General features: G+C 66.8%; 109 protein-coding genes (1 of these 109 running past the window's edge). 82 read left to right on the plus strand and 27 right to left on the minus strand.

Annotated elements, in window-relative coordinates:
* Positions 1-37 carry the 5' end (the start) of an acyl-CoA dehydrogenase family protein gene (locus tag CHB74_RS02925; RefSeq protein WP_089218294.1) on the minus strand. The gene continues 1070 nt to the left of window position 1, outside the view, so 37 of the gene's 1107 nt are visible here — the first part of the coding sequence; the start codon lies at positions 35-37; its stop codon lies off the left edge, out of view.
* Positions 38-172: 135 nt separating this feature from the next.
* Between CHB74_RS02925 and CHB74_RS02930 the strand changes: the two genes are divergently transcribed.
* Positions 173-1030: a LysR family transcriptional regulator gene (locus CHB74_RS02930; RefSeq protein WP_089218120.1), complete on the plus strand. Its 858-nt coding sequence runs from the start codon at positions 173-175 to the stop codon at positions 1028-1030.
* Positions 1031-1056: 26 nt separating this feature from the next.
* Here the strand turns inward: CHB74_RS02930 and CHB74_RS21525 are convergent, their stop codons facing one another.
* On the minus strand, positions 1057-2289 hold the full coding sequence (locus tag CHB74_RS21525; protein WP_179220692.1) for a glycosyltransferase: 1233 nt from the start codon (positions 2287-2289) through the stop codon (positions 1057-1059).
* Positions 2290-2398: 109 nt separating this feature from the next.
* Between CHB74_RS21525 and CHB74_RS02945 the strand changes: the two genes are divergently transcribed.
* Positions 2399-3943 (plus strand): glycosyltransferase family 39 protein, encoded by a 1545-nt coding sequence (locus CHB74_RS02945; protein ID WP_179220693.1) that lies wholly within the window; start codon positions 2399-2401, stop codon positions 3941-3943.
* Positions 3944-3949: 6 nt separating this feature from the next.
* On the opposite strand, the gene dinB is transcribed toward CHB74_RS02945, so the two are convergent.
* Positions 3950-5017 carry a DNA polymerase IV gene (gene dinB, locus CHB74_RS02950; RefSeq protein WP_089218122.1) on the minus strand — a complete coding sequence of 356 codons (1068 nt, stop codon included), beginning with the start codon at positions 5015-5017 and terminating at the stop codon, positions 3950-3952.
* Between the two features lie 244 nt (positions 5018-5261).
* On the opposite strand from dinB, the gene CHB74_RS22755 reads away from it, so the two are divergent.
* From CHB74_RS22755 to CHB74_RS02970, 4 genes are all read left to right on the plus strand, one after another.
* On the plus strand, positions 5262-5666 hold the full coding sequence (locus CHB74_RS22755) for a DUF805 domain-containing protein (protein WP_089218123.1): 405 nt from the start codon (positions 5262-5264) through the stop codon (positions 5664-5666).
* 87 nt (positions 5667-5753) lie between these two features.
* Complete coding sequence (locus CHB74_RS02960; protein WP_089218296.1) at positions 5754-6467, plus strand: 2OG-Fe(II) oxygenase; 714 nt, start codon at positions 5754-5756, stop codon at positions 6465-6467.
* Positions 6454-7227 (plus strand): DNA oxidative demethylase AlkB, encoded by a 774-nt coding sequence (gene alkB / locus CHB74_RS02965; protein ID WP_089218124.1) that lies wholly within the window; start codon positions 6454-6456, stop codon positions 7225-7227. The genes CHB74_RS02960 and alkB overlap by 14 nt, the downstream gene beginning before the upstream one ends.
* A 9-nt stretch (positions 7228-7236) precedes the next feature.
* Positions 7237-7635, plus strand: coding sequence for a hypothetical protein (locus CHB74_RS02970; RefSeq protein ID WP_089218125.1), 399 nt, complete (start codon positions 7237-7239; stop codon positions 7633-7635).
* A gap of 97 nt (positions 7636-7732) precedes the next feature.
* On the opposite strand, the gene CHB74_RS02975 is transcribed toward CHB74_RS02970, so the two are convergent.
* Positions 7733-8923: a BamA/TamA family outer membrane protein gene (locus CHB74_RS02975; protein ID WP_089218126.1), complete on the minus strand. Its 1191-nt coding sequence runs from the start codon at positions 8921-8923 to the stop codon at positions 7733-7735.
* Positions 8924-9089: 166 nt separating this feature from the next.
* Here CHB74_RS02975 and CHB74_RS02980 point away from each other — a divergent pair, with 166 nt between their 5' ends.
* The gene (locus CHB74_RS02980) at positions 9090-10115 is read left to right on the plus strand and encodes an autotransporter outer membrane beta-barrel domain-containing protein (RefSeq protein WP_218821373.1); all 1026 of its coding nucleotides are present in this window, start codon (positions 9090-9092) and stop codon (positions 10113-10115) included.
* 12 nt (positions 10116-10127) lie between these two features.
* Here CHB74_RS02980 and CHB74_RS02985 read toward each other — a convergent pair whose 3' ends face one another.
* The 4 genes from CHB74_RS02985 to CHB74_RS03000 all read right to left on the minus strand — a co-directional run bounded on the left by CHB74_RS02985 (position 10128) and on the right by CHB74_RS03000 (position 14116).
* Positions 10128-10502 carry a DUF2501 domain-containing protein gene (locus CHB74_RS02985; protein WP_089218128.1) on the minus strand — a complete coding sequence of 125 codons (375 nt, stop codon included), beginning with the start codon at positions 10500-10502 and terminating at the stop codon, positions 10128-10130.
* Between the two features lie 83 nt (positions 10503-10585).
* The gene (gene cls / locus CHB74_RS02990) at positions 10586-12001 is read right to left on the minus strand and encodes a cardiolipin synthase (RefSeq protein ID WP_089218129.1); all 1416 of its coding nucleotides are present in this window, start codon (positions 11999-12001) and stop codon (positions 10586-10588) included.
* Positions 12002-12048: 47 nt separating this feature from the next.
* Positions 12049-12750, minus strand: a complete 702-nt coding sequence (locus CHB74_RS02995) for a GNAT family N-acetyltransferase (protein WP_089218130.1) — start codon at positions 12748-12750, stop codon at positions 12049-12051.
* Between the two features lie 55 nt (positions 12751-12805).
* Positions 12806-14116, minus strand: coding sequence for an MFS transporter (locus CHB74_RS03000; protein ID WP_089218131.1), 1311 nt, complete (start codon positions 14114-14116; stop codon positions 12806-12808).
* Between the two features lie 201 nt (positions 14117-14317).
* Here CHB74_RS03000 and cyoA point away from each other — a divergent pair, with 201 nt between their 5' ends.
* The 11 genes from cyoA to CHB74_RS03055 all read left to right on the plus strand — a co-directional run bounded on the left by cyoA (position 14318) and on the right by CHB74_RS03055 (position 27206).
* Entirely contained in the window at positions 14318-15496 is a 1179-nt protein-coding gene (gene cyoA / locus CHB74_RS03005; protein ID WP_089218132.1) for a ubiquinol oxidase subunit II, read from the plus strand.
* Positions 15497-15513: 17 nt separating this feature from the next.
* Entirely contained in the window at positions 15514-17520 is a 2007-nt protein-coding gene (gene cyoB, locus CHB74_RS03010; RefSeq protein ID WP_089218133.1) for a cytochrome o ubiquinol oxidase subunit I, read from the plus strand.
* A 3-nt stretch (positions 17521-17523) separates the two neighbouring features.
* Positions 17524-18159, plus strand: a complete 636-nt coding sequence (cyoC, locus tag CHB74_RS03015; RefSeq protein ID WP_089218134.1) for a cytochrome o ubiquinol oxidase subunit III — start codon at positions 17524-17526, stop codon at positions 18157-18159.
* A complete protein-coding gene (gene cyoD / locus CHB74_RS03020; RefSeq protein WP_089218135.1) occupies positions 18156-18563 on the plus strand; it encodes a cytochrome o ubiquinol oxidase subunit IV in 408 nt (135 codons plus the stop codon). Before cyoC ends, cyoD begins: the two co-directional genes overlap by 4 nt.
* A 47-nt stretch (positions 18564-18610) precedes the next feature.
* On the plus strand, positions 18611-19366 hold the full coding sequence (locus tag CHB74_RS03025; RefSeq protein WP_089218136.1) for an SURF1 family protein: 756 nt from the start codon (positions 18611-18613) through the stop codon (positions 19364-19366).
* The gene (locus CHB74_RS03030) at positions 19363-20685 is read left to right on the plus strand and encodes an ATP-binding protein (RefSeq protein WP_089218137.1); all 1323 of its coding nucleotides are present in this window, start codon (positions 19363-19365) and stop codon (positions 20683-20685) included. Before CHB74_RS03025 ends, CHB74_RS03030 begins: the two co-directional genes overlap by 4 nt.
* The gene (locus CHB74_RS03035) at positions 20682-21221 is read left to right on the plus strand and encodes a response regulator transcription factor (protein ID WP_089218138.1); all 540 of its coding nucleotides are present in this window, start codon (positions 20682-20684) and stop codon (positions 21219-21221) included. Before CHB74_RS03030 ends, CHB74_RS03035 begins: the two co-directional genes overlap by 4 nt.
* A gap of 144 nt (positions 21222-21365) precedes the next feature.
* Positions 21366-22031 carry a TetR/AcrR family transcriptional regulator gene (locus tag CHB74_RS03040; RefSeq protein WP_089218139.1) on the plus strand — a complete coding sequence of 222 codons (666 nt, stop codon included), beginning with the start codon at positions 21366-21368 and terminating at the stop codon, positions 22029-22031.
* Positions 22032-22080: 49 nt separating this feature from the next.
* The gene (locus CHB74_RS03045; RefSeq protein ID WP_089218140.1) at positions 22081-22989 is read left to right on the plus strand and encodes a sterol desaturase family protein; all 909 of its coding nucleotides are present in this window, start codon (positions 22081-22083) and stop codon (positions 22987-22989) included.
* On the plus strand, positions 22989-23423 hold the full coding sequence (locus tag CHB74_RS03050; protein ID WP_089218141.1) for a hypothetical protein: 435 nt from the start codon (positions 22989-22991) through the stop codon (positions 23421-23423). The genes CHB74_RS03045 and CHB74_RS03050 overlap by 1 nt, the downstream gene beginning before the upstream one ends.
* A 240-nt stretch (positions 23424-23663) precedes the next feature.
* A complete protein-coding gene (locus CHB74_RS03055; protein ID WP_179220695.1) occupies positions 23664-27206 on the plus strand; it encodes a Dyp-type peroxidase in 3543 nt (1180 codons plus the stop codon).
* On the opposite strand, the gene CHB74_RS03060 is transcribed toward CHB74_RS03055, so the two are convergent.
* Positions 27184-30090: an ATP-binding protein gene (locus tag CHB74_RS03060; RefSeq protein WP_179220696.1), complete on the minus strand. Its 2907-nt coding sequence runs from the start codon at positions 30088-30090 to the stop codon at positions 27184-27186. The genes CHB74_RS03055 and CHB74_RS03060 overlap by 23 nt on opposite strands.
* 310 nt (positions 30091-30400) lie before the next feature.
* On the opposite strand from CHB74_RS03060, the gene CHB74_RS03065 reads away from it, so the two are divergent.
* The 4 genes from CHB74_RS03065 to CHB74_RS03080 all read left to right on the plus strand — a co-directional run bounded on the left by CHB74_RS03065 (position 30401) and on the right by CHB74_RS03080 (position 32823).
* Positions 30401-31120, plus strand: a complete 720-nt coding sequence (locus CHB74_RS03065) for a Crp/Fnr family transcriptional regulator (protein WP_144033699.1) — start codon at positions 30401-30403, stop codon at positions 31118-31120.
* 83 nt (positions 31121-31203) lie between these two features.
* A complete protein-coding gene (locus tag CHB74_RS03070; protein WP_089218145.1) occupies positions 31204-31791 on the plus strand; it encodes a TetR/AcrR family transcriptional regulator in 588 nt (195 codons plus the stop codon).
* Positions 31792-31817: 26 nt separating this feature from the next.
* Positions 31818-32306, plus strand: coding sequence for a carboxymuconolactone decarboxylase family protein (locus tag CHB74_RS03075; RefSeq protein WP_089218146.1), 489 nt, complete (start codon positions 31818-31820; stop codon positions 32304-32306).
* Positions 32296-32823, plus strand: coding sequence for a carboxymuconolactone decarboxylase family protein (locus CHB74_RS03080; protein WP_089218147.1), 528 nt, complete (start codon positions 32296-32298; stop codon positions 32821-32823). Before CHB74_RS03075 ends, CHB74_RS03080 begins: the two co-directional genes overlap by 11 nt.
* A gap of 47 nt (positions 32824-32870) precedes the next feature.
* On the opposite strand, the gene CHB74_RS03085 is transcribed toward CHB74_RS03080, so the two are convergent.
* A complete protein-coding gene (locus CHB74_RS03085) occupies positions 32871-33275 on the minus strand; it encodes a UrcA family protein (RefSeq protein ID WP_089218148.1) in 405 nt (134 codons plus the stop codon).
* 199 nt (positions 33276-33474) lie between these two features.
* Between CHB74_RS03085 and CHB74_RS03090 the strand changes: the two genes are divergently transcribed.
* The gene (locus CHB74_RS03090) at positions 33475-34911 is read left to right on the plus strand and encodes an FAD-binding oxidoreductase (RefSeq protein ID WP_089218149.1); all 1437 of its coding nucleotides are present in this window, start codon (positions 33475-33477) and stop codon (positions 34909-34911) included.
* A gap of 81 nt (positions 34912-34992) precedes the next feature.
* Here CHB74_RS03090 and CHB74_RS03095 read toward each other — a convergent pair whose 3' ends face one another.
* Positions 34993-35373, minus strand: coding sequence for a YMGG-like glycine zipper-containing protein (locus tag CHB74_RS03095; protein WP_089218297.1), 381 nt, complete (start codon positions 35371-35373; stop codon positions 34993-34995).
* 205 nt (positions 35374-35578) lie between these two features.
* On the opposite strand from CHB74_RS03095, the gene CHB74_RS03100 reads away from it, so the two are divergent.
* Entirely contained in the window at positions 35579-36535 is a 957-nt protein-coding gene (locus CHB74_RS03100) for an esterase-like activity of phytase family protein (RefSeq protein ID WP_089218298.1), read from the plus strand.
* Between the two features lie 34 nt (positions 36536-36569).
* On the opposite strand, the gene rpmB is transcribed toward CHB74_RS03100, so the two are convergent.
* On the minus strand, positions 36570-36854 hold the full coding sequence (gene rpmB, locus CHB74_RS03105; RefSeq protein WP_089218150.1) for a 50S ribosomal protein L28: 285 nt from the start codon (positions 36852-36854) through the stop codon (positions 36570-36572).
* 162 nt (positions 36855-37016) lie between these two features.
* On the opposite strand from rpmB, the gene CHB74_RS03110 reads away from it, so the two are divergent.
* From CHB74_RS03110 to CHB74_RS03140, 7 genes are all read left to right on the plus strand, one after another.
* Positions 37017-37283 (plus strand): hypothetical protein, encoded by a 267-nt coding sequence (locus tag CHB74_RS03110; RefSeq protein WP_089218151.1) that lies wholly within the window; start codon positions 37017-37019, stop codon positions 37281-37283.
* A gap of 2 nt (positions 37284-37285) precedes the next feature.
* Positions 37286-37495, plus strand: a complete 210-nt coding sequence (locus tag CHB74_RS03115; protein ID WP_245842575.1) for a YqaE/Pmp3 family membrane protein — start codon at positions 37286-37288, stop codon at positions 37493-37495.
* A gap of 85 nt (positions 37496-37580) precedes the next feature.
* Complete coding sequence (locus CHB74_RS03120; protein WP_089218152.1) at positions 37581-38033, plus strand: nucleoside deaminase; 453 nt, start codon at positions 37581-37583, stop codon at positions 38031-38033.
* A gap of 211 nt (positions 38034-38244) precedes the next feature.
* A complete protein-coding gene (ftsE, locus tag CHB74_RS03125) occupies positions 38245-38952 on the plus strand; it encodes a cell division ATP-binding protein FtsE (RefSeq protein ID WP_089218153.1) in 708 nt (235 codons plus the stop codon).
* Complete coding sequence (locus CHB74_RS03130) at positions 38949-39830, plus strand: cell division protein FtsX (protein ID WP_089218154.1); 882 nt, start codon at positions 38949-38951, stop codon at positions 39828-39830. The genes ftsE and CHB74_RS03130 overlap by 4 nt, the downstream gene beginning before the upstream one ends.
* A 13-nt stretch (positions 39831-39843) precedes the next feature.
* A complete protein-coding gene (locus CHB74_RS03135) occupies positions 39844-40374 on the plus strand; it encodes a YdcF family protein (RefSeq protein ID WP_089218155.1) in 531 nt (176 codons plus the stop codon).
* Between the two features lie 5 nt (positions 40375-40379).
* Positions 40380-41090: a lysophospholipid acyltransferase family protein gene (locus tag CHB74_RS03140; protein ID WP_089218300.1), complete on the plus strand. Its 711-nt coding sequence runs from the start codon at positions 40380-40382 to the stop codon at positions 41088-41090.
* Here the strand turns inward: CHB74_RS03140 and CHB74_RS03145 are convergent.
* From CHB74_RS03145 to CHB74_RS21885, 4 genes are all read right to left on the minus strand, one after another.
* Positions 41065-43011, minus strand: a complete 1947-nt coding sequence (locus CHB74_RS03145) for an alpha/beta hydrolase family protein (RefSeq protein WP_089218156.1) — start codon at positions 43009-43011, stop codon at positions 41065-41067. The two genes, CHB74_RS03140 and CHB74_RS03145, sit on opposite strands and share 26 nt — an antisense overlap.
* Positions 43012-43131: 120 nt before the next feature.
* Positions 43132-43797 (minus strand): PEPxxWA-CTERM sorting domain-containing protein, encoded by a 666-nt coding sequence (locus CHB74_RS03150; protein WP_089218157.1) that lies wholly within the window; start codon positions 43795-43797, stop codon positions 43132-43134.
* Between the two features lie 250 nt (positions 43798-44047).
* Positions 44048-46183, minus strand: coding sequence for a sodium-translocating pyrophosphatase (locus tag CHB74_RS03155; RefSeq protein WP_089218158.1), 2136 nt, complete (start codon positions 46181-46183; stop codon positions 44048-44050).
* A 128-nt stretch (positions 46184-46311) separates the two neighbouring features.
* Positions 46312-46461, minus strand: a complete 150-nt coding sequence (locus CHB74_RS21885; RefSeq protein ID WP_179220697.1) for a hypothetical protein — start codon at positions 46459-46461, stop codon at positions 46312-46314.
* Between the two features lie 135 nt (positions 46462-46596).
* Here CHB74_RS21885 and CHB74_RS03160 point away from each other — a divergent pair, with 135 nt between their 5' ends.
* The 12 genes from CHB74_RS03160 (at position 46597) to CHB74_RS03215 (ending at position 59383) form a co-directional block, all read left to right on the plus strand.
* Complete coding sequence (locus CHB74_RS03160) at positions 46597-47217, plus strand: glutathione S-transferase family protein (RefSeq protein WP_089218301.1); 621 nt, start codon at positions 46597-46599, stop codon at positions 47215-47217.
* 98 nt (positions 47218-47315) lie between these two features.
* Positions 47316-48188, plus strand: a complete 873-nt coding sequence (locus tag CHB74_RS03165; protein WP_089218159.1) for a UDP-2,3-diacylglucosamine diphosphatase — start codon at positions 47316-47318, stop codon at positions 48186-48188.
* Positions 48185-49207, plus strand: a complete 1023-nt coding sequence (locus CHB74_RS03170; RefSeq protein ID WP_089218160.1) for a glycosyltransferase family 4 protein — start codon at positions 48185-48187, stop codon at positions 49205-49207. Before CHB74_RS03165 ends, CHB74_RS03170 begins: the two co-directional genes overlap by 4 nt.
* 119 nt (positions 49208-49326) lie before the next feature.
* Positions 49327-49986 carry a DUF1013 domain-containing protein gene (locus CHB74_RS03175; protein ID WP_179220707.1) on the plus strand — a complete coding sequence of 220 codons (660 nt, stop codon included), beginning with the start codon at positions 49327-49329 and terminating at the stop codon, positions 49984-49986.
* A gap of 129 nt (positions 49987-50115) precedes the next feature.
* Positions 50116-52056, plus strand: coding sequence for a TonB-dependent receptor domain-containing protein (locus CHB74_RS03180; RefSeq protein WP_179220698.1), 1941 nt, complete (start codon positions 50116-50118; stop codon positions 52054-52056).
* Positions 52057-52216: 160 nt separating this feature from the next.
* Complete coding sequence (locus tag CHB74_RS03185; protein ID WP_089218163.1) at positions 52217-53275, plus strand: efflux RND transporter periplasmic adaptor subunit; 1059 nt, start codon at positions 52217-52219, stop codon at positions 53273-53275.
* A gap of 3 nt (positions 53276-53278) precedes the next feature.
* The gene (locus CHB74_RS03190; RefSeq protein ID WP_089218164.1) at positions 53279-56401 is read left to right on the plus strand and encodes an efflux RND transporter permease subunit; all 3123 of its coding nucleotides are present in this window, start codon (positions 53279-53281) and stop codon (positions 56399-56401) included.
* A 42-nt stretch (positions 56402-56443) separates the two neighbouring features.
* The gene (locus CHB74_RS03195) at positions 56444-56998 is read left to right on the plus strand and encodes a TspO/MBR family protein (protein ID WP_089218165.1); all 555 of its coding nucleotides are present in this window, start codon (positions 56444-56446) and stop codon (positions 56996-56998) included.
* A gap of 31 nt (positions 56999-57029) precedes the next feature.
* Positions 57030-57323: an accessory factor UbiK family protein gene (locus CHB74_RS03200; protein WP_089218166.1), complete on the plus strand. Its 294-nt coding sequence runs from the start codon at positions 57030-57032 to the stop codon at positions 57321-57323.
* 114 nt (positions 57324-57437) lie between these two features.
* Positions 57438-57947 carry a type III secretion system chaperone family protein gene (locus CHB74_RS03205; protein WP_089218167.1) on the plus strand — a complete coding sequence of 170 codons (510 nt, stop codon included), beginning with the start codon at positions 57438-57440 and terminating at the stop codon, positions 57945-57947.
* 45 nt (positions 57948-57992) lie between these two features.
* A complete protein-coding gene (gene proC / locus CHB74_RS03210) occupies positions 57993-58811 on the plus strand; it encodes a pyrroline-5-carboxylate reductase (RefSeq protein WP_089218168.1) in 819 nt (272 codons plus the stop codon).
* 92 nt (positions 58812-58903) lie between these two features.
* Positions 58904-59383: a hypothetical protein gene (locus CHB74_RS03215; RefSeq protein WP_245842576.1), complete on the plus strand. Its 480-nt coding sequence runs from the start codon at positions 58904-58906 to the stop codon at positions 59381-59383.
* Positions 59384-59450: 67 nt separating this feature from the next.
* Here CHB74_RS03215 and CHB74_RS03220 read toward each other — a convergent pair whose 3' ends face one another.
* A complete protein-coding gene (locus CHB74_RS03220) occupies positions 59451-60107 on the minus strand; it encodes a hemerythrin domain-containing protein (RefSeq protein ID WP_089218170.1) in 657 nt (218 codons plus the stop codon).
* Between the two features lie 105 nt (positions 60108-60212).
* On the opposite strand from CHB74_RS03220, the gene CHB74_RS03225 reads away from it, so the two are divergent.
* The 3 genes from CHB74_RS03225 to bfr all read left to right on the plus strand — a co-directional run bounded on the left by CHB74_RS03225 (position 60213) and on the right by bfr (position 62225).
* Positions 60213-61442 carry a DUF418 domain-containing protein gene (locus tag CHB74_RS03225; RefSeq protein ID WP_089218171.1) on the plus strand — a complete coding sequence of 410 codons (1230 nt, stop codon included), beginning with the start codon at positions 60213-60215 and terminating at the stop codon, positions 61440-61442.
* 34 nt (positions 61443-61476) lie between these two features.
* Positions 61477-61647 (plus strand): (2Fe-2S)-binding protein, encoded by a 171-nt coding sequence (locus CHB74_RS03230; protein ID WP_089218172.1) that lies wholly within the window; start codon positions 61477-61479, stop codon positions 61645-61647.
* A 95-nt stretch (positions 61648-61742) separates the two neighbouring features.
* Positions 61743-62225, plus strand: a complete 483-nt coding sequence (bfr, locus tag CHB74_RS03235; RefSeq protein WP_089218173.1) for a bacterioferritin — start codon at positions 61743-61745, stop codon at positions 62223-62225.
* Between the two features lie 76 nt (positions 62226-62301).
* On the opposite strand, the gene CHB74_RS03240 is transcribed toward bfr, so the two are convergent.
* Positions 62302-63627 carry a hemolysin family protein gene (locus CHB74_RS03240; RefSeq protein ID WP_089218174.1) on the minus strand — a complete coding sequence of 442 codons (1326 nt, stop codon included), beginning with the start codon at positions 63625-63627 and terminating at the stop codon, positions 62302-62304.
* 133 nt (positions 63628-63760) lie between these two features.
* Between CHB74_RS03240 and CHB74_RS03245 the strand changes: the two genes are divergently transcribed.
* Entirely contained in the window at positions 63761-64441 is a 681-nt protein-coding gene (locus CHB74_RS03245; RefSeq protein ID WP_089218175.1) for a YiaD family glycine zipper/OmpA-like lipoprotein, read from the plus strand.
* Between the two features lie 188 nt (positions 64442-64629).
* On the opposite strand, the gene purL is transcribed toward CHB74_RS03245, so the two are convergent.
* Entirely contained in the window at positions 64630-66816 is a 2187-nt protein-coding gene (gene purL / locus CHB74_RS03250) for a phosphoribosylformylglycinamidine synthase subunit PurL (RefSeq protein WP_089218176.1), read from the minus strand.
* 136 nt (positions 66817-66952) lie between these two features.
* Between purL and CHB74_RS03255 the strand changes: the two genes are divergently transcribed.
* The gene (locus CHB74_RS03255; RefSeq protein WP_089218177.1) at positions 66953-67408 is read left to right on the plus strand and encodes a VOC family protein; all 456 of its coding nucleotides are present in this window, start codon (positions 66953-66955) and stop codon (positions 67406-67408) included.
* A gap of 115 nt (positions 67409-67523) precedes the next feature.
* Here the strand turns inward: CHB74_RS03255 and CHB74_RS03260 are convergent, their stop codons facing one another.
* Complete coding sequence (locus CHB74_RS03260) at positions 67524-67913, minus strand: hypothetical protein (protein ID WP_089218178.1); 390 nt, start codon at positions 67911-67913, stop codon at positions 67524-67526.
* 281 nt (positions 67914-68194) lie between these two features.
* On the opposite strand from CHB74_RS03260, the gene CHB74_RS22205 reads away from it, so the two are divergent.
* The 23 genes from CHB74_RS22205 to CHB74_RS03375 all read left to right on the plus strand — a co-directional run bounded on the left by CHB74_RS22205 (position 68195) and on the right by CHB74_RS03375 (position 93622).
* Entirely contained in the window at positions 68195-68812 is a 618-nt protein-coding gene (locus CHB74_RS22205; RefSeq protein ID WP_218821374.1) for a PEPxxWA-CTERM sorting domain-containing protein, read from the plus strand.
* A 113-nt stretch (positions 68813-68925) separates the two neighbouring features.
* Entirely contained in the window at positions 68926-69924 is a 999-nt protein-coding gene (locus CHB74_RS03270) for a cysteine synthase A (protein WP_089218302.1), read from the plus strand.
* Between the two features lie 87 nt (positions 69925-70011).
* Positions 70012-70299 carry a hypothetical protein gene (locus tag CHB74_RS03275; RefSeq protein ID WP_089218180.1) on the plus strand — a complete coding sequence of 96 codons (288 nt, stop codon included), beginning with the start codon at positions 70012-70014 and terminating at the stop codon, positions 70297-70299.
* 7 nt (positions 70300-70306) lie between these two features.
* On the plus strand, positions 70307-71680 hold the full coding sequence (locus tag CHB74_RS03280) for a GldG family protein (protein ID WP_245842578.1): 1374 nt from the start codon (positions 70307-70309) through the stop codon (positions 71678-71680).
* Positions 71681-71990: 310 nt separating this feature from the next.
* A complete protein-coding gene (locus tag CHB74_RS03285; protein WP_245842580.1) occupies positions 71991-72398 on the plus strand; it encodes an MraZ C-terminal domain-containing protein in 408 nt (135 codons plus the stop codon).
* Positions 72395-73378 (plus strand): 16S rRNA (cytosine(1402)-N(4))-methyltransferase RsmH, encoded by a 984-nt coding sequence (gene rsmH, locus CHB74_RS03290; protein WP_089218182.1) that lies wholly within the window; start codon positions 72395-72397, stop codon positions 73376-73378. The genes CHB74_RS03285 and rsmH overlap by 4 nt, the downstream gene beginning before the upstream one ends.
* Positions 73375-73935 (plus strand): hypothetical protein, encoded by a 561-nt coding sequence (locus CHB74_RS03295; protein ID WP_089218183.1) that lies wholly within the window; start codon positions 73375-73377, stop codon positions 73933-73935. The genes rsmH and CHB74_RS03295 overlap by 4 nt, the downstream gene beginning before the upstream one ends.
* Positions 73936-73985: 50 nt before the next feature.
* Positions 73986-75632, plus strand: coding sequence for a peptidoglycan D,D-transpeptidase FtsI family protein (locus tag CHB74_RS03300; RefSeq protein WP_089218184.1), 1647 nt, complete (start codon positions 73986-73988; stop codon positions 75630-75632).
* A 3-nt stretch (positions 75633-75635) separates the two neighbouring features.
* Positions 75636-77051 carry a UDP-N-acetylmuramoyl-L-alanyl-D-glutamate--2,6-diaminopimelate ligase gene (locus tag CHB74_RS03305; protein WP_089218185.1) on the plus strand — a complete coding sequence of 472 codons (1416 nt, stop codon included), beginning with the start codon at positions 75636-75638 and terminating at the stop codon, positions 77049-77051.
* A complete protein-coding gene (locus CHB74_RS03310; RefSeq protein WP_089218304.1) occupies positions 77048-78454 on the plus strand; it encodes a UDP-N-acetylmuramoyl-tripeptide--D-alanyl-D-alanine ligase in 1407 nt (468 codons plus the stop codon). The genes CHB74_RS03305 and CHB74_RS03310 overlap by 4 nt, the downstream gene beginning before the upstream one ends.
* Positions 78442-79512, plus strand: a complete 1071-nt coding sequence (mraY, locus tag CHB74_RS03315) for a phospho-N-acetylmuramoyl-pentapeptide-transferase (RefSeq protein ID WP_089218186.1) — start codon at positions 78442-78444, stop codon at positions 79510-79512. Before CHB74_RS03310 ends, mraY begins: the two co-directional genes overlap by 13 nt.
* Complete coding sequence (murD, locus tag CHB74_RS03320; RefSeq protein ID WP_089218187.1) at positions 79509-80813, plus strand: UDP-N-acetylmuramoyl-L-alanine--D-glutamate ligase; 1305 nt, start codon at positions 79509-79511, stop codon at positions 80811-80813. The genes mraY and murD overlap by 4 nt, the downstream gene beginning before the upstream one ends.
* Positions 80810-81994: an FtsW/RodA/SpoVE family cell cycle protein gene (locus tag CHB74_RS03325; protein WP_089218188.1), complete on the plus strand. Its 1185-nt coding sequence runs from the start codon at positions 80810-80812 to the stop codon at positions 81992-81994. The genes murD and CHB74_RS03325 overlap by 4 nt, the downstream gene beginning before the upstream one ends.
* Positions 81995-82004: 10 nt before the next feature.
* Positions 82005-83174, plus strand: a complete 1170-nt coding sequence (murG, locus tag CHB74_RS03330) for an undecaprenyldiphospho-muramoylpentapeptide beta-N-acetylglucosaminyltransferase (protein ID WP_089218189.1) — start codon at positions 82005-82007, stop codon at positions 83172-83174.
* Positions 83171-84586 carry a UDP-N-acetylmuramate--L-alanine ligase gene (murC, locus tag CHB74_RS03335; protein ID WP_089218190.1) on the plus strand — a complete coding sequence of 472 codons (1416 nt, stop codon included), beginning with the start codon at positions 83171-83173 and terminating at the stop codon, positions 84584-84586. Before murG ends, murC begins: the two co-directional genes overlap by 4 nt.
* The gene (locus CHB74_RS03340; RefSeq protein WP_089218191.1) at positions 84586-84777 is read left to right on the plus strand and encodes a hypothetical protein; all 192 of its coding nucleotides are present in this window, start codon (positions 84586-84588) and stop codon (positions 84775-84777) included. Before murC ends, CHB74_RS03340 begins: the two co-directional genes overlap by 1 nt.
* A gap of 29 nt (positions 84778-84806) precedes the next feature.
* Positions 84807-85688, plus strand: coding sequence for a UDP-N-acetylmuramate dehydrogenase (gene murB, locus CHB74_RS03345; protein WP_089218305.1), 882 nt, complete (start codon positions 84807-84809; stop codon positions 85686-85688).
* Complete coding sequence (locus tag CHB74_RS03350; protein ID WP_089218192.1) at positions 85685-86608, plus strand: D-alanine--D-alanine ligase; 924 nt, start codon at positions 85685-85687, stop codon at positions 86606-86608. Before murB ends, CHB74_RS03350 begins: the two co-directional genes overlap by 4 nt.
* Positions 86605-87576 carry a cell division protein FtsQ/DivIB gene (locus tag CHB74_RS03355; RefSeq protein ID WP_089218193.1) on the plus strand — a complete coding sequence of 324 codons (972 nt, stop codon included), beginning with the start codon at positions 86605-86607 and terminating at the stop codon, positions 87574-87576. Before CHB74_RS03350 ends, CHB74_RS03355 begins: the two co-directional genes overlap by 4 nt.
* A gap of 27 nt (positions 87577-87603) precedes the next feature.
* Positions 87604-88866 (plus strand): cell division protein FtsA, encoded by a 1263-nt coding sequence (ftsA, locus tag CHB74_RS03360; RefSeq protein WP_089218194.1) that lies wholly within the window; start codon positions 87604-87606, stop codon positions 88864-88866.
* A gap of 118 nt (positions 88867-88984) precedes the next feature.
* Positions 88985-90472 carry a cell division protein FtsZ gene (gene ftsZ / locus CHB74_RS03365; RefSeq protein ID WP_089218195.1) on the plus strand — a complete coding sequence of 496 codons (1488 nt, stop codon included), beginning with the start codon at positions 88985-88987 and terminating at the stop codon, positions 90470-90472.
* 215 nt (positions 90473-90687) lie between these two features.
* The gene (locus tag CHB74_RS03370; protein WP_245842582.1) at positions 90688-92367 is read left to right on the plus strand and encodes an SPOR domain-containing protein; all 1680 of its coding nucleotides are present in this window, start codon (positions 90688-90690) and stop codon (positions 92365-92367) included.
* An 88-nt stretch (positions 92368-92455) separates the two neighbouring features.
* Positions 92456-93622, plus strand: a complete 1167-nt coding sequence (locus CHB74_RS03375; RefSeq protein ID WP_089218196.1) for a deoxyguanosinetriphosphate triphosphohydrolase — start codon at positions 92456-92458, stop codon at positions 93620-93622.
* Positions 93623-93692: 70 nt separating this feature from the next.
* On the opposite strand, the gene CHB74_RS03380 is transcribed toward CHB74_RS03375, so the two are convergent.
* Positions 93693-94499 carry an N-acetylmuramoyl-L-alanine amidase gene (locus CHB74_RS03380; protein ID WP_089218197.1) on the minus strand — a complete coding sequence of 269 codons (807 nt, stop codon included), beginning with the start codon at positions 94497-94499 and terminating at the stop codon, positions 93693-93695.
* A gap of 177 nt (positions 94500-94676) precedes the next feature.
* Between CHB74_RS03380 and argS the strand changes: the two genes are divergently transcribed.
* The 8 genes from argS to tatC all read left to right on the plus strand — a co-directional run bounded on the left by argS (position 94677) and on the right by tatC (position 101403).
* A complete protein-coding gene (gene argS, locus CHB74_RS03385) occupies positions 94677-96404 on the plus strand; it encodes an arginine--tRNA ligase (RefSeq protein WP_089218198.1) in 1728 nt (575 codons plus the stop codon).
* Positions 96404-97225 carry an SPOR domain-containing protein gene (locus CHB74_RS03390; protein WP_089218199.1) on the plus strand — a complete coding sequence of 274 codons (822 nt, stop codon included), beginning with the start codon at positions 96404-96406 and terminating at the stop codon, positions 97223-97225. The genes argS and CHB74_RS03390 overlap by 1 nt, the downstream gene beginning before the upstream one ends.
* Positions 97226-97345: 120 nt before the next feature.
* A complete protein-coding gene (nagZ, locus tag CHB74_RS03395; RefSeq protein ID WP_089218307.1) occupies positions 97346-98353 on the plus strand; it encodes a beta-N-acetylhexosaminidase in 1008 nt (335 codons plus the stop codon).
* 115 nt (positions 98354-98468) lie between these two features.
* Complete coding sequence (locus tag CHB74_RS03400; RefSeq protein WP_089218200.1) at positions 98469-99227, plus strand: segregation and condensation protein A; 759 nt, start codon at positions 98469-98471, stop codon at positions 99225-99227.
* Positions 99224-99802 carry an SMC-Scp complex subunit ScpB gene (gene scpB, locus CHB74_RS03405; protein ID WP_089218201.1) on the plus strand — a complete coding sequence of 193 codons (579 nt, stop codon included), beginning with the start codon at positions 99224-99226 and terminating at the stop codon, positions 99800-99802. Before CHB74_RS03400 ends, scpB begins: the two co-directional genes overlap by 4 nt.
* 26 nt (positions 99803-99828) lie before the next feature.
* Positions 99829-100071, plus strand: a complete 243-nt coding sequence (locus CHB74_RS03410) for a twin-arginine translocase TatA/TatE family subunit (protein WP_089218202.1) — start codon at positions 99829-99831, stop codon at positions 100069-100071.
* Between the two features lie 112 nt (positions 100072-100183).
* Positions 100184-100639 carry a Sec-independent protein translocase protein TatB gene (gene tatB / locus CHB74_RS22705; RefSeq protein ID WP_089218203.1) on the plus strand — a complete coding sequence of 152 codons (456 nt, stop codon included), beginning with the start codon at positions 100184-100186 and terminating at the stop codon, positions 100637-100639.
* Positions 100636-101403 carry a twin-arginine translocase subunit TatC gene (gene tatC, locus CHB74_RS03420; RefSeq protein WP_089218204.1) on the plus strand — a complete coding sequence of 256 codons (768 nt, stop codon included), beginning with the start codon at positions 100636-100638 and terminating at the stop codon, positions 101401-101403. The genes tatB and tatC overlap by 4 nt, the downstream gene beginning before the upstream one ends.
* 33 nt (positions 101404-101436) lie before the next feature.
* Here the strand turns inward: tatC and CHB74_RS03425 are convergent, their stop codons facing one another.
* Positions 101437-101562 carry an entericidin A/B family lipoprotein gene (locus CHB74_RS03425; protein ID WP_089218205.1) on the minus strand — a complete coding sequence of 42 codons (126 nt, stop codon included), beginning with the start codon at positions 101560-101562 and terminating at the stop codon, positions 101437-101439.
* Positions 101563-101913: 351 nt separating this feature from the next.
* Between CHB74_RS03425 and CHB74_RS21895 the strand changes: the two genes are divergently transcribed.
* Together CHB74_RS21895 and CHB74_RS03430 are read left to right on the plus strand one after the other, a co-directional pair.
* Positions 101914-102090 carry a hypothetical protein gene (locus CHB74_RS21895; protein WP_179220699.1) on the plus strand — a complete coding sequence of 59 codons (177 nt, stop codon included), beginning with the start codon at positions 101914-101916 and terminating at the stop codon, positions 102088-102090.
* 94 nt (positions 102091-102184) lie between these two features.
* A complete protein-coding gene (locus tag CHB74_RS03430; RefSeq protein WP_089218206.1) occupies positions 102185-103114 on the plus strand; it encodes a DUF808 domain-containing protein in 930 nt (309 codons plus the stop codon).
* 18 nt (positions 103115-103132) lie between these two features.
* On the opposite strand, the gene CHB74_RS03435 is transcribed toward CHB74_RS03430, so the two are convergent.
* The 3 genes from CHB74_RS03435 to CHB74_RS03445 form a co-directional block, all read right to left on the minus strand.
* Positions 103133-106342 carry a CHAT domain-containing tetratricopeptide repeat protein gene (locus CHB74_RS03435; RefSeq protein ID WP_089218207.1) on the minus strand — a complete coding sequence of 1070 codons (3210 nt, stop codon included), beginning with the start codon at positions 106340-106342 and terminating at the stop codon, positions 103133-103135.
* Positions 106343-106417: 75 nt separating this feature from the next.
* Positions 106418-108244, minus strand: a complete 1827-nt coding sequence (locus CHB74_RS03440; RefSeq protein WP_089218208.1) for a M48 family metalloprotease — start codon at positions 108242-108244, stop codon at positions 106418-106420.
* 44 nt (positions 108245-108288) lie between these two features.
* Positions 108289-108720: a hypothetical protein gene (locus tag CHB74_RS03445; RefSeq protein WP_089218209.1), complete on the minus strand. Its 432-nt coding sequence runs from the start codon at positions 108718-108720 to the stop codon at positions 108289-108291.
* 211 nt (positions 108721-108931) lie between these two features.
* On the opposite strand from CHB74_RS03445, the gene CHB74_RS03450 reads away from it, so the two are divergent.
* Positions 108932-109822, plus strand: coding sequence for a LysR substrate-binding domain-containing protein (locus tag CHB74_RS03450; RefSeq protein WP_179220700.1), 891 nt, complete (start codon positions 108932-108934; stop codon positions 109820-109822).
* On the opposite strand, the gene CHB74_RS03455 is transcribed toward CHB74_RS03450, so the two are convergent.
* A complete protein-coding gene (locus tag CHB74_RS03455) occupies positions 109819-110955 on the minus strand; it encodes a CaiB/BaiF CoA transferase family protein (RefSeq protein WP_089218211.1) in 1137 nt (378 codons plus the stop codon). The genes CHB74_RS03450 and CHB74_RS03455 overlap by 4 nt on opposite strands.
* A gap of 2 nt (positions 110956-110957) precedes the next feature.
* Positions 110958-112133, minus strand: a complete 1176-nt coding sequence (locus CHB74_RS03460) for an acyl-CoA dehydrogenase (RefSeq protein WP_425442233.1) — start codon at positions 112131-112133, stop codon at positions 110958-110960.
* Between the last annotated feature and the right edge of the window lie 163 nt (positions 112134-112296).

Genomic DNA, 112296 nt, shown 5'->3' on the forward strand with positions numbered 1-112296 from the left:
GATCGGTGGCAAAGCGGGCCGTGGTGTCGCGGATCATGTCCGCCGTCTCGCCCAGTGCGAAATCCAGATTGTCGGCCAACGCCTTCTCCTCTCGATGATCGCCGGTCCATCTACAGGCCCGCGCATTCCCGGCAAAATTGAAATCGCACGGGTCATGCCATAGATATCATCTATGATAGACCGCTATCTGCTGCGCTATTTCCTCGCCGTGATCGACCATGGCAATTTCAGCCGTGCGGCCGAACAATGCAATGTTTCGCAGCCCACCCTGTCGGTCGGCATTGCGAAGCTGGAACGCACGCTGGGGCGGCCCTTGTTCCATCGCACGAACCGCCGCGTGGAATTGACCCCGGCCGGCGCCCATTTCGCCGTCCACGCCCGGCGGATCGAGGCCGAGTTCAACCTGGCGGAAGCGGCTGTGGCGGGGCAGCCTGCGCGGCGGACGGTGCGGCTGGGCGTGCTGGCGACGATGCCGACCGCACAACTGGCCGCGATCGTGGCGGCGCGGGGCGCGGGCGACGAGCAGGTGGAAATCGTGGAGGGGCGCGAGCGCGATCTGCTCGACCGGCTGGCGCGCGGGCGGATCGACGCGGCGCTGACGCTGCTGCGCGCGGACAACGACCGCTATGCGCGCGAACCCCTGTGGCAGGAAGGCTATGGCCTGGCGCTGCCGCAGGCGCATCCGCTGGCTGGCGAAGCGGTGATCGCGGCCGAGGCGCTGGCCGATAATGTCATGATCGTGCGCCGCAATTGCGAGGTGCTGGCGGAAACCAGCCACCATTTCACGACGCGGGGCGTGCGCCCCTTCTTCGCGGCGCGAACCACGAACGACGATCGCGCGCTGGCGCTGGTGGCGGCGGGGTTGGGGGTGACGGTGATGCCCGATCGCCATGCCGCGCCCGGCGTAGTGCGGGCCCGGCTGGCGGGGTTCGATCATGTGCGCGAGATGGGGCTGCTTTACGCCGCCCATGCCGATCCGGCGGATCTGGGCGAAAGCGCGGTGGTGCGCGCCGTGCGGGCGGTGGCCTAGTTTGCGGGCCTGACTATGCGGCGGCGCTAGCTTTGCGGTGACGGGCGCGTGCTGGGCTTCAGGCGCGCACGGCGGGGCGGTGGGGTGACGAGCGCGCCGAGCAGCGCGGAGCAACTTGCCCGGATCGCGGCCTCCGCGTCGAAATCGCGCGCGCGATCGCCGGGGCAGACGCGATCCGGTCCGGTCTGCCACAGGATGGCCTGCGCCATCGCTTCGGTGTCCATCGGCTCGACCAGCAGGCCGAAGCGGCCGTGGCCAAGCACCTCCTGCGCATTGCCGGCGGTCAGCGAGGCGACGATCGGCACGCGGCAGGCCAGCGCTTCCAGCAGGGCGTTCGAGGCACCTTCCCATAATGAGGGGAGCGCGAAGGCGGTTGCGCGGCGCAGATAAGGGAAAGGGTTGCCGATCGCGCCGACCAGATCGACGCGATCGGCGATGCCATGATCCTGCGCGATCGCGACCAGCCGTTCGCGCGCCCGCGCCGTTCCGTGGCCAAGGATCAGCAGCCGGGTCGATCGTACCCGGTTGGCGATGGCGACGGCTTCGACCAGCGTGGCGAAATTCTTCTGCGCGACAAGGCGACCCATCGCGACCACGACGGGCTCTCCGCCGCCAGCCAGCCACGGGTGCGGGCAGGGGCCGGATGCGGCGGCGCGCGCAATCGTATCGGCCGGCACGCCATTGGGGACGACCGCCACGACACCGCGTTCGCGCGCGCCGATAAAGGCGGGGTTGCGGGCCAAATGGCGCGAAACGAGGAGCAGGCGATCGGCGCCCTTGGAGATGATCCCCATCGTCGCGCGGCGCTGGAGTCGGCGGAGCGGGCCATCGCCCGGGCGATGCAGTTCGTTGCTGATGCGATAGACGCGGCGGACATGGGCAAGCCCGGCGCTGGCGATGGCGACCGGCAGATGGCCGTGATTGCCCAGCGAGGCGAGGATTTGCGGCCCGATCGCGGCGATCCGCGCGCGCAACGCCAGCAGATCGCCGGCCAGCGCCAGCGATCGTGGCAGGCGCGTGCCGGCCGGGCGCAGTGCGACGACGCGGACCCGGCTGTCGAGATCATGCTGGTCGCGCCCATCCTCGCGGCTGACGATCAGGTGGACGTCATGGCCATCCGCCGCCAGCGCATTGGCGATTCGAACGCCGTTGCGGACGACGCCGGTCAGCGCGAAATCGAACATGAACAGGGCGACGCGCCGGGGGGCGCCATCGCCGATGGCGGATTCGCCCGCCGCTTCAATCTTGCTGCCGAACATATCGGGCGGCCTATCGCGTCCGTTTTTCGGTTCGATGACATGGGACTGTATTTTTTGCGCGCTAACGGCAAACCCCGGTGAACCCATGTCGGGCGAAGGGACGCGCTGCTTGCAATTCGGGGTTGGGGAACGCGCGTCAGCGCGTTCGGGGGTCTGGATCGTGCCGGCCTGCTTCCTGCTGGTTGCGGGCTGGCTGGTGGCGCGCGCGCTGGCGGCGCCGCTGAACCATGACGAAAGCCAATATGTCGCCGCCGCCGTGCTGAGCGGCCAGAGCCTGATCTTCCGCGATTTCCTGTCGTTGCAGCCGCCGCTTCATGCCTGGTTGCTCGCGCCGGTGGCGTGGGCCTTTGCCGGTGACAGCTTCATCGCGCTGCGCATGACTAGCGCGGCGATGGGGCTGGTGGCGCTGGCCGCCGTCTATGCCGCGCAGCGCGGTCTGGGCATTGGCAAATGGCCCGCGCTGGCCGCGACCGTGCTGATGGCGGGGTGCGACGCATTCCAGTTCACCGCCGCCGTGGTGCGCAACGATATGGCGCCGACGATGCTGCTCGCATTGGGCCTGCTGGCGGCGCTGACCGGCATCCGCCGGGGCGAATATGGCTGGTGGGCGGCGGCGGGCCTGCTGTTCGGGCTGGCGACGAGTGCCAAACTGTCCTTCGCCCCGCCGCTCGCCGTCGCCGGCTTGTTCCTGCTGGCCCATGTTCGCGATCGGCGGATCGGCGTGGCGGCGGTGCTTGCTTTTGGTTGCGGCGGGCTGGCCGGGCTGGTGCCGATGGCGATCGGCTATCTCGCCGGGCCCGATGCCTTCATCTACGGCACGCTGACCTTCGGTTCGACCGCGCCGTTCGACTGGTATCGCGCCAACGGCCTGCATTATCGCCTCGCGCCGTCGGGCAAGCTGGGCGACCTTGCCTATTTTGCGATCCTCGGCCCGACGGTGGCGGCGCTCGCGCTGGTCGGCTGGGATGGCGTGCGGCGCTGGCGGGGCGAAAAGCTGGCGGGTTTTTCGCTGGAGCAGCGCCTGCTGATCGCGCTGATCCTGGCGGGGCTGATCGGCGCCTATCTGCCGACACCGGTGCAGCGCCAATATCTGATGCCGCTGATGCCGCCCTTGTTCATCGCGCTGGGCGCGGCGCTTGCCGCCATCGCCAGCCGGCGCGGCCGCGCGATCGCGCTGGCGGTGCTGGGTCTTTTCGCGCTGTTCGGTTTCGCCAAGGCGGGCTGGCCGATGCTGCGCGCGGCGACGCATGGCGCGCCGGCGGTGGTGGTGGACGATCAGGCGGAATGGATCGGCGATGCGTTGCGCGCACAGCGTTTGACCGGGCCGGTCGCCAGCCTTTCGCCCGAGCGGCTGGTGGACAGCGGCTATCCGGTCGATCCGCGCTTCGCCACCGGGCCGTTCGTCTATCGCAGCGGCGCGCTGGTCAGCCCGCGCGATGCCGAGCGGTTTCGCGTGCTCACCGCGGGGACCTTGTTCGCAGCGCTCGACCGCGCACCGCCGGCGGCGATCCTCACCGGCTATGAAGCCGGCACGCGCAAATTCTCGATCGCGCCCGATGCCGGGCTGATCGCTTATGCCAGGGCCCGTTCCTATCGCGCGGTGCGCCTACCCGACGGGATCGGCGTGCTCCACATCAGGCCGCAGCGGCGCTGAACGCGGTCAGAGGACGAAGGCGAGCTGGCGATCGGCGGGGGCGGCCGCATCCTCGAGATTGGACAGGGTGACGCCAAGCAGGCGCACGCCCTTGGCCAGCGGGAAGATGCTGCGGACCAGTTCCACCCCCAGCACGTGAAGATGCGCGCGATCGGCGATCGGGCCGGCGATGGTGCGGCTGCGGGTGATCTGCTGGAAATCGGCATATTTCACCTTCACCGTCACGGTGCGCGCGGTGGATCGGGTGCGTTCGCACCAGTCCCACACCTCGTCCGCCATGGCGCGCACGCCATCTTCCACCGCGCCATTGGTGACGAGATCGTTGAAATAGGTCGTTTCCGATCCGCTCGATTTGCGCGGGCGATCGGGCGTGACCGCGCGTTCGTCGATCCCGCGCGAAATGGCGTGATACCAGGCGCCCGATTTGCCGAAGCGCTGCTGCAGCCAATCCATATCCTTGTCGCGCAGGTCCGCCCCGGTGAAGATGCCGAGCTGGTTGAGTTTTTCGGCGGTGCGCGGGCCGATACCGTGAAATTTGGCGACCGGCAGTGCCGCGATGAACGCCGCGCCCTGCGCCGGCGTGATCACGCACTGGCCGTTGGGCTTATTCTGATCCGACGCGATCTTGGCGAGAAACTTGTTGTAGGAGATGCCGGCGGACGCGGTGAGCCCGGTTTCGGCGAGGATGCGCGCGCGGATTTCCTGCGCGGTGGCGGTGGCCGAGGGCAGTTGCCGGCGGTTGGCGCTGACGTCCAGATAGGCTTCGTCGAGCGACAGCGGTTCGACCAGTTCGCTATATTCGGCGAAGATCGCGCGGATCTGGCGCGATACCGCGCGATAGACGTCGAAGCGGGGTGGCACGAACACCAGATCGGGGCAGCGCCGCGCCGCCGTGACCGACGGCATGGCCGATCGCACGCCAAAGCGCCGCGCCTCGTAACTCGCCGCCGCGACCACGCCGCGAGCGCTCGATCCGCCAACCGCCACCGGGCACCCGCGCAATTCGGGCCGATCGCGCTGTTCGACCGAGGCAAAGAAGGCGTCCATGTCGATATGGATGATCTTCCGCGTCATCGCGCAGGCCCGTGCATTGCTTCCGGCGAATCCTTTTTTGGAACATTATAGGAACATGCATCGGCGCCGTCACCCGCCAATCGCACGTTCGTCGAAGCTGGATGCAGTTTCGTCGAAACGCCGCCTGTTTGGAACCCGCTGTGGCGCTGCCCGTCGCGGCACCGTCGTCCGGCGACGCGGGCTCGTCCAACCAGCGATCATGGCCGGTGTTGCGCCGGACCAAGGGTTTGCCAAGGGGACTGATATGGAATGGATGCTGCTGCCGCTGAAGCGATATGCAGATTTCGGCGGCCGTTCGAGCCGCAGGGAATATTGGATGTTCGCACTGCTGCACGCGACCATCGGGCTGCTGCTCTATGTGCCGATCATCGGCGCGCTGCTGGCCGCGCCGACCAATGAGCCGCCGACGATGCTGGGCGTCGTCTTGCCGCTGTTCCTGCTCTACATGCTGGTGATGTTCGTCCCCGCGCTCGCCGTGCAGGTGCGCCGGCTGCACGATCTCGACAAATCGGGCTGGCTGCTGCTGCTGGGTTTCATTCCCTTTATCGGCGTGTTCGTGCTGCTCTACTTCATGTGCATCGAAGGCACGCGCGGCCCCAACCGTTACGGGCAGGATCCGCGCACCGACGCGACGATCTTTTCAGCCTGAAAGGGAAACGCGCCCGATAGGAGGTATCGGCCGTTTGAACGCAAGCTGCGGGATGCGAAGCCCGTGGCGTTGCGGCAGGACGCGGCGATGCAGGACGAACTGGAAGCGCGGCTCGACGCCGTGGATTGGGAAGCGGTGGCCGGCGCGCTCGACGCGCGGGGCTGGGCGGTGCTGCCGGTGCGGGCCGACGCGAATGCCTGTGCCGGGCTGGCCGCGCTCTACGATCAGGACGGCATATTCCGTAGCGAGGTGGTGATGGCGCGCCATGGCTTCGGCCGGGGTGCCTATCGCTATTTCGGCTATCCCTTGCCGGGTGCGGTGGGCGCGTTGCGGGCCGCGCTCTATCCACGGCTGGCGCCGATCGCCAATCGCTGGCAGGCGCGGATGGGCATGGCGGCAAGCTTCCCGCCCGCCCATGCGGATTTCATCGCGCGCTGCCATACCGCAGGGCAGGCGCGGCCGACCCCGCTGATCCTGCGTTATGGCCCGGGAGACTATAATTGCCTGCATCAGGATCTGTATGGCGAGCATGTCTTTCCGCTGCAGGCGGCCTTGCTGCTGTCGAGGCCGGGCGTGGATTTTACCGGCGGCGAGTTCGTGCTGACCGAACAGCGCCCGCGCATGCAATCGCGGGTCGAGGTGGTGCCGCTCGCGCAAGGCGATCTCGTGATCTTCGCGGTCAACCAGCGGCCGGTGGCGGGTGGGCGCGGCGATTATCGCGTCGCCATGCGCCACGGCGTGAGTACGGTGCGGGATGGGCTGCGCCATATGCTGGGGATCATCTTCCATGACGCGGCATGAGGCGATGGCCACCGATCTGTTCGACGATGATCGGCGCGATCTGGTGCTGGCGCCCGGCGCGATGGTGCTGGGCGGCTTCGCGGCCGACAAAGCGGGCGCATTGCTGGACGCCGTGGCGCGCATCGTGGCGCAGGCGCCGCTCCGCCATCTCGTCACGCCGGGCGGGTGGCGCATGTCGGTGGCGATGACCAATTGCGGCCGCGTCGGCTGGGTGAGCGATCGGCGCGGCTATCGCTATGATGCGATCGACCCCGAAAGCGGGCAGCCATGGCCGGCGATGCCGCCTGTCTTCGCCGAATTGGCCGGGGCAGCGGCCGACGCGGCCGGCTTTGCGGGCTTCGCGCCCGATTGCTGCCTGATCAACCATTATGCGCCCGGCGCGCGCCTGTCGCTCCATCAGGATCGCGACGAACAGGATCGCACGGCGCCGATCGTCTCGATCTCGCTCGGCCTGCCGGCGACCTTCCTGTGGGGTGGCGCGCGGCGCGGGGATCGGCCGCGCCGGCTGCGGCTGGCGCATGGCGATGCGGTGGTGTGGGGCGGGCCGGCGCGCTTTGCCTTTCACGGGGTCGATCCCATACCGGATGGCACGCACCCATTGACCGGACGCGCGCGCATCAACCTCACCTTCCGCAAGGTGTTCCGGCCGGCGGCCTACGCATCGCGGACTGCTTCTAACCGAGGCCGCCGTCGATGGTTTCCGCCTGAAACCTGCCTGTCAGGACACGCCGACATTGCAGACGCTCGAGGTGCAGCATAATTTACTTACATGCACCTAAAATTCACGGTCATTTTAACTATCGCGCTGTCACTCACTGGCTGCAGCTATCAATATGAGCTGAAGGCAATCGAATTGAACGGGAAGATCGCCTTTGTTCCTATGAAAGACAAAGGTGCCGGATGTTTTTCGAGATTCGTTGTGACGAGCGAGACTGGTGAGGTCGTTTGGAAATTGGATGCGGATCGGTATATCCACGATCCGTGCGAGAATAACTTTCCGATAATCTATGGCTCAGTGCCTCGCGGCGGCATGGCCGAAATAGTCAAGGCCAAGCCGCTCCAGGCAGGCATTCGCTATAAAATCGAGGGCTGGGATGGCGATAGCTATACCGGCGCGTTCAGTTTCCGGCAGGGCATCGTTGTCGACAACCTCGAAGATGCTCATTGAGCAAGCGTCCGCTTACCCCGACAAAGCGGCTCTCCGAATACCCTATCCGCCTCCCGATAACCCGCCGTCGTTGGCCATTGGAACTCATCCACGCCGCCTAGAAGGCTTCACCGATGCCGAAATAGAAGGCGCCGCCATCCTTGCCCCAGGCAAGATCGGCGCGCAGGTTCACATTGGCGCTTTCCGAGGCGAGGTAGCGCAGGCCGATACCGCCCGATCCGAGGACCGTGCTGTCCTTCCACACCGATTTCGCATTTTCGGCGATGCCGCCCACGCCGCCAAATGCCACCATGCCGAAGCGGCCGGCAATGTGCTGGCGTATTTCGAGCTGGAAGGCCCAGCTGGCGCCGTCGCGATAACGCCCGGCTTCGAACCCGCGCAGATCGCCATGCTGGCCGAACAGGCAGAGATCATAATAAGGCGCGTCGCCCGAAACGCTGCACGCCTGCTTGCGAAAGGCGAGCACGGTGGTTTTGGCCAGCGGGAAATAGGCATTGCCGGCGATCGACAGCTTATGATGGTCGAAATCGCTACCCAGCCACTTCGCGCCATAGAGCAGCGAGCCCTGCACATAGACGCCCTTGCGCGGATTGGTGGAATTGTCGCGCTTGTCGAAGGTGAAGGCGGGGCCGATCATCGCGATCGTGCTGTCGCGTTCAAGTTTGGGGGGGATCAGATCGGGCCGGCCGGGCAGGGGTATCGCGGCCGAGGCGTCGAGATTCATATATAGCACCCGCCCGCCGAAATAGAGGTGGCGCAACAATCCTTTGGTGAAGATCTGGCCTTCCAGATCGACCAGCCCGGCAAAGGCCTTGTCGTTCAGTTCCACCGATTTGCCGGCCGCGCCGGCATCGGGGCCGATGCCATAGAAATCGAGATTGGCCTCGCCATAAAGGGCAAGCCCGAGAAAGCGCAGCCGATCGCGCGCGAAGGACATGCTGTGGAACAGGCCGACGCCCCAGCTGTCCGTGCTGGTATAGCCCCCGGCGACGCCGCTGACCCATGGCTGGGCCGAGCGATTGGGATTGTAGAAAAGCACGCCCGCCGCCGCGAGGCCGGTGCCGACGGCCGGGCTGGACACCGGGATCGGCGCGAGCACCAGATCCGGCTTGCTGCTGGGGGCGGTGGCCGCTTCGTCGCCGGCGGGTATCTTGTCCGACGTCAGCGTGCGGGCCTGATCGATCAACTGCTTGCCGGGCGTTGCCTGCAAGGCGGTGTCCTGCGCTGCGGCGGGGAGCGCCTGGCCTGCCAGCGCGAGCAACGCGATACCACGCAAAACGAGGCGCATGTCTTCCTCCGTCCAGCCGGCAGGAGGATAGATTGCGGCGCGCGCATTACCATCGGGACAATCCCGCATTGGCAAAACCTTTCCGACGGTTGATCGTGTGTGGCCATCAGGGGCGTGCACGGCCGGGCGGTTGCGCGCGCATCGGAGCGAAGAGGGGCGATCCGCGATGCACAGGCGAGCGTTGATCATCATCGCGACGGGCATGGCGGCGGGGTGGACACCGCCGGCGTTCGCGGAGGATGCGCTGGTCGTTTATGGTCCCCAACCTGCCGATCAGCCGGGAGAGCCGCCAGCCGGCGCCGGTGACATATCGGCCGCTGCCCCGATGCCGGCCGCCGATGCAGCACCGGCGGAAGCCGAACGTCGCCGCGAGCCATTATTCCCCATATGGGCGCACCAGGCGCGCGAGCGGGGATATCGGATTCAGCGCGCCTTCGGCATGAGCGGCATGACCATCCACAACCGCCAGAACATGGACAGCGACAATCTGGCCGTCGCCATCGCCAAGGGCACCGAAGTGCCGGATGGCGACCTGCTGGAAGTGCCGTTCGTGACGACCGACAAGCTCGAATCCCACACCTCGAACACCGAGTTCAAGGCCGACCTGTGGGTCTTTCCCTTCCTCAATCTCTTCGCGGGCATCGGCAAGGTGAAGGGGCATGTCGATGTCGGCGTCGACATCGATCTCGATGCCTTCGTGCCCTTTCCCTTCTGCCGCCCGGCCAAGCCCTGCGGCACGATGAAGCTGCCCTTCGAAGCGAAGGTCGATAGCACGGCGATCACGCTGGGTTCGATCCTGGCCTATGGATCGAACGACTGGTTCGTCGCCGCATCGATCGCGCGCACCTTCAGCATCGCATCCGGCGATCGATCGGATCTCACCACCACCGATATCAGCCTGCGGTTGGGGCCGCGCCTGCATTTCAACGAATCGGTGATCCTGACGCCTTATGTGGGCGCCAATTATTTCGACTTCGACGCGCGCGTATCGGGCGTGGTGCAGAGCGGGCCGGCGTTCGAGGATGGCGATCCGGTGACGCTGCGCTACCGGGTCGATCTTTCGACCCACCAGCCCTGGGCGATCATCAACGGCTTCAACCTCGAACTGAGCAGCCATTTCGCGCTGCAGGCCGAATATAATTGGGGCGAGGGATCGGACCGCTTCATACTGAGCGCCACCTTCCGCCCCTGACGCGCACCTGGCCTAAAGCAGCGACTTGCTCTGCTTGAGAACCATGTCGCAGGCCTTGGACTTCAGCTGCTTGGGTGCCTTGTCGATCGAAAAGCTGCCGCCATTGCCAAGCTGGATGTTGCCCGCTTCGCCGGCCGCGAGATCGGGCGAGCTTTCGGCTTCGGGCTTTTGCTTCAGCTGATCGAGCACCGATCCCGCATCGGGCGCGCTGCCGAGCAGCTTGTTCTTCATGCAATAGCCCAGCACGCCGGCGGCGTTGCCGATGCCCTGGGTCGCGAGGTCGGGGATCCCGGCCGACGCGCTGGGCAGTTCGGTGGGCAGTTGCGCGTTGGCGCCGCTCGCGCAGGCGAGGACGACAAACAGTGGGGCGGCGATGCGAAGGATCATGGCCGGCAACCTTTTCGCTGGAGGGCCGATACAGGTGGACAACTCGGTCGGGCGGCGTGCGTTCCAGCGCGGGTGCCCGGCTGTCAGAGCAGCGGGCTCATCAGCCGGGCGAGATTCTCGCCGATCTTGCGCGGCGTCGGCCGGCGGCGCCACGCGTCGAGGGTCAGTTCGTCGCTGCCCGCGATATAGCCGCGCTGGATCGCATCGAGCGGGGCCGCGGCGTCCGCGCCGAACAGCAGCAGGCTCACTTCTTCGTTGAGCTGGAAGGAGCGGATATCGACATTGCTGGATCCGACGATGGCGAGGCGGCCGTCGATGCTGACGCTCTTGGCGTGGAGCAGATAATCGCGAAAGCGGTGGATGCGGACGCCATGGCGCAGCAGCTCGTCATAATAGGATGATTGGGCGAGGTTCACGAGCGCCTGATCGACCACCGCGGATACGACCAGATGGACCTCCACCCCGCGCAGCGATGCCGTCTGCATGGCGGCGAGAAGATCCTCGTTGGGGATCAGATAGGGGGTGACGATCACCGCGCGATGACGGGCCTGGTGCAATTGCCAGACGAGCAGCGTTTCGAAGCCGCGCCGCTGGAAATCCGCGCCGCTCGGCAGCAGTTGCGCGGTGACCGGGCCGGCGGCGGGCGGGATCGCCGGGGCGGCATCGAGCATCGCTTCGGTTTCGAGGAACCAGTCGGCCACGAACAGCCCGTCCATCTCCGCGACGATCGGGCCTTCGGCGCGCACGACGAGTTCGCGGTTGACGACGCCCGGGCGGAAATCCTTGTCGACGATATTTTGCGATCCGGCATAGCCGATCGCGCCGTCGATCAGGAACAGCTTGCGGTGGTTGCGCATGTCGCGGCGGGTGCGGCCACGCAGCAGCCGCATCGGCAGCGTCGTCCGCACGTCGACGCCGGCCGCGCGCAGCAGCTGGAGCGTGCCGCGCACCCAGCGATGCGAGCCGACCGGATCGACCAGCACATGACAGGCGACCCCGCGCGCCACGGCGCGGGCGAGAGCGGCGATCACCGCGCGCCCGGTCGCATCGTCGGCGAAGATGTAGACGAGCAGGCGGACCGAGCGGCGCGCGCCGTCGATGTCGGCGATCAGCTGGCGGATCATCCCGTCATAATCGTCGATCAGGGCAACGGCATTGCCGCCGACCGGGGGCAGACGGCCGAGCCGCTGGGCGAGGGCGGCGATATCCTTGTCCCGCCCGTCCAGCGTGGCGGGGGCGGCAGCAAGCCGGGCGACGAGCGCGTCGGCGCGCGGGGCGAGCCGGCGGAACCGATCGCTGCGCCATTGCGGGAATTTGGGGCTGCCGATGGCGAGGAACAGCAGCAGGCCAGGCACGGGCAGGAAGAAGATCAGCAACAGCCAGCTGGCCGCCGCCGTCGGCGCGCGCCGGCGCGGCACGACGACGAGCATGACGAGGCGGATCAGCCACTCGAACACATACCAGGCCGTGCCGAGTTCGGGGAACGTGACCAGCGTCATGCCGGCGATGCTAACCCGCCGGCGCCGGTCCGTCGATGGATGGGGGATTATGCGGCGGGCGGTGCGTCCGCGCGTGCCAGCAGGGTCAGCGTGATCGGCCGGCGGAGGACGAAGCCCAGTGCCTCGTAAAGCGCGATCGCCCCGGTGTTGCTGGGATAGACGTGGAGGAACGGCGTTTCGCCGCGTGCGAGGATGCGTTCCGCCACCGCGCGCATCAGCCCGCCGGCATAGCCCTGCCCGCGATGATCGGGGTGAGTGCAGACGCCACTGACTTCGGCGAAGCCCTGCGGCCGCATCCGTTCGCCCGCCATCGCGACCAGCTTGCCATCCTGTTTGACGCCCAGAAACTCGGCCAGTTCATGCGTGCGCGCGGCGAAGGGGCCGGGCTCGGTGAGCCGGGCGAGCGCCTGCATGTCCGGGGCATCGGCGGCGGTGAGCGGTTCGATGGTGAAATGCGGGGCGGCGGGGGTGATGCGCGGCGCGACCATCTGGTGCAGGTCGGTGGTGCGCAGCTGCACCGCGCCGGGCGGCGGGGCGAGCGCGCCGGTTTCGACGATCCACAAGGCGCCGTCCGCCGGGAGCAGCGCGGTCAGCGCCGCAAGATTTTCGGGGGAGCCGTCCGCGCTGGCGGCGAAGGGGCCGAAGGCCGGATCGAGCCGGCGGGCCTTGTCATCGCCCTGCGCCAGGGCCGACCAGCCGGTGGCAAGGGCGTTCCAGACAGGGCGGTCGAGCGGGTGGGGGATGGTCATGCCGCCCCACCTATGTACGCGCGGGTCGCGCGACAAGGCGGGGCGGCCGAACCGATCAGTTCATCGAGCCGGCAAGGCCCTTGTTGATCCAAAGCGCGAGCAGCGTGCAGATCGCGCCCGACAACAGATAGGCACCGGCCGAGATCAGGCCGAAATTGGCCGAAAGCAGCAGCGCGACCAGCGGCGCGAAGCCCGCGCCGACCAGCCAGGCAAGGTCCGACGTCAGCGCCGAACCGGTGTAGCGGTGGGTGGGCGAGAAGCTGGACGACACCGCGCCCGACGACTGGCCGAAGGCGAGGCCGAGCAGGATGAAGCCGAGCACCATGAAGGCCAGCTCGCCCAGTTCCCCGGCGTCGAGCAGCTGCGGGGCGAAGCCGCTATAGGCGGCGATCGCGGCGGCCGAGAAGCCGAGCAGGGTGCGGCGGCCGACCTTGTCGGCGATCAGGCCCGAAGCGATGATCGCCAGCACGCCGAACGCGGCGGCGATCACTTCGATCAGCAGGAAGCGATAGGGGCCTTCCTCGGTGAACAGGAACACCCAGGACAGCGGGAACACGGTGACCATGTGGAACAGCGCGAAGCTGGCGAGCGGCGCGAAGGCGCCGATCACGATCGTGCGGCCTTCCTGGCGCACGGTATCCATCACCGGCGCGGGCTGCAGGTCGCGGGTTTCGAACAGGCGTTCATATTCGGGCGTGACGACGATGCGCAGCCGCGCGAACAGGGCGACGACGTTGATCGCGAACGCCACGAAGAACGGATAGCGCCAGCCCCAGCCAAGGAAATCGGCGGCCGGCAGCGCATAGACGAAATAAGCGAACAGCGCGCTGGCCACCATCAGGCCGAGCGGGGCGCCAAGCTGCGGGATCATCGCATACCAGCCGCGGCGCTTTTCCGGCGCGTTGAGCGCGAGCAGCGAGGCGAGGCCGTCCCACGCGCCGCCCAGCGCAAGGCCCTGGCCGATGCGGAACAGGGCGAGCAGCACCGCCGATGCCATGCCGACCGTTTCATAGCCGGGCAGGAAGGCGATCGCGGCGGTTGACCCGCCGAGCAGGAACAGGGCGATGGTAAGCTTGATGCCGCGGCCATAAGCGCGGTCGACCGCCATGAAGATCAGCGAGCCGATCGGGCGGGCGACGAACGCCAGCGCGAAGATCGCGAAGGAATAGAGCGTGCCGGTCAGCGGATCGACGAAGGGGAAGACCACCTTCGGAAACACCAGCACCGATGCGATGGCATAGACGAAGAAGTCGAAAAACTCCGACGTCCGGCCGATGATCACGCCGATCGCGATCTCACCGGGCGAAATCTTTCCGTGCCGCGCGTCCTGCCCGCTTGCGCCGGCGGCTGCCGTCCCTGCACTCATCAATCACTCCTTACAAGCACGGTCCGGCACAAGCGCGGACGGCCGCGCGCCTGCGCGGCCCTGAACAAATTTCAATCAGGCACGAGTCGCCCGCTACGCAAGCGCAGCAGACTATATCCCCCTTCGCTCTCCGCGATGAACAAGGGGATTGGACAAAATGTCCTATGTTGCCCGCCGCGATGCAGCATTAGGCGCCGGGCCATGATTCCGTCAGCCGCCTCCCTGTTGCGGGCCCTTCGTGGCGCGCGTCCGCTCGCTCTCCTCAGCGCGCTTGCCCTGTTGGGCGGGTGCAATGCGGTGGTGCTCGATCCCGCCGGCGATATCGCCCAGCAGCAGGCGTGGCTGATCGTCGCGTCCACGGTGCTGATGCTGGTCATCATCGTGCCGGTGATGGCGCTGACGGTGCTGTTCGCCTGGCGCTATCGCCAGTCGAACAAGGAAGCCCGTTACGAGCCGGAATGGGACCATTCGACTCAGCTGGAACTGCTGATCTGGGCGGCGCCGCTGCTGATCATCATCTGCCTGGGCGCGCTGACCTGGGTGAGCACCCACCTGCTCGATCCCTATCGCCCGATCGCCCGCGTGGCCGAAGGCAAGCCGATCGCGGCCGAGGTCGAGCCGCTGGAAGTCGAGGTCGTCGCGCTCGACTGGAAGTGGCTGTTCATCTACCCGCAATATGGCGTGGCCACGGTGAACGAGCTTGCCGCGCCGGTCGACCGGCCGATCAACTTCCGCATCACCTCGTCGTCGGTGATGAACTCCTTCTATGTCCCCGCGCTCGCCGGCATGATCTATGCGATGCCGGGCATGGAGACGAAGCTCCACGCCGTCATCAACAAGGCCGGCAATTATGAGGGCTTCTCCGCCAACTATAGCGGCGCCGGCTTCTCGGGCATGCGCTTCCGCTTCCATGGCCTGAACGACGCGCAGTTCGCCGAGTGGGTGGCCAAGGCGAAGGCCGGCAACGGCCCGCTCGATCGCAATGTCTATCTGAAGCTCGAACAGCCGAGCGAAAATGTGCCGGTGGCGCGTTTCGCGGGCATCGAGGAGGGCCTCTACAACGCCATCGTCAACATGTGCGTCGAGCCCGGCAAGATGTGCATGAGCGAGATGATGGCGATCGACGCCAAGGGCGGCCTGGGCAAGGAAGGCATCCGCAACGTCCGCCAGCTTACCTATGACAAGCATGCCCGCCGTGGTGCGGTGCTGGCGTCCGAACCCGTCGTCGTCGGCGCGATCTGCGCGCCCCCGGCGCCGGTGCGGCAGGCTGCCGCCGCCCGTCCGGCCGCCGATCAGGCGCCGCTCACCGGCGCCGGCCTGCCCCGTCCCGGCGCAAGCGCCACCGCTGACGCGAAGCCTTCGCGTCCCACGAACTCCTGATGTCAGCTGAGCTTTCCATGGATACGCATCCCGCCGCTGCCCTGAGCCCGATCTTCGGCCGCCTGTCGCTTGACTCGCTGCCGCTGCACGAGCCGATCGTCGTCGCGACTTTCATCGCGGTCGTCATCGGCGGCCTCGTGACCGTCGGTGCCATCACCAAATTCCGCCTCTGGGGTTATCTCTGGAACGAGTGGTTCACCACCGTCGATCATAAGCGGATCGGGATCATGTACATGATCCTCGGCCTCATCATGTTCGTGCGCGGCTTTGCCGACGCGGTGATGATGCGTCTCCAGCAGGCGATGGCGTTCGGCGGGTCCGAAGGCTATCTGAACGCGCACCATTACGACCAGATCTTCACCGCCCATGGCGTGATCATGATCTTCTTCGTGGCGATGCCGTTCATCACCGGCCTGATGAACTATATCGTGCCGCTGCAAATCGGCGCGCGCGACGTGTCCTTCCCCTTCCTGAACAATTTCAGCTTCTGGATGACGGCGGCCGGTGCCGTGCTGGTCATGATGTCGCTGTTCGTGGGTGAATTCGCGCAGACCGGCTGGCTCGCTTATCCGCCGCTTTCGGGCATCGGATACAGCCCGGCGACCGGCGTCGATTATTATATCTGGGCACTGCAGATAGCCGGTGTCGGCACGACATTATCGGGCATCAACCTGATCGCCACGATCGTGAAGCTGCGCGCGCCGGGCATGAAGCTGATGCGCATGCCGGTGTTCACCTGGACCTCGCTCTGCGCGAACATCCTGATCGTCGCCTCCTTCCCGATCCTGACCGCCACGCTCGTGCTGCTGTCGCTCGATCGCTATGTCGGCACCAACTTCTTCACGAACGATTTTGGCGGCAGCGCCATGATGTACGTGAACCTGATCTGGATCTGGGGCCACCCGGAGGTCTACATCCTCATCCTGCCGCTGTTCGGCGTCTTCTCGGAAGTCACCTCGACCTTCTCGGGCAAGCGGCTGTTCGGCTACAGCTCGATGGTCTACGCCACCGTCTGCATCATGGTGCTGTCGTACCTCGTGTGGCTCCACCACTTCTTCACGATGGGTTCGGGCGCGAGCGTCAACAGCTTCTTCGGCATCACCACGATGGTGATCTCGATCCCGACGGGCGCCAAGCTGTTCAACTGGCTGTTCACCATGTATCGCGGCCGCATCCGCTTCGAACTGCCGATGATGTGGACCGTCGCCTTCATGCTGACCTTCACCATCGGCGGCATGACCGGCGTGCTGCTTGCCGTTCCGCCGGCGGACTTCGTGCTGCACAACTCGCTGTTCCTGATCGCGCACTTCCATAACGTGATCATCGGCGGCGTGCTGTTCGGCCTGTTCGCGGCGATCAACTACTGGTGGCCCAAGGCGTTCGGCTACAAGCTCGACGTGTTCTGGGGCAAGGTGAGCTTCTGGTGCTGGCAGATCGGCTTCTGGATGGCCTTCACGCCGCTTTACATCCTGGGCCTGATGGGCGTGACCCGCCGGATGCGCGTGTTCGACGATCCGTCGCTGCAGATCTGGTTCGTCATCGCCGCCATCGGCGCCGCGATCGTGGCCATGGGCATCGCCGCCATGTTCATCCAGTTCTTCGTCAGCTTCATGAAGCGGAAGCAGCTGGCCGACACGACGGGCGATCCCTGGGGCGGCCGCACCCTCGAATGGGCGACCTCGTCGCCCCCGCCGGACTATAACTTCGCGTTCACGCCCGTCATCCACGACCTGGATGCCTGGGCCGACATGAAGAAGAACGGCTATGAGCGTCCGCTGGCCGGCTTCCGTTCGATCCACATGCCCAGCAACACGGGCACCGGGATCATTCTGGCGGGGCTGAGCACGGTCTGCGGTTTCGCGCTGATCTGGTACATCTGGTGGCTTGCGGGGCTCAGCTTCGTCGCGCTGCTGGCGGTCGCGATCGCCCATACCTTCAACTATAAGCGCGATTTCCACATCCCGGTCGAGGACGTGATCACGACGGAGAATGAGCGGACGCGCCTGCTCAGCGCGGGAGCATAAGCCATGGCTGATATCAGCTTGAACCTGAACACGGCGGACGGCCGGCCGCTCTACCACCTCGCGGAAGAGCCGCATCACCCGGAAGGCTCCAGCACGATGCTGGGCTTCTGGCTCTACCTGATGAGCGACTGCCTCATCTTCGCGATCCTGTTCGCCACCTATGGCGTGCTGGGCGCGAACTATGCGGCCGGTCCGTCGCCGAAGGATCTGTTCGATCTGAAGCTGATCGCGCTCAACACCGCGATGCTGCTCTTCTCGTCGATCACCTACGGCTTCGCGATGCTGGAGATGCAGAAGGGCCGCACCGGCACGACGCAGCTGTGGCTGGCGGTGACCGGCCTGTTCGGTCTCGCCTTCCTGGGCATCGAACTCTACGAGTTCGCGCACCTGATCCATGAAGGCGCGACCCCGCAGCGCAGCGCGTTCCTGTCGACCTTCTTCACGCTGGTCGGCACGCACGGCCTGCACGTCACCTTCGGCCTGATCTGGCTGGTGACGCTGATGGTGCAGGTCAGCCGTCGCGGCCTGGTTCCGGCCAACAAGCGCCGCCTGATGTGCCTCAGCCTGTTCTGGCACTTCCTCGACGTCATCTGGATCGGCGTCTTCACCTTTGTCTATCTGATGGGAATGCTGCGATGAGCTCTGGTTCGCACGCCGAACATGGCGATCACGGACACGGTGATCACGGCCATAGCGACCACCATGACGACGGGCACGCCCATGGTTCGATGAAGGATTATGTGACGGGTTTCATCCTGTCGGTGATCCTGACCGCGATCCCGTTCTGGCTGGTGATGACCGACGCGCTGGCGAACGACCAGATGACCGGGATGGTCATCATGGCCTTCGCCGTCGTCCAGATCGTCGTCCACATGATCTACTTCCTTCACATGAACAGCCGTTCGGAAGGTGGGTGGACGATGATGGCCCTCATCTTTACGATCATCCTCGTAGTGATCACGATGACGGGGTCGCTGTGGGTGATGTACCACCTCAATACCAACATGATGCCCATGTCCCACGACATGAGCCAGATGCCGTGAACCCAAACGCGCGCGCGGGCGATGACCCGCGCGACGCTTCGGGGGGAATGGCGGCAGGACATCAGCGACGATCGCCGCGCCGCGCCGCGCGCCTGCTGCTGCTGGCTTTGCTGGCGGCGGCAGGATTTGTCGCATTGATCGCGCTGGGCATCTGGCAGGTCGAACGGCGGGCCTGGAAGCTCGATCTGATCGCACGGGTGGAAGCGCGGGTGGATGCAGCGCCCGTGGCCGCGCCGGGGCTCGCGCAATGGGCGTCGGTCAGCGAGGCGCGCGACGGGTATCGCCGTGTCCGGCTTCAGGGCCGCTTCCTGCATGATCGCGAGACCCTGGTGCAGGCGGCAACGGTGCGTGGCGCCGGCTTCTGGGTGCTGACGCCGATGGCCAGCGATCGCGGCTTCACCGTCCTGGTCAATCGCGGCTTCGTGCCGGCCGACCGCAAGGCGCCCGGCCGGCGCGCGGAAGGGCAGGTTGCCGGCGAAACCGTGGTCACCGGGCTGATGCGGATGAGCGAGCCCAAGGGCGGCTTCCTCCGCACCAACGAGCCCGCCGCCGAACGCTGGTATTCGCGCGACGTTGCCGCGATCGCGTCCGCACGCGGGCTCGGCCCGGTCGCGCCTTATTTCATCGACGCCGATGCCACGGCCAATGCCGGCGGCTACCCGATCGGCGGGCTGACGGTGATCCGTTTCAACAACAACCATCTGGGCTATGCCCTCACCTGGTTCGGGCTCGCCGCGCTGCTGGCGCTGGGCGCCGGGCTCGTCGTCCGCCATGAATTGCGGCAGGGAGAGGCCGAGGCATGATCAGCGCCCTGTGGACACGCGAGGCCGCCGACGCGGAAGACGGGCCGGCGGCGGCGGCGGCCGGCCGCAAGAACATGCTGCTGCTGTTGCAGCTTCGCTGGATCGCGGTGACCGGCCAGCTGACCACGATCATCGTCGTCCACAGCCTGATGGGCATTCGCCTGCCGCTGGGATCGTTACTGGTAGCGCCGGCGGCGCTGATCGTGCTCAACCTTGCCAGCCTGCCTTATGTCCGCCGCCGCGCGGTGGTGAAGAATGGCGAGCTGTTCATGGCGCTGTTGTGCGACGTGGCGGCGTTGACCTGGCAGCTCCACCAGACCGGCGGCATCACCAATCCGTTCGCGCCGCTGTTCCTGTTGCAGGTGGTGATCGGCGCGATGTTGCTCACGCCCTGGTCCAGCTGGCTGCTCGTCGGCGTGTCGGCCTTCTGCCTGCTGTGGCTGGCGATCGACTATCGCCCGCTCGACCTGCCGACCGGCTATGAAGACAGCCTGTTCGACCTTTATCTGTGGGGCAGCTTCATCTGCTTCGCGCTGATCGCGGTGCTGCTCGTCCAGCTGGTCGCGCGGATCGCCCGCAACCTGCGCGATCGCGATGCCGCGCTGGCGGATATCCGGCAGCAGGCGGCGGAAGAGACGCATATCGTGCGCATGGGCCTGCTCGCTTCCGGCGCGGCGCACGAACTGGGCACGCCCTTGTCGTCGCTGTCGGTGATCCTGGGCGATTGGCAGCGGATGCCGCGTCTCGCCAGCGATCCCGATCTGGCGCAGGACATCGCCGACATGCAGGCCGAGGTGCTGCGCTGCAAGACCATCGTCAGCAACATTCTGGTGTCTGCCGGTGAGGCCCGTGGCGTCGCGCCCGCGGTGACGACGGTGCGGCGCTTTCTGGAAGATATCGTCGCCGAATGGCGGTCGAGCCGGCTGGCGGGCACCATTCGCTTCGAGGATCGTTTCGGCGAGGACATGGCGATCGTTTCCGATCCCGTGCTGAAACAGGTGATCGACAATGTGATCGACAATGCGGCCGAGGTTTCGCCCAACTGGATCGGCATCACCGCCACGCGCGCGGCCGACCAGCTGGTCATCGAGGTGCGGGATGCCGGCCCTGGCTTCGCGCCTGAAATGCTGGAGAAATTCGGCCAGCCTTATCAATCGAGCAAGGGCCGTCCGGGCGGTGGCTTGGGCCTGTTCCTGCTCGTCAACGTGCTGCGCAAGCTGGGCGGCAAGGCCGAAGCGCGCAACCCCGAAGGCGGCGGCGCCGCCGTGACCCTGATGCTGCCGCTGGCGGCAGTCGCTTATGCGAAGGATGGACGATGACGGACGACGGCGAGCGTTTGCTCCTCATAGTCGAGGATGACGAGGCCTTCGCCCGCACGCTCAAGCGTTCGTTCGAGCGCCGCGACTATCGCGTGGTCGCGGTGGCGAGCCATGAAGAGCTGGTCGAACTGCTCGCCAGCCACAATCCTGCCTTCGCGGTGGTCGATCTCAAGCTCGGCCGCGCCTCGGGGCTGACCTGCGTGCAGACGCTGCACGCGCATGATCCCGAAATGCAGATCGTGGTGCTGACCGGCTTCGCCAGCATCGCCACCGCGGTCGAGGCGGTCAAGCTGGGCGCCTCCCACTATCTCGCCAAGCCGTCGAACACCGATGATATCGAGGCGGCGTTCGGCCGGACCGAGGGCGACACCGAAGTGCCGGTGGATGGCCGCCAGACATCGATCAAGACGCTGGAATGGGAACATATCCACCAGACGCTGGTGGATACCGATTTCAACATCTCCGAAGCGGCCCGGCGGCTGGGCATGCATCGCCGCACACTGGCCCGCAAGCTGGAGAAGCGGCAGGTCCGCTGAGGGCCGTGCACGCCTGAATTTTCGAGATTTTTTGAAACGTTTCCCGTGGCTTGCGCTGCGTGCTCGGCCGCGCCTGTGAGGGGCTTGGCAACATCCCTTGTGCCATATATTATATGCCGCATAATTTAATGCGGCGGACAAGCAATGGCCGAGGTTCAGGAGAAGGCGGGGGCACGGGGGCGGCCACGGCGGCTATCGCGCGAAGCGATCGTCGCGGCGGCGGCCGACCTGCTTGAACGGGAGCCGGAAACCACGGTTTCGCTGAACGGCGTGGCCCGCGCGCTCGGCGTGACGCCGATGACGCTCTACACCTACTTCTCGAACATCCACGATCTCCATCAGGCGCTGACCGCGCATATGCTGGAGGAGCTGGTCGTCTCCGTCGACGCCGATGCGACGCCGGCGGAAGCGATCGCTGCCTGGTCGCACGGCACACGCGCCTTCTTCCTGCGCCATCCCCAATTGATCATGATGCTCAGCTGGGAAGGGCAGGTGTCGATCGCCTGGTTCGATCGCTCGGTCATGCTGGTCGAGGCGCTGCGCCGGATGGGGTTCGACGGCAGCGAACTCGGCCGCGTCACGCTGTGGGCGTGGAGCGTGATCATGGGCGCGATCAACAGCGAATTGCGCGATCGCGCCAGCCCGCACAGCCTGAGCGCGGAACAGGTGGCGAGCATGGACGCGCGGCTCCACGCGCCGGTCAAAGCGATGCTCGCGCTGGAAGCGGCGCCTGGCCATTATGACGATTTCTTCGCGTTCCATATCGAGCGGCTGCTCGACGGGCTCGCGGCGCTGATCGCGAAACGCTGAAGGTTTCGTGGCTTAACAAGAACATATCGAAAAGGGATGGGACGACGGAATGGAAGGCGATTTTGCATCGGTGGTGGCGAAAGCCGTCACCATCTACGGGTCGGGGTTCGGCATATTCCTGCTGTTCTGCGTGGCGAGCGAGCTGTTCCTGCGCTGGCGCGAAGGCAAGCGCCCGCTGCACGGCGAAGGGCTGGCCAACATGCTGCTCTTCCCCTTCGGCCCGCTGGCCGAAGCGATCATCCTCAACGCCCTGCTGATCGCCGGCCTGTTCCAGCTTTATCATTGGACGCCGCTGCGCGTGCCGGTGGAGCTGTGGACGCTGCCGATCTACTTCATCGTCGGTGAATTCGGTTATTACTGGTTCCATCGCGCCGGGCATGAGGTGCGGATCCTGTGGGCGGATCATTCGATCCATCATTCGGCCGAAACCTATGATTTCACGGTGAACCTGCGCCACACGCCGTTTTCCACCGTCTATCGCTTCCTCACCTGGGCGCCGCTGGTGCTGCTGGGCTTCCAGCCGCTGGTGCTGGTGCTGTTCGCGATGAGCGGGCCGGCCTTTCAGTCGATCTGCCACACCGAACGCGTCGGCCGGCTGGCGCCGTGGTTCGAATGGCTGTTCGTCAGCCCCAGCAACCATGCCGTCCACCATGCCAGCAACCCGCTCTACATCGACCGCAATTATGGCGGGCTGCTCAACATCTGGGACCATGTGTTCGGCACCTATCAGCGGCTGGAAGAGGATGTGCCGCCGGTCTATGGCATCACCCGCCAGGTGAAATCGAACAACCCGGCCAAGATCCTCGCCCATGAATTCCGTTATCTGGCGCGCGATTTCCGCGCCGCGCCGTCCATGCGGCAGAAGCTGGGCGTGCTGTTCGGCAAGCCGGGCGAGACGTTCGAGGTCGACAAGGCGGCCAAGGCCGGCCCGGCCATCGAACAGGGGGCGGCCGCGTGATGCCGGCCTTCGATATCTGGGCGGTGGCCGCCGCGTTGACCCTGATGGCGCTGGTCGCCACGTTGCGCCTGTCCCTGCCGGGGGCGGCCGGTGGCGGGCAGGGCACGTTGCGCCTGATCGCGCACCCGGCCTGGCTGGTGTTGCTGGTGCTGACCACGCCGATGACGGTGGGCCTGATGCTTTCCGGCTATGTGCCGGTATCGCCCACCAAGGCCCGCGCGCTGATCGCCGGTGATTTCGGCTATTGGGCCGGGGTCGCGGCGTGGATCACGGTGGTGACAGCCGAATTGTGGCTGCTGTGGACGCCCAGCATGGTTGCCCAGCGTTTCGCCAAGCCCGAGGCGCGCGATGCCTTCCGCGCGCTGCCGCTGTTCAACGTGTTCATGGGCGGCGGCTTCCTGCTGCTCGTCTGGTGGGCCGGCAGCCAGGGCTGACCAATCCGGGATCGGCCGGCGCGCGCGGCGCGCATGGCCGCCAAAGAAGCCGCAGGCCGATCCCGCCATCTATGCTATAGCGCGAATCGCCCCTTTTCGGCCGACGCGGTGCGGGCCGGCGTTGCGCGCGGCGATCAGGTGCCCACGACATACCCATGCGGTCGCCCGCGCCCGGCGCGGCAATCTGTCGCGTTGTGTCCACCGTTTCTGCGCATGCCTGCGCATCCGACGGAGATGGCCATGGGGAAGCCGTTTGAAAGCAAGCATCTGGAAGGGATCAGCGATCTCTTCGTCTGCGCCGAGATCAAGCCGGGGTTCATCGATTCCTTCGCGGACGTGACCTACGAAACCCGCCTGCGCACGACGCTGGAGGCGCTGTTCCGCATCCGCAAGACATCGCGCGAATATTACACGCTGAAGCCGTTCGTGGAGGCGACCGAACGAATCCGTTCGATCCGGTCCTTCCGGCTCGCGATCCTCGATACCGAACCCCGCCGGCTGCTGCTTGCCGCCACCTTCGATCGCGGGTGGGAACCCTATATCCGGCTGATCTGGCGGCCGTTGGGATCGCTGCTCGATCTGATCTTCTGCAATTGCCAGGGCTATGTCACGGCGGAGGACCACAGCTTCGACGAATATGCCGCCTGGGTGCGCGACAGCCAGATCGATACCGGCTTCTTCTTTGCCTCCACCGGCCTCACCGTCGACGATTTCGCCTATCTGACCGAGATGGAACAGGTGGCGCGCGAGGAGCATGATCCCGTGCGGCGTGAATGGCGCCTTGCCACCGCGACGGCGGAACGGCCCGAGGCGCGGGCGAAGGCCGATCTGCAACGCGGCGCCGCCAACCCGCAAACCGACGGCCGGGTGATCACCCAGATGGGGATCGAGCTGCTGATCTCGCTCTACCATCTCGCCGATCATTATCCGCCCGACCAGATGGACGCGCACGGCAAATATCTGCTGCGCGCGGCCCAGAGCCTGCTCGGCCCATGGGGGCAGACCGCGATCCCCGCCTTGCCGGCCCCGATCCGCGATCGCCTGCAGGCGCAGATTGCCTGGCTGAACCTCACGCCGCCCGCACCACCGGTGCCGGTGCCTGACCGGCTGGCCATCCGGCCCGAACAGATTCAGGCAGGCATTCTTTCGGGCCACGACGAAGGCCGCGCCTGCATGACGCACGGCGCGCTGCTGCTGCTGCAGGTGGTGGATGCGGCCAAAGCGCGGGCCTTTGTCGATCGTCTGGCGGACGAGGTGGACAGCGAGGCGACGGCCAAGCCCGACGGTGCGATCTGGCAGACGGCGGCCTTCACCTTCAATGGCCTCGGCCGGCTGGGCGTGGCGGAAGCCGCGCTGGCACGCTTCCCGCGCGAGTTTCGCGAAGGCATGGAAGATCGCGCCGATCTTTTGGGCGATGTTCATGCCGCCCATCCGCGCAACTGGCAATTGCCGCCGCGCTGGCCGGAAGCCGGTGCCGCCGCGCCGGTCGAGCTGGCCGAGGTGGATATCGTGATTCAGTTGCGCACCCACAGCGCCCATGCCGGGCACGAGATCGTCGGCGATGCCGCGCATCCGCTGGCCGGCCGCATTGCCGAGCTCGCCGCGCAGGTGGGGCAGACCGGCGTCCGCCTGCTCGCCGTCCAGCCGATGCGCCGCGCCGCCGCGATCGCGGACCCGCTGCGCGAACATTTCGGTTTTCGCGATGGCCTGAGCCAGCCGTGGATCGCGGGCGCGGGGCCAGCCGGGGCGGCGCGCGATCGCGTCGCGGCCGGGGAAATCCTCTGCGGCCATGTCAATGATCGGGGCGATGCCGCGCCGCCGCCGCCCGATGCCTATCTCGACAACGGCACCTTCCTCGTCGTCCGCAAGCTCCGGCAGAATGTGGCGGCGCTGGACGCGCTTGTTGCCGCGCGTCCGGCGGGCATGGACGGGGATCTGTTCCGCGCCAAGCTGATGGGGCGCTGGCCCGATGGCCGGGCGCTGACCGGGCAGATCAGCGGCGACGGAAATGATTATGATTTCGCCGGCGACGAACAGGGCGCCGTCTGCCCGTTACAGGCCCATGCGCGCCGGGCCAATCCGCGCGCGCCGGATAACAGCCAGATGCCCCGCATCCTGCGACGCGGCATGTCTTACGGCCCACCCGCGAAATCCGCCGCGAAGGGCGATCGCGGCATCGTCTTCATGGCGTATAATTCCAGCATCGCCGAACAGTTCGAGGTGATCCAGCGCTGGATCAGCGGCGGCAACAGCACCGGCATCGCCACCGCCCGGCATGATCCGCTGATCGGCGTGCGCGCAGGTGGTGATCCGCAGACCTTCCATTTCCTTGACGATCATGGTGGCACGGTCCGGGCCGATGTCGGCGCGCATGGGCCGATGGTGGAACTGCAATGGGGCCTCTACCTCTTCATGCCGGCGATCCCGGCGATGCGCGCGATCGCCGCCGCCGGCCCGCCGCCGCGTGCGCGCACCGGCCAGGATCTGATCGAACGGCTGCAGGCGCTGCCCGAGGCGGAGCGGTTCACGGCCTGGCGAACCTGCCTTGAGGATTTCTATTCCAAGGATCCCGGCAAGAAGGGGGATGGCCCCGCCATCTGGGCGGCGGTGCGCGACCTGCACGGCGGTGTGTTGCGCACCCCCTTCGGCGTGCTCGTCGGCAGCCGCGCTCTGGTCGACGAGGTCTATGTCGATCGGCATGGCCGCTACACGGTGGCGGGCTATGGCGAACGGATGGCGGCATCCTTCGGGATGATCTTCCTCGGCAATGATCGCGGCGCCGCTTATGATGTGGAGGCTGGGCCGACCAACGCCGCGATCATGAAGATCGGCGAGGACGAGGCCTTCGCCGACGCCTATGGCGCGGCAAGCGGGTTGCTTGACGGAATGGTCGAGGCGAGCCTTGCACTCGGCCTCGGCGCCGAGGCGCGGTTCGATATCCAGCGCGAATATATCGACGCCGTGCTCGCCATGCTGAGCCACCGCTGGTTCGGCATCCCCGACGCGGAAGGCCGCTATGTCGAGCCGGGGGCGTGGGATTGGCGCGATGTCGCCACGCGCAAGCCGCGCTGCCCCGGCGATTTCATGGCGACGTCGCGCAGCGTGTTCTACCCGCATCCACCGGCCGCGACGATCGCTTATGGCAAGGCGCAGGGCCAGGCCGAGCGCCGGGCCGTGCGGGATTTCGTGGCCGCGATGCGCGGCACGCCCGAACGGCTGACCGCGCCGATTTCCCGCGCGATCTTCGATGCCTTTCCCGATGATGACGATCTTGTCGCCCGCACGATCGTGGGCGTGATGACGGGCTTCCTGCCGCCCACCGAGGGCAATCTGCGCTGGGCCTTTTACGATTGGATAGACGGCAAGACGATCTGGCGGGTGCAGCAGGCCTATCTGATGCAGCCGGGCGCAACTCCGCTAGAACGGGCGCGGGGGGCGTTGTTGCGGCCCTTGTGTCGCGCGATGCAGCAGCGCCCGGCGCCCGATATGGTGTGGCGTCGCGCGAAAAAGGCGCATCGGCTGGGCAAGGTGGCGATCAAGCGGGACGATCTGATCGTCATCGGCATCGTCTCCGCCACGGCCGAGGACATGGCGGCGGGCGGGCACGACGTCTATCCGGTCTTCGGCGGCAACCGGCACGATACGGGCCATGGCACCCATGCCTGCCCGGCTTATGCCTTTGCGATGGGGACGATGCTGGGGATATTGGCGGCGCTGTTCGATGCCGGGCGCATCACGCTGCAGCCGTCGCCGCTCGTCCTCAAAGTGTCGCGGTTGGCCTAGCGGACGGCGCGGCCGCAATGGCATGCTCTGCCGTCCACCGTTCGATGGCGGCGATTTCGTGCGGCGCCTGGCGGGCAGCGGCGGAGCGCCGGGCCATGCGCAGATAATGCGCGGCGGGCTTGTGGCCATGGCCCAGCGCGGCGGCGCTGGCCATGGCGCGGCAGGCCATGGCGGCGCCCAGCCGATCGCCTTTGCGCGCGCGTAGCAGCGCCCGTGCGGCATGGTGGCGGGCTTCGGCGATGCGTCCGCGCTGCACCAGTGCTTCCGCCAGCCAGCCATGGTTGAGCGAGATGAACTGCTGGCGCTCCCCGGTTTCCAGCCACGCGGTCGCCTCGACGATCGCCTGCAGCGCCTCCTCGGTGCCATCGGCGCGCCAGCGCGCATAGGCGCCAAGCGCGCGGGCCATGGCGTAGAGGTAGCGCGAACGCGCATGCTTGGCGACGCGCTCGCCCTCGGCCGCATAGCGCGCGGCATCGCTTGCGCGCCCCTGCCACAGGCTGACGGCGCTGAGCTGGGTGTAGATCGATCCTTCCACCTCGTGCTGGGCGCCGCGCACCATCGCCAGTGCTTCGTCATAACAGGTCTGCGCTTCGCCAAACTGGCCGCGATCGGCGAGAACGAAGCCCCGGCAGGCCAGCGAATAGGCGGTGCCGACCGATGGCCGCCCGCCGCTGCGATGGCTGCGCTTCACCGCGATCGCGTCGTCGAGCAAGGGAAGCGCCGTGTCATAATCGCAGGTGGCGGCCCGCGCCTGGCCCAGCGTCGCGCGGATCTGCACGGTCAGGCGATCATCGCCGGCATTGCGCGCGGCGGCCAGCGCCCGTTCGCAATGGGTGATCGCCTTGGCGGATTCCCCCAGCCCATAGTTCAGATAGCCCAGCCAATATTCGGCCCAGGCGATCGCGCCGCCATCGCCATGGGCAATCGCGCGGGCAAGCGCGCGCTGGAAGATATCGAACTGATCGCGCGATGGATCGAACACGCTGGCAAGGCCCAGCCGGCGCGCGATCCCGTTCCAGCGCTGATAGCGGTCGTCGGTGGCATCGAGCTGGTCGAGCGCGTCGAGCGCGACGCGATACTGCGCCTGTGCGCGATCGAGCGCGGACGCGGCCATCGCCTTGTCGCCCGACAGCTCGGCATAATGGGCAGCGGAGGCCGCATCTCCGCCCTCGCGGAAATGATAGGCCATCGCCTCGTAAAACTCCTCCTCCCCGCTGTCCGCGCCGCGCTGGCGCAGCGCTTCGGCAATGCGGTGGTGGAACGTCCGCCGCATCCGCAGGCCCACCGAATCGTAGATCACGTCGCGGGTGATGCCGTGCTTGAAGCGCAGCGTGCCGTCGCGCTCGCCCGGCAGGATGAAATCCTGCTCGATCAGGTCGCGGACCAGCGGGTGATCGCCGTCATGGCCGGTCACGCGTTCGAGCAGCCAGATCGGAACGACGGTGCCGATGATCGCGGCGATCCGGGCGAGATCGGCCTGCGCGTCGGGCAGGCGGGCGAAGCGCGCCTCGATCAGAATGTCGAGCCAGGCGCTGCCGGCATGGGGCCGGTGTTCCTCCTCGCCCACCATCGCCGAATGGCACAGTTCCTCGATGAACAGCGGGTTGCCGCCCGAATAGGCGCCGATCTTTTCGCGCACGAAGGGGTCGATGGCGGGAATCAGCCGGTCGATCGCTTCCGCGGTTTCGGCGTCAGACAGCGGCGCAAGGCGCAGGATCTGGCTGTCGCGAATGTCGCCGTCGCTGTCGGCCGCGTCGCGCGTGGTGAGGAGGATCAGGATCGGCCGCTGCTGCAGACCGCGCACGGCATCGAGAACCTGGCGCGAGGCAATGTCCGCCCATTGCCAGTCGTCGACGAACAGGACGAGGGGGGCGCGCGCGGCGAGCTGATCGAACAGGTCGCGAAGCGCCGTCGCGGCATCGCCGATCAGTTCGCCGCCGGTGGCGCCCCGGCCCAGCGAAAGGAGGTGGAGCAGTGTGCGGCCATGGCGGGCGAGATCGATGCCGAGGCTGGAGAGCAAAGCGGCGACGGCATCGGCCGCGCGGAGGTTGGTCGCCGATCCATCGACCGCGAAGATCGCGCGCAGCATCTGGAGGAAGGGCTGCAATGGCTCCGCGCCGAGATAGGATTGGCAATCGCCACGAACGACCCGGCACCCTTGCGCGGCGGCCCTGTCGAGCAGTTCATCGGCAAGCCGGGTCTTGCCGACGCCGGGCGGGGCTTCGATCGCGACCAGCCGGCCTTGCCCCGCCATCGCATCGGCCAGCGCGGATTCCAGTTCGGCGAGCGGGCCGTGGCGGCCAGTAAAGGGCGTCAGACCGCGCCGGGCGAGCGCGGCGAAGCGCGTGCCGATATCGGCACGGCCTTCGATGCGGAAGGCCGCGATCGGCCGGTCCTTGCCGCGCACCCTGATGTCCATGCGTTCGCCGGTGGCGAAGAAATGGCGTTCCGGCCCCAGTGCCGCCTCGCTCGCCAATATCTCGTCGGCTTCGGCGATATCGCAGAAGCGCGAGGCGATGTTGGTCGCGTTGCCGTGCAGTTCGAAGCGGCCGCGCACGGCATCGCCCTCATGCAACAGCACAAGGCCTGAATGGATGCCGGAATGGAGCCGCAACCGCTCGCCCGCCAGCGGCGTCGGCAGCGGCAGGCCGCGCACCGCTTCGTGCAGGTCGAGCGCGGCTTCCACGGCGCGCCGGCCATCATCCTCCAGTGTCTTGGGATAGCCGAACAGCGCCAGCACGCCATCGCCGCTGATCTGGGCGATGGTGCCGCCATGGCGCGCGATCATGCGATGGTAGATGTCGTGCAGATTGCCGAGCAGGGCGGCGAAATCCTCTGCCTCCATGCGCGCGGCGAGCCGCGTCGAGCCGCTGAGATCCGTCATCAGGATCGTCAGATAGCGGCGCCATGCAGGACGTGCAGACGGCGGAGTTTCGGCTTGCATCACCATCGCCCGGATTGTCGACAATGGACAAAAGACGGCACCAGCGACGCTCTATACCATCGCACTGGATGATCCGGCGTCATCAAGATCAATCATAGCACGTTCGAAATGATCGCCTAATTGCAAATGGTCGAGCTACTTGACGATAATCCTGTCGAAAAGACCGGGACTTGGCCAATATCATCATCATTTGAACCCGGCGCTCCGCTCAATTACGATCCACCCTCATCACGAATCGTGGGAGGCTGTCGTGGCGGATGCGCGCGGTCGATTGCCGGAGGCGATGGCGGCGCTGCCGGGCGACCTTGCCGGCCGCCTGTGGCGCGATGCCGCGACGGTCCGGGCGAAGGCCGGGCAGACCGTGCTGGAAATCGGTGCGCCGTCCACGCAGGTCTATATCGTGCTCGAAGGCAAGGTGCAGGTCGCGCTCTATTCGCTGGGCGGGCATGAGGTGATCCTGCGCGATCTCGCTGCCGGCGCGCTGTTCGGCGAACTGGCGGCGATCGACGAACGGCCGCGTTCCGCGACGATCACGGCACTCAGCGATTGCCAACTGGCGAGCCTGCCGGCCTCCGCCTTCCGCGCCGCCGTCGCCGAAAGCAGTGACGGCGCCTTGTGGCTCGCCGCGCGGCTGGCCATGCAGATCCGCAGCCTGACGGAAAAGGTGTTCGAGCTGAACGCGCTGCGCGTGCGCGAACGCCTGCATTGCGAGCTGTTGCGGCTGTGCGAGGGGCTGGATGGCCAGGACGCGACGATCGAGCCGTGCCCGACCCATGCCGAACTCGCCGCGCGGATCGGCACCCATCGCGAGGCGGTGACGCGCGAGATGGGCTTTCTCGCCCAGCGCGGCATCGCCGTCCAGCGCGCGCGCCAGTTGACGATCACCGATCTGCCCGCGCTGCGGCAATTGGTCCGCGATGCGGTGGGCGGCATCAGCATTTTCGAGGATGCGGATCGCGATCGCCGCTGACGGCGCCCATACCCGTTGACCGGCGGTGCGCGCTTATTTACAGAATGTATATTCTGTAATTCCGCGAGGCGCGCTCACCCACCATGCCACGGCCCGTCACTTATGATCGCGACGCGGTGATCGCGCAGGCTGCGCGATCATTTTGGGAAAGCGGCTTCGCGGCTTGTGATGTCGAGGCGCTGACCCGAAGCGCGGGTGTCAACCGCCACAGCCTCTACAAGGCGTTCGGCGGCAAGATCGGGCTGTTCCATGCGGCGCTCGGCCATTATCTCGCCTCGGTCGCCGCGCCCTATCTGGCCATTCTGGAAGCGGGCGAGGGGGTCGACGATGTGGCCGCCTATTTCGAGCGCGCGACCGGCGCGACCCATGGCGATGGCGAAGGCTATGACCGGCGCGGCTGCCTGATCGTCAACACCATCACCGAAATGGGCCGTTCGGACCCGGACGTGGCGGCCATCGTCGATGGCTATCATGAACGGATCGAACGCGCCTTTGCCGGGCTGATCGCGCGGGGGCAGGCAGGCGGCACGATCCGCGCCGATCTCGATCCGGTGGCAACGGCGCGCTGGCTGTTCGTCACCAGCCAGGGCCTCAGCGTCGCGGCGCGGATGGGCCGCGCGGCGCCCGATCTGCCAGCCATGGTTCGCGCGGCGCTTGCGCCGATCGCCTGAATGTCCACGATTTAAGGGAGAGGCCGATGACGGAAGACTATAGCAGCGTCAGTCTGGACGACGCGTTGGCCAAGGCAGGGCCGGCCGCCGCCAGCTTCGCTCGGCTGTGGGAACGCCTGTGGAGGCAGGATCATATCCCCCCCGAATTGCTGGAGCTTTGCCGCCTGACCCTGGCACGGCTGCATGACGATGCGGTGGAACTGGCCGCCGCCAGCCCGGCCGGCGTGACCGTCGCACGGGCGCGGCGCGATGCGGTGATCGCGGGCGCGGCATTCGATGCGGACGGTTTTTCCGAAGGCGATCGCGCGGTGCTGTTGTTCGCCGAATATTATTGGACCGACCCGCAATCGATCACCGATGCCGTGGCCGACGATGTGAAGGCCCATTTTGGCGAGCCTGGCCTTGTCTTTCTGATCGAGGCGCTCGGCTGTCTCGACGGCCGCATCCGCGCGGCCCGCTGCCTGCGCGCCATGTCCGCCCATCTTCCCGCCAAGGAGCCCGCTTATGTCGGCTAAACCCCGCGCCACCGGCCCCGCGACGCAGACGGGCAATGTCATCCGCGACAGCGCGATGGGGCTGGTGCCCGAAACGGTGGACGAGATCATCGCGCTCAACGGCCATGTCTGGCGCGACAGCCTTGTGCCGCCTACGCTGCTCGAGATCATTCGCCTGCGCAATGCGCGCACCGTGAACTGCGTGTTCTGCAAATCGGTGCGCTACGATGTCGCGCGCGCCGACGGGTTGACCGAGGATCGGGCGGAACTGGTGGCCGATGGCTATCAGGCCAGCGCGCTCGCCCCGCGCGAGAAGGCCGCGCTCGCGCTGGCCGATGCCTATCTGGGCTTTCCCGCCGGGATGGACGCGGATGCCGCCCGTCAGGTCGCGGCGGAATTTTCGGACGCGGAAGTGGCGTCGATGCTGGTGGCCTTGATGTGCTTCAACTTCACGTCGCGGACGGCCGTCAGCATCGGCGGCATGCCCGAGGATCCGTTGCCGATCATGGAAGTCTCGGTCGCCATCGCGACCAGCTGAACCGGCGCAGACGGGGGAGGCGCCACGGCCTTCCCCCGCACGCTGGCTCAACGCCTGTCGGCGGAACGAATGCCGAAGCTGATCGCCATCGTCTGCATGGCGAGATCGCTGGTCCGGGCGCGGGCGATGGCGGCCGCCATTTGCGGGCGGGCGCCGGCATAGGCGTCGTGCACGCAGGCACGGCGGGCGGGATCGAAGCTCGATACCGCATCATCCGCATCGCAGGCGACCCGCCCGGCCTTGCGGACGCGCGCGGCGAGCGCCTTTTGCCCATCGGCCGAGGCAAGATCGAGATCGCGGTATGAAATGCGGACATTGCGGGTGCCATCCGGCGCGGCCATGATGGTCGTGACGGGCGGCTCGGCAAGGGCCGGGGCCATGGACGCGGCACCGACGGCGGCAATCGAAATGCAGGCCATCGAAGCCGGGATCAGGAAGGGATGTCTGGTCATCACCCTGCTCCACTGTTCGTTGGGGATGGTGCGACGGGCGCGCCCGCTGGCGCTTCCACCGTCGTCCGGTCTCTTCTGAGATCGGTAGGGGGACTATGGCGCAAAGCCGGTTTCGATGCGGTGACAATGGTCACGCTTTCGACGTGAAATTTGCCACAAGGCCGCGCACGCGCCGGATCGCGGGTGTATAAGGCGGGCCATGAACGCTTCCGCCGAATCCTCCGCCCGATCCGCCGTCACCCAGCCCGCCAGCCCCGAGTCCGAGCTGTCGGCCGCGACCGCCGCCGAACTGGCGGCGCTGCTGGGCGATCGCTTCACGCAAAGCCCGGCGGTGCGCGCGCAGCATGGCAAGAACGAAACCTACCACGCTGCCCGCAGCCCCGATGCCGTGGCCTTCCCGCAATCGACCGAGGAAGTGGCGGGGGCCGTGCGGATCTGCGCGCGCCATGGCGTGCCGGTGATCGCTTATGGCGCTGGCACATCGCTCGAAGGCAATATCACGCCGGTGCGCGGCGGGCTGACCATCGATCTTACGGGCATGAACCGCATCGTCGCGGTCAACGAGGCCGATCTCGATGGCACGGTGGAGGCTGGCGTCACGCGCGAGGATCTCAACCTGCACCTGCGTGACAAGGGCCTGTTCTTCCCGATCGATCCCGGCGCGAACGCCACGATCGGCGGCATGGCATCCACCCGCGCGTCGGGCACCAATGCGGTGCGCTACGGCACGATGCGGGAAAATGTGCTGGCGCTGAAGGTGGTCACGGCCGACGGCCGCATCATCACGACCGCGCGGCGCGCGCGCAAATCGGCGGCCGGCTATGATCTCACCCGCTTGTTCGTGGGCGCTGAAGGCACGCTGGGCATCATCACCGAAGTGACGTTGCGCCTCTACGGCATTCCCGAAACGATCTCGGCGGCGGTCTGCGCGTTCGACAGCCTTGGCGGTGCTGTCGATACCGTGGTGCAGGCGATCCAGCTTGGCGTGCCAATCGCGCGCGTCGAACTGCTCGATGAGGTCCAGATCGACGCGGTCAACCGCTGGGCGAAGACCGATCTGGCCTGCAAGCCGACCCTGTTCTTCGAATTTCATGGGTCCGAAGGCCATGTCGCCGAACAGGTGGACATCATCCGCGCGATCAGCGCCGATCATGGTGGCGGCGATCTGGACTGGGCGACGTCGACCGAGGAGCGCAACCGGCTGTGGAAGGCGCGTCACCAGGCCTATTATGCCGCGCTGGCGCTGCGCCCCGGCGCGACCGGCTGGTCGACCGATGTGTGCGTGCCGATCAGCCGGCTGGCCGACTGCATTCTCGAAACCCGTGCCGATCTGGCGCAGAGCGCGATCCCGACGCCGATCCTCGGCCATGTCGGGGACGGCAATTTCCATGTGATCTTCGTGGTCGATCCCGAGCGGCCGGAGGAGTTTGCCGAGGCCAAGCGGCTCAACGCCCGCATGGTGGATCGCGCGCTGGCGATGGGCGGCACCTGCACCGGCGAACATGGCATCGGGCTGGGCAAGATCGATGCGCTGGAAGCCGAACTGGGCGAGACGGTGGATCTGATGCGCGCGGTGAAGGCCGCGCTCGACCCGCAGAACATCATGAATCCGGGCAAGATTTTTCGCCAGCCCTGAAAAACTGGGGCCGGAGCCTCCCGTGGGAAGCCCCGGCCCGGCCCTCGCTACGCGACCCGAGGGTAAGCAGAAAAAATGATCTCAGCAGTCGCGGTCGATCGCCCGGCCGGCGAGCGCGCCCACGCCCGCGCCGATGATGGCGCCGGTGGTGCCGTCGCGGCGATAATCCGCGCTCTTGCCAACTTCGTTGCCGAGCAGGCCGCCGGCGATCGCGCCGATGATCGTGCCGCCGGTGCCGCTGTCGCGGCAGCGGCCGGAATAATAGCCGCGGCCGCCATTGTAACGGCGATCGCCATAATAACGCCGGCCATTATCGTAGCGACGGTCGCCATAATAACGCTGGCCACCGCGATAATAACGATCGCCGCGATCATAGCCGCGATCCCCGCGATAATGTCCGTGCTTGTAGCCCTGGCTATAGCCACGGTCATAATGCTTGGCCTCGGCCGCGACGGGCACCATGGTGGCGGCGGTCAGTGCGGCGATGGCCGAAAAGGCGATTGTCTTGAACACGACCCTTACTCCTTGTCTTCCGATCGGCGCCGGAACGGGCGCCCTTCGTCGACACACAGGCCTTATCGCGCGATTCGGGTGAGTTGGTGCTGAACGGCCCCGTTAGGCTGCGTTCAGCTTGGCGGCGCCGCGCCGGTCGATTAAACCGCTGATCATGCGAACGATATTGGCGCTGATGGGAATGCTGCTGGCGGGCGGTTCGAATCTACCGGCCAGCGGCGGGCCGCATGGCGCGGCGATTCAGGCGCGGCCCGTGATGCTTGATCCGCGCGATCCGGCGCGGATGCGCGTGGGCGCTCTCACCTATGCCGGCGGCTGGGTGTTGACGAGCGGCGACCGGCGCTTCGGCGGAATATCCTCGCTCACGGTCGATGGCGAAGGCCTGCTCGCGATCGGCGATCAGGGCGGCATGTTCCGTATCGAACCACGGGGGGATCGGCCGCCTGCGGGGCGGGTGATCGGGCCGCTGCCCGATGGCCCTGCCATCCCCTTCGGGCGCAGAGGGCGTGACAGCGAATCCGCACTGCGCGGCCCCGATGGTGCGCTGTGGGTCGGGTTCGAAGGCGCCAATGCGATCTGGCGCTACGATGCCGGGGTGACGCGCGCGACCGGCCATGTCGCGCCGCCGGACATGGCGGGCTGGCCGCGTAATGGCGGTGCGGAGGCGATGGTGCGCCTGCCCGATGGGCGTGCGCTGGTCTTTGCCGAGGAGGCGGAAGGGGCGGCCGCCGGCACGCGACAGGCGCTTATTTTCCCCGGCGATCCGGTGGATGGCGCACGGCCGGCGCGTTTCGACTATCGCCCGCCGGACGGCTATGTGGTGACGGATATGGCGCTGCTGCCCGATGGCCGACTGATCGCGCTCCATCGGCGATTCACGCCGCTCAATGGCGTGTCGGCGATCCTGTCGATCGTCGATTCGGCTGCGATTCAAACGGGTGCCGAAGTAAAGGGGCGCGAAATCGCGCGACTGGTGCCACCGCTGACGGTGGACAATATGGAGGCGCTGGCGGTGACGCAGGAACGCGGCCGGACGATCCTGTGGATCGCATCCGACAACAATTTCAGCAGCGTCCAAAGGACGCTGCTGTTGCGTTTCCGTCTCGATTGAGAAGGTCGCGGGCGGCGTGCCGCCCGCGCGGAAATCAGGCCGCGGCCTTCTTCGCGATCTGGCGCTTCAGGCGACGAGCGCGCAGCGACAGCTTCTCGTCGTTGGTCTTGAGCAGCCAGTTGTCGAGGCCGCCGACATGCTCGACCGAGCGCAGGCCATGCGTCGAGACGCGGAGCTTGACGCTCTCGCCCAGCGCATCCGAGATCAGCGTGACATTCTGCAGGTTCGGCAGGAAAGTCCGCTTGGTCTTGTTGTTCGCGTGGGAAACATTGTGTCCCACCTGCCGGCCCTTGCCGGTCAGTTCGCAGATGCGCGCCATGATGCTTCGTCCTAGGTGTTCGGTTGCCCGGAAAGTGCGGCCGGATAACCACCCTTGGGAGATTCGTCAACCGCCATCCGCCAGTCGTCGCGCTGCGCGATGCAACCCGTTGGCCACGGCTTCGTTATTTCCCCGGTCCTGAACGGGCAAGGAGAATGAATTATGCGGAGCGGCCTCATCGTTGCCGTGGTTGCGATTCTGGCGGTGATTGCCGCCTTCGCCTTCGGGTTGGTGGACATCAACCAGACGCGTGAGACGAAGCTGCCCGAAGTGGCGGTCGAAGGCGGGCAGGCGCCGGCCTTCGACGTGAAGACCGCCGATGTGCATGTCGGCACCAAGAGCACCAGTATCGAAGTGCCCAAGGTCGAAGTCGGCACGACCAAGGAAAAGGTCGAACTGCCGACGGTCGACGTGAAGAAGGCGGATTGATCGTGCGGGAGGAGGATGGCGCGAACGGGCCGGCACTGCCGGTGCTGGCGCTGATCGCGGCTCTCTTCCTCCCGCCGCTGGGGGTGTTCCTCGATCGGGGGATCACCCCCACTTTCTGGATCAGCGTCGCGCTGACGCTGCTGTTCTTCCTGCCGGGGCTGCTGTTCAGCCTCGGCGCGATTCTCGTTCCGCGTTTCGCCAGGCGCGATTAAGGCGCGGGACGATTAAGGCGACGGACGATTGAGGCGCCGGACAGAGGGACTCGCGCGGTTGCCGTGCGGCCGCTACAGCCCGGCAATGGCTTTCCCCCTTCCCGAACCGATGCGCCTGGCGCTCGATCTGGCGCAGCAGGCGGCGGATGCGGGCGAGGTGCCGGTCGGCGCCGTCATCATGCGCGATGGCCAATTGATCGCCACATCGGCCAACGCCATGCGCGGCGGGGTCGATCCCACCGCCCATGCCGAGATGCTGGCGATCCGCCGCGCGGCCGAGGCGATCGGCAATGAGCGGCTGGGCGATTGCGATCTGTGGGTGACGCTGGAGCCCTGCGCCATGTGCGCGGGCGCCATCTCCCTCGCCCGCATCCGCCGGCTTTATTATGCGGCGGCCGATCCCAAGGGCGGGGCGGTGGCCCATGGCCCGCTATTCTTCGGCCAGCCCACCTGCCACCATCGTCCCGAAGTCTATGCGGGCATAGGCGAAAGCGAAGCGGCCACAATGCTCCGCGCCTTCTTCGCGGGACGCCGATAAGCCCGCCCGGCCTGAATCCTGTGTAAGTTCGGGTGGTGAGCCCCGGTTGGGTGTCGCGAAGCGTTCAGCAGGCAGGGCGACCGCTTCAGCTTCACGCCGGGATTTCCGCAAGTGCAGGATTTCTCGTGGCTGCCTTTGCCTTCGCGGCCGGGCCGTGCCATGGACGGCGGCGGGGCAAATTCCCGAATGGAAAGGGCAAGCGGGGCGCGGCATGGGCGGCATCGTCCAGTTCGATAATGTCGGTCTGCGCTATGGCACCGGCGCGGAAACGCTGTCTGACATCAGCTTCACTCTGGCGCCCGGCACCTTCCACATCCTCACCGGCCCGTCGGGTGCGGGCAAGACGTCGCTGCTCAAGCTGCTTTATCTTGCCCAGCGGCCGAGCCGCGGCCTGATCCGCCTGTTTGGCGAGGATATCGTCACCATGCCGCGCGCGCGGCTGCCCGGTTTCCGCCGGCGTATCGGCGTGGTGTTCCAGGATTTCCGGCTGGTTCCCTATCTTTCCGCTTATGACAATGTGGCGCTGCCATTGCGCGTTGCCGGCGTGTCGGAAAAGGAACTGGACGGCCCCGTGCGCGAGATGTTGGCCTGGGTGGGCCTTGCCAACCGTGCGACGGCGCGCCCGGCCACGCTTTCGGGCGGGGAGCAGCAGCGCGTCGCCATCGCGCGCGCCGTGATCGGACGGCCCGAATTGCTGGTGGCCGACGAACCCACGGGCAACGTCGATCCCGAAATGGCCGGGCGGCTGATCCACCTGTTCGATGCGCTCAACAAGCTGGGCACCACGATCGTCGTCGCCACCCACGATATCCACCTGATCGGCCGGGTCGCCCATGCCCAGATGATGCGGCTTGATCGCGGGCGGATCGCCGATCCCACCGGCGCGCTGCGCCACCCGCCGTCGCGGCCGGCCGCATGAAGCTGTTCGTGCCCTTTGCCGAAAGCCGGCTGATGCCCGACACGCGGCTTGCCGGGCCGATGCCGTGGGTGATCGCGATCATGATGTTCCTGATGGTGCTCGCTGCCGCCAGCGGCCTCGCGCTTGCCCAGGCGGCGCGGGCGATGGGCGGCGATCTTGCGCACCGCGCGACGATCCAGGTGGTCGAGGCGAACGCCGATATTCGCGAAGCGCAGGCGCGTGCGGCGCTGGCGATGCTCGCCCGCCATCCCGCCGTCGCCGATGCGAAGCGGGTCACCGATGCCGAGATCGCGGCGCTGCTTGAACCCTGGCTGGGCGGGGAGGCGATGGGCGGCGATCTGCCGGTGCCCGCGCTGATCGATGTGACGCTGCGGCCCGGCAATGACGCGGACCGCCTCGCCCCCGCGCTGGCGAAAGCCGCGCCCGCCGCGCGGATCGACGATCATGCCCAGGCGCTCGCCCCGCTCACCGGCCTGCTCGCCGCGTTGAAATGGCTGGCGGCCGCGCTGGTCGTGCTGATGGCAGCGGCCACCACGGCGGTCGTCGTGCTCACCGCGCGCGGCGCGCTCACCAGCCACCGCGCCACCATCGATGTCATGCACCTGCTGGGCGCGACCGACCTGCAGATTGCCCGCCTGTTCCAGCGCCGCATCGCGATCGACGCCTTTGCCGGCGGCCTGCTCGGCCTGGCCGGGGCGATCGCGGTCGTCGTCCTGCTCGGCGTCCGCCTCGCTGCCTTGGGGTCGGAACTGGTGGGTTCGCTCACTCTGGCCTGGTGGGGATGGGCGCTGCTTGCCGCCTTGCCGGTTGCGGGTATGCTGCTGGCCATGTTCGCTGCACGCTGGACGGTGATCGCCGCGCTCCGGCGGATCCTGTGACGGGACGGTCGCCATGATCTCCCGCTTCATTGCCGCCCTGATGCTGGCGTGGATGCTCGGCTTCGCCTGGTTCGCGATGGCGCTGCCCGGCCCGGCGGACGATCGCGTGACCGATGCGATCGTGGTGCTGACGGGCGGGCCGGGGCGGGTGCAGCGCGGTCTTGCGCTGCTGGAACAGGGCAAGGCCAAGCGGCTGCTGGTGTCCGGTGCTGATCGCCGCGTCCGCCCGCGCGAGCTGGCGGCGGCCCATGGCGCGCCCGAAAAGCTGATCGATTGTTGCGTCGATCTGGGCAGCGATGCCGTTGACACGCGATCGAATGCCGATGAAACGGCCGAATGGGTGGCGCGGCATCATTATCGCTCGATCCGGCTCGTCACCACCGACTGGCATATGCTGCGCGCGCGTTTCGAACTGTCGCGCGCGCTGGGCGACGAGGTGACGATCCTCGCCGATGCGGTGCCGAGCGAGCCGAGCCTGCGCGCTTTGTTCGAGGAATATCATAAATATCTGCTGCGCCGGCTGACGGCACCGTTGGGGATTTGATGTTGATGGCGTTGCTGCGCTCGGTCGTGTTCGCGATTATTTTCTACCTGGGCACGATCGTCGCGGTGCTCAGTGCCTTTCCGGTCGCGCTCGCCGGCCCGCATGCGTTGCGCGCCCATGCCGTGAACTGGGCGCGCTTCCATGGCTGGTGCTGCCGGGTGCTGCTGGGCATCCACACCCGCGTGGAAGGCGTGATCCCGCAAGGCACGGTGATCGTCGCCTCCAAGCACCAGTCGATGTATGAAACGATTGAACTGCTTCGCCTGCTCGATCAGCCGGCCGTGGTGCTGAAGCAGGAACTGGCCGACATTCCGGGCTGGGGCAAGGTTGCCCGCAATTATGGCGTGATCCCGGTCGATCGGGAAGGATCGGCCAGTGCGCTGCGGACGATGCTGAGGGCCGCCCGTGCGGCGATCGCAGAAGGGCGCGGTGTCCTGATCTTTCCGGAAGGCACACGCGTCACGCCGGGGGAGCAGCCGCCGCTCCGCGCGGGGTTTGCCGGGCTCTACAAGGCGCTGAACCTTCCGGTCGTGGCTGTCGCGCTCGATAGCGGCCGGCTGTGCCCGCGCGGCCGCTTCGTCAAACGGGCCGGCACGATCATCTTCCGTTTTTCCGATACCCTGCCGCCACGCCTTCCGCGCGAAGAGATCGAGGCGGCCGTGCACCAGCGGATCAATGTGCTGGACAGCCTCAACCCGGCGGATTGTGCTGGTTGAGGAACGCTTCCAGTTCCTTCAGGAATTGCAGCCGGTCCTCCTCGCGCGAGAAATGATGGTCGCCCAGCGGCTGTTCCACATAGCGCGCCGGCTTGCCTGCCTTGGCCAGTTTCTCCGCAAATTCGCGTGATTGGCGCACCGGGACACGCTGGTCCTCCTTGCCGTGCATTATCAGCATGGGCATCGCGATGTCGGCGGGGAAGTTGATCGGCGATACGTTGCGCAGATCAGGGGCCTGTTCGCGCAGCCAGTCGGATCCGGCGCCGCTGTTGAGGAAGCGGCGGTTGTAGCGCAGCATTTCGGTCAGGTCCGACACGCCCGCATAGGAAACGGCGCAACGGTAAAGCGCGCCATCGCGCTGGGCCGCGCGCATGGCCGCATAGCCGCCATAAGAGGCGCCGACGATGCACGCGCGCTTGGCGTCGACCATGCCTTGCTTCGCCGCCCAGGCCAGCGCGTCGTTCAGGTCGTCCTGCATGGCGAGGCCCCATTGGCCTTCGCCGCGCGCCGCGAAGGCGTTGCCATAGCCCGCGGATCCGCGGAAATTGGGTTGCAGCACGGCATAGCCGCGATCGGCCAGGAACTGCGCCCACCAATCCCAGCTTTCGCTGTCGCGCGCGAACGGGCCGCCATGCGGCATCATGATCACGGGCAAATTCGTCGCCGGGCGGTTGCGGGGCAGGGTGACGATCATCGGGATTTCCAGCCCGTCGCGCGCCTTGAAGCGTATGGTCTTCACCGGGTGCCCCTCGGCAAAGCCGAACGCTTCGTTGACGAAGGCGAAGCGCTGCATCCGTCCTATATCGCGATCGAACAGATAATATGCGCCGGGCCGGTTGGGTGCTGCGACATGGACGAGCAGCCGTCGCTGCTCCGCATCCATCGACACGATGTCCGCCACGCGGCCCGGAACGGATTTGTCGAGCGCGGCCTGAATCTCGGCGAGGCCGGCATCCAGCCAGTGCGTGCGCGGCTGATCTTCCAGCGTCCTCACGCCCAGCACGCTGTCGCCGGCGATATTGGGGACGATGCCGGCAAGGTCGTGGCCCGGCGTCTGGAAGATCGTGCGCCCGAGCTCCAGCGTGGCGAGATCGAGTTCGCGAAGCGTGGTGAAACCGCTGCTGTCGTCGAAGGCAACGGCCTTGCCGGGATCGGCGAGGAACAGCGCCGGCACCATCAAATTTTCGTCGCGAGCGCTCTTCGCGCGGTCGACGACGCGGAACAGATCCCCCTGCTTCGCGCGATAGAGCAGCCGGCTGTTGCGGCCTTCCTTGCTGTAACCGATGCCGATACGGACGACGCCCTGGCCATCGGCGTGCCAGTCGATCACGCCGGTTGCCGAACGGCCCGCGCTCTTCAGGCGACCTGTCGAAAGGTCGGCCTCCATCACCTGCGGCCAGAATTCCTCGCCCAGATAGATGGATCTCTGCATGGCGAACAGGATGCGCGCGCTGCCGTCCCTTGCGGTCCACAGCAGATCATCCGCCTTTTCGCCGACATCGCGATAAGCGAGTTGCTGCGCCTGCTTGCCATCGGCGCTGACGCCGACGATGCGGGTCGCATAGAAATCGGTGCCGGTAATGGACACCGTCTTGCCGATCCCCACGGCCAGCCAGTCATTGCCGACCCAGCGCCACCAATTGAACTCGGCACCGCCGGCGATCGGCAGCAACACCGGCTTGCCTTCGCTCGCAAGCACCGGGAACACGGCGAGCATCATCTGCCCGTCCATCGCGATGCGGGCGGCGATCCGCCGGCCATCGGGCGAGATCGACGGTTCGGAAAGAAATGGTACGCGGCCAAAGTCCTCGGCAGGACGCGGCGTGTTGTTGTTCTGAACAGATGTGGCCGGCGTGGTTTCCGCCGCCACCGCCGGCGTTGCCAGCGCAAGTGCCAGCGCAGTCATGGTCCGCAATATCATCGAGGCCCCCCTCTTTCCGATATTGCTAGCAGCGGCTTGGGGCGGATGGAAGATGTTGTCCGCGCATAAGAAAAGGGCCCCGGCCGGGTGGCCGAGGCCCTTTCTTGTCCTTGCCTTCGATCAGGCGATCGCGGCGGTCGGGCGGCGACGGCTGTTGCGCATCGCGCCACCGACGAGGCCGAAGCCGGCGATCATCATCGCCCAGCTCGCCGGTTCGGGAACCGGGCTGATGTCGAGCGACACATTGTCGAGGATCAGGCCGATATTGTCGCTGCCCGGGCCATCGGGATCGGCGCGGAAGATCAGCTTGAGGTTGCCGTCAAAGCCGAAATCGCCGGTCGCGGCATAGGTGCCGAAATCTTCGTCCGCGTTCAGGAAGTACGCATCGGAAAGGGCGAGGCCGTCGGGATCGACGAACTGGAAGCCATAGACGAAGCCGTCCGGCCCGGTGCGCTGGCTGCCCGAAAGATCGAAGGTGAGCGTGAAGGTGTCACCCGCCTTGAACGCGAACATCTCCTTGGTGATCATCGTGCCGGGATCGCCGGTCGAACCATCGAGATCGACGCAGGAGCCGCTGCCGCCCGCGCAGGCGATGCCATAGCTGTTGGGCTGGTTGAGCAGATCGACGGTGCCGTCGAACACGTCCCACTGGGCGAAACCCGTATAGTTGAGCACGGTGCTGCTGCCACCGGCTTCACCGTCGAAATTATCGCTGAACACGATCGCGGCGTTCGCCGGTGCGGCGAAGGCGGCCGTTGCCGCCAGGGCGAGCAAAAGCTTACGCATCAATATGGTACCCCTGTTTCAAGCCGCCCCAACCCAGACGGCGTCGACCTTGGGGTAGGCTTATGGTGAACGAAAGGTCAACAATTGGTGCGGGGGTGTCACGAAACGGAAATGTGGCATAACCATCGGTAAAACAACGATATTTGTTGATTTTCATCCCATAACGGGACGGGTGGGGCAGGTTTGCGGGCAAAAAAATGGCCCCGCCCAAATGGTTAACGGGCGGGGCCGATAGGCAATCGAAGCGGCGTCAGCCCGCGTGGGCGAGTGCCGCCAGCAGCAGCAGGGCCACGATGTTGGTGATCTTGATCATCGGGTTCACCGCCGGGCCGGCAGTGTCCTTATAGGGATCGCCAACGGTATCACCCGTCACCGCGGCCTTGTGGGCATCGCTGCCCTTGCCGCCATGATGGCCGTCCTCGATATATTTCTTGGCATTGTCCCACGCGCCGCCGCCCGACGTCATCGAAATGGCGACGAACAGGCCGGACACGATCACCCCCAGCAGCAGCGCGCCCAAGGCCGCGAAGCCGTTGGCCTGCCCGGCGACGGCGGTGATCGCATAATAAACGACGATCGGCGCCAGCACCGGCAGCAGCGACGGGACGATCATCTCCTTGATCGCCGCCTTGGTGACGAGATCGACCGTGCGGGCATAGTTCGGCCGGCTGGTGCCTGCCATGATCCCCGGATTGTCGCGGAACTGGGCGCGGACTTCCTCCACCACCGAACCCGCGGCGCGGCCGACGGCAGTCATGCCGAAGGCGCCGAAGATATAGGGGAGGAGGGCGCCGAGCAGCAGGCCGACGATCACATAAGGATTGCTCAGCGAGAAATTGACGCTGAGATCGGGGAAGAAGATGCCGAGATCGGTGGTGTAGGCACCGAACAGCACCAGCGCCGCAAGGCCCGCCGATCCGATGGCATAGCCCTTGGTCACGGCCTTGGTGGTGTTGCCCACCGCGTCGAGCGCGTCGGTCTTGACGCGAACGCTGTCGTCCAGCCCCGCCATTTCGGCGATGCCGCCGGCATTGTCCGTCACCGGGCCATAAGCGTCGAGCGCCACGACCATGCCGGCCAAGGCCAGCATCGCGGTCGCGCCAAAGGCCAGGCCGATGATGCCGGCCACCTGATAGGCGAAGATCACCGCAATGATGATCACGATCGTCGGCAGCGCCGTTGCCTCCAGGCTGATCGCCAGGCCCTGGATCACGTTGGTGCCGTGGCCCGTTTCAGAAGCCTTGGCGATCGATTTCACCGGGCGAAAGGTGGTGCCGGTATAATATTCGGTGATCCACACGATCACGCCGGTGACGACCAGACCCGCGATCATGCACCAGAACAGGTCCATGCCGTTGAAGCTGATCGGGTTGCCGGCAAAGTCGGTGATCGAGAAGGTTGCCCCCAGGCCGCCGAAGCCGGCGAGCGCCCAGTCGGTCACGAACCAGAAGGCCGGAACCGCCAGCAAGGCCGATGTCAGGAAGCCCTTGTAAAGCGCGCCCATGATCGACTGGCTGGAACCCAGGCGCACCATGTAGGTGCCGATGATCGAGGTGATGATGCACACGCCGCCGATCGCCAGCGGCAGCGCCATCAGTGCGCTGATTTCGGCCAGCGGCGCGGTGATGAGCAGCGCGATCGACACCATCGTCACGCCCAGCGTCACGACATAGGTTTCGAACAGATCGGCCGCCATGCCGGCGCAGTCGCCGACATTGTCGCCCACATTGTCCGCGATCACGGCCGGGTTGCGGGGGTCATCCTCGGGGATGCCGGCTTCCACCTTGCCGACGAGATCGGCACCGACGTCCGCCGCCTTGGTGAAGATACCGCCGCCCAGTCGCGCGAAGATCGAGATCAGCGACGCGCCGAAGGCCAGTGCCACCAGCGCATCGACCACGATGCGCTTTTCTTCGGGGATATCGAGCGACATGCCGCCCGGCCCCGTGAGATACCAGAAGAAGATCGCGATCGCGAGGAGGCCGAGCCCAGCCACGAGCATCCCGGTGACGGCGCCCGCCCGGAAGGCGAGCGTCAGGCCGCCCTGCAGGCTGCCGCGCGCGGCTTCCGCCGTGCGCACATTGGCCCGCACGGAGATGTTCATGCCGATATAGCCGGTCACGCCCGAAAGCACCGCGCCGATGACGAAGCCGATCGCGGAAATATGGCCGAGGAAATAGAGGACGAGCGCCGCGACGATGACGCCGACGATCGCGATCGTGCGATATTGGCGCCCCAGATAGGCCTGTGCGCCTTCCTGGATGGCGGACGCGATGTCCTGCATTTTCTCGTTGCCCGCCGATGCGGCGAGGACCTGTCGACTGGTAAGCAAACCGTACAAAATGGCGATCACGCCACAGGCTATTGCCAGATAGACGATAGGCATCCGATCTCCTTCCCCTGTTGGGGCGTGAGGTTCGGGCCGGCGTTCTTGTGCGTCTGTGCCGCCCCCTTCACGCTGGAGCGGGCAGAATAGGGGCCGAATCGGGTTTGGCAATCCCGGCCGGAGCGGGCCTAAATAGCTTTAGTCGAAAGTGTTTCCGTGGCGGGGGGCACGGGCGCTTTCAGATCGGCCAGCACGGCCGCGCACAGCATTCCGCACAGCAGCCCGGCCAGCGCGACGCCGGCACGGCGGATCAGATGGGCGGGCAGGGGGCGTTCCATGGCGGTTAGGCTGCGCCATAATGGTTGACGAAAGGTTGAAGCGGCATGGCCGGCGGCCCCATTGGCGGGCGCGGCGATGCTGGCGATCGGCGCCGTGGCGGTTTATGCGGCCGTCACCGCAATCGGAGCATCGCCATGGCCCCTATCATCCTGCACGAATATACGAATAGCGGAAATTGCTACAAGATCAGGCTGACCGCCGCCTTGCTGGGGATCGCGCTCGATCGGCGGGAATATGACATTCTGAAAGGCGAAACCCGCACGCCGGGTTTCCTTGCAAACGTCAACGCCAATGGCCGGATCCCGGTGCTGCAGATGGGCGATCAGATGCTGCCCGAAAGCAATGCCGCGTCCTTCTGGCTGGCCGATGGTTCGCCCCTGATCCCGGCGGATCGGTTCGATCGGGCCGATATGCTGCGCTGGATGTTCTTCGAACAATATAATCACGAACCCAATATCGCCACGCTGCGTTTCTGGCTGGCCTTCGTGGGCGAGGATGCGCTGACCGAGGCGCAGCGCGCGGCGATTCCAGGCAAGCGCGCAGGCGGTGATGCCGCGCTGGCGGTGATGGAAAAGCATCTGCGCGACGGGCAGGGCTATTTCGTCGGCGATCGCATCAGCCTCGCCGATATATGCCTCTACGCCTATACCCATGTCGCCGATGAAGGCGGCTTCGATCTCGGCGCCTATCCGGCCATTTCGCGCTGGATCGCCGCCATCAAGCGGGCACCGGGTTACATCGCCATCACCGATTGATGGCGGTGCGGGTGGGGTGGCCGCCCCCACCCGAGTTCGAACTGTAACAATCTTTCGCGATACGCTGCGGAGCGAGCCCCATGGACAAGGGACCGCTTATGGACGCGATTGCCCGCATTGCCGCGATTGCCGACCTGCCCGAATTGCGCGAGCCGCCATTCGCCCACCCTGAACGTGACGGGGAACGGCGCCGGTTCCGCACGATCTGGGTTTCCGACATCCATCTCGGCACGCGCGGCTGCAACGCCGATCTGCTGATCGATTTCCTCGACCATACCGACAGCGAGACGATGTACCTCGTCGGCGACATCATCGACGGCTGGCGGCTCCGGCGGAAATGGTATTGGCCGGCCAAGCATAACGATATCGTGTGGCGGGTGATGAAGCGCGCCAAGCGCGGCACGCGCGTCGTCTACATCCCCGGCAACCATGACGAGATGTTCCGCCAGTTCACCGGCATGACGTTCGGCGACATCGAAATCCGCCGCAAGGCCGTCCACACCACCGCCGACGGCCGCAAGCTGCTGGTGCTCCATGGCGACGAATTCGATGCGATCATGCTGGCGCATCGCTGGCTCGCCTTCCTGGGCGACGCGGCTTATGGCGCGCTTATGCGGGTCAACGTCGTCGTCAACGCGGTGCGGCGCCGGCTGGACCTGCCTTATTGGTCGCTGTCCAAGCACGCCAAGCACAAGGTGAAGAACGCGGTCGAGTTCATCTCCCGCTTCGAACAGGTGGTGGCCCACGAAGCCGCGATGCGCAATGTCGACGGGGTCGTCTGCGGCCATATCCACAATGCCGAAATGCGCGAGATCGGTGGCGTGCGTTACTACAACGATGGCGATTGGGTGGAAGGCTGCACCGCATTGGTCGAGCATTTCGACGGGCGGATGGAATTGCTGCACTGGGCCGATGAAATGGCCGCGCGGGCGCGGGCGGCGTTGGCCGATCGGCAGCGGATCGCGGCATGAAGATCGTCATCGTCACCGATGCCTGGGTGCCGCAGGTGAACGGCGTCGTGCGCACCTTGCAATCGATCGCCGCCGAACTGGGCGTCATGGGCCATGACGTCGCCTTCGTCGCGCCCGATCGCTTCCGTTCGATGCCATGCCCCACTTATCCCGAAATCCGGCTGGCGCTGGCCTTTGCCGATCGCGTGGGACGCATCATCGCCGATCACGCGCCCGATGCCGTGCATATCGCGACCGAAGGGCCACTGGGGTTGGCGGCGCGGCGCTGGTGCCTGCGGCAAAGCGTGGAATTCACCACCGCCTATCACACCCAGTTCCCGGATTATGTGGCGCGGCGCACCGGCGTGCCGGCGGCGTGGATCTGGCGCTATATCCGCTGGTTCCACGCACCGTCCTCGGCCGTGCTCGCCTCGACGCCGACGATCCGGCGGGTGCTGGAAGCGCATGGGCTGGCCAATGTCCGCCATTGGGGGCGCGGCGTCGATCTCGCGCTGTTCCGGCCCGATGCAATCGTGCCCCCCACCTTCGATCGCCTGCCGCGCCCGATCATGCTCTATGTCGGCCGCGTCGCGGTGGAAAAGAATATCGAGGCGTTTCTGGCGGTCGACCGGCCGGGCAGCAAGATCGTCGTCGGCGATGGCCCGTTGCTGGCGGAACTCAAGCGCAAGCATCCCGCCGTCGCCTTCCTTGGCGCCTTGTCGGGCGAGGCGCTGGCCGGCGTCTATGCCGGCGCCGACGTGTTCGTCTTTCCCAGCCGCACCGATACGTTCGGGCTGGTGATGATCGAGGCGCTGGCTTGCGGAACGCCGGTGGCCGCCTTTCCCGTCACCGGCCCGGTCGACGTGCTCGACCCGCGATCGGGCGCCATGGCCGAGGATCTGGGCGATGCCATCGCGGCGGCGCTCATGCTCGATCGGGCGGATGCCGCCGCTTATGGGTGCAGCTTCGGCTGGCGGGCCAGTGCGCAACAGTTTCTGGCGGCGCTGGTTCCCGCCCGCAGGGCCGCCGCCGCGGCCTGAATCCCATTCTGCTTGCCCTAAGCGGCCATGGGCATTACACCCGGCCGGAACGCATCGGCCGCTCCGCAAGGGGCGGCCCTATTTATTTCTGGAGGGATGTTTCCGTGGCCCAGCCGCTTATGCCCCATGCGACCGCTTCGTGGCTCGTCGACAATACGGCGCTCAGCTTCGAACAGATCGCGGCCTTCTGCGGCCTCCACATCCTGGAAGTGCAGGCGATCGCCGATGACATGGCGGCCACCAAGCTCACCGGTCGCGATCCCGTCCGTGCGGGTGAACTGACCATGGCCGAGATCGAGAAGGGCCAGGCCGATGCCAATTACCGGCTGGTCATGCTCAAGGGCCCGGAACAGGTGCGCCGTACCAAGGGGCCGCGCTACACGCCGGTTTCCAAGCGGCAGGACAAGCCGGACGGCATCGCCTGGATCATCCGCAACCATGCCGAGGTGTCGGACGGCCAGATCAGCAAGCTGATCGGCACCACCCGCACCACGATCGCCGCGATCCGCGATCGCACGCACTGGAACATCGCCAACATCGTGCCCAAGGATCCGGTGACGCTGGGCCTGTGTTCGCAGCGCGAACTGGACGCCATCGTCGCCAAGGCGGCGAAGGCGGCGGGCATCGAGGCGCCGGTCGACAGCCGTCTGGAAGGCGATCGCGAGGCGCTGATCGACGCGCTGCGCGCCGAGCGTGAAGCCGCCGCCCGCGCCGCCGATGCCGCGCTTTCGGGCGAGGGTGACGACAGCGCCGGTTTCGTCGATCCGTTCAAGAAATAAGCAAGGCCGGGGCGGCGCTTAGCCGTCCTGTTCGGGCCGGCGGCGGGGTGATGGTTCCGCCGTCTGTCGAACCGGGTTTGCGGTTCGTCGATTAAGGGCGCGATTGCCTGCCTGGCGATGCCAGCAGGGATGATGCTTCCCAGAACCCATCGTTCGCTACCGCTTGGCGCGCTTTCCATCCTGTTTCTGACCGATCCGGCGCTGGCCCAGCGCACGGGGGACAATGCCGTAACGGCGGCGGAAGATGCCTTCGGCACCAGCATCGGCAATGAACAGCTTGGTCTGTACGGCCCCAATCAGGTGCGCGGGTTCAGCCCGGTCGATGCCGGCAATGTGCGTATCGAGGGCCTGTATTTCGACCAGCAGGCGGGGTTGACCGATCGCCTGATCGAAGGGTCCACCGTGCGCGTCGGCCTGACCGCGCAGGGCTATCCCTTTCCTGCGCCGACCGGCATCGCCGATTATCGCCTGCGCAAGGCGGGCGACAAGGCGATCACCAGCATCGTCGCGACGGGCGGCCCATATGAGACGATGAGCCTGGAGGTCGACGCCAAGCTGCCGATCGACGGCGAACGCTTCGGCATTGCCGGCGGCTTCGGCATCTATCGCGAAGAAACGCATTACGGCTCGACGCCGGATTATGAGAATTTCGCGATCATCCCCACCTGGCGCCCGGCGCCGGGCGTCGACATCACCGCCTTTTTCGGCCAGCTCAACTTTTCCGATGAAGAACCTGAGACGCTGGTCTTCACCAGCGGCGATCATGTGCCGCCGCGCGTGCCTCGGCTCGATTATACCGGCCAGCCCTGGGCGGAGGCCAAGGGCCACAACCGCAATTACGGGCTGATCGCCAAGGCGCCGATTGCGGGGTTCGACGTGCAGGCGTCCCTCGTCCGGTCCGACCGCAAGGTCGATATGGGTTTTGCCGACCTGCTGTTCGGCGTCGACGAGGAGGGCAATGCCGCCGACCGCGTGATCATCGCCGATGCCGACAATCGCTATCGTTCGACATCGGGCGAAGTGCGCGTGTCGCGCAGCCTGGCCGAGAATGACCGGCGCCACACCATTCACCTGATGGCGCGCGGCCGCGATCAGAAGCGGCGCTATGGCGGCGCCGACGTGATCTCGCTCGGGCCCACCCGCTATACGGTCAAGGATTATCGCCCCAAGCCGGATTTCGTGTTCGGCCCCGACACGCGTGACGAGGTGCAGCAGACCACCTTCGGCGCCGGCTATGAACTGCGCTGGCGCAATGTCGGCGAACTGGGCATCGGTATCCAGAAGACCGATTATCGCAAGCGGATCGACGATCCGGCCGGGCCGCTGCCCGAATCGCGCGACAAGCCGTGGCTCTATTCCGTCACCGCCGCCGCCTATCTGACGCCCACGATCGCGCTTTATGGCGGCTATGTGCGCGGGCTGGAGGAAAGCCCGGTCGCGCCCGACAATGCGGTGAACCGCAACGAGGCCCCGCCGGCGATCCGCACCCGCCAGGCCGATGCCGGCGTGCGCATCGCCATCACGCCCGCGCTGAAGGCGGTGGCCGGCGTGTTCGAGGTGGTGAAGCCTTATTACAATGTCGATACCGCCCAGCGTTTCCGCCAATTGGGCGACGTGCGCCATCGCGGCGTGGAATTGTCGCTGGCGGGCGAGATCGTGAAGGGGTTGAACGTGGTCGCCGGCACGGTGTTCCTCGATGCCAGGATCAGCGGCGAGGAGGTGGATGCGGGGCTGATCCGCAACCGCCCGACCGGCGCGATCGAGCGTAACAGCCTGCTCAGTGTCGACTGGCGGCCGCGCGGGCTGGATCGCTGGTCGTTCGACGCGGTGTTCGAAAGCGTCGGCGATCGCATTGCCAGCGCCGCGCCGGGCAGCGATCTCGTCGTCCCGCCGCGCACCGCGCTGGCGCTGGGCACGCGCTATCGCTTCCCGATCGGAAAATCGCCCGCAGTGTTGCGCGCACAGCTAGGAAATATTCTGAATACATTCGGCTATGGCGTGGGCGACAGCGGATTCTTCGTCTACAATCTGCCACGACGCTTCACGCTCAGCCTCACCGCGGATCTGTAACGGGGCTGGGCACGTTCATGTATCAAGCGTGAAATATTCCACGGGCCCGACCGTGCCATAAGCAGGATGCAGCGCGTGGGGTTGCGCGGCCAGACCTGCAGCGGCAGGGCCCGATCAATGACGTATGGCAGCTTTGACAGCGAGATCTAACCGGACCCCGATGCGACATTTCCTATTGCCCGCCCTTGCGCTGACGCTCGTTTCCTGTGGATCGGGCGAACCGAAAGGTGGCGCCCGCCAGGCGCCGCTCGTCACCGCCGCGATCGTCGCGCCGGCCCGCTTCGTCGATCGCATCGAGGCGGTGGGCACCGCGCGCGCCAATGAACAGGTGACGCTGTCCGCCCCGGTGACGCAGCGTATCGAGCGCATCAACTTCCAGGATGGCGGCTATGTGTCGCAAGGCCAGGTGATCGCGGTGCTGGCGGCGGGCCAGCAGAATGCGCAGCTGGCCGATGCCCGCGCCCGTGCGCGCGAGGCCGAACAGCAGCTGACCCGGCTGAACGCGCTCAAGGATCGCGGCTTCGCCACCAATGCCAGCGTCGACGCGCAGATCGCGGCCGCCGCCTCGGCGCGCGCGCAGGCGGCCGAAGCGATCGCGTCGATCGGCGATCGCGTGATCCGCGCGCCTTTTGCCGGCTATGCCTCGCTCCGCACGGTTTCAGCCGGCGCGGTGGTGACGGCGGGAACCGAGATCGCGACGATCAGCGATATTTCGCAGATCAAGCTGGACTTCCCGGTGCCCGAAACGATGCTGTCGTCGGTGGCGCAGGGCCAGCCGATCGTCGCCAAGGCGGCGGCCTTTCCCGACACGCCGTTTCGCGGCACGATCGCCACGATCGACCCGGTGGTCGATCCGGCGACGCGATCGGTGATGGTGCGCGCGGTGCTGCCCAATCGCGATCTGGCGCTGAAGCCCGGCATGTTGCTGACCGTGGCGATCGAGGCCAAGGCGCGGACCGCGCCGGCGGTGCCCGAGCTTGCGGTTGTCGGCCAGGGGGCGGATCGTTTCGTCTTCCTGATCGGTGACAATGACAAGGTAAAGCGCGTGCCGGTGAAGGTGGGCGTGCGCGACAGCGGCATGATCGAGATCGTGGAAGGCCTGAAGCCGGGGCAGAAGATCGTCGGCGAAGGCATCGTCAAGGTGGCCGACGGATCGACCATCCGCACGGCAGGCGCGAAGGAAGGGCAGGCCACCAAGCAGGCTTCGGCGGAGAAGTAAGCGATGTTGCTCTCCGATGTGTCCGTCAAGCGACCCGTTTTCGCCGCGGTGATGGCGATCCTGCTGACCATCGTCGGCACGGTCGCCTTCTTCACCCTTTCGGTGCGCGAATATCCCGACGTCGATCCGCCGATCGTTTCGGTGGAGACGACCTATACCGGCGCCGCCGCCAATGTGGTGGAAAGCCGTGTCACCCAGCTGATCGAGGAACGGCTGGCGGGCATTGAGGGCATCCAGACGATCACGTCGCGGTCGCGCGACGGCCAGTCCGACATTTCGGTGGAGTTCACCCCCGGACGTGACATCGATGCCGCCGCCAATGACGTGCGCGATCGCGTGGGCGGCGTGGCGGACGATCTGCCCGATGACGCGCTGCCGCCCGAAATCCGCAAGGTCGATGCGGACGCCCAGCCGATCCTGTGGTTCACCCTGTCGGCTCCGCCGGGATGGTCGCGCATCCAGCTTTCCGATTATGTCGATCGCGTGCTGGTCGATCGCTTTTCGGCGATCGACGGCGTGGCGCAGGTGCGGATCGGCGGCGAGGCGCGGCCGGCGATGCGCGTTTGGCTCAACCCCGAAAAGCTCGCCGCGTTCAGCCTGACGCCGGGTGACGTGGAATCCGCGCTGCGCACGCAGAATGTGGAGCTTCCGGCCGGCCGCATCGAGGCGCAGAGCCAGAATGTCACCGTGCGCGTGAACCGCCCGTTCCAGACCGCGGCCGAGTTCGGCCAGCTGGTCGTCGGGCGTGGGGCAGGCGGCTATCTGGTGCGCCTGTCCGACGTCGCGCGTGTCGAGGAGGCGCCTGAAAATCTTTATTCCTCGTTCCGCGCCAATGGCGAAACCGGGGTCGGCATCGGCATCATCCGCCAGTCGGGCGCGAACACGCTGGCCGTGGCGGATGCGGCCAAGGCGGTGGCGGCGCAGATGCGCAAGAACCTGCCGGCGGGCATGACGATGGAGACGGGGACGGACAGCTCGCTGTTCATCTCGCGCGCGATCGATGCCGTCTATCACACCATGGCCGAAGCGGCCGTGCTGGTGGTCGCGGTGATCTTCCTGTTCCTCGGCAGCTGGCGCGCGACGTTGATCCCGGCGGTGACGGTGCCGATCTGTTTGCTCGCCACCTTCGCCGTGCTCTGGTTCCTTGGCTTTTCGATCAACCTCTTGACGCTGCTGGCGCTGGTGCTCGCGATCGGCCTTGTCGTCGACGATGCGATCGTGGTGCTGGAAAATGTCTATCACCGGATCGAGCAGGGCGAAGACCCGCTGGCGGCGGCCTATCTGGGCACGCGACAGGTGGGTTTTGCCGTCATCTCGACCACGCTGGTGGTGTGCGCGGTGTTCGTGCCGGTGATGTTCATCGCCGGCCAGTCCGGCCTGCTGTTCCGCGAGCTGGCGGCGGCGATGATCGGCGCGGTGGCCTTTTCGGGCTTCCTGGCGCTGACGCTGGCGCCGATGCTGTGTTCCAAGCTGCTGCGCAACGAAGAACGCGGCCGGCTGGCGCAATGGGTGGACGATCGCTTCCGCCGGATCGAGACGGGCTATGCGACCGTGCTGGAACGCGCGCTCGGCCGCCCGCTGCTCGTGCTTGGTGGCGTGGGCGCGCTGCTGGCGGGGGCGGCGGGGCTGTTCCTGACCTTGCAGTCCGAACTGGTGCCGACTGAGGATATCGGCATCATCACCATGCAGCTCAGCACTGCCGAAGGCACCGGGTTCGACGAACTCGAACGCCAGATGGCGCAGGTGGAAAAGATCGTCCTGCCGATGGTGGGCGACGGCGTGATCCGCCGGGCGATCACCCGCGCGCCCGCCAGTTTCGGCGCGACCGAGGATTTCAACAGCGGCGCGATGACGCTGTTCCTGAAGCCGTGGGAAGACCGCGACGTCAAGACGCAGGATGTGATTGACGAGATCAACGCCAAGCTGCGCGATCTGCCGGCGATGCGCGGCAACGCCACTTCGCCTTCGTCGCTGGGCGGCGGGCGCGGGCAGCCGCTCAACTTCGTCATCGCGGGCGCGAGCTATGAGGAACTGGCGCGGGCGCGCGATCGCATCCTTGCGGCGGCGGCGGACAATCCCGGCATCATCAACCTCGATTCCGATTATAAGGAAACCAAGCCGCAATTGCTGATCGACGTGAACACGGCGCGCGCCGGCGATCTGGGCGTGTCGGTGGATGCCGTCAGCCAGGCCCTGCAGACGCTGATGGGATCGCGCCGCGTTTCCACCTATGTCGATCGGGGCGAGGAATATCGCGTCATCGTCCAGGCCGATCCGTCGGGCCGCAAGGTCGAACAGGATCTCGGCCGCGTCTATGTCCGTTCGATGTCGGGCCAGCTGGTCCCGCTCGCCAACCTCGTCACCGTGCGCGAAAGCGCGGACGCGCGTGAACTCGGCCGTTTCAACAAGATGCGCGCCATCACGCTTTCGGGTGGCCTGGCGCCGGGCTATTCGCTGGGCAAGGCGCTGACCTTCCTGGAAGAACAGGCCGCCGCCTCGCCCGAGGTGACGGCCGTCGGCTATCGCGGCGAAAGCCATGCCTATAAGGAAAGCGGCGGATCGATCCTGATCGTGTTCCTGCTGACCATCGTCATCGTCTATCTGGTGCTGGCGGCGCAGTTCGAAAGCTTCGTGCACCCCGGCGTGATCATCACCACCGTGCCGCTGGCCGTGGCGGGTGGCGTGATCGGCCTGGCGGTGATGGGCCAGACGCTCAACCTCTACAGCCAGGTCGGCATCGTCATGCTCGTCGGGCTGGCGGCCAAGAACGGCATCCTGATCGTCGAATTCGCCAACCAGCTGCGCGACGAGGGCGTCGCCTTCATCGCGGCGATCCAGCAGGCGGCGGTGCGGCGTCTGCGGCCGATCCTGATGACCTCGATCGCGACGGTCGCGGGCGCCGTGCCGCTGATGATCGCCAGCGGCGCCGGTGCGGCCGCGCGTCGCGCGATCGGCGTGGTCGTCGTCTGGGGCGTCAGCATCGCGACGATCTTCACCCTGTTCATGATCCCGGTGCTCTATGTGCTGATGGCGCGGCGCACGGGTTCACCGCTCGCCGTGACCCGCAAGCTTGAAGCGGCACTGGAAAATGGCGGCGGACCGGGGCACAGTCAGCCGGCAGAGTAAGCGGCCGGGGGCGGCCGCCTTTTTGGGGGGAATGAGCCAGGAATGGGCCAGATCGCTTCGCAGTCGCAGCTTCGCATGGGTTTGATTCGCTGGGCGATCGTGCTCGTTCCGCTGGTTCTGATGCTCGGCATCGGATCGGGCTGGCTGTCCAATTCGGGTTACCGCAACCCGTGGTTCGTGGCGCTGGCCAAGCCCGCCTTCATGCCGCCGGGCTGGGCGTTTCCGGTGGCGTGGACGATCCTCTATGTGCTGATGGGTTTCGCGCTGGCGCTGATCGTGGCGGCGCGCGGCGCGCGCGGGCGCGAGGTGGCGATCGCGCTGTTCGCCGTCCAGCTGCTCCTGAACCTCGCCTGGTCGCCCTTGTTCTTCGCCGCGCATCAGGTGACGGCCGCACTGGCGCTGATCGCCATCCTGACGCTTGTCGTTACCGTAACGATATGGCGTTTCTGGCGCATCCGGCCGGTGGCGGGGCTGCTTCTGCTGCCCTATCTCGGCTGGCTGATCTTCGCTTCGGCCCTCAATTATGAGGTGATGCGGCTTAATCCCGATGCGGAATCGCTTGCACCCGGGCGCGCGCGCACCCAGATCAGTCTTTGATTCGGACACGCGCACGGGAGCGCCAAGCGACATGCAATCTGAGAACCGCATTTTCGACGATCTGGTGAAGGTGCTGAACGGCGCGGCGGGCACGCTGGCCGGGATGGGCCGCGAGGCCGAGGCCACAGCCCGTGAGCGGGCGAAGGAGTGGATCGGCGGGCTCGATTTCGTCAGCCGCGACGAGTTCGAGGCGGTGAAGGCAATGGCCGCCGCCGCGCGCGACGAGGCTGATGCACTGAAGGCGCGGCTCGACGCGCTGGAGGCGGGTTCTGCCAAGCCCAAGACAGCAAAGGCGAAGCCGGGTGCGGATGCCGCCGACGCTTAACCTATTTCATCCACAGCTTTCTGACGCATTGGCGCCCGGGCCGAAGGCCCGGGCGCTTGCCACTTGTGGCGCACGGGTTCACCCTGGCCTCGCAACGCCCGTGGGGAGGGGCATATGACCGTAGATGATTTCGAGAGCGGCCGGGACGCCAGCGCCCCGATCGAGATGCTCGAACAATATTTCGCCGCCCACGGCTGGAACCATGAACGCAATGGCGACGAGGAGATCGTGGCCACCTTCCAGGGCAGCTGGGCGCAATATGAGCTGCGCGCGGTGTGGCGCGAGGAAGATCGCGTGCTCCAGTTCCTGGCGCTGCCCGATATCCGCGTGCCCGCCGACAAGCGGCTGACGATTTACGAAACGATCGGCCTGATCAACGAACAGCTGTGGATCGGCCATTTCGAAATGTGGGCGTCGTCCGGCATGCTGCTGTTCCGCCACGCCACCTTGCTCGAAAACGGGCAGGAATCGGTGCTGACGATCGAACAGGCGGAAACGCTGGTCGAAGCCGCGATCGACGAGTGCGAGCGTTTCTACCCGGTGTTCCAGTTCGTGCTGTGGGCCGACAAGAACCCGCAGGAAGCGATTGCCGCCGCCCTGATCGAGACGCAGGGCGAGGCCTGAGCCGGGCGTTCGATCGCGCCGGCGGGACGATCTGGAGGATATTGCGTGTCTGAACTTCTGGAAGGGCCGCTGTGGCTGGTCGGGGCCGGCAATATGGGCGGCGCCATGCTGCGCGGCTGGCTGGCGGCGGGCGTCGATCCGCGCCAGGTGATCGTGATCGATCCGGCGGCGAAGGATCTTCCTGAAGGCGTGATCGCGCTGCCCGCGCCCCCGCCCGATGGCGCGGCGCCTGCGGTGCTGGTGCTCGCGGTGAAGCCGCAATTGCTTGATGTCGTGGCCCCGGGGATCGCCCCCGCGCTGGAACGTGAAACGCTGCTGGTGTCGATCCTCGCCGGGGTCGAGGTCGCGTCGCTGCGCCAGCGTTTCCCGCATCCGGCGGGCGTGGTGCGGGTGATGCCGAACACGCCGGTGGCGATCGGCAAGGGCGTGATGGCGCTCCACGGATCGGGCCTGTCGGCGGACGCCGCGGCGCTGGCGGAACGGCTCACCCGGCCGTTGGGGCTGGTCGAATGGATCGAGCGCGAGGATCAGTTCGATGCGGTGACGGCGCTGTCCGGCTGTGGCCCGGCTTTCCTGTTCCGTTTCATCGACGCGATGGCCGATGCCGGTGCGGCGCTGGGCCTGCCGGCCGATCAGGCCGCGCGGCTGGCGGTGGCGACGGTGGAGGGCGCAGCCCTGCTCGCCGCCCGGTCGGATGAAAGCCCCGCCATCCTCGCCGATCGCGTCGCCAGCCCCGGCGGCAGCACGCGCGAGGGGATGAACGTGCTCGACAAGGACGGCGCGATCCGCGACCTCCTTGCCCGCACGCTTGCCGCTTCCGCCCGCCGCAACGCCGAGATGGCCGCCGCCGCGCGCGGCGAGTGACGCTTGCTCGGGGCGATTGCCGACGTCCCCACCCAATGCGCCCGTCATGCCCATGCGATTGACTTCGCCGCGCTGCCGGCGAAGCTGTGGCGATGGGGAGTAATGCGCTTATGGTGAAGCCGATCGTCCTGGGCACGCTGATCGCCGGCACGCTCGATCTCTTGTCCGCCTTTCTGTTTGCCGGGATGGCGGGGATGCCGCCGATGGCGGTCCTCCGTTTCGTTGCCAGCGGGCCGTTCGGCGAAGTGCCGACGGCGACGGCCGGTTGGGCGATCGTCGGCACGCTCGTCCATTTCGGCATCATGGCGATGATGGTGGCCGCTTATATGATGGCGGCACCGCGCATGCCCGCGCTGCTGCGGCATCCGATCGCCGCCGGCATGGCTTATGGCGTGCTGCTGTGGCTGGTGATGTACTGGCTGGTGCGGCCGATGCGCTGGCCCGATATGCCGTTGCCGCACACCGCCTGGGGCATCGCCAACCAGCTATTCTCGCACTGCATTTTGGTTGGCATTCCGATCGCGCTGATCGCCGCGCGCTTCTGGCGGCGCCCGGCGTTCGCGACGGCCTAGGCTTTCCCCACGCCAATGCGGGGCTCAGGGGCTGATCCGCGAAGCCCCTGAGCCCCCGGCAGCCGGATCAGGCGAGCTTGAAGCCCTCCCAATTGGCCGCCGAAGTGAGTGTCTTGTTATTTTCCTCGGTCAATGCGGCGTGGAGCTTGGGGAAGATGTCCCGCTCCTCCTCGCGCATATGGGCTTCCGCCATGATACGGAACTCCGCCAGCTCCATGGCGAATTGGGGCGCATCCTTGGCCATGCGGTCGAGCATGAACAGGTGCTGCTTCACATAGCCATGATCGTGGTTGAGCTTGTCGGCATCGGCCTTGTCGCCCCATTCGCGGAGCGCCGGGTAGATCACCGTCTCCTCGGTGAAGGTGTGCTTCTCCAGCGCGCGGCGTAGCTGGCCGAGCAGGATGGCGCGCCGGCGCGGATGGCTGCTGTCGGTGGCCTGCAACTGATCGAACAGCGCCAGCGCGGCGCGATGTTCCGCTTTCACCGCCTCGAACCAATCGCCCGCCAGCGCCGATGGTGCCTGCATCGCCGCCCGCCGGCCGAGATTGGCGAGCAGGCCGGTGGCCAGCCCCGCCGCCGCCACGCCCAGCACGGTCGCGGTGCTGGCGCCGGCATGATCGCGATTTGTGCTGGCGGCCCGGCTGCGCGGCGCGCTGCGGCGCTGTGGCGCGGTGTTGGCCGGCGTGGTCGTGCGGCTACGATTCTCCTGTGCCCTGGTGGCCATGTGACGCTCCTGTGGCTTTATGGGGAAGGGGTTGCACGAAGAACCCTTCGCCGCCGCGCCTGTTCCGCGGTTGACCGCGCCTGCGGGGCGGGACATGGCGGCGACATGCCTGCCTCACCGCCGCGCCTGATATCGCTCGATGGCCTGCGCGGGCTGGCCGTGATGGGCATCCTGCTGATGAACATCGCCGGTTTTGCGCTGCCTGCCGCCGCTTATTTCAACCCGCTGGCCTATCGCCCGGCGGGCCCGGCCGAACTGGCGCTATGGGCGATCGAGTTCGTGCTGGTCGATACCAAGATGCGCGCGCTCTTCTCCTTGCTGTTCGGCGCCAGCCTGCTCCTCGTGCTCGATCGCGCCCGCGCCGCCGGCATGGACAGCGAACGCGCCCATTTCCGGCGGATGGGCTGGTTGGCGCTGTTCGGCCTGATCCATTATTATCTGATCTGGCATGGCGATATCCTGCTGCTCTACGCCGTGGTCGGCTGCGCGGCATGGTTCTTCAGCGAGGCATCGACGCGCGATCTGATCCGCTGGGGGCTGTTGCTGATCGCGCTCCAGTGCCTGATCTTCATCGCCCTGTTCGTCGCCATCACGCTCGACGGGCCGGGCAGCGAAGGCTGGCGCGCGGTGCAGGAGGAATTCGGCGTGCCCGCCGCTGCAACCATCGCCCGCGACCTCGCGCTTCATCGCGGCAGCTATGCCGGGCTGGTCGCCCACCGGCTGTTCGACGCGGGATGGCTGCCGCTCACCCAGATCCTGCTGTTCGGATGCGAGACGCTGGGGTTGATGCTGCTTGGCATGGCGGGGCTGCGCAGCGGCTTCCTGACCGGTGGCTGGGGCCGCATGCGCTATCTGCGCGCCGCCGCGATCGGCTATGCGATCGGCCTGCCGCTTACCCTGCTGGTCGCGTGGCTATGCTGGCGGAGCGGTTTCGATGCCCGGATGATCCTGGCCGCCGCCTTTCCGCTCGGCGTGCCGGCCCGGCCGTTCATGCTGCTCGGCCATGCCGCGCTGGCGCTTGCCTGGCTGGCCGGGCCACCGTCGCCGCTGCGGACCAGGGTAGCGGCAGCGGGGCGAGCGGCCTTCACCAACTATCTCGGCGCCAGCCTGGTGATGACGGCGCTGTTCTATGGCTATGGCGCGGGCCTCTACGGCACGCTCGGTCGCTTTGCGCTGTTGGGGGTGGTGGCTGGCGCCTGGCTGCTGATGCTGCTGTGGAGCAAGCCGTGGCTGGGCCGATTCGCTTATGGCCCGTTGGAATGGCTGTGGCGTTCGCTGGCCCGTGGCAAAATGCAGCCGATGCGAAAGTTGGATATTGCGAGGCACTCTCAGTAGCTGCTATCAAGGCTTCGACAGATGGAGAGCGTTGATGGTCGTTTGCGTTTGCAATGCGATTCGCGAGAAGGATGTCCGGGCTGCGGCGCGGGAAGGCCATAGCTCGCCTTGCCAGGCCTATGCTTCGCTCGGCCGGCGCGCGCGGTGCGGCCAATGCGTGCCATTCGCACGAGAAATCATCGCTTCGGAACGTGCGACTGCGTAACGCTCTCAACTAAAAACTGGCGGATTTCCGCCATTTTCCAGTGATTTCCAAAGTCATTCCGGCTATAATCCCGCCCGTATAGCCGGAGATTTATCATGAAGGGCGACCCCAAGGTCATCGATTATTTGAACGAGGTGCTCAAGAACGAGCTTACCGCGATCAACCAGTATTTCCTCCATTATCGCATGCTCGAACATTGGGGCGTCAAGAAGCTCGCCAAGTTCGAATATGGCGAATCGATCGACGAGATGAAGCATGCCGACAAGCTGTCGGAACGCATCCTCTTCCTCGACGGCCTCCCCAATTTCCAGCTGCTCGGCCGGCTCAAGATCGGCGAGACGGTGGAGGAAATCCTGCAGGCCGACCTCGACCTCGAAAATGAAGCGATCCCGCTGCTGCGCGAGGCGATCGTGCATTGCGAGCAGGTACGCGACTTCGTGACGCGCGATCTGCTGCTCCACATCCTCGACAGCGAGGAAGAGCATGTCGATTCGCTGGAGAAACAGTTCGACATGATCGAACGCATGGGCATCCAGAACTACATCCAGCTCCAGTCCGAACCCGCCAGCGACAGCTGAGCCCGGACATGAACCATCGGGGGGAGCGCGCCCTGCTCCTCCCGTTCGGCCGCCTGGCCGGCGGCCCTATCGGCGCTTAATCGTCGCCACCATCGGCGGACGTCGCCAGCAGCTTGTCGATCTTGCGGCCGTCCATGTCGACGATCTCGAACCGCCAGCCATCGGCGTCGAACGCTTCGCCCACCGTGGGCAAATGCTTGAGCACCGACAGCGCGAAGCCCGCCGCGGTCGCATAATCGCGATCTTCCGACAGCGTGATGCCCAGCCGCTCGGCCATCATGTCCGCGGGCGCCGATCCCGACACCAGCCAGCTCCCATCCTCACGCTCGACGACGGGCGGATCGGTGCCTTCCTCCTGATCCGAGGCGAATTCGCCCGCGATCGCCGACAACAGGTCGGCGGGCGTCACCACGCCTTCGAAATGGCCATATTCGTCATGGACCAGCGCCATCGGCACGCCCGCTTCACGCAGCGTTTCGAGCGCGTTCATCGCATCCATCTGATCGGGCACGATCGGCGCGTCGCGCATCAGCGCGCGCACGTCGATCGCCCGCCCGTCGAGCAGGGCGGAAACGATGTCGCGCGCCTGGACCACGCCGACGATCGCATCCACCGATCCTTCGGCCACGGGCATCCGACTGTGCGGCATGGCGAGCAGCCGATCGCGGATCGCCTGCGGATCGGCGGTCGCGTCGATCCATTCGATCTCGGTGCGCGGCGTCATCACCTCGCGCACCGGCCGGTCGGCCAGCCGCACCACCCCCGAGATGATCGCGCGCTCGCTTTCCTCGATCACGCCCGCGCTCGATGCTTCCGCGACGATCAGGTGCAGTTCTTCCGCCGTGACATGATTTTCGGATTCGCGGCTGAGACCGATGATGCGGAAGATCAGCGCGCTCGACCGATCGAGCAGCCACACCACCGGCGCCGTCACCCGCGACAGCCACAGCATCGGCAGCGCCACCGTTGCCGCGATCGGTTCGGGCGAGCGCAGCGCGAACTGCTTGGGCACAAGCTCGCCCACGATCAGCGAGGCGAAGGTGGTGAGCGCGATGACGAGGCCGAAGCCGATCTCGCCGGCCGCCGCCGGCGGCACGCCGAGCAGCGCCAGCCGATCGCCCACCGGCCCGCCCAGGCTGGCGCCCGAATAAGCACCGGCGAGAATGCCGATCAGGGTGATGCCGATCTGCACGGTGGACAGGAAGCGGCCGGGTTCGGCGGCCAGATCAAGCGCGCAGCGCGCGCCCTTGCGCCCGGCCCGCGCCATCGCCTCCAGCCGCGGCTTGCGCGCGGATACGATGGCCAGTTCGGACATGGCGAAAACGCCGTTGAGCGCGATCAACGCGAGGATGATCACGCAATCGGCCCAAGGAAACGGTTGAAGGGGAATATCGGGCGGCATGGCGCTTCAACCCCATAGAACGGAATCTTGCTGGCCGACAACAAGTTCATCAGGCAGCGTTCAGCACGGCGGCGGAACAAGCGCCCCCGGGCACGGTTTTTATCGGCACAGTTCAAGGGAAAGGGACGATTCAATGCGGATTACCACCAAGCTCGCGGGAATGAGCCTGGCTTTGGCGGCACTTGCGACCACCGCCTGCACCACCGATCCGGTGACCGGCGAAAAAAAGATGTCCAAGGCGGCGATCGGCGCGCTTGGCGGCGCCGCGCTCGGCACCGGCCTCGGTGCGCTGGTTGGCGGCCACAATAATCGCACCGAGATGATCGTGGGCGCGGGCATCGGCGCGATCGCCGGCACCGCGGTCGGCGGCTATATGGACAAGCAGGAGCGCGAACTGCGCCAGAAGACCGCCGGCACCGGCGTCGAGGTCAGCCGCCAGGGCGACGAGATCCTCCTCAACATCCCGTCGGGCATCACCTTCGCCACCAACAGCTACACGATCGAGCCGCAATTCCGCTCGACGCTCGATTCGGTGGCGCAGACGCTGGCGAGCTACAACCAGACCTATGTCGACGTGTACGGCCACACCGATTCCACGGGCAACGACACGATCAACATTCCGCTTTCGCAGAACCGCGCGAAATCGGTGGCGGATTATCTGACGACGCGCGGCGTGACGAGCGCGCGTATCGGCACGCAGGGCTTCGGCGCGAGCCAGCCGATCGCGAGCAATTCGACCGTCGAGGGCCGCGCCCAGAATCGCCGCGTCGAAATCAAGATCGTGCCGGTGACGGACACCAGCACCAACGGCTGATCCTCCGGCCGTTCATCGACAGTTTTGCGCAGGGGCGTCCGGGCGATCCGGGCGCCCTTGTCGTATCCTGCCCGGCGCTATGGACAGCTTCGGTGAAGGCCGCTGCTGGATCTTGTCGCTGCAAAGCGGCCGATCACCCATTCCCGCGACGCCGCCCGTTCTGTCGGGGCGGCGTCGCGGGGTGGTGATCAGGCGAGCGCGGCGTCGGCGCCCATCAGCTTGGGGAAGAAGCCTTCATGCGCGGTGCGCAGATCGGCGAGCGTGACGCCGGCGACGCTGGCGCCGCCGGTGGTGCCGATGCGCTTCACCGGCACGCCGGCCGCCACAATCGCGTCGGGATTGGCGGTGGTAACGACATAGACGCCCTGATCTTCGCCGAAAGCAGACGCGGCGCTGTCGATACCGTCGAGCGTCGCGCCGATCTTGCCGGCAAGCGCCATTTCGGCGACCGCGACGAGCACACCGCCATCCGCCACGTCATGCACGGCCGAAACCTTGCCATCGGCGATCAGCTTGCGGACGAAATCGCCCGCTGCCTTTTCCTTGGCGAGATCGACCGGCGGGGGCGTGCCGTCTTCGCGGCCATGCACTTCGCGCAGCCAGATCGACTGGCCGAGATGGCCGGCAGTCTCACCGATAAGCAGGATCGCTTCGCCTTCGCCCTTGAAGGCGATGGTGGCGGATTTCGACCAGTCGGACAGCAGGCCGATGGCGCCGATCGCCGGCGTCGGCAGGATCGCCGAGCCGCCGCCGGTGGCCTTGCTCTCGTTATAGAGCGAGACGTTGCCGGAGACGATCGGGAAGGCGAGCTGGCGGCAGGCTTCGCCCATGCCGTCGAGGCAGCCGGTGAACTGCGCCATGATTTCCGGCCGCTGCGGATTGGCGAAGTTCAGGCAGTTGGTGACCGCCAGCGGCAGCGAACCGACCGCCGAAAGGTTGCGCCAGCATTCGGCGATCGCCTGCTTGCCGCCTTCATAGGGGTCGGCATAGCAATAACGCGGGGTGCAATCGGTCGAGATCGCGATGCCCTTGCTCGAGCCGTGCACGCGCACCACCGCGGCGTCGCCGCCCGGGCGCTGCACCGTATCGGCGCCGACCATGTGGTCATACTGCTCCCAGATCCAGCGGCGCGACGCGATGTCGGGCGACGCCATGAGCGTGACGAGATCGGCGCCGAGATCATTAGAGGCGGGCACGTCGCCGAGCGGCGCGATCTTGGCCCAGGCCTGATAATCCTCGCGGCTGAGCGCGGGGCGATCGTAGAGCGGGGCATCGTCCGCCAGCGGGGCGAGCGGGATGTCGCACACCGTTTCGCCATTGTGGACGAGGACCATGCGGCCGGTGTCGGTGACTTCGCCGATCACCGCGAAATCCAGCTCCCACTTCTTGAAGATCGCCTCGGCAAAGGCTTCCTTGCCGGGCTTCAGCACCATGAGCATCCGCTCCTGGCTTTCCGAGAGCATCATCTCGTACGCGGTCATGCCCTCTTCGCGCTGGGGCACCTTGTTCATGTCGAGCCGGATGCCGACGCCGCCCTTGGACGCCATTTCGACCGAGGAGGAGGTGAGGCCGGCCGCGCCCATGTCCTGAATCGCGACGATCGCGTCGGACGCCATCAGTTCGAGGCAGGCTTCGATCAGCAGCTTTTCGGTGAAGGGGTCGCCCACCTGCACGGTCGGGCGCTTTTCTTCCGAATCCTCGCCGAAATCGGCCGAGGCCATGGTGGCGCCGTGAATGCCGTCGCGCCCGGTCTTGGAGCCGACATAGACGATCGGATTGCCGACGCCCGAGGCGGCCGAATAGAAGATCTTGTCGGTTTCGGCGACGCCCACCGTCATCGCGTTGACGAGGATGTTGCCGTCATAGGCGCGGTGGAAATTGACCTCGCCGCCCACCGTCGGCACGCCGACGCAATTGCCATAGCCGCCGATGCCGTGGACGACGCCCGCGATCAGGTGGCGCATCTTGGGATGATCGGGCCGGCCGAAACGCAGCGCGTTCATGTTGGCGATGGGGCGCGCGCCCATGGTGAACACGTCGCGCAGGATGCCGCCGACGCCGGTGGCCGCGCCCTGATAGGGCTCGATGTAAGACGGGTGGTTGTGGCTCTCCATCTTGAAGATGGCGGCCTGGCCGTCGCCGATATCGACGACGCCGGCATTCTCGCCGGGGCCGCAGATCACCCAGGGCGCCTCGGTGGGCAGCTTCTTCAGGTGGATGCGGCTCGACTTGTAGGAGCAGTGCTCCGACCACATCACCGAGAAGATGCCGAGCTCCGTCAGATTCGGCTCTCGGCCGAGCGCGTGGAGCACGCGTTCATATTCTTCGGGGGACAGGCCGTGTTCGGCGACGATCGCGGGGGTGATCTGGGTCATGGCCGCGCCTCTAGAGCAAATCGGCGCGCGTTTGAACCACCCGTCGCACGGGCGCGGGCGGGAAGCGCATTCGGGGTTAGACTCGAGCAGCCGAATCGGGCATATGTTCACTATATGTTCTTGAGAGGAGGTTCCCATGGTCAGCCCCATTCCCGAAGGCTATCATAGCGTTACACCCTATCTGGCGATCGATGGCGCGGCCGAGGCGCTGGAATATTACAAGAAGGCGTTCGGCGCGACCGAAGTGCTGCGAATGCCGCATGGCGATCGCATCGCCCATGCCGAGATCAAGATCGGCGATTCTTTCGTCATGCTGGCCGATGAGTTTCCCGACATGAATCACCTCGGCCCCAAGTCACGCGGGGGCACCACCGTCAGCCTGATGATCTATGTGCCCGACGTGGATGCCGCGTTCGAGCGCGCGATCGCGGCCGGCGGCACCGTGCAGCGGCCGGTGGCGGACCAGTTCTATGGTGACCGATCGGGCACGCTGTTCGATCCGTTCGGCCATCAGTGGACCTTGTCCACCCATGTCGAGGATGTGCCCGAGGACGAGATCCACCGCCGCATGGCCGCGATGGCGGAAGGCTGAACGGCGCCGGGGAAGGGCGCCGGGCTACGCATGAATGGAAAGGGCCGGCGGATCGCTCCGCCGGCCCTGTTGATCATCGGCCCGAAGGGACGGGCCAATCGCGATCAGGTGAAAATCAGGCCTTGCAGCTCTGGCTCGGCTTGCCCGGCTGTTCGAGCGTGACGGTGGTGCTGTCGCCGGTCAGCTTATAGCCTTCGGCCACGAACGGCTCGCCCTTGGTCGGCGCGGTCAGCCTGGTGGCCGGGCCGGTCTTTTCGGCGCGCACGTCGGCGGAGGTGCCGTCGGCGAAGAAGTCGATATAGGCAAGGCTGTTGTCCTTGCAGCGATAGGTGCGGCTGGCGGTCAGCGCCGGCGGCAGGGTGACGGGCGGGGCTTCCGCAACCGTCTGCGCGTCGGGATCGGCCGGGCCGTTGGCGACCAGCGTATCCGCTTCATTGTTGCAGGCTGCGAGCGAGAGAATGGCCGCGAGCGAGGCGGCCGCGAGGGTCAGGGGGGTTTTCTGCATGACGGGTCCAATTTTCGCGGCAGCGCAGCGGCACGTCAAGCCGAAGATTTGCCGTAACGCGGCCAGTTCGTTGCATTATGGGCCAGTTTCAACGGGTTGAACGTGGCTATGCGTAGTCGGATGGCCGATATCGGCGGCATGTGCGCAAGGCCATGGCGTGCTGCGCCGCGAATGACGTCATGCCTTCGCTTTGTCATGGCGCTGACGGAAAAGTCGCATATTCAAAGGTTAATGGATCATCCGTCCGGGCGGCCCTTTCGCCCGTCGATCGGAGGATCATCATGAAACGCGCTCTTGCTTATGCCGCGACGGCCGCGTCGCTCGCCATCGCCGCCCCCGCCTCGGCCGCGATCATCGCGCCGGTCGGCGTCACCGCGTCGAGCACCTTCTGGACCTATGACGTCGACAATCTGATCAATGGCAGCGGCGTCGCCGGCGGCTTCCACGACGGCAATTATAACAATGCCTGGATGACCGAAACGACCGGCGAGCCGGCGCACCTGATCTTCGATCTCGGCGCGGCTTATGATCTGTCGTCGGCGCTGATCTGGCAGTTCAACGTGGATTTCGGCCTCGATCGCGGCGTGCGCGATTTCGCGATTTCGCTCTCCACCGACGGCATGAGCTTCGCCGATGCGACCGCCGGCACGCTGATGCAGGGCACGTCCCAGCCATTGCCGGCGCAGCTGGTCGAGCTGGCGGGCACGGCGCGTTATGTCCGCCTCGATCTCCTCAACAATTATGGCGATCAGTGGACGTGGACCGGCCTGTCCGAGGTCCGGTTCGACGGCACGGTCGCCGCCGTGCCCGAACCGGCGAGCTGGGCGATGATGATCGGCGGCTTCGGCCTCGTCGGCGGTGCGATGCGCCGCCGTCATGTGCAGCTGAGCTTCGCCTGACCCTATCTGCCCGCGACTTCGGGGCGGCCGGCGCGCCGCCCCGAAGTTTCTCTGCACGCGGCCCTAGAGATGCCTGCTTGCCGCTGGCTTGGCGCCTCGGCTATTCCGCCAATATGGTTCTCGCCCCCACCGCCCCCAATTCGCTTGCCCTGATCGGCAACACCCCGCTCGTCCGCCTGGCCGGCCCCAGCGCCGAAACCGGCTGCGAGATCCTCGCCAAGTGCGAGTTCATGAACCCCGGGGGTTCGGTGAAGGATCGCGCCGCCTTGTTCATCGTCGAGGATGCCGAGGCGCAGGGGCTGCTGAAGCCCGGCGGCGTGATCGTCGAAGGCACGGCGGGCAATACCGGCATCGGCCTCGCGCTCGTCGGCAATGCCAAGGGCTATCGCACGATCATCGTGATGCCCGAGACGCAGAGCCAGGAGAAGAAGGACACGCTGCGCGCGCTGGGGGCTGAGCTGGTGCTGGTGCCGGCGGCGCCTTATGCCTCGTCCGCCCATTTCGTCCACACCTCGCGCCGGATCGCCGAGGAGACGGAAAATGCGTTGTGGGCCAACCAGTTCGACAATATCGCCAATCGCATGGCGCATATCCGCACCACCGCGGCCGAGATCTGGGAGCAGACCGGCGGCCGGATCGACGGCTTCACCTGCGCGGTGGGCACGGGCGGGACGCTGGCCGGCGTTGGCCTGGGTCTCAAGGAACGGCGCGAGGATGTGGTGATCGCGCTCAGCGATCCGCACGGCGCCGCGCTCTACAGCTATTATGAAACCGGCGAACTGAAGGCCGAGGGCAGCTCGGTCGCCGAAGGCATCGGGCAGGGCCGGATCACCGCCAATCTGGAAGGCGCGCCGGTCGACGCGCAGTTCCGCATTTCCGACGCGGAAGGGCTGGAACAGGTCCACCGCCTGCTGATGGACGAGGGGCTTTGCGTCGGCCTTTCATCGGGGATTAATGTGGCGGGCGCTATGGCTCTCGCGCGGCGGATGGGGCCTGGCCACACCATCGTAACGATCCTGTGTGATTCGGGATTTCGTTATCTTTCAACACTTTTCAATCCGAACTGGCTGGCCGAAAAGGGCCTCGCGACGCCGCCCTGGCTCGTGCGATAAGCCGTTCGACAAGCGCGATTGGCTGCGTTAGGCTTGATGCAAACAGTGATTTGCGTTCACCTGAGTTCCAATCGTGGAAGGGAATGAATGCAGCGGGTTCGCATCGGTTTGACCGGGCTAGCCGGCGTCTTCGTACTCGTTTTGGTGGCCGCCGCCGTGTTTGGCGTGGTCAGCCGGGAGCCGAAGGTGTCGACGGACGAGACAGGCAATGTGGTGATCGTCGACGCGAGCAATGCAGCGCTCGCGGACGCTGGCCCGCCCAAGGAGCCACTTGCCGAACTGGGCATGGCGCCCGGGGCGGCAACGCCTGATGCCGCTGCCAATGAGGAAGCGGCCGGCAACCTCGTCGCTCCGGCGGCCCCCACCGAAAACTGATCACGGCATGGCGTGCGCCGGCGCGGTGGCGATCGCGGCCGCCTGCCTGGCGCTCGCCGAAATCCTGGGCGGGCTCGCGCTCGGCCTGATCGCCGGGCATGGCCGGGCCGATCTTTTCCCCTTCGTCGCGGTGCGGCCGTGGCTTTTCCTGATCCTGATGATGGCGCTGGCCGGCTGGCCGCCACGGGCGCGGCTTGCGGCAGCATTGCTCGGCCTAGTCACCGCATCGGCGGGTGAGGCGGCGTGGCTGGGCTGGCATGGCGGCTGGTCCGGCGATGGAGCGCTGGGGCCCATCGCGCGCGCTGGCGCGGCGGGCCTGCTGATGATCGCGGTGATGGAGGCGGTGCTGCGCGGCGCGGCCTGGGCGGGCGGGCGCCATTGGCGCTGGCTGGCGGCGGCGATCGGCTTAGGCGTGCTGCTGTCGCCCGGCATGGTTGCGTGGGTGGAGCGTGCGGCGCTGGGATCGGGTGAGGCGCCCGCCCGCTCTGCACGGCCGCCGGTCCAGTTGCTGAGTGGCCTGCCGCTCGTCTGGAGCGAGGCGGGCGTGGCCGCGACGCTGGCGGGCGGGCGGGCGCCGGCGACGATGGAAAGGCTGGGGCGCCATTTCACGATCCGGCCGATCGCGACCGCCGATGCGCTGGCGCCGCAGGGGCTGGCGCTGATCGCGCAGCCCCGTGCGGACGCGCATGATCTTGTCGCCATCGATCGCTGGGTGCGGGCAGGGGGACGGGCGCTGATCCTGACTGATCCCGATCTGCGCTGGCCGACGCAATTGCCGCCCGGCGATCCGGGCCTGCCGCCCGATGCCGCGCCGCTGGCGCCGCTGATCGCGCATTGGGGCCTGCGCCTCGTGCCGGACCGCGCGGCCATGCTCGCCATCCGCGAGGTCATGGTCGGTGGCATGCATTACCATATCCGCCCAGGTGCGCCCGGGCGGCTGAGCGGGGAGGGGGCGGCCTGCGCGATCCTTGCCGATGGCCTGGCCGCCGATTGCGCGATCGGCGCCGGGCGGGCGCTGGTCGTCGCCGATGCCGATTGGCTGCTCGACGATCTGTGGGTGGGAATGGGATCGCATGGCACGGATCGATTCCGCCGGCTGGCGGACAATGGCGCATGGGCGGTCGCTCTGCTCGACGATCTGGCTGGCCTCGGCCCGCGCCATCCGGCCGATGCCGTGCTGTGGATAGAAAGCGACTCCGCTTGGCAGGCCGGCTGGCTTGTCGCGCTTTGCCCGGCGCTTGCGCTGCTTGCGGGCGGGTTGATCGGCCGTCGGCGTTGCAACAACGCACCGGTTGTCCCGAATATTTCACAAACTTATCCACAGGCTGCTAACAAGCACAAAGGAGGAACAGGCACGGATTTCCGCCACACAGATCGGTGAAGCGCCCCAAACTGCCCATCAGAATCCACAGGATTCCCATCCAGTGGTATTGAAAACCATCTGATCCCCTGATACCCCGATAGCACTCCGGGGCGCGGGGGAGATTCCATCCATACGTGACCAGCGCCCGCGGAGTAGCGCGACGGCGTGTGCGGGGATTGGCCCTGGCTCCGTCGCAGTGGGGTCTTGGGACGTGGAAATCAGGGACTTTTTCCACGGTAGTGCTCTCAACGCGGTCGACGCGAAGGGCCGAGTCTCGCTCCCTGCACCTTTCCGCACGGTCATCGATCGCCGCACGCATCGCGCCCTGATGCCCGGCGAATTTCCGTCGTCGGAAAAGTTCATCCTGCTCGGCGAGCATGAACGCCTGCCCTGCCTGCAGGCCTTCGATCCCGCTTATTCGCCGGAACTGCACAGCTATGTCGGCCAGCGCGTCGACGGGCGCGACGATGGCCTGGACCGCATGTCGGCCATGGATTTCGAGCAGATGGACGTGTTCGGCGCCTATCTGCAGGCCAATTATGACGATGCCGGCCGCATGGTGCTTTCGCCCATGTTCCGTTCGATCGCCGAGATTGAGGGGCTGGCCTTCTTCCTGGGTGCCGGCGCGACCTTCCAGATCTGGAACCCGCACAAGTTCCTCGAGCATTGCCAGGACAAGCCCCGCGTTGTCCGCGCGCTCGAATTCATGCTCAAGGAAAAGGGGGCCAAGGCATGACCGGCGCACCCGATTCCGGCGCCCATGATCCTCGCCATGATCCCGTCCTGCTGACGGAGGTCGTCGCCGGCCTTGCCCCTGCCCCGGGCGAGGTGATGGTGGACGGCACCTTCGGCGCGGGCGGCTATAGCCGGGCGCTGCTGGCGGCCGGCGCGCATGTTTATGCCTTCGATCGCGATCCCGATGCGATCCGCGAAGGCGAGCCGATCGTCGCTGCCAATGACGGACGGCTCAACCTGATCGCCGAACGCTTCTCCCGCATGGAAGAAGCGTTGGCGGAGCGCGGGGTCGGCCCGGTCGACGGGGTGACGCTGGATATCGGCGTCTCCTCCATGCAACTCGACCGGGCCGAACGCGGCTTTTCCTTCCAGGCCGACGGGCCGCTCGACATGCGCATGGAGCAGGAAGGCGAAAGCGCCGCCGATTTCGTCAACCATGCGGATGAATCGCTGATCGCCGACGTGCTCTACGCGCTGGGCGAGGAGCCGCGCGCGCGCCGCGTGGCCAAGGCGATCGTCGCCGCGCGGCCGATCACGCGCACCGGCGAACTGGCGGAAGTCGTTCGCCGCGCGCTCGGCCACAAGCCGCATGAGAAGAAGGATCCGGCGACGCGGACCTTCCAGGCAATCCGCATCTATCTGAACCGCGAACTTGAGGAACTGGAAGGCGGCCTGGCCGCTGCCGAACGCGTGCTGGCGCCCGGCGGCCGGCTGGCGATCGTGTCCTTCCACTCGCTCGAGGATCGCATCGTCAAACGCTTCCTGCGCGAACGTTCGGGCGCCATGCCCGCCGGATCGCGCCATCGGCCCGATGCCGGGGCCAGCGGCCCGGCGCCCAGCTTCGAGGCCGTCGCCAAACCTGTCCGCGCCGGGGAGGCGGAGCTTGCCCGCAACCCCCGCGCCCGTTCCGCCACGCTGCGCGTCGCCCGTCGCACCGCCGCGCCCGCATGGCCTGTATCGCCCAAAGGAGTTTTGTCATGATCGCCGCAGCGCGTTTCCGTTCCGTCCTGTGGGTTGCCGCAGCGTCGACTGCGGGGCTCGCCTGCTATCTCGTGACACAGGGCGTGGCGTCCGAGCGCGCCGAACTGGCACGCACGGAACGCGCGATCCTGGCCAACCGCATCGCCATTCGCGATCTTGAGACCGAATTGGGCGCGCGCGGCAGCATGGCGCAGATGGAACGCTGGAACACGCGGGTGCTGGCGCTGAAGGCGCCGGAAGCCCGGCAATATCTGCATGGCGACGTCCAGCTCGCCAGCCTTGGCATGCCTGAAACGCCGGCGATGGCGGCGCGCGTGGTGCAGGTGGCGGCGACGAAGCCCGTCACGCCGACCGCGCCTGCCGGCCCGGCCGCGCCCGAACAGGTGGCCAGCGCCGAACCGCTGCTGCGCCACGCCACCTATATGAAGCCGCCGCCCGATCGCGTCGTCGATCTGGAGCGCAAGGTATCCGCGCGCGGCGATGGTCTGCTCGGCGCCGATGCGGTGGCCGATCTCGACCGGATCGCGCGCTCCGAGCGCGGCGCCGGCGGCCAGTGACGGCGGTCGCCGCACCTCCCCACAGAATTCGCATCGCCGATCAGCGCGAAATGGGCGTCGCCGTCGCCCATTTCCGGTTGATGGTGGTGATGCTGGCGTTCGCCTTCGTCACCCTGCTCATCGTCCTCAAGCTGATGTGGATGGCGGTGTTCGCCGAACCCACCGGCCAGGGTGGCGGCGCATCCATGCTGGTGCCGGCGCGCGCCGATATCGTCGATCGCAACGGCATGCCGCTGGCGCGCACCTTCAACGCCTGGTCGATCGCGATCCATCCCGACAAGATCCTAGGCAATCGCAAGCAGATCGCGGTCCAGCTCGCCGAGCTGATGCCGGAACGCAGCGCCCAGCAATATCTGGCGATCCTCAATTCAGGTAAGAGCTTCGTTTACCTGCGGCGGCGCGCGCTGCCCGAACTGGTGCGCGCGGTGAACGCCATCGGCGAACCCGGCATCGCGCTCGGCCGCGAGCCGGAGCGGCTCTATCCGCAGGGCGCGCTGGCGGCCCATGTGATCGGCTACACCAATCTCGACGGGCAGGGCGCAGCCGGGCTGGAGCGCGAGTTCAACAAGCGCCTGACCGATCCGGTGCTGCGCGATCAGCCGATGCAGCTCGCGCTCGATGCGCGCGTCCAGCAGGCGCTGGAATCGCAACTGGGCGAGGCGATGGCGCATTTCAGCGCGATCGGCGCCGCTGGCATCGTCCTCGATATCAAGACCAGCGAAGTGCTGGCGCTGACCTCGCTGCCGGAAATCAACCCCAATGCGCCGGGCAAGGCATCGCCCGAGGCCGGGTTCAACCGCGCCACGCTGGGCGTCTACGAACTGGGATCGACCTTCAAGCCGTTCACCGTCGCGATGGCGATGGACACCGGCTATATCGACAGCTTCGGCAAGATGTATGATTGCCCGAAGGGGCTGAAGGTCGGCCGCTTCACCATCACCGATACCCATCCCTTCGGCCGCCGTTGCAGCGTGGCCGAGATCATGAAGGAATCGTCCAACATCGGCACCGCGCAGATCGCGGCGCAGGTGGGGGCGGATCGGCAGCGCGCCTTCCTGAAGAAGATGGGTTTCCTGGAACCGGTTTCGATCGAGCTTGGCGAACGCGGCCGCACGCTTTCGCCCGGCGCCAACTGGGGCGAGATCGCGACGATGACGGTGGGCTTCGGCCACGGCATCGCGGTGACGCCGCTGCATCTGGCGACGGGCTATGCCACCCTGTTCAACGGCGGCATCTGGCGCCCGGCGACGCTGATGAAGACGGGGCCGCAGCATCCCGTGCCGGCCGGTCGCCGCGTGTTCACCGAGGATACGTCCTATCAGATGCGCGCGCTGCTGCGCCTCGTCGTCACCAATGGCACGGGCAAGAATGCCAATGCGGTGGGCTATCGCGTCGGCGGCAAGACGGGTACGGCGGAAAAGGCCGTTGGCGGCCGCTATGCGCGCGGCGCCGTCGTCAACACCTTCGCCGGCGTTTTCCCGATGGACGAGCCGCGCTATGTGGTGGTGGTGATGCTCGACGAGCCCCAGCCGACCAAGGAAACCTACGGGTTCCGCACCGCCGGCTGGAACGTGGCACCCGTGATGAAGCAGGTGGTGTCGCGCATCGGGCCGCTGCTTGGCGTGGCGCCCGACGAGAACCGCGATGTGAATTTGACGGAAGTGCTTCAGTATGTCCGTCCAGAGAAGGGCAAATAATATATGCGGCTTGGCGCGTTGACCGGGGAAGAAGGCGGCCCGGCCGTGACCGGGTTTGCCATCGATCACCGCAAGGTTGCCCCCGGCACGGTGTTCGGGGCGTTCACCGGCACGCGCTTCAATGGCGAGGATTTCATTCCGGCGGCGATCGCGGCGGGGGCGGTGGCCGTCGTCGCGCGGCCGGAAGCGACGGTGACGGGCGCTGTGCATATCGCCGATGCCGAACCGCGCCGCGCCTTCGCCCGCCTGGCCGCCCGCTTCTTCGCGCCCTTCCCCGAAACGGTGGTCGCGGTGACGGGCACCAACGGCAAAACATCGACCGTGGAACTGACCCGCCAGCTGTGGCGGCTTGCCGGCCACCATGCCGCGTCGATCGGCACGCTTGGCGTCACCACGGCGGAAGATCAGGTTTCGACCGGGCTCACCACCCCCGATGTCGCCACCTTCCTGTCCAACGTCGCGGGCCTGCGGCGCGAAGGCGTGACGCATGTCGCCTTCGAGGCATCGAGCCACGGCCTGTCGCAATTCCGCACCGAAGGGCTGCCGGTGCAGGCCGCCGCCTTCACCAATTTGAGCCGCGATCATCTCGATTATCACGGCACGATGGAGGCCTATCTCGAGGCGAAGCTGCGCCTGTTCAGCGAGGTCGTCGACCAAGGCGGCACGGCGGTCATATGGGCCGACGATACCGCGTCGGCCCGCGTGATCGAGATCGCGCGCGAACGCGGCCTCAGGATCATTGATGTCGGTGCCGCAGGCGAGGCGGTCCGTCTTGTCGAGCGCACGCCCACCCATCTCGGCCAGACGCTGGCGCTGGAAATCGACGGGCAGCGCCATGTCGTGAAACTGCCGCTGATCGGCGCCTATCAGGCGGCAAACGCGCTCACCGCGCTCGGCCTCGTGCTGGCCACGGGCGGCCGGCTGGAGGATGCGCTGGCCGGGCTCGGCCGGGTGCAGCCGGTGCGCGGGCGGCTCGAACGCGCGGTCATCACCCGCAGCGGGGCGCCGGTCTATGTTGATTACGCCCACACGCCCGATGGGCTGGAAGCCGCGATCCTCGCGCTCAAGCCGCATGCCAAGGGCCGGCTGATCACGGTATTTGGCGCCGGCGGCGACCGCGATACCGGCAAGCGCCCGCAAATGGGCGAAGTGGCGGTCCGCCTGTCCGACCATGTGATCGTGACCGACGACAATCCCCGCAGCGAGGATCCCGCCGCGATCCGTCGCGACGTGCTGGCCGGTGCGCCGGGCGCGATCGAGATCGGCGGCCGGCGCGAGGCGATTGCGGCGGCGATTGCCGAGGCGGGTGCCGACGATATCGTGCTGATCGCCGGCAAGGGGCATGAACAGGGCCAGATCGTCGGCGATCGCGTGCTGCCGTTCGACGATGTGACCGTCGCGCGGGAGTGCGCCGCGTGAGCCGCAGCCCGCTCTGGACCGCGTTCGACATCGCCGCCGCCGCGGATGGCGAGGTGTTCGGCGATTTTTCCGCCAATGGCGTCGCCTTCGACAGCCGCGAGGTCGGCCCCGGCGACCTGTTCGTCGCGATGAAGGGCGAAACCACCGATGGCCATCGCTTTGCCGACAAGGCGTTCGCGGCCGGGGCGGCGGGTGCGATCGTTAGCCAGCCGGTGGCCGGGCCGCATATTCTGGTTGCCGATACCGCCGCCGCGCTCGACGCGCTGGGCAAGGCCAGCCGCGCCCGCACGCAGGCCGCGATCATCGGCGTCACCGGATCGGTCGGCAAGACGGGCACCAAGGAAGCCCTGTTCGCCTGTTTCGACCGCGCGACGCCGGGGCAGGCCCATCGTTCGCTGAAGAGCTACAACAACCATGTCGGCGTCCCGCTCAGCCTGGCGCGGATGCCGGCGGACACGCGCTATGGCGTGTTCGAAATGGGGATGAGCGCGGCCGGCGAACTGGCGGCGCTCACCCGGCTGGTCCGTCCGCAGGTGGCGATCGTCACCGCGATCGCGCCGGCGCACAGTGCCTTCTTCGCCGGCGAGGAGGCGATCGCGGACGCCAAGGGCGAGATCTTCCAGGGGCTGGAGCCCGGCGGCACGGCGATCATCCCGTTCGATAGCCCGCATCGCGACCGGCTGATCGCCGCCGCGCGCGGCCATGCCGATCGCATCTGGACCTTCGGGCGTGGCGAGGGCGCCGATATTCGCGCGCGCGAAGCGTTGCGCGGCCCGCGCGGCACGCTGATCGCGGCGACGCTGCCGGATGCCGAACTCACCTTCACGCTGGCCCCGCCGGGGGATCATTGGGTGTCGAACGCGATGGCGGTGATCGCCGCCGTCCACGCCGTCGGTGGCGATCTGGCTGCCGCGGGCCTTGCGCTTGCCGATATGGCGGGGCTCGCCGGGCGTGGCCGTCGCGTGCTGGCGCCGGTGGAAGGCGGCGAGGCGCTGGTCATCGACGAAAGCTACAACGCCAACCCCGCCTCGATGGCGGCGACGATCGCGCTGCTTGGCGAGGAAAAGGCCGATCGCCGCATCGTCGTGCTGGGCGACATGCGCGAACTGGGCGGAAAATCGCCGCTTTATCATGCGGGTCTGGCGCAGCCGCTACAGCGGGCCGGCGTCGATTTCGCGCTGCTGGTCGGGCCGGAAATGGCGGCGCTTGCGAATGAGCTTGAGGGCCGCATGGATTTCGCGCATGTGCCCGACGCCGCGGCCGCGCTGGAACGCCTTGAAAGCGTCATTCAGGCCGGTGATGCGGTTCTGATTAAAGGGTCCAACGCCATCGGGCTCGCCCGTCTTGTCGAGCATCTCGGTTCGGGGGCGGTTGCGGCCGGGAAAATGCCATGCTCTACCTGATCGCCGACCAGCTCGATTTTCCGGGCGTTCTCAACCTCATCCGTTATCTGACCTTCCGTGCCGGCGCCGCCGCGATCACGGCGCTGCTGATCGGCCTGATCATCGGCCCGAAGTTCATCGGCTGGCTGCGTGTGCGGCAGGGCAAGGGCCAGCCGATTCGCACCGACGGCCCGCAGACGCACCTCGCCAAGGTGGGCACGCCCACCATGGGCGGGCTGATGATCCTGACCGCGATCACCATCTCGATGCTGTTGTGGATGGATTTGTCTAACCGCTATGTCTGGGCCTGCATCTTCGTGACGCTCGGTTTCGGCCTGATCGGCTTCCTCGACGATTATGACAAGGTGAAGAAGCGCAGCCACAAGGGCGTTTCGGGGAAGGTGCGGCTGGCGGCCGAATTCGCCATCGCCGGCATCGCCAGCTGGCTGATCGTTTCGGGCAACGGCACCGAATTATACGTGCCCTTCTATAACGGCCCGGTGATCGATCTCGGCCCGTTCTACGTGCTGTTCGCCGCCTTCGTGATCGTCGGCGCGGGCAATGCCGTGAACCTGACGGACGGCCTGGACGGGCTGGCCACCATGCCGGTGATCATCGCCAGCCTTGCTTTCTTCGTCATCGCCTACATGGTCGGCAACGTGAAGTTCGCCACCTATCTCGGCATTCCGCATGTGCCGGGCGCGGGCGATCTCATCATCCTCACCGCCTGCATCGTCGGCGCCGGGCTTGCCTTCCTGTGGTTCAACGCGCCGCCGGCGGCGGTGTTCATGGGCGATACGGGCAGTCTGGCCCTGGGCGGTGCGCTGGGTGCGCTGGCGGTGGTGACCCACCACGAAATCGTGCTGGCGATTGTCGGCGGCCTCTTCGTGCTCGAAGCGGTGTCCGTCATCATCCAGGTCTATTATTACAAGCGCACGGGCAAGCGCGTGTTCCGCATGGCGCCGATCCATCACCATTTCGAACAATTGGGATGGTCGGAGCCGACCGTGGTGATCCGTTTCTGGATCATCTCCTTCGTGCTGGCGCTGGCCGGCCTTGCAACGTTGAAGCTCAGATGATCACCAGTTCCGTCTTTGCCGGTAAGAAATATGCGGTCCTCGGCCTCGCCCGGTCGGGGCTGGCGACGGTCGACGCGCTGCTCGCCAGCGGCGCCGAAGTCGTCGCGTGGGACGAGAAGGAAGAGGCGCGCGCCAAGGTGGCGGATCGCGTCACCCTCGCCGATCCGCTGGAGATCGACCTCACGGGCTTCGACGGCGTGGTGGTTTCGCCCGGCGTACCGATCATCCGCCACCCGATCCGCCAGAAGACGGCGGATGCCGGCGTGCCGCTGATCGGCGATATCGAATTGTTCGCGCTCGCCCGGCCGACGCTGCCGCCGCACAAGGTGGTCGGCATCACCGGCACCAACGGCAAATCGACCACGACGGCGCTGATCAAGCATATCCTCGAAGTCGCCGGCCTGCCGACGCTGATGGGCGGCAATATCGGCCTGCCGATCCTGAGCCGTGATCCGCTGGCCCCGAACGATGCGGGCATGGGCGTCTATGTGCTCGAACTGTCGAGCTACCAGATCGATCTGACCTACAGCCTCGCCTGCGACATCGCGGTGCTGCTCAACGTGTCGCCGGATCATCTCGATCGCTATCCTGATTTCGGTGGCTATGCCGCTTCGAAGACGCGCCTGTTCGGCATGCAGAACAGCAATGGCACCGCATTCATCGGTGTCGACGATGAAACCGGTCGCGAGATTGCCCGCACGGTCGAACGGATCGGCAAGCCTCGCACCTTCCGTTTCGGCCGCGCGCAGGCCGGTGATCAGGCCGGCTGGCCCGCATTGCAGGGACCGCACAATGCCCAGAACGTGGTTGCTGCGGCTAATGTGGCGATGCTGCTCGGCGTTCCCGGCAATGTCATCGATCAGGCGATCGCCAGCTATCCCGGTCTGCCGCACCGCATGGAACGGGTGGGAGAACGCAACGGCGTGCTGTTCGTCAACGACAGCAAGGCGACCAACGCGATGTCGACCGCGCCGGCGCTCGCCGCATATCCCAAGGTCCACTGGATCCTCGGCGGCCTGCCCAAGAGCGACGAGCTGGACGCCTGCGCCCCGCATTACGGCCATGTCGTCGCGGCCTACACGATTGGCGAGGCCGGGCCGCTGTTCGCCAATATCCTGCGCGTCGCCGGCAAGCCGGTGACGGAGAGCGTGACGCTGGAACAGGCGGTGAAGGATGCCGCCGCCGCCGCGAAGCCGGGCGAGGTGGTGATGCTGTCGCCAGCCTGTGCGTCGTTCGATCAGTTCCGGGATTTCGAAGCACGGGGCGATGCCTTCCGCGCGGCCGTGGAGGCGCTTGGATGACGGGGTCGACGGTCTATCGCCAGAAGCCTTCGCAGGTGGTGCGGCTCGGCCGTGCCGACCGTAGCTGGTACGCGACCTGGTTCTGGGAGATCGACCGCGTCCTCCTGCTGCTGGTCGCGATGCTCATCGGCATCGGGCTGATCGCGGTTGCCGCCGCGTCGCCGTCGGCCGCCGCCAAGGATCATGTGCCGACGCTCCATTATTTCTGGCGCCAGATCATCTGGGCAGGGCTGGGCGTGCCGCTGATGATCGGCGTGTCGATGCTGCCGCAGGGCCTGGCCAAGCGCCTGTCGTTGGCCGCTGCCGCCTTTTTCGGCCTGTGCCTGATGCTGGTGCCGATCGCGGGCACGGAAGTGAACGGCGCCGTCCGCTGGCTGGGCGTCGATCCCTTCCGCTTCCAGCCGTCGGAGTTCCTGAAGCCCTTCTTCGTCGTCGCCATCGCGTGGATGCTTTCGCTGCGCGCGCAGGATCGCAGCCTGCCGGTGGTGCCGCTGACCGGCCTGCTGGTCGCGGTGATCGCGGCCCTGCTGATGAAGCAGCCCGATTTCGGTCAGACCGTGATCTTCTGCGCGGTATGGGCCGCCCTGCTCGTCATTTCGGGCGTGCAGATGCGCTTCCTGATGATGCTCGGCGGGGCGGGTGTGGGCCTGCTGGCGCTGGCCTTCGTCTTCTACGAAAACGGCCGCAACCGCGTGATCGAGTTCATGACCGGCACGGGCGACACCTATCATGTCGATGTCGGCTATGCGACGATCACCAATGGCGGCATGGTCGGCCTCGGGCCGGGCGGCGGCGTCCAGAAATTCCGCCTGCCCGAAGCCCATAACGACTATATCTTCTCCGTCATCGGCGAGGAGTTCGGGCTGATCTCGTGCATCGTCATCGCGATCATCTATCTGGCGATCATGGTCCGCGTGTTCCTGAAACTGCTGGACGAGGAGGACCAGTTCGTCATCCTCGCGGCTTCCGGGCTGGCGATCCAGTTCGGCCTGCAGGCGGTGATCAACATGGCGGTCAACGTCCAGCTCGTGCCTTCCAAGGGGATGACGCTGCCGTTCATCAGCTATGGCGGTTCGTCGCTGCTGGCGGTTTCGATGGGCTTCGGCCTGCTGCTCGCCTTCACCAAGCGCAATCCCTTCCTGAAACGATCGCCCTATGTCGTTACATGGAGCGGCAAATGAGTGTCCTTCCGTGGCCGTGACCCGTCACTTCGTCCTCGCCGCCGGCGGCACCGGCGGCCACATGATTCCGGCGCATGCGCTGGCCACCGAGCTGATGCGCCGGGGCCATCGCGTTGCGCTCGTCACCGATGAACGCGGCGCCAAGATTCCCGGCCTGTTCGAAGGCGCGCAGACCCATATCCTGCCGGCCGGCCGTGCCGCCGGCGGTCCGCTCGGCTGGATCCGCGCCTGGCGGTCGATCCGCGCCGGGCGGGAGATGGCGCGCCGTCTTTATGATGCGTTCGAACCGTCTGCGGTGATCGGCTTCGGCGGCTATCCGGCGCTGCCCTCGATGCTTGCCGCCTTCAAGGAGAAGGTGCCGACCGCCGTGCACGAGCAGAATGCCGTGCTGGGCCGGGTCAACCGCCTGCTCGCGCGCAAGGTGGATGCGATCGCCACCGCTTATCCTGTGGTCGAACGGCTCCAGCCCAAGTTTGAAGGCAAGACGCACCTTGTCGGCAATCCGGTGCGGAACGAGGTGCTGGCGCTGCGCGATCAGCCCTTCCCGCCGCTGACCGAGGACGGCGTGTTCCGCCTGCTCGTCACCGGCGGCAGCCAGGGCGCGTCGGTTCTGTCGGAGGTGGTGCCCGAGGCACTGGGCCTGCTGCCCCCCAATTTCCGCCGCCGCCTGCAGGTGACGCAGCAGTGCCGGGCCGAGGATATCGAAGCCGTGCGCGCCAAATATGCGTCGCTCGAAATCCCGGCTGATCTGGCGACTTACATGCCCGACATGCCCGAACGGCTGGCCTGGTCGCATCTGGTGATCGCGCGGGCCGGGGCGTCCACCATCGCCGAACTGACGGTCGCGGGGCGGCCGGCCATATTGGTGCCGCTGCCATCGGCGATGGACGATCACCAGACCGCCAATGCCCGCGAACTGCACGAGGCCGGTGGCGCGCGCGCGATCGCCCAGCGCAATTTTACCCCCATCGAGCTTGCCAAGCAGATGCAGAAGCTGGCTTTGGAGCCCGGTTCGTTGCAGAACGCGGCGCGGCGCGCCTGGGGCTGCGGCCGGCCGGATGCGGCCGCCGCGCTCGCCGACCTCGTCGAAAGCCTGGGGCGGACGCCGATCATGGATCCATTGCCGGTTCAGCCGGCCGAAATTTCGCCGTCGAGAGGCGGCCGGGAGGCATTTGCGTGAAGGGCGTCGCCAAGGATATCGGCACCATCCATTTCATCGGCATCGGCGGCATCGGCATGTCGGGCATTGCCGAGGTGATGCACAATCTGGGCTATAAGGTGCAGGGTTCCGACGTGGCGGAAAGCTATGTCGTCGAAGGCCTGCGCAAGCGCGGCATTGCCGTCGCCATCGGCCACAAGGCGGAAAACCTGGGCGATGCCGCCGTCGTCGTCACCTCGACCGCGATCAAGCGCGGCAATCCCGAGGTGGAACTGGCGTTGGAACGTCGCATCCCCGTCGTCCGCCGGGCCGAGATGCTGGCCGAACTGATGCGCCTGAAATCGACGGTCGCGGTGGCCGGCACGCACGGCAAGACGACGACCACCTCAATGGTCGCGGCACTCCTCGATGCCGGCGGCGTCGATCCCACCGTTATCAACGGCGGGATCATCAACAGTTATGGCTCGAACGCCCGGCTCGGTGCGTCGGACTGGATGGTGGTGGAAGCCGACGAAAGCGACGGCAGCTTCCTGCGCCTCGACGGCACGATCGCGGTCGTCACCAATATCGATCCCGAGCATCTCGACCATTATGGCTCGTTCGACGCGGTGAAGGATGCCTTCCTCGAATTCGTCGAAAATGTGCCCTTCTACGGCGCGGCTCTGCTCTGTCTCGATCACCCGGAAGTGCAGGCGCTGATCCCGCGCGTGCGCGATCGCCGTGTCGTCACCTACGGCTTCTCGGCGCAGGCCGATGTGCGCGGCGTCAACGTCACGCCGATCCCGGGCGGCAACCGCTTCGAAGCGATCATCCGCAACCGCGATGGATCGACCCGTTCGATCGAGGGGATCGAGTTGCCGATGCCCGGCCGCCACAATGTCCAGAACGCGCTGGCCGCGATCGGCGTGGCGATCGAAATGGGCGTGCCCGATGATGTGATCCGCACCGGTTTCGGCAAGTTTGGCGGGGTGAAGCGCCGCTTCACCAAGGTGGGCGAGCTGGATGGCGTGACCGTGATCGACGATTATGCCCATCACCCGGTGGAAATCCGGGCGGTGCTGTCGGCCGCGCGCGAAGGCGTGGAGGGCCGCGTGATCGCGGTCGCCCAGCCGCATCGCTTCACCCGCCTGCGCGATCTGATGGATGAGTTCCAGCAGGCGTTCAACGACGCCGACATGGTCTATGTCGCGCCCGTTTATGCCGCCGGCGAACAGCCGATCGACGGCGTGGACGCCGCCGCGCTGGTCAAGGGCCTCAAGGATCGCGGGCACCGCGCCGCGCAGACGATCGCCGGCGCCGATGCGCTCGCCGCCGAACTCGCCACCGTCGCCCAGCCGGGCGACATGGTGATCTGCCTTGGCGCGGGCGACATCACCAAATGGGCGGCGGGCCTGGCCGATGGCATCGCCCGCGTGCGGGAGACCGCTAGCTGATGGAACCCTTCACCGCCTGGGTCGACTTTCAGGAGGAGATGCTGAAGCTGCATCGGGCCCAGCTCGACGCCGCGCAAAAGGCGTTCCGGGCGGGAGCAGGCGCGGCTGCGGCGCAGACGGCCGCAACGAAGGCGGCCGAAGCCGGGCTGGATATGTGGAAGAGCTGGTTCCGCCTGTGGGGGATCAAGTGAACGCGGCGCTGGCCCATCCGGCGGACGGCATGCCGGCCGTGCGCGGCAAGCTGACGGCAGCCGCGCCGCTGGCGCCGCTCGTCTGGTTCAAAAGCGGTGGCGCGGCCGAATGGCTGTTCGAACCGAAGGACGTGGACGATCTGGCGAGCTTCCTCGCCGCGCTCGATCCGGCGGTGCCGGTGATGGGGCTCGGCCTCGGCTCCAACATGATCGTGCGCGACGGCGGCGTGCCGGGCGTGGTCGTCCGGTTGGGCAAGGCGTTCGGCAAGGTGGAGCAGGTGGACGCGACGATGCTGCGCTGCGGTGGCGGGGCGAGCGGCATCCTCGTCTCCTCCTCGGCGCGCGATGCCGGGATCGGCGGGGTCGAATTCCTGCGCTCGATCCCCGGCACGGTCGGCGGCTTTGTCCGCATGAACGGCGGCGCTTATGGCCGCGAGGTGAAGGACGTTCTGGTCGAATGCGATGTCGTCCTGCGCTCAGGCGAACGCAAGACGCTGGCGCTGGCAGATCTCGGCTATACCTATCGCCATTCGAACCTGCCCGAAGGCGCGATCGTCGTCAGCGCCACTTTTCGCGGGCATAAAGCCGATCCGGCGGCGATCCAGGCGGAGATGGACCGGATTTCGGCCGAGCGCGAGGCTTCGCAGCCACTGCGTTCCAAGACCGGCGGATCGACCTTCAAGAACCCGCCGGGCCACAAGGCCTGGGCGCTGGTCGACGCGGCGGGGTGCCGGGGCCTGCGCAAGGGTGACGCGCAGGTTTCCGAAAAGCATTGTAACTTCCTGCTCAACCTTGGAAATGCCTCGTCCGCCGAGATCGAGGCGCTGGGCGAGGAGGTGCGGGACAAGGTGAAGGCGCAATCGGGCGTGACTTTGGAATGGGAAATTCAGCGCGTGGGAGTGGCGAAATGAGTGTGAAGCCCCTCCATGTCGCGGTGCTGATGGGCGGCTGGTCGGCCGAGCGCGACGTGTCGCTGACGTCGGGCGCGGGCGTGGCCGATGCGCTGGAATCGCTGGGCCACAAGGTGACGCGGATCGACATGGACCGCGATGTCGCGCTGAAACTCCATGAGGCGAAGCCGGACGTGGTGTTCAACGCGCTCCATGGCACGCCGGGCGAGGACGGCACGATCCAGGGCCTGCTCGACATCATGGGCCTGAAATATACCCATAGCGGCCTCGCCACCTCGGTGATCGCGATCGACAAGCAGCTCACCAAGAACGAGCTGGTGCCGCATGGCGTGCGCATGCCCGAAGGCGTGATCGTCGCGTCCGAAAGCCTCTATGCCGCCGATCCGATGCCGCGCCCGTTCGTGCTCAAGCCGGTCAATGAAGGCTCGTCGGTCGGTGTCGCGATCGTCACCGCGAACGGCAATTATGGCCAGCCCATCGCGCGCGACAGCGAAGGGCCGTGGCAGCATTTCGACCAGCTTCTCGCCGAACCCTTCATCAAGGGACGCGAATTGACGGTGGCGGTGCTGGGCGAACAGGCGCTCGCCGTTACCGAGCTCAAGCCCAAGAGCGGCTTTTACGATTATGACGCCAAATATACCGACGGGATGACGGTGCATGTCTGCCCGGCCGAGATTCCGCCCGCGATCGCCGAAGCCGCCAAGGCGATGGCGCTGAAGGCGCACCAGCTGCTCGGCTGCAAGGGCACGTCGCGGTCCGATTTCCGCTGGGATGACGAACAGGGCGAAGCCGGGCTCTATTTGCTGGAAGTCAACACCCAGCCGGGCATGACGCCGCTCAGCCTCGTGCCCGAACAGGCGCGCTATCTGGGCATGAGCTATGCCGAGCTGGTTCAGCGGATCGTAGAGGAGGCGATGTGAGCCGGGGGGACGACCGCGCTACCATCCGTCGCGGCGCCCAGCCGCGCAAGCGTGCAGCCCCCAAGGGCCGCGCGCGGAAGCCGGCCGTCCACAAGAGCCTGCTCGCCTCGTTGCCGCCTCCGGTGGCGACCGCCGTGCGGCGCGGCGCCAATTATGCGCTGGCGGCGCTGCTGGTTGGTGGCGTCGTTGCGGGCGTGCTCGCCATGCGGCTGCCGCAGATGATCGGCACCGAACTGGGCGAAGGCATCGGCAAGGCCGGCTTCGCGGTGAAGAAGGTGGAGATCACCGGGATCGACCGGATGGACCGCGCGCCGGTGGAAGACGCCGCTTTTTCCGCGCAGGCGCTGGCCATGCCGCTGGTCGATATCGGTGAAATCCGTGGCCGGCTGCTCCAGCAGGGCTGGGTGAAGGATGCGCGGGTGTCGCGGCGCCTGCCCGATACGCTGGTGATCGACATCGTGGAGCGCGAGCCGGCGGCGATCTGGCAACACCGCCAGCGGCTGCACCTGATCGATGCCGATGGCCGGGTGATCGAACAGCTCCGGCTGAGCGGCACGCCCTTGCCCGATCTGCCGATCCTGATCGGCCCCAATGCCAATTATCAGGTCGCGGCGCTCGATCGCCTGTTGCAGGCCTCGCCCCAGCTGAAGCCGATGCTCGACGGCGCGAGCTGGGTGGGCGATCGCCGCTGGGATATCCGCTTCCGTTCGGGCGAAACGCTGTCGCTGCCCGAAGGCGAGGGGCAGGCGAAGGCGGCGCTGGCCGATTTCGCCGATCGCGACGGCAATATGCGGCTATTGGGGCAGGGGATGCTGCGCTTCGACATGCGTAACCCGGGGCGGATCATCGTCCGGCCGGCGCCACGGGCCGCCACGGACCAGGCGGCGGCAACGGCCCGGCCCGCGGTGCAGCGGGAAGAAGGGGGCGAAAGCCCACCGGCCACGACAAGCGAAGCACGAAGCATCTAGGGAATTTTTCGGGGGGAACACAGGATCATGGCGCAGGCCCGAGACAATCTGATCACCGCGCTGGACATCGGTTCCTCCAAGGTCTGCGCGCTCATCGCCGAGGTGCCGGAGGGCGGCGGCGAGATCCAGGTGCTCGGCACCGGGCAGCGCGAGAGCAAGGGCGTGCGCCACGGCTATGTCGCCGACATGGAGCGCACCGAAGCCGCGATCCGCGAGGCGGTGGAACAGGCCGAACGCATCGCGCGCACCAATATCGAGGAAGTTTGGGTCAGCTTCTCGGCCGGCGGGCTGGTCAGCAAGCTCGCCGCGGTCGAGGTCGATCTTGGCGGCCATCGCATCGAACAGCAGGATATCGATGCACTGCTGAACGCCGGGCGCAACGCCATCGATCCCGAAGGCCGCATGGTCCTCCATGCCCAGCCGACGCTCTATACGCTCGACGGGCTGAAGGGCACGCGCACGCCGCTCGGCCTCCATGCCGACCGGCTGGGCGTCGACATCCATGTCGTCGCGGCCGAAGCCTCGCCGGTGCGCAATGTCGATCTCTGCGTGCGGTCTGCGCATCTGGCGGTGAAGTCGATCGTCGCTTCGCCGATCGCGGCGGGCATGGCCGTGCTGTCGGACGAGGAGCGCGATCTCGGCGTCGCGCTGGTCGAGATGGGGGCGGGCGTCACCAACGTCTCGCTGTTCGCCGGCGGGATGCTCGTCGGGCTGGCGTCGCTGCCGATGGGCGCGGCCGACATCACCGACAATATCGCCTCGGCGCTCGGCACCCGTCGCTTCGACGCGGAGCGGTTGAAGACCTTTTACGGATCGGCGATGACGTCCCCGCGCGACAATCACGACATGATCGATATCGTGCCGGTTTCGGGCGCGCAGGATGGGGCCGATCCGATGCGGATCACCCGGGCGCAGCTGATCGCGATCATCCGCCAGCAGCTTGAACGCTGGATGGGCGAGATCGGCGCGACCTTGAAGGCTCTCGGTTTCACCGGGCCCGTCAGCCGGCAGATCGTGCTCACCGGCGGCGGCGCGGAAATGAAGGGGATTGCGGATTATGCGCAAGGGCTGCTCGGCCAGTCGGTACGCGTCGGCCGCCCGCGCGGGCTGGCCGGCCTGCCCGAAGCGCATAGCGGCCCGGCCTTCGCCACGCTGGCGGGGCTGATCCATTATGCGGCGTCGGATCCCATCGATCTGCGTTCGATCGTGCCGTCCGCACAGACCGTCCATCGGGTCAGCGGCGGCAGCATGATCCAGCGTATGATTGCGGCATTCAGGAACGGGTATTGAAAAATTAATGGTCAAACCGGCGCCCAACCACATTTTTCGCGTGCGTCGGCGATTCGGGTGATGCTAGATTCTTGTTCGGGGGGCGCGTCGATGCGCGCGGTTCAGCGGAGTTGGTGATATGACGATTGAATTCATGCGGCCGGAAGTTGATGAGTTGCGGCCCCGCATCAGCGTGATCGGGGTGGGCGGTGCCGGGGGCAACGCCATCGCGAACATGATCACCTCCGACGTGCAGGGCGTGGATTTCATCGTCGCCAACACCGACGCGCAGGCGCTGAACGCGTCCGCCGCCGAACAGCGCATCCAGCTCGGCCTCAAGATCACGCAAGGGCTTGGCGCCGGTGCTCGCCCCGAAATCGGCCGCGCCGCCGCCGAAGAGGCGATGGAGCAGATCGACGCCGCGCTTAATGGCGCGCACATGTGCTTCATCACGGCCGGCATGGGCGGTGGCACGGGCACCGGGGCCGCGCCGGTGATCGCCAAGCTCGCGCGGGACAAGGGCATCCTCACCGTCGGCGTCGTCACCAAGCCGTTCAGCTTCGAAGGCAATCGTCGCGGCAAGTCCGCCGAAAGCGGGATCGAGGAGCTGCAGAAGCATGTCGATACGCTGATCGTCATCCCCAACCAGAACCTGTTCCTCGTCGCCAATCCGAACACGACCTTCAAGGAAGCGTTCAAGATGGCGGACGAGGTGCTCCAGCAGGGCGTGCGTTCGATCACCGACCTGATGGTGATGCCGGGCCTCATCAACCTCGATTTCGCCGACGTCCGTTCGGTGATGGGCGAAATGGGCAAGGCGATGATGGGCACGGGCGAAGCCTCGGGCGACAATCGGGCCATCGAAGCCGCCGAAAAGGCGATCGCCAACCCGCTGCTCGACGGCGTTTCGATGCAGGGCGCCAAGGGCGTCATCATCTCGATCGTCGGTGGCGAGGATATGCGCCTGATGGAGGTCGACGAGGCCGCCAACCACATCAGGGAACTGGTGGATCCGGACGCGAACATCATCTGGGGTTCGGCGTTCAACAATGATCTGGAAGGCAAGATCCGCGTGTCGGTGGTCGCCACCGGCATCGAGGCCGAAGCCGCCGTCGCGCCGGAACCGGCCAAGCTGTTCACCTTCCCGGCCGCGCGCAAGGATAGCGCGCCGCAGCCGGCCCCGGTCGCCGCGCCGCAGGCCGCTGCTCCGGCGCCTGCTCCGGTGATCCAGCCCGCACCGGTCGCGCCGCCGCCCGTGGCCGCGCCGGCCCAGCCCGAAATCACGCTCGAGCCGCCGGTTCCGGTGCAGGCCGATGCGCTCGACCTCTCGGCCAACGATATCGTCCAGCCGGCGGGTGATGAACTGCTGCTCGGCGAACCGCTGACGCCGCCGGTGTCGGGCAATCCGGTGCCGCCGCGCGCCGACCTCGCCGATACGGGCGATGCGGGCACGCGCCCCTGGCTCACCCCGGCGCCGGAGCCGGCCCAGGCCGCTTCGCGCGGGCGGGAAGGCGCCACGCTGTTCGAACGCATGTCCAACATTGCCCGTGGCGCCGCCAAGGCGCAGGTGGAGGATGATCGCGGTGCCGACGTGCCGCGCTTCCTGAACCGCCAGAATAACCAGTAAGCTTATAACCAGTAAGCTTCGGCTTCACGCCGATCGGCCGGCCCGGTGGTCGCCGTCCCTATGGGGCGGATGGCCACCGGGCCGGGCTGTTTTTGGCCGGTTCGGCCTTTATGCGAAAAGGTTCCCCGCCTCGTCGCTTAGCGCCACCGGATCGACGTGCCGGCGCAACGAATCCCTTGCGGATCGGCGGCCGGCTCCCTCTATGGGACGCCATCATGCCTTTCCGCTTCCCGTCGATCGCCCGTTTTGTCTGCCATGTCGCGCCCGTGGCGCTGCTCGCGCTCACCGTCGCCCCGCTGCCGGCGGCGGCGCAGGACAGCGCCTATTCGGCGCTGATTTCGCCCGATAATCCGGCGGATTCGCTCAGCCGCTATCTGCGGATGCTGGCGGCCAACCCGCGCGATTTCAATTCGCTGCTCGGCGCGGGGCGGGCGGCGCTGCTGGTCGGCGATCCGCAGGCGGCACTCGCTTTCTATGCCCGTGCGGAGGAGATTTCGCCGCGCAACGGGCGCACCAAGGCGGGGCTGGCATCGTCGCTCGTCCAGATGGAACAGCCGCGCGCGGCGCTCAAGCTGTTCGACGAGGCGGTGTCGCTTGGCGTGCGCGAGGCGGATATCGCCGGCGATCGCGGGCTCGCTTATGACCTGCGCGGCGACAATAAGCGCGCGCAGGCCGATTATGCGCTGGCGCTGCGCACCCGCAATGATGACGAGATCACCCAGCGGCTGGCCTTGTCGATGGCGATCGCCGGCGATCGGCAAGGCGCGCTCACCGTGCTCGACCCGCTGGTCAGCCAGCGCGATCGCGCGGCGTGGCGCACGCGCGCCTTCGTACTCGCGCTGACCGGTGATCAGGCCGGCGCACAGCGCGCCGTGAACGCGGTGATGCCGGGTACGCAGGCCAACGCCATGGGCCAGTTCTTCGGTCGCCTCGGCCAGCTGAAGGCGCCGCAAAAGGCACTGGCCGTCCATTTCGGCCGCTTCCCGTCCGAAGGGCGTCGTTATTCCGATGCCGAACTGTTCGCCGATGCCGTGATGGCGAAGCCGGCGGGGCAGCCCACCGCCGCGTCGGCACGGCCCGATGCGCCGCTGGTTCCAACCGGCACTCCGCTGGGCAAGGCCACGATCGAAACGCCGGCTGTCGAGCGCGTCGCCGCCAAGCCCGATCCCGCCGCCAAGGCGCCGCGCCGCCGTCCGGGTGCGGACGAGACCAATGGCGCCGCGGCGACCTCAAAGTCGAAAACGGCTGCGCGCACCCCGACCCCGGCTCCAGCGCCCACGCCTGCGGCTCCGCCGACGCGCATGGCCGCATTGGTCGGCCCCGATGCGGAATTGACGACGGCCGATCCGGCGGTCGCGGCGGCCAAGGCTTCGGCCGAGGCGCGGGCGCGGGCCGAAGCGAAGTCGCAGGAGGAAGCCGCCGCCAAGGCCAGGGCCGACGCAGCGGCCAAGGCAAAGGCGGAAGCCGCCGCCAAGGCTAAGGCCGATGCCAGGGCGAAAGCGGATGCCAAGGCCAAGGCCGATGCCGCCGCCAAGGCGAAGGCGGACGCGAAAGCCAAGGCCGAAGCAAAGGCCAAGGCGGATGCCGAGGCGAAGGAAGCTGCCAAGGCCAAGGCCGCGCAGCCCGAACGTTATTGGGTGCAGGTCGCCTCGGGCAAGAACAAGGCCGATCTTCCCAAGGTCTGGGCCCGGCTGAAGGCCGACAAGCCGAAATTCTTCAACGGCCGCTCCCCCTGGGTGTCGTCATGGCGGGCGTCCAACCGCCTGCTCGTCGGCCCGTTCAAGACGGAGGAGGAGGCGCAGGGCTTCGTCAACCAGCTCGCCAAGGGCGGCATGTCGACGATCCAGTTCACCTCGCGCGCCGGCGTGCCGGTGGAGAAGCTGACGCTCAAATAGGGCAGGGGGCAAATAGGGCAGGGGGCAAATCGGGCACCGGGGCCGGGCGGGCTGGACTTGTCCGGCGGCGCCCGGCAAAGGCGCGGGCATGCCTGCGCTTGCCCCTTATGCTTCCGATCCCGCCCGTTCGCGTGGCCGCCGCCATGCCGAAGGCGGGGGCGAGACGCGGGGGCCGCGTGATGCCTTTCAGCGCGATCGCGATCGCATCATCCATTCGATCGCGTTCCGCCGCCTGCGGCACAAGACGCAGGTGTTCGTGGCGCCCGATGGCGATCATTTCCGCGTGCGGCTTACCCACAGTCTGGAAGTCGCGCAGATCGGCCGCACCATCGCCCGCGCGCTCGGCCTGAACGAGGATCTGACCGAGGCGCTTTGCCTGGCCCATGATATCGGCCACCCGCCCTTCGGCCATTCGGGGGAAGAGGCGCTGAAGGCGGCGACGGCAGATGCCGGCGGCTTCGATCACAACGCCCATTGCCTGCGCGTGCTGACGCGGCTGGAAACCCCTTATCCGCGCTGGGACGGGCTGAACCTGACGTGGGAAACGCTGGAGGGGCTGGCCAAGCATAATGGCCCGATCCTCAACCCCACCTGGGCGATGGCCGAGATCGACGCCGATTTCCCGCTCGATCTGACGAGCCATGCCTCGCTGGAGGCGCAGGTGGCGGCGCTGGCCGACGACATCGCCTATGACAATCACGATATCGACGATGGCCTGCGCGCGGGACTGATCGAACTGGACGATGTCGTGGCCCAGCCGCTGGTTGCGCCGGGCTGGGCGCGGGTGCAGGCGCGCCACCCCGATGCGCCGCGCAGCCGGCTGGTGGCGGAACTGATCCGCGAACAGATCGGCCGGATGGTCAATGACCTTCTGGAAGAGACCCGCGCGCGGCTTGCCGAGGTTCGGCCCGCGAGCGTGGAGGATGTTCGCGCCGCCGGCCGGCCGCTCGTCGGCTTCTCGCCCGAAATGGCGGAGCAGGAACGCGCCTTCAAACGCTTCATGTATGCCCGGCTCTATCATCATCCCAGCCAGTTGCAGGTCGCGGCCGAGGCCGGACGGATCGTCGCCGGGCTGACGGCAGCCTATCGAGCCGATCCGTCGCTGCTGCCGGCCGGCTGGCGCGAAGCGCTGCCCGAACAGGAACCCGCCCGCACCCGCCACATCGCCGATTTCATCGCAGGGATGACGGATCGTTACGCCGTCGCCCGCCATTGCGACGTGGTCGGCCCGGTGGAGATGCCCGAGGGCCTGTGATTGGAAGGCCTGTGATCGGCAGGCCTGTGATCGGAAGGCTTGTGGTCGGCAGGCGGGCGGCGTGCCAGCCTCAGGCCATGAACTGGTCCGCCGCCCAGGCCGTCACTTCATTGCCGTTGCTGAGCTTGCCGCGCACCTGCGCCCATAGGCCGGGCTCGTCGTAAAGCACGGCGAGCTTGGTGCCCTTGGCGAAGGTGCCCAGCACGTCATATTCCACGCCCGGTCCGCCGCGCGCATTGAGCGAGGAGGCGATGACGGTGCGGGTGACGGGGCCGCCGGCGCGTCCTTCGACCAGCCCGGTGAAGCGCGACATCGGAAAGGCCGGGCCGGGGTCGCTCTTGCGGATCGGGGCGATATCGTCATGGCCGACGATTTCCCGGATCGACGGATAGGTGTCGAGAATGGCGCGGGTGGCATCGACAAGCGCGGCAAGCTGCTTTTCGGGGTAGATTTCCCAATAGGCATCGACGCTGTCATGCTTGTGGCGCAATTTGGTTACGCGATCGGCGGGCACCACCTTGTCGGCGGCGGAGCGGAAGCTGCCGTCTTCGGCGCGGGCCAGCCGGCCCCAATTGTCCACCTCGATCCCGATCGAATAATCATTGCAATTGGGCTTGCCCCGCCACACCGATGTGCCGGCGTGCCAGGCCCGGACGTCGAACGGCACCACCTGATTGATCTTGCCGTTGCGGCCGACGATCAGATGGGCCGATGCCTTGGCCCTGGGCGACAGGAAATAATCGGTCACGCCTTCGGGGCCTGTGCCGCCGCTGACGGTATAATGCATCACCAGCAGGCTGGGGGCGGAAAGCTTTCCGCCGCTATTGGGGGAATGCCCGCGCCAGGCGCCTTCCAGTTTGTGATCAACGATCTTCATCCGCCCCGTCCCCCTGCCTGCTTGCGATGGCGGCGTAAGCGTCCCGCCTCAGCCTAAGCGGCGCAACGGAATCTGGGTCCGAAGTCCGTCCGTTCCGGATGATCGTGCGTCGATGATGGACCTGGGCTGCCACTTTCCGCTAAGGCCCGCCCAATTCCCTCGTGCCGGATTGAGCCCGTGACCCTTTATGCCCGTTTTGCCGATCGCATCGGCCAGATCCTCGATGAACTTGCCGCCGCGGGCGATCTGCCGGCCGGGCTCGATCGCAAGAATGTCGCGGTGGAGCCGCCGCGCGATCCGTCGCATGGCGATCTCGCCACCAATGCGGCGATGGTGCTGGCCAAGCCGGCGGGCAAGAATCCACGCGAACTGGCGGCGCTGATTGCGCCCAAGCTCGCCCGGCTGCCCGAAATCGCGTCGGCCGAAGTGGCCGGCCCCGGCTTCATCAACGTCCGGCTGACCGATCAGACGTGGCGCGAGGAACTGGCCACCATCCTGGCCGATGGCGGCGATTATGGCCGGTCGAAGCTGGGCGCGGGCGAACGCGTCAATGTCGAATATGTCTCGGCCAACCCGACGGGGCCGATGCACATGGGCCATTGCCGTGGCGCGGTGGTGGGCGATGCGTTGGCCACCCTGCTGGAATATGCCGGCTACGCCGTCACCCGCGAATATTATATCAACGATGCCGGCAGCCAGGTCGAAACGCTCGCCCGTTCGGCGCATCTGCGTTACCGGCAGGCGCTGGGCGAACAGGGCATCACCATCCCCGAAGGCCTGTATCCCGGCGATTATCTGATCCCGATCGGCGAGAAGCTGGCCGCCGAATTCGGCGATCGTTACGTCAACGCGCCCGACAGCGAATGGCTGGTGCTGTTCCGCGAAAAGACGGTCGCGGCGATGATGGACCTCATCCGCGCCGATCTCGCGCTGCTCGGCATCCATCATGATGTGTTCGCGTCCGAGGCCAAGGTGCAGACCGACGGCCGGGTGAAAGCCGCGCTCGACAAGCTTCGCGCCGATGGCCTCGTCTATGAAGGCACGCTCGAAGCGCCGAAGGGCGAGCTTCCCGACGATTGGGAACCGGTGGAAATGACGCTGTTCCGCGCCACCGAATTCGGCGACGACAGCGATCGTCCGGTGATGAAGGCCGACGGCAGCCTCACCTATTTCGGCACCGACCTCGCTTATCATGCCCAGAAGGCGGAGAAGGCCGATCAGCTGATCGACATCTGGGGTGCGGACCATGCCGGCACGGTCAAGCGCATCCAGGCGGCGGTGAAGGCGCTGACCGGCGGCAAGGTTCCGCTCGACATCAAGCTTGTCCAGATGGTCCGCCTGCTCCGCGCCGGTGAACCGGTGAAGATGTCCAAGCGTTCGGGCAGCTTCGTCACGCTCGCCGATGTGGTGCGCGAAGTGGGCAAGGATGTCGTGCGCTTCACCATGCTCACCCGCAAGGCCGACGCGCAGATGGATTTCGATTTCGCCAAGGTGGTCGAAGCGTCGAAGGACAATCCGGTCTTCTACGTCCAATATGCCCACGCCCGTGTCCGTTCGCTCCACCGCCGTCTGGCGGAAGCGAAGATGGAACTGCCGGCGCCCGATCTGGCGCTGCTCGACGGGGAAGAACTCGCGCTGGTCAAGTTCGGCGCGCAGTTCCCGCGCGTCGTCGAAGGCGCGGCGGTCAATCACGAGCCGCACCGCATCGCTTTCTATCTCTATGATCTGGCGGCCGCCTTCCACGCGCTGTGGAATCGCGGCAATGACGATCCCACGCGGCGTTTCCTGCTGACGGATGATGCGAAAACCACGGCAGCCCGTCTGGCGCTGGCCGATGCGATCGGGCAGATTATCCGAAACGGCCTGGCGGTCATGGGGGTCGCCGCGGCCGAGGAGATGCATTGATGACGGACGCTGATCGGGGCCGCTTCGGCCTCGCCGACGAAGATCGGTTGCCCTGGCTCGAAGCGGTCGAGGACGAGGACGATCAGGGCGGTGTCGGCCTGGGCAAGCTGATCGGCGCGGTGATCGCGGCGCTGGTGTTCATCGGCCTGGTCGTCGGCGGCATCTTCTGGATGCGCAACCGCGAAGCGCCGTCGGGATCGGGCGAACTGATCGCCGCGCCCGAAGGCGATTACAAGGTGCCGGCCGAAGGCGCGATCGCCAATGGCATGGCCGTGCAGGGCGAAGGCGACGCGGCCTACGCGACCAGCGAGGGCCAGACGCTCGATTCGACGATCAACCCGCATGCCCAGCCCGAAGCGCCGATCGCCGGCGTTTCGGTCGATGTCGCGCCGGTGCGCACGACCACCTTGCCGCCGTCGCAGGTGGCGGGCGCTGCCCCCGCGCCCAACGCCGCTGCTGCCCCGGCGCCGAAGCCGGCAACCCCCGCGCCGGCTCGCACGGCCGAAGCCAAGCCGGCGGCCCCCGCCGCCAAGCCGGCCGGCCAGCCGACCAACCTGCTGCCCGGCACCCCCGCGCCGATGACCAAGCCGGCGATGGCGGGCGGCACCATCCAGCTCGGCGCGTTCAATTCGGAATCGATCGCGATCGCCGAATGGGGCCGGCTGGCGCCGAAATTCCCCGAACTGGGCAAGCTCAACCGCTCCATCACCACGGTCGAGGTTGGCGGCAAGACGCTCTATCGCCTGCGGGCGAGCGGCATCGGCGCGCGCGAAGCCTGCAAGTCGCTGAAGGCGGCGGGCAAGCCCTGCAACCCGGTCTAAGATAACCCAAGTCATCCCCGCGCAGGCGGGGATCCGTAAACGCCGCGCTTCGCCAGGGCCCGACGTCCGAGCATATGGCGTCCCACCTGCGCGGGGATGACGATTGAAAAGGCTGAAGCCATGACCCCGCTGATCCTCGGCCTTGCCGGCACCACGCTTTCGGCCGACGAGCGCGCCTTCTTCGCGGATGTCGATCCGGCCGGCTACATCCTGTTCAAGCGCAACGTCGAAACCGCCGAACAGCTGCGCGCGCTCACCGATGCGCTGCGCGATGTTGCGGGGCGCGCCGACGTGCCGATCCTGATCGATCAGGAAGGCGGCCGCGTCGCCCGCATGCAGCCGCCAATCTGGCCGGCATTCCCGACGGCCGAACTGTTCGACCGGCTCTATGACGTCGCACCGGCGTCGGCGATCGAGGCGACGCGCGCCAATGCGCAGGCGATCGCGACGATGCTGTTCGAAGCCGGGGTCAACGTGAACTGTCTGCCGCTGCTCGACGTGCGTCAGCCCGATGCGCACGACATTATCGGCGATCGCGCGCTGGGGGCGGAGCCCCTGCGCGTCGCGGCGCTTGGCCGCGCGGTGCTGGAAGGCATGCAGGCGGCGGGCGTCGTCGGCGTGGTCAAGCATATTCCCGGCCATGGCCGCGCGATGGCCGACAGCCATGTCGAACTGCCCGTCGTCACCGCGAACGAGGCGGATTTGGAAAAGGATCTCGCGCCCTTCATCGCGCTCAACGGCGCGCCGATGGGGATGACCGCGCATGTCGTCTACACCGCATGGGATGCAGACGAATGCGCCAGCCTGTCGCCGCGCGTGATCGGCGATATCATTCGCGGGCGGATCGGCTTCGATAATCTGCTGATGTCCGACGATCTGGGCATGCACGCGCTGTCGGGCGATTTCGGCGAGCGGGCGGCGGGCGTGTTGCGCGCGGGTTGCGACATCGCATTGCATTGTTCGGGCGACATGACCGAAATGCAGGCGGTGGCCGGCGCGGTCGGCCCGATCGGTGGCGAGGCCAAGGCGCGTCTCGATCGCGCGATGGCCACGGTGGCGGGCCGCGCACCGGGCATCGACTTTGCCGAACTCGTCGCCAAGCGGGATGCGCTGCTGGGCTACGCCTGACGCTCGGCCATCTCCCCTGCGGAGGCTGGGGCCGCCTACGTCCGGCGCCACGTGCCGCGTCGCGCGGTACCAGCCCGCGCTGGTATGACGGCGAAACCCGCGCTAGCGTGGCGCCATGCCCGATATCGTGGACGATTTCGAACTCCCGCTGGCGCAGCCCGATACGCTGACCCTCACGCTCGACGGGTGGGAAGGGCCGCTCGATCTGCTGCTCAACCTAGCACGCGCACAGAAGGTCGATCTGCGCGAGATTTCGATCCTTGCCCTGGTCGAGCAATATCTGCGCTTCATCGAGGATGCGAAGGCGCTCAAGCTGGAGATCGCGGCCGATTATCTCGTCATGGCGGCGTGGCTGGCTTATCTCAAATCGGGCTTGCTGCTGCCCAAGGATCCCGAGATCGATCCCAGCCCCGAAGAACTGGCGCTGCGGCTCCAGCTGCGGCTCCAGCGCCTCGATGCCATGCGCGAGGCAGGGGCGCGGCTGATGGCGCGCGACCGGCTGGGCCGCGATGTCTTTGCGCGCGGCGCACCGGAAGGGCTGAAGGTCGTCCGCAAGGCGGCCTGGCAGGTTGAGCTTTACGATCTGATCGCGGCCTATGGCACCGTCCGCGCGCGCACCGAACCGGTGTTCCACGTCGTTTCGCGCCGGCCGGTGATGACGCTGGATGAAGCGATGCGCCGGGTGGAACGGATGATCGGCGTCCAGATCGCATGGGCGTCGCTCGAAAGCTTCCTGCCGCCGACGCTCGATCCCGAATATCGCCGTTCGGCGTTGGCATCCAGCTTCCTGGCCGCGCTCGAACTCGCCCGGCAGGGCAAGGCGCATATCGAACAGGCCGATCATTTCGCGCCGCTGATGATCCGCGCCGCATGAACCCGCCCGACGATCTGGCCCGCGCAGTCGAAGCCGCATTGTTCGCGGCCGAGGCGCCGCTCACGCTGACCGAGATCATGGCCGCAGTGGGCACGGCGGGCGATGTGCGGCGCACTTTGTTGCGTCTGGCGGACGATTATGCCGGGCGCGGCATCAATCTGGTCGAACGCAGCGGCCGCTGGCATTTCCAGACGGCGCCCGACCTCGCTTATATCCTGCGCCGCGATCGCGAGGAGGCGCGCAAGCTGAGCCGCGCCGGGGTCGAGACGCTGGCGATCATCGCCTATCACGAACCCGTCAGCCGGGCCGAGATCGAGGCGATTCGCGGGGTCCAGATTTCCAAAGGCACGATCGACGTGCTGATGGAAGCGGGCTGGGTGCGCCCTGCCGGCCGGCGCGAAGTGCCCGGCCGCCCGCTCACTTACGCCACCACGCCTGCGTTTCTGGCGCATTTCGGCCTTTCCAGCCGCCGCGATCTGCCGGGTATCGACGATCTCAAGGCCGCCGGCCTGCTCGATCCGGTCGATCTCGCCTTCGCGCAGCTAGAGGTGGAAAGCGGCGACGCAGACGACTAGATAGGGGGCTCACTAGGAGAAATTACATGGGTGGCCTCAGTATCTGGCATTGGCTCGTCGTGGGGATCATCGTCCTCCTGCTGTTCGGCAAGGGGCGCTTTTCCGACATGATGGGCGATGTCGCCAAGGGCATCAAAAGCTTCAAGAAGGGCATGAGCGAAGAGGAAGAGGCGGCCAAGCCGGCGCCGCGCCTCCAGGCCCAGCCGCCGCTGGAGCCGAATGCCGATCGCAACCTTCAGCCGATGCAGGACGATCGGCCCCAGCAATAAGCCCTGATGCCATCCCCGCTTCGGCGGGGATCCCGGATGCCGTGGCGGCGCCGCAGGGCGCTTGTCCTGCGCCTATGGATTACGGCCCGCCGCAAGAGTATCCGAAGCCCGCATGTTCGATATCGCCCCAACCGAGCTGATGCTGGTCGCGCTGGTCGCGCTTGTCGTGATCGGGCCGAAAGATCTGCCGCGCCTGATGCGCATCGTCGGCCAGTGGGTCGCCAAGGCGCGTGGCATGGCCCGCCATTTTCGATCGGGCATGGACGAAATGATCCGCCAGTCCGAAATCGAGGAGATGGAGCGCAAATGGGCGGAGGAGAATGCCCGCATCATGCGCGAACATCCCGTGCTGCGCGATGATGGCGCACCGCAGGCGACGGCCCTGCCGGCCACCGAGGTGACGACGCCCGAAGCGCCGGATCAGCCGCCCGAAGTCGACGCGCCGGATCTTGCGCCCGAAACGCCGCCGCCCGCGTCCGTGGCGCCCGCATCCGCACCCACTTCGGTGGCGCCCGCCCAACCCGAATTGCCGCTGTCCGGCGATACGCCTGCGGACAAGCCGGCATGAAGGAAATCGACGAAACCAAGGCGCCGTTGCTCGATCACCTGATCGAGCTGCGCAAGCGGCTGTTGTGGAGCTTCGCGGCGCTCGGCGCGGCGTTCGCGCTCTGCCTCTATTTCGCCAAGCCGATCTTCGCCTTCCTCGTCCAGCCGCTGCTTCGGGCCGGGCAGGGCAAGCTGATCTACACCAACATCTTCGAAGCCTTCTTCGTCGAGATTAAGGTGGCCTTCTTCTCGGCGATGATGCTCGCCTTCCCGGTGGTGGCCAACCAGCTCTGGCAGTTCGTGGCACCCGGCCTCTATGCCAAGGAAAAGCGCGCATTGCTGCCGTTCCTGGCGGTCACGCCGGTGCTGTTCCTGACCGGGGCGGCGATGGCTTATTATTTCGCCATGCCGGTCGCGCTGCATTTCCTGCTCAGCTATCAGGGCGATGTCGGCGGGGTCAGCCAGGAAGCATTGCCCGGCGTCGGCAATTATCTCGATTTCGTCACCAAGTTCATCTTCGGCTTCGGCGTCGCCTTCCTGCTGCCGGTGCTGCTGATGCTGCTGGAACGCGCGGGCATCGTTACCCGCCAGCAGCTCAAATCGGGGCGGCGCTATGCCATCGTCGCCGCCTTCGCGATCGCGGCGGTGCTCACCCCGCCTGATGTGGTGTCGCAGCTGATGCTCGCCGTGCCGCTGGTGCTGCTCTACGAACTGGCGCTGATCGCGATCTGGTTCACCGAAAAGCGGCGCGCCCGCGATAAAACAGCGGAGGACGCGGCCGGCTGACCGCGCCCTCCGTGGCTTGTCATGCGGATAAGCTTACTTGGCCACGTCTTCCACGGCCTCGCCTGCCGATTGAACGTCCTTGCCGGCACCTTCCACCGTATTGCAGGCCGAAACGATCAGCGCCCCGGCAACCATGGCAAGCGTGAAAATCCTGCGCATTCTGATGCTCCTTCAAACGCCACCTCGCGGTGAGCCGGAGAAACAATGTTCTGAAGGCGGTCCGGTTCCCGGCGATAAGCATATTCGGATGCGAATCTGCCGGCGCGGATGTCCCAACGATGTGGCTGTCCCCCAAAAAGGTGCGGACCCGGAAATCGCCGTCGGGGGGAGGATCGGCGGTTTCCGGGCCCTGGTTCGGATAGCGTGAGCGGGGGGGCATAAGGTCGCTATCCGAATTGCGGGAACGAGCCGGAACGGCGGTGGTTCCAGCCGCCCCGCAAAAAAATCGACGGACGGGGTGAAGGCAACCGGGGCGGCGGTTCGATGGTTCATGGCGGCAAAGGAGATCCCATGGCCAAGCCCCCTGAAACCCCCGCCGGTCGCAAGGGCGTGCATTCCGATCTGGAAGGCGTGCATCGCGATCAGAAGCCCCTGAACGCGCCCGAAAATGCCGATCCCAAGCTCGCCCGCCAGCTGGCGCGGGAGGAGGCGGAGAATATCGGTCGGCCCAAGCCCAGTCGCAGCTGATCGGCAGGCGCGGCCGGGCGCGGCGCTTATTTGCATCGCCCGGCCGCTTCGCTACGAGGACGCAACGGCTTTGGGCTGAAGGGGGTTGCGACGGATGCCGACGGGATTGGTAGCGCTGCTGGACGATATTGCGGGCATCACCAAGCTCGCCGCGGCTTCGCTGGATGATGTGTCGGCCGCCGCCGGCCGCGCCGGCACCAAGGCAGCGGGCGTGGTGATCGACGACACGGCCGTCACTCCGCGATACGTCACCGGCTTCTCGCCCGATCGCGAACTGCCGATGATCGGCAAGATCGCGCTCGGCTCGATCCGCAACAAGCTGCTGATCCTGCTGCCCGTGGCCATTGGCCTCAGCGCCTTCGCGCCCTGGGCGATCACCCCGCTGCTGATGGTTGGCGGCGCCTATCTCTGCTTCGAAGGCGTGGAAAAGATCGCGCACAGCCTGTCGGGCCACCATGATGAAGGCGATGCCGGCGGCGCGATGGAAAATGCCGCCGAGGTGGAGGCGCAGAAGGTCAGCGGCGCGATCCGCACCGATCTCATCCTCTCGGCCGAAATCATGGCGATCGCGCTCGCCGACGTGGCGGATAGCTCGCTAGGCACGCAGGCGACGGTGCTCGCGGTCGTCGCCTTCCTCGTCACCATCGGTGTCTATGGCGTCGTCGGCCTGATCGTGAAGATGGACGATATCGGCCTCCATCTCGCCAAGGGGCGGCTCGGCTTCATGCGCGCGGTCGGGCGCGGGCTGGTGAAGGGGATGCCGCATGTGCTGCAGGCGCTGTCGGTGATCGGCATCGCCGCGATGATCTGGGTCGGCGGCGGCATCATCGTCCACGGGCTCGAACATTTCCACCTGACGCCGATCCCCGGCTGGGTTCACCACGCGTCCGAAGCGGCGGCGCATGCCGTTCCGGGCGCCGCTGGGTTTGCAGGCTGGGTCGTCCAGGCGGCCTTGTCCGGCGTGGTTGGCGTCGTCATCGGCGCGGCGATCGTCGGCGTGCTCAAGCTGGTGAAACGGAAATAAGCGGGCCGCCGGGCCGGCTCACTCCCCGCCGGAAATCACCGTGAATGGCGCCCAGGCGGCGGGGTGCGTCCAGCCGTCGGTCCAACCCGGCACGGCTGACCCGTCCGCCCGCTTGCCAGTGCGGATCGCCGCCATCGCCGCTTTCAGCGCATCGGCGCGCGACAGGCTGGCATCGGCCTGCCGCAGCCCCAGCGTTTCCACGGTCAGCGCGGCGGTGGAATCGTCGGCGACGCGCCAGTGGCTCGCCAGCAGCGCCGAAGCGCCGGCATAGATGAACGATCGCGCCAGGCTCGACAGGCTGTCTGCGCCCGGCGTGCCATCGGTCGAAGCGGTGTTGCAGGCGGACAGGATCACAAAGTCCGCCGACAAACTCATCCGTGACACTTCGGATGCGGTCAGCAGTCCGTCGTCGCGGGTGGACGGGCTGGCCGGCGGGGTGAACACCAGCCCCGGCTCCTCCAGCCCCGAAAGTTCGCCGGGCAGCACGCCGTGGGTGGCGAAGGCCAGAATGCGCGTCTTGCGGATCGCCGGATCGCTGCGCACCGATCCCTCGGTCGCCTGATTGCCGAGGTGGATTTCGCGCGCGCTGGCCTTCAGCGTCTTCGCCATGGCGGAAAGCTCGGTCGCGGTGCCGGGCAGGGGGCTCAGCGTGCGCAGCATGACGGGGTTGGCCAGTGGTATGCCGTCCGGCCCGGCGGGGCTGAATGCCGAGACATTGGGATCGAGCCCGCGCCCCGATTTGTCCGGCCCGTCCAGCACCGGCGCGCCATAGCCGATGAAGCCCGCGCCTGCCGCCGCCGACCGGCGCATCGCGCGCAGCACCGAAACCGAAGGCAGGTTGGACAGCGCATAGCGATCGGCCAGCCAGGGGGTCGCTTCCAGTATCTTGGGGTCGGCCCCATCCTCGCCCGGCGCGGGCGCTGCCGTCGGCAACAGGCCCAGCGGCAGGCCGGCCAGCGCGCCCGAGGTCACGACATAAACGGTCCTGCGGCCCTGCAATGTCGCCTCCACCGGCGCCACCAGATCGCGATAGAGGGCATAGGCGGTGGGCCGGTCGAACGCTGGATAGCCCTTGGCGACGAAGGGCGAATTGGCCGGCGCCCCGGCGTTGAGATCGACGTCGCTGGCGCTGCGCGGGCAGGTCAGCGTGTCGACCTGGCAGCGCAACCGTTCAACCCCCTTGGCGATGCGCGGTGCGGCGCCGTCCGCCCGCGCCCAGGCCGCATTCTCCTTCGTCACCGCGAAGCTATAGACGTCGGCGCCTGATGAAATGACCAGCAGCACCGCCTCGTCGGGCTTCAGTCGGGCCTGCGCCTCGGCGATCGAAAGCGCGCCGGGCTGCACCAGTTCGGCATAATCGGGATAATCCTTGCGCAGCTGCCGGTTGGCGGCGCTCAGGCTGGCGGCGGTGCTCGCCAGTTCGGTCCGCGCCGCATTGGCGCGCGCCACATCGCCCTTGGTCAGCGCGTCGAGCAGGCGGGCATCAATCTCGCGCGCCTTGGCGGAAAGATCCTGCTGCCGGCGCACTTGCCCGGCCAGCGTGTCGCTCCCTGCCGCAAATCGCGCGGCGGTCTGCGCCATGGTCTGCGCCGCCGCCGATGTGCCGAGATCCTGTGCGGCGGTGAAGGCTTCGGCACGCAGCGCCGGCGCCTCGCCCGCCGCGTCGCCGCCGCGCAGCCATGCCGCGCGCAGCATGCTGCCGAAGGCGCCGGCCAGCGGGTCGATCCGCGTCGCATCCTCGGCGCCGACGCGCGCCAGCGTCTGCTGGATGCCGCCGGCCTCGCCCGCCGCCTCGCCCGACAGCCGCGCCGCGCGGCGCAGGCGCACGATCTCCACCGCCTCGCGCGCCGATGCCACCGCCTTGCCGCGCTGCGCCGGCCCCATGTCGGCCAGCATATCGGCCTGATCGGTCAGCGCCTCGGCCAGCGCCGGATGCTGTGGGCCAAGCAGCGATCGCCGCGCGGCCACGCCCTGTTCGTAAAGCGGCGCGGCCTGCGCATATTTCTTTTGGCTGGCCAGATCGTGCGCCAGCTTGATCTGGCCGGTCGCGATATCGGGGTGGGTGGCGCCCAGCGTCGCCTGACGGATTTTGAGCGCGCGTTCGAACAGCGGCTGCGCGTCGGCGGCCTTGCCCATCCGCTCCATGTTCACCGCCACGTTGGACAGGCCGATCGCGGTGATCGGATGGTCCGGCCCATAGGTCTTTTCCCAGATCGCCAGCGCCCTGGCATAAAGCGGCGCGGCTTCGGCATAGCGGCCCTGCCGGTTCAGATTGTGCGCGACATTATTGTAGCTCGTCGCCGTCGCGCGCGCCTGCGGGTCGCGCGCGACACGGATGTCGAGCGCCCGGCGATAAGCGGGGCCGGCTTCCGGATAGCGGCCCTGCGCGTTCAGATTATAGCCGAGATTATTGTAGCTCACCGCGACGCGCGGATCCTTGTCGCCCAGCTTGGCGAGCCGCAGCGCCAGCGCCTGCCGGTAGAGCGGCTCCGCTTCGATCGGACGTCCGAGCGCGTCGAGGCTGGCGGCGACATTGTTCAGGATCAGTGCGCGATCCACATCGTCGGCGGCCATGGCGCCATCGGCGGTGGCGAGCGCCTTGTCATAATAGGCCTTGGCCTCGGCATAGCGCCCCTGCCGCGCGAGGTTGAAGCCGAGATTGTTATAGGCCAGCGCGACGCGCTTATGCTTTGCGCCATAAGTGGCGATGCTGGCATCTAGCACCTGCTGGTAGATCGGCTGGGCATCGGCGAAGCGGCCGAGCGCCTGATAGTTGGTCGCCAGATTATTGGCTGCGGTCATCGTCAGCGGATGGCCGTCGCCCAGCCGCTTGGCGAATATCGCATAGGACCGTTGATAATAAGGATCGGCCTCGGCGAACTTGTCCTGATTGGCCAGCCAGCCCGCGATCAGCGCCTGCGTGCCGGCCACTTCGGGATGGTCCGGCCCGGCGGTCGTTTCCTCGATCGCCAGCGCCTGCTTGCCCAGCGCCACGGCATCGGCCCAGCGCCGTTCGGCGGTGGCGGTTTCAAGGGCGGCGGTGATCCTTTCGATCTGCGCCTGTTCCGCCGCCGTCGGTGCGCGCAACGGCGGGATCGATGCCGGGTCTACGCTGCGCCCGCCGGCGGCCTGCGCCAGCACCGGGGCCGCCAAAAGCGGGGCCAGGGCGATCAGGCAGGCGGAAAGCAGCAGCGCATGGCGGCGGGCGGCGGATCGGCTGGGCGTCATGCGGCGGCGTCCTTGTTCCGGGAGTGGCTTTGTTCCGGGAGAGGCTTTGTCCCGGTTGGCGTGGTTCCGCGCGGATCAGTTGCCGAAAGGCAGGTCGATCCCCAGTGGGTTCTTCTTCGCCTGCGCGGCCTGCGGCATCGCCGCTTTGCAGCGTTCGGGAATATAGTCCCGGCCCTTCACCGCCATGCACTGGCCATAAGTGGCCTGCGCGCCAGCGGCATCGCCCGATGCCAATTCGCGCTTGATCTCGATGCTCTTGAAATGATCGGGATCCTTGAACTTCGCCACGCCGTCGCCGATCACCGCTTCGGCGGCGGCGGTATCGCGCGTGTTGATCTCCATTTCGGCATAGCTTTCATAAAGCTGGAGATTCTGGACGCCGCTGCCACTGCGTCCGGCATCGAAATAGCTGGCAGCCATCGCCGTGTTGCCGGCATCGCGCGCGGACAGACCGGCGACATAGTTCACGAAGGTCGGCGTCTGCCGGGTACCGGCGCCCAGCGCGCGCAACTGCTGGTCGGCGCCGCCATAATTGCCGTCGAAATAGGATTGGCGGGCGCGGATATAATTCGCCTTCAGCATGGTCGCGCGGTTGAATTCGGGATTGGCCTTGATCCGGCCGATCATCGCGCCGGTGTCGATCGGCGGGTCGGCGGTCGGGTAGCCGGCCTGATAATAAGCGGCCAGCCCCTTGCGCCGTTCTTCCGGCGGCAAATGGGTGTCGCCGCCCACGGCCTTGGTGACCGATCCGATATTGTTCAGCAGCGAACTGCCCGTGCCCTTCAGCAGATTGGTGCCCAGCGCGCTGATCGATCCGCCGGTCGCCAGGCTGGTCACCGTGCCGGCATTGGCCATGGATTTCACCGAACTGGTCAGGCTGTCCTGCAACGTATTGGCCAGTGCCTCGCGCTTGTCGCGCGATGCCTTTTCCGCCTCGAACGCCTTTTGCAGCCGCGCGAAGACATTGGCGTAGGTATCGATCGTCATGTTGCTGCCGATCAGCAGGTCGATCGCCAGTGCATCGGCCTGATCCTCCTGATCGCGGTTCCACGAAGGCGCGACAATATCGTCGACGGCGAAGGTCAGTGCTTCGGACAGGCGGGCGGCATCCCGGCCCGATCGCGCCGCGCCCGATTGCGCGTTGGACAGCGCACCCGATACAGATCCGCTGCCACGCAGCGAATTGGCGAAGCTGCCGACCTGATAGACCTGCGATATCGCGGTCGCGCTCTTCTTCGCGCCACTGATCGCTTCGGCCTTGGTGAAATGGCCCAGCAGCAGATGGGCATATTCGTGGGCGAGGACGAAAAGCACCTCGGAATCGGATTCCGCCGCTTCCAGCAGGCCCAGCGAAACGACGATGGTATTGTCGGGCAGGGCCTGCGCTTCATAAGCGTCGCTCGCCCGGAACAGGATCTTGGGCGTCCGTTCCAGCGGTGCATAGGGCCACGCCTTGGCGAAGCGATCGAGCACCGCGCGCAATTCCAGCTCGGTCGCGGGCATGGCGAACAGGTCCAGCCGGGCGGAGCGCGTGTTCATCACCTGCGCGGACAGGCCCAGCGATGCTTCGCCCGCTACCCCGCCCGAACGCATGCGCTGGTTGTTGGCGCACACTTCGGCAGCGGGCAGGGTGGCGATCAGCGGGGCTTTCGTCAGCGAAAACTTGCCCTTGGCCTTCTTGTCCAGCTTTTGCGCGGCGGGCAGCGTGCCGGCGCCGGGCGCAGGGCAGCCGTTCAGCGGCACGAAGGGCGGTTCGGGCACGAACACCGCCGGCTGTGGGGCCGGGGCGGGCGCGGCCGGCGCGGCGGTGGCCGATCGCTTCTTCTTGGGCGCCGCGTCGGCCCCCGTGCCGAACATGAACATGGCGGCGCCCGCCATTGCGAGGATGGTGCCCGTCTTCATGGTTCCGCCCCTCCTTATGTGTCGCCGGACCGCCTCGGCCGATGCTATTTGGCGCAGCCAAGCCCCAGCGACTGATCCAGGCCTTCTTCTTCCAGTTTCGCATATTCGATCGTGGTGGCGTTGCACTTGATCGCCTTCACGTCGCCGACATAATCGACCATCGACATGCGCAGCCACGCCAGCTCGCCGTCCAGCATGATGCCGACGAAGCCGGGCTTGGCGCGCACCACGCGTGCGCCTTCCGTTCCGATCGGCGGCAGCGCGCCGCGCGTCACCTCGCGCACCACGTCGCCCGCATCGTCGAAGATCGGCAGGGGATCGCGCTTATAAGCCTTGATCACCGGCCCGGCATAAGGTGCAGCCGCCGGCGCGCTCGCCGTATCGCTCTTGCTGCGTTTGGCTTCGCCCGGCCCGGCCATGGCAAGGCCGGTCGCCAGCGCGCCGATGCATAGAAGATAAGTCCCCACCCTGGCCATGGCCTGTCCGCCCGTTCAACGCCTTACATCGGCGGCGATGCGGCCCCACGCCGGAATCGTCGCCTTATGGTTACGAAGGATCGTCCCATTTGGTTGCCGAAACAAGCATGGGGTGACGAAGATGCCGGCTGAGGCGACGAAAGCGCAAATCTTCCAGCGCGCATAAATGCTTGGCCGTGAAGGCCGGCGCCCGCCTATAAGCAGGGCCGCAATGCTCGATATCAAGTCGCTCAGCTATTTCATCGCCGTGGCCGAAGATCTGCACTTCAGCCGCGCCGCCGATCGCCTGCACGTCGCGCAATCGGCGCTGAGCGCGCGCATCCGCCAGCTTGAGGATCGGCTTGACGCACCGCTGTTCACGCGCGGCAAACGCGCGGCCGTGCGCCTGACCGAAGCGGGCGAGCTGTTTCTGGTCGAGGCGCGGCGGACCGTGCAGGCGGCCGAGCAGGCGGAAAATGTCGGCCGGCGCGCGGGGCAGGGGGCGATCGGCCATGTCGCCATCGGCTATGTCGCCTCGGCCATCTTCTCGGGACTGCTGCCCGAACTGCTTCGCCGCTTCCGCGCGGAACATCCCGATGTCGAGGTGCGGCTGACCGAGATGGAAACGCCGCGCCAGCTGGCGATGATCGAGGATGGCCTGCTCGATATCGGGCTGGTGCGCGCGCGGCACGATCCGCCGGCCGGCGTGCTGCTCACCGTGCTGCGGCGCGAACGGATGCACGTGCTGCTGCCGGCCGGGCATCGCCTTGCGGCGTCGGCGCGGGTCGCGCTCGCCGATCTGTCGGGCGAAACGCTGATCTCGCCGCATTTCGATGCGCTGTCGGGTTTTGGCGGGATGCTGGCGGGGCTGGCACGGCGCGATGACTTCACCCCCGGCCCGATCCGCCCGGTACGCGATTTCCTGACGGTGGTGGGGCTGGTGGGCGGTGGCTATGGCGTGGCGCTGGTGCCCGATGCGGTCCGCCGGCTGGCCGGCGACGATGTCGTGCTCCGCCCGCTCGACGGTGCGGACGACCTCGAAGCCGCATTGTCGATCGCACATGCCGAACGGCCGCGCGGGCCGACGGTGGCGGCGTTCCTGAAGGGCGTTCAGGCGCTTTAGCGGCCCAGCAGCGGCGAAGGGCGGTCCAGCTCGAGCTCCGCATCCGAAAAGCGGATCGGGGTGCGGACACCCGGGATCGGTGCCGATCCGTCGCCGCGATCCAGCGCCAGCGCCATCTGGCGATGCACGATCTGCGGATCGGCGAAGGCCTGCGCCACGGTGTTGATCGGCCCGGCCGGCACGCCCGCTTCCTCCAGCTTCGCCAGCAGGGCATCGCGTTCCCAACGCCGGGTCGCTTCGGCCACCAGCGCGCTTAATTCGGTCCGGTGCGCCACGCGTTCCGCATTGCTGGCGAAGCGGGCGTCCTCGGCGATGCCCATGATCGCGCAGAAACGGCGGAACTGGCCGTCATTGCCCACCGCCAGGATGAACCAGCCGTCGCTCGTCGGAAACACCTCATAAGGCGCGATATTGGGGTGGGCATTGCCCAGCCGCGTCGGCGCGGTGCCCGACACCAGATAGTTGAGCGCCTGATTGGCCAGCACGCCGGTCATCACGTCATAAAGCGCCATGTCGATCTGCTGGCCGCGCCCGGTGCGTTCGCGCTGCGCCAGCGCGGCCTGGATGCCGATCACCCCGTAAAGCCCGGTCATGATGTCGGCGAAGGCGACGCCGATCTTCTGCGGCTGGCCGGCGGGATCGCCGGTCAGGTCCATGATCCCGCTCATCCCCTGGACGATGAAGTCATATCCGGCGCGCGGCGCATAGGGGCCGTCCTGCCCGAAGCCGGTGATCGAGCAATAGACCAGGCGTGGGTTGATCGCGGCGAGGCTCGCATAATCGAGGCCATATTTGGCGAGCCCGCCGACCTTGAAATTCTCGATCAGCACGTCGGCATCCGCCGCCAGCCGCTTCACCTCGGCCTGGCCTTCCGCCGTGGTGAAATCGATCACCAGTGATCGCTTGCCGCGGTTCGTGGCGTGGAAATACGCGGCGTCGCGGCTGCCATCGGCATTGTCGATGAAGGGCGGGCCCCAGCGGCGCGTATCGTCGCCCGCCGGGGCCTCCACCTTGATCACCTCGGCACCCAGATCGGCCAGCGTCTGCCCGATCCATGGGCCGGCGAGGATGCGCGCCAGCTCGACCACCTTGAGCCCGGCGAGCGGCGCGCCAGCCTTGCTCAGGGGGGGCATCGTCAGAACGCCGGAATGTCGGTGATGGCGCGGCCGAGGATCAGCGCATGCACGTCATGCGCGCCCTCATAGGTGTTCACCGTTTCGAGGTTCATCGCGTGGCGCATCACCTGATATTCGCCGGAAATGCCGTTGCCGCCGTGCATGTCGCGCGCCTGGCGCGCGATATCGAGCGCCTTGCCGACATTGTTACGCTTGACGATCGACACCATCTCCGGCGCGAACCGCCCCTCGTCCATCAGCCGGCCGACGCGCAGCGATGCCTGCAGGCCGAGCGCGATGTCGCTCATCATGTCGGCCAGCTTCTTCTGGTAGAGCTGGGTCGCGGCGAGCGGGCGGCCGAACTGCTTGCGATCGAGGCCATATTGGCGGGCGGCGTGCAGGCAGAATTCGGCGGCACCCAGCGATCCCCACGAAATGCCGTAACGCGCACGGTTGAGGCAGCCGAACGGCCCCTTCAGCCCCTCGACATTGGGCAGCAGTGCATCCTCGCTCACCTCAACCCCGTCCATCATCACCATGCCGGTGATCGATGCGCGCAGCGAAAGCTTGCCTTCGATCTTGGGCGCCGAAAGCCCCTTCATGCCCTTTTCCAGCACGAAGCCACGGATCGCCCCGCCATGCGCGTCGGATTTCGCCCAGATCACGAACACATCGGCGATCGGCGAATTGCTGATCCAGGTCTTGGCGCCGGAGATGCGATAGCCGCCGTCGATCTTTTCGGCGCGGGTGCGCATGCCGGCGGGGTCGGAACCCGCATCCGGCTCGGTCAGGCCGAAGCAGCCGATCCATTCGCCACTGGCCAGCTTGGGCAGATATTTCTGCTTCTGCTCTTCCGATCCATAGGCATGGATCGGATACATCACGAGCGAGGATTGCACCGACATCATCGAACGATAGCCCGAATCCACGCGCTCCACTTCGCGCGCGACGAGGCCATAGGCGACATAGGATGCACCCACGCCGCCATATTCGCCGGGAATGGTGACGCCCAAAAGGCCGAGATCGCCCATTTCGCGGAAGATTGCGGGGTCGGTCACTTCATTGGCGAACGCATCGATCACGCGCGGCTGCAGCTTGTCCTGCGCATAGGCCCGGGCCGTATCGCGGATCATCCGCTCGTCCTCGGTCAACTGGTCATCCAGCAGGAAGGGATCCGCCCAGTCGAACTTGCCCATCTTGTTCTGGCTGCCGGCCATGTCGTCGCCTCTCCTGCTTGAAATATCGTCTCGGCGTTCATTGTCCGCCCGGACAGGGCGGGCGCCAATAGCGTTTCGCGCGATTTTGAACACGGATCGCGATCAATCCGCGGCCGTCCCTGAGGGGGGAAACCCCGATGCC

It is taken from the genome of Edaphosphingomonas laterariae (assembly GCF_900188165.1).
GTDB classification, from domain to species: Bacteria; Pseudomonadota; Alphaproteobacteria; order Sphingomonadales; family Sphingomonadaceae; genus Sphingomonas_E; species Sphingomonas_E laterariae.

Excerpts from the sequence above, each read along its gene's own strand:
- CHB74_RS02930 (WP_089218120.1), top strand. The coding sequence starts at position 173 with ATGATAGACCGCTATCTGCTGCGCTATTTCCTCGCCGTGATCGACCAT.
- CHB74_RS21525 (WP_179220692.1), bottom strand. The coding sequence starts at position 2,289 with ATGTTCGGCAGCAAGATTGAAGCGGCGGGCGAATCCGCCATCGGCGAT.
- dinB (WP_089218122.1), bottom strand. The coding sequence starts at position 5,017 with ATGACGCGGAAGATCATCCATATCGACATGGACGCCTTCTTTGCCTCG.
- CHB74_RS22755 (WP_089218123.1), top strand. The coding sequence starts at position 5,262 with ATGGAATGGATGCTGCTGCCGCTGAAGCGATATGCAGATTTCGGCGGC.
- CHB74_RS02960 (WP_089218296.1), top strand. The coding sequence starts at position 5,754 with ATGCAGGACGAACTGGAAGCGCGGCTCGACGCCGTGGATTGGGAAGCG.
- alkB (WP_089218124.1), top strand. The coding sequence starts at position 6,454 with ATGACGCGGCATGAGGCGATGGCCACCGATCTGTTCGACGATGATCGG.
- CHB74_RS02970 (WP_089218125.1), top strand. The coding sequence starts at position 7,237 with ATGCACCTAAAATTCACGGTCATTTTAACTATCGCGCTGTCACTCACT.
- CHB74_RS02975 (WP_089218126.1), bottom strand. The coding sequence starts at position 8,923 with ATGCGCCTCGTTTTGCGTGGTATCGCGTTGCTCGCGCTGGCAGGCCAG.
- CHB74_RS02980 (WP_218821373.1), top strand. The coding sequence starts at position 9,090 with ATGCACAGGCGAGCGTTGATCATCATCGCGACGGGCATGGCGGCGGGG.
- CHB74_RS02985 (WP_089218128.1), bottom strand. The coding sequence starts at position 10,502 with ATGATCCTTCGCATCGCCGCCCCACTGTTTGTCGTCCTCGCCTGCGCG.
- cls (WP_089218129.1), bottom strand. The coding sequence starts at position 12,001 with ATGACGCTGGTCACGTTCCCCGAACTCGGCACGGCCTGGTATGTGTTC.
- CHB74_RS02995 (WP_089218130.1), bottom strand. The coding sequence starts at position 12,750 with ATGACCATCCCCCACCCGCTCGACCGCCCTGTCTGGAACGCCCTTGCC.
- CHB74_RS03000 (WP_089218131.1), bottom strand. The coding sequence starts at position 14,116 with ATGAGTGCAGGGACGGCAGCCGCCGGCGCAAGCGGGCAGGACGCGCGG.
- cyoA (WP_089218132.1), top strand. The coding sequence starts at position 14,318 with ATGATTCCGTCAGCCGCCTCCCTGTTGCGGGCCCTTCGTGGCGCGCGT.
- cyoB (WP_089218133.1), top strand. The coding sequence starts at position 15,514 with ATGGATACGCATCCCGCCGCTGCCCTGAGCCCGATCTTCGGCCGCCTG.
- cyoC (WP_089218134.1), top strand. The coding sequence starts at position 17,524 with ATGGCTGATATCAGCTTGAACCTGAACACGGCGGACGGCCGGCCGCTC.
- cyoD (WP_089218135.1), top strand. The coding sequence starts at position 18,156 with ATGAGCTCTGGTTCGCACGCCGAACATGGCGATCACGGACACGGTGAT.
- CHB74_RS03025 (WP_089218136.1), top strand. The coding sequence starts at position 18,611 with ATGGCGGCAGGACATCAGCGACGATCGCCGCGCCGCGCCGCGCGCCTG.
- CHB74_RS03030 (WP_089218137.1), top strand. The coding sequence starts at position 19,363 with ATGATCAGCGCCCTGTGGACACGCGAGGCCGCCGACGCGGAAGACGGG.
- CHB74_RS03035 (WP_089218138.1), top strand. The coding sequence starts at position 20,682 with ATGACGGACGACGGCGAGCGTTTGCTCCTCATAGTCGAGGATGACGAG.
- CHB74_RS03040 (WP_089218139.1), top strand. The coding sequence starts at position 21,366 with ATGGCCGAGGTTCAGGAGAAGGCGGGGGCACGGGGGCGGCCACGGCGG.
- CHB74_RS03045 (WP_089218140.1), top strand. The coding sequence starts at position 22,081 with ATGGAAGGCGATTTTGCATCGGTGGTGGCGAAAGCCGTCACCATCTAC.
- CHB74_RS03050 (WP_089218141.1), top strand. The coding sequence starts at position 22,989 with ATGCCGGCCTTCGATATCTGGGCGGTGGCCGCCGCGTTGACCCTGATG.
- CHB74_RS03055 (WP_179220695.1), top strand. The coding sequence starts at position 23,664 with ATGGGGAAGCCGTTTGAAAGCAAGCATCTGGAAGGGATCAGCGATCTC.
- CHB74_RS03060 (WP_179220696.1), bottom strand. The coding sequence starts at position 30,090 with ATGACGGATCTCAGCGGCTCGACGCGGCTCGCCGCGCGCATGGAGGCA.
- CHB74_RS03070 (WP_089218145.1), top strand. The coding sequence starts at position 31,204 with ATGCCACGGCCCGTCACTTATGATCGCGACGCGGTGATCGCGCAGGCT.
- CHB74_RS03075 (WP_089218146.1), top strand. The coding sequence starts at position 31,818 with ATGACGGAAGACTATAGCAGCGTCAGTCTGGACGACGCGTTGGCCAAG.
- CHB74_RS03080 (WP_089218147.1), top strand. The coding sequence starts at position 32,296 with ATGTCGGCTAAACCCCGCGCCACCGGCCCCGCGACGCAGACGGGCAAT.
- CHB74_RS03085 (WP_089218148.1), bottom strand. The coding sequence starts at position 33,275 with ATGACCAGACATCCCTTCCTGATCCCGGCTTCGATGGCCTGCATTTCG.
- CHB74_RS03090 (WP_089218149.1), top strand. The coding sequence starts at position 33,475 with ATGAACGCTTCCGCCGAATCCTCCGCCCGATCCGCCGTCACCCAGCCC.
- CHB74_RS03095 (WP_089218297.1), bottom strand. The coding sequence starts at position 35,373 with ATGGTGCCCGTCGCGGCCGAGGCCAAGCATTATGACCGTGGCTATAGC.
- CHB74_RS03100 (WP_089218298.1), top strand. The coding sequence starts at position 35,579 with ATGCGAACGATATTGGCGCTGATGGGAATGCTGCTGGCGGGCGGTTCG.
- rpmB (WP_089218150.1), bottom strand. The coding sequence starts at position 36,854 with ATGGCGCGCATCTGCGAACTGACCGGCAAGGGCCGGCAGGTGGGACAC.
- CHB74_RS03110 (WP_089218151.1), top strand. The coding sequence starts at position 37,017 with ATGCGGAGCGGCCTCATCGTTGCCGTGGTTGCGATTCTGGCGGTGATT.
- CHB74_RS03120 (WP_089218152.1), top strand. The coding sequence starts at position 37,581 with ATGGCTTTCCCCCTTCCCGAACCGATGCGCCTGGCGCTCGATCTGGCG.
- ftsE (WP_089218153.1), top strand. The coding sequence starts at position 38,245 with ATGGGCGGCATCGTCCAGTTCGATAATGTCGGTCTGCGCTATGGCACC.
- CHB74_RS03130 (WP_089218154.1), top strand. The coding sequence starts at position 38,949 with ATGAAGCTGTTCGTGCCCTTTGCCGAAAGCCGGCTGATGCCCGACACG.
- CHB74_RS03135 (WP_089218155.1), top strand. The coding sequence starts at position 39,844 with ATGATCTCCCGCTTCATTGCCGCCCTGATGCTGGCGTGGATGCTCGGC.
- CHB74_RS03140 (WP_089218300.1), top strand. The coding sequence starts at position 40,380 with ATGGCGTTGCTGCGCTCGGTCGTGTTCGCGATTATTTTCTACCTGGGC.
- CHB74_RS03145 (WP_089218156.1), bottom strand. The coding sequence starts at position 43,011 with ATGATATTGCGGACCATGACTGCGCTGGCACTTGCGCTGGCAACGCCG.
- CHB74_RS03150 (WP_089218157.1), bottom strand. The coding sequence starts at position 43,797 with ATGCGTAAGCTTTTGCTCGCCCTGGCGGCAACGGCCGCCTTCGCCGCA.
- CHB74_RS03155 (WP_089218158.1), bottom strand. The coding sequence starts at position 46,183 with ATGCCTATCGTCTATCTGGCAATAGCCTGTGGCGTGATCGCCATTTTG.
- CHB74_RS21885 (WP_179220697.1), bottom strand. The coding sequence starts at position 46,461 with ATGGAACGCCCCCTGCCCGCCCATCTGATCCGCCGTGCCGGCGTCGCG.
- CHB74_RS03160 (WP_089218301.1), top strand. The coding sequence starts at position 46,597 with ATGGCCCCTATCATCCTGCACGAATATACGAATAGCGGAAATTGCTAC.
- CHB74_RS03165 (WP_089218159.1), top strand. The coding sequence starts at position 47,316 with ATGGACGCGATTGCCCGCATTGCCGCGATTGCCGACCTGCCCGAATTG.
- CHB74_RS03170 (WP_089218160.1), top strand. The coding sequence starts at position 48,185 with ATGAAGATCGTCATCGTCACCGATGCCTGGGTGCCGCAGGTGAACGGC.
- CHB74_RS03175 (WP_179220707.1), top strand. The coding sequence starts at position 49,327 with ATGCCCCATGCGACCGCTTCGTGGCTCGTCGACAATACGGCGCTCAGC.
- CHB74_RS03180 (WP_179220698.1), top strand. The coding sequence starts at position 50,116 with ATGATGCTTCCCAGAACCCATCGTTCGCTACCGCTTGGCGCGCTTTCC.
- CHB74_RS03185 (WP_089218163.1), top strand. The coding sequence starts at position 52,217 with ATGCGACATTTCCTATTGCCCGCCCTTGCGCTGACGCTCGTTTCCTGT.
- CHB74_RS03190 (WP_089218164.1), top strand. The coding sequence starts at position 53,279 with ATGTTGCTCTCCGATGTGTCCGTCAAGCGACCCGTTTTCGCCGCGGTG.
- CHB74_RS03195 (WP_089218165.1), top strand. The coding sequence starts at position 56,444 with ATGGGCCAGATCGCTTCGCAGTCGCAGCTTCGCATGGGTTTGATTCGC.
- CHB74_RS03200 (WP_089218166.1), top strand. The coding sequence starts at position 57,030 with ATGCAATCTGAGAACCGCATTTTCGACGATCTGGTGAAGGTGCTGAAC.
- CHB74_RS03205 (WP_089218167.1), top strand. The coding sequence starts at position 57,438 with ATGACCGTAGATGATTTCGAGAGCGGCCGGGACGCCAGCGCCCCGATC.
- CHB74_RS03215 (WP_245842576.1), top strand. The coding sequence starts at position 58,904 with ATGGGGAGTAATGCGCTTATGGTGAAGCCGATCGTCCTGGGCACGCTG.
- CHB74_RS03220 (WP_089218170.1), bottom strand. The coding sequence starts at position 60,107 with ATGGCCACCAGGGCACAGGAGAATCGTAGCCGCACGACCACGCCGGCC.
- CHB74_RS03225 (WP_089218171.1), top strand. The coding sequence starts at position 60,213 with ATGCCTGCCTCACCGCCGCGCCTGATATCGCTCGATGGCCTGCGCGGG.
- CHB74_RS03230 (WP_089218172.1), top strand. The coding sequence starts at position 61,477 with ATGGTCGTTTGCGTTTGCAATGCGATTCGCGAGAAGGATGTCCGGGCT.
- bfr (WP_089218173.1), top strand. The coding sequence starts at position 61,743 with ATGAAGGGCGACCCCAAGGTCATCGATTATTTGAACGAGGTGCTCAAG.
- CHB74_RS03240 (WP_089218174.1), bottom strand. The coding sequence starts at position 63,627 with ATGCCGCCCGATATTCCCCTTCAACCGTTTCCTTGGGCCGATTGCGTG.
- CHB74_RS03245 (WP_089218175.1), top strand. The coding sequence starts at position 63,761 with ATGCGGATTACCACCAAGCTCGCGGGAATGAGCCTGGCTTTGGCGGCA.
- purL (WP_089218176.1), bottom strand. The coding sequence starts at position 66,816 with ATGACCCAGATCACCCCCGCGATCGTCGCCGAACACGGCCTGTCCCCC.
- CHB74_RS03255 (WP_089218177.1), top strand. The coding sequence starts at position 66,953 with ATGGTCAGCCCCATTCCCGAAGGCTATCATAGCGTTACACCCTATCTG.
- CHB74_RS03260 (WP_089218178.1), bottom strand. The coding sequence starts at position 67,913 with ATGCAGAAAACCCCCCTGACCCTCGCGGCCGCCTCGCTCGCGGCCATT.
- CHB74_RS22205 (WP_218821374.1), top strand. The coding sequence starts at position 68,195 with ATGAAACGCGCTCTTGCTTATGCCGCGACGGCCGCGTCGCTCGCCATC.
- CHB74_RS03270 (WP_089218302.1), top strand. The coding sequence starts at position 68,926 with ATGGTTCTCGCCCCCACCGCCCCCAATTCGCTTGCCCTGATCGGCAAC.
- CHB74_RS03275 (WP_089218180.1), top strand. The coding sequence starts at position 70,012 with ATGCAGCGGGTTCGCATCGGTTTGACCGGGCTAGCCGGCGTCTTCGTA.
- CHB74_RS03280 (WP_245842578.1), top strand. The coding sequence starts at position 70,307 with ATGGCGTGCGCCGGCGCGGTGGCGATCGCGGCCGCCTGCCTGGCGCTC.
- CHB74_RS03285 (WP_245842580.1), top strand. The coding sequence starts at position 71,991 with ATGCCCGGCGAATTTCCGTCGTCGGAAAAGTTCATCCTGCTCGGCGAG.
- rsmH (WP_089218182.1), top strand. The coding sequence starts at position 72,395 with ATGACCGGCGCACCCGATTCCGGCGCCCATGATCCTCGCCATGATCCC.
- CHB74_RS03295 (WP_089218183.1), top strand. The coding sequence starts at position 73,375 with ATGATCGCCGCAGCGCGTTTCCGTTCCGTCCTGTGGGTTGCCGCAGCG.
- CHB74_RS03300 (WP_089218184.1), top strand. The coding sequence starts at position 73,986 with ATGGGCGTCGCCGTCGCCCATTTCCGGTTGATGGTGGTGATGCTGGCG.
- CHB74_RS03305 (WP_089218185.1), top strand. The coding sequence starts at position 75,636 with ATGCGGCTTGGCGCGTTGACCGGGGAAGAAGGCGGCCCGGCCGTGACC.
- mraY (WP_089218186.1), top strand. The coding sequence starts at position 78,442 with ATGCTCTACCTGATCGCCGACCAGCTCGATTTTCCGGGCGTTCTCAAC.
- murD (WP_089218187.1), top strand. The coding sequence starts at position 79,509 with ATGATCACCAGTTCCGTCTTTGCCGGTAAGAAATATGCGGTCCTCGGC.
- CHB74_RS03325 (WP_089218188.1), top strand. The coding sequence starts at position 80,810 with ATGACGGGGTCGACGGTCTATCGCCAGAAGCCTTCGCAGGTGGTGCGG.
- CHB74_RS03340 (WP_089218191.1), top strand. The coding sequence starts at position 84,586 with ATGGAACCCTTCACCGCCTGGGTCGACTTTCAGGAGGAGATGCTGAAG.
- murB (WP_089218305.1), top strand. The coding sequence starts at position 84,807 with ATGCCGGCCGTGCGCGGCAAGCTGACGGCAGCCGCGCCGCTGGCGCCG.
- CHB74_RS03350 (WP_089218192.1), top strand. The coding sequence starts at position 85,685 with ATGAGTGTGAAGCCCCTCCATGTCGCGGTGCTGATGGGCGGCTGGTCG.
- ftsA (WP_089218194.1), top strand. The coding sequence starts at position 87,604 with ATGGCGCAGGCCCGAGACAATCTGATCACCGCGCTGGACATCGGTTCC.
- ftsZ (WP_089218195.1), top strand. The coding sequence starts at position 88,985 with ATGACGATTGAATTCATGCGGCCGGAAGTTGATGAGTTGCGGCCCCGC.
- CHB74_RS03370 (WP_245842582.1), top strand. The coding sequence starts at position 90,688 with ATGCCTTTCCGCTTCCCGTCGATCGCCCGTTTTGTCTGCCATGTCGCG.
- CHB74_RS03375 (WP_089218196.1), top strand. The coding sequence starts at position 92,456 with ATGCCTGCGCTTGCCCCTTATGCTTCCGATCCCGCCCGTTCGCGTGGC.
- CHB74_RS03380 (WP_089218197.1), bottom strand. The coding sequence starts at position 94,499 with ATGAAGATCGTTGATCACAAACTGGAAGGCGCCTGGCGCGGGCATTCC.
- CHB74_RS03390 (WP_089218199.1), top strand. The coding sequence starts at position 96,404 with ATGACGGACGCTGATCGGGGCCGCTTCGGCCTCGCCGACGAAGATCGG.
- nagZ (WP_089218307.1), top strand. The coding sequence starts at position 97,346 with ATGACCCCGCTGATCCTCGGCCTTGCCGGCACCACGCTTTCGGCCGAC.
- CHB74_RS03400 (WP_089218200.1), top strand. The coding sequence starts at position 98,469 with ATGCCCGATATCGTGGACGATTTCGAACTCCCGCTGGCGCAGCCCGAT.
- scpB (WP_089218201.1), top strand. The coding sequence starts at position 99,224 with ATGAACCCGCCCGACGATCTGGCCCGCGCAGTCGAAGCCGCATTGTTC.
- CHB74_RS03410 (WP_089218202.1), top strand. The coding sequence starts at position 99,829 with ATGGGTGGCCTCAGTATCTGGCATTGGCTCGTCGTGGGGATCATCGTC.
- tatB (WP_089218203.1), top strand. The coding sequence starts at position 100,184 with ATGTTCGATATCGCCCCAACCGAGCTGATGCTGGTCGCGCTGGTCGCG.
- tatC (WP_089218204.1), top strand. The coding sequence starts at position 100,636 with ATGAAGGAAATCGACGAAACCAAGGCGCCGTTGCTCGATCACCTGATC.
- CHB74_RS03425 (WP_089218205.1), bottom strand. The coding sequence starts at position 101,562 with ATGCGCAGGATTTTCACGCTTGCCATGGTTGCCGGGGCGCTGATCGTT.
- CHB74_RS21895 (WP_179220699.1), top strand. The coding sequence starts at position 101,914 with ATGGCCAAGCCCCCTGAAACCCCCGCCGGTCGCAAGGGCGTGCATTCC.
- CHB74_RS03430 (WP_089218206.1), top strand. The coding sequence starts at position 102,185 with ATGCCGACGGGATTGGTAGCGCTGCTGGACGATATTGCGGGCATCACC.
- CHB74_RS03435 (WP_089218207.1), bottom strand. The coding sequence starts at position 106,342 with ATGACGCCCAGCCGATCCGCCGCCCGCCGCCATGCGCTGCTGCTTTCC.
- CHB74_RS03440 (WP_089218208.1), bottom strand. The coding sequence starts at position 108,244 with ATGAAGACGGGCACCATCCTCGCAATGGCGGGCGCCGCCATGTTCATG.
- CHB74_RS03445 (WP_089218209.1), bottom strand. The coding sequence starts at position 108,720 with ATGGCCAGGGTGGGGACTTATCTTCTATGCATCGGCGCGCTGGCGACC.
- CHB74_RS03450 (WP_179220700.1), top strand. The coding sequence starts at position 108,932 with ATGCTCGATATCAAGTCGCTCAGCTATTTCATCGCCGTGGCCGAAGAT.
- CHB74_RS03455 (WP_089218211.1), bottom strand. The coding sequence starts at position 110,955 with ATGCCCCCCCTGAGCAAGGCTGGCGCGCCGCTCGCCGGGCTCAAGGTG.
- CHB74_RS03460 (WP_425442233.1), bottom strand. The coding sequence starts at position 112,133 with ATGGGCAAGTTCGACTGGGCGGATCCCTTCCTGCTGGATGACCAGTTG.